General features: G+C 71.4%; 107 protein-coding genes (1 of these 107 only partly in view). 47 read left to right on the forward strand and 60 right to left on the reverse strand.

Annotated features, from left to right (window positions below; genetic code table 11):
• From ABGB21_RS20565 to ABGB21_RS20580, 4 genes are all read left to right on the forward strand, one after another.
• On the forward strand, window positions 1-616 hold a 616-nt coding region (locus ABGB21_RS20565; RefSeq protein WP_347679043.1), incomplete at its 5' end, for a hypothetical protein.
• 363 nt (window positions 617-979) lie between these two features.
• Window positions 980-1,606, forward strand: a complete 627-nt coding sequence (locus ABGB21_RS20570) for a nuclear transport factor 2 family protein (RefSeq protein ID WP_347657631.1) — start codon at window positions 980-982, stop codon at window positions 1,604-1,606.
• 135 nt (window positions 1,607-1,741) lie between these two features.
• A complete protein-coding gene (locus ABGB21_RS20575; protein WP_347679045.1) occupies window positions 1,742-2,575 on the forward strand; it encodes an NADP-dependent oxidoreductase in 834 nt (277 codons plus the stop codon).
• Window positions 2,576-2,626: 51 nt separating this feature from the next.
• On the forward strand, window positions 2,627-3,391 hold the full coding sequence (locus tag ABGB21_RS20580) for an SDR family oxidoreductase (protein ID WP_347679047.1): 765 nt from the start codon (window positions 2,627-2,629) through the stop codon (window positions 3,389-3,391).
• A 46-nt stretch (window positions 3,392-3,437) separates the two neighbouring features.
• Here ABGB21_RS20580 and fmdA read toward each other — a convergent pair whose 3' ends face one another.
• The 3 genes from fmdA to ABGB21_RS20595 all read right to left on the reverse strand — a co-directional run bounded on the left by fmdA (window position 3,438) and on the right by ABGB21_RS20595 (window position 5,409).
• On the reverse strand, window positions 3,438-4,691 hold the full coding sequence (fmdA, locus tag ABGB21_RS20585; RefSeq protein WP_347657634.1) for a formamidase: 1,254 nt from the start codon (window positions 4,689-4,691) through the stop codon (window positions 3,438-3,440).
• A gap of 18 nt (window positions 4,692-4,709) precedes the next feature.
• Window positions 4,710-5,021, reverse strand: coding sequence for a zinc ribbon domain-containing protein (locus ABGB21_RS20590; RefSeq protein WP_347657635.1), 312 nt, complete (start codon window positions 5,019-5,021; stop codon window positions 4,710-4,712).
• Between the two features lie 103 nt (window positions 5,022-5,124).
• On the reverse strand, window positions 5,125-5,409 hold the full coding sequence (locus ABGB21_RS20595; protein ID WP_347657636.1) for a DUF427 domain-containing protein: 285 nt from the start codon (window positions 5,407-5,409) through the stop codon (window positions 5,125-5,127).
• 220 nt (window positions 5,410-5,629) lie between these two features.
• Between ABGB21_RS20595 and ABGB21_RS20600 the strand changes: the two genes are divergently transcribed.
• A complete protein-coding gene (locus ABGB21_RS20600; RefSeq protein WP_347657637.1) occupies window positions 5,630-6,355 on the forward strand; it encodes a D-Ala-D-Ala carboxypeptidase family metallohydrolase in 726 nt (241 codons plus the stop codon).
• Between the two features lie 80 nt (window positions 6,356-6,435).
• Here the strand turns inward: ABGB21_RS20600 and ABGB21_RS20605 are convergent, their stop codons facing one another.
• A complete protein-coding gene (locus ABGB21_RS20605; protein ID WP_347679049.1) occupies window positions 6,436-7,044 on the reverse strand; it encodes a TetR family transcriptional regulator in 609 nt (202 codons plus the stop codon).
• A gap of 49 nt (window positions 7,045-7,093) precedes the next feature.
• Between ABGB21_RS20605 and ABGB21_RS20610 the strand changes: the two genes are divergently transcribed.
• From ABGB21_RS20610 to ABGB21_RS20625, 4 genes are all read left to right on the forward strand, one after another.
• The gene (locus ABGB21_RS20610) at window positions 7,094-7,528 is read left to right on the forward strand and encodes an SRPBCC family protein (RefSeq protein ID WP_347657639.1); all 435 of its coding nucleotides are present in this window, start codon (window positions 7,094-7,096) and stop codon (window positions 7,526-7,528) included.
• A gap of 230 nt (window positions 7,529-7,758) precedes the next feature.
• Complete coding sequence (htpG, locus tag ABGB21_RS20615; RefSeq protein ID WP_347657640.1) at window positions 7,759-9,672, forward strand: molecular chaperone HtpG; 1,914 nt, start codon at window positions 7,759-7,761, stop codon at window positions 9,670-9,672.
• A gap of 185 nt (window positions 9,673-9,857) precedes the next feature.
• Entirely contained in the window at window positions 9,858-10,853 is a 996-nt protein-coding gene (locus ABGB21_RS20620) for a diacylglycerol kinase family protein (RefSeq protein WP_347679051.1), read from the forward strand.
• Window positions 10,854-11,014: 161 nt separating this feature from the next.
• A complete protein-coding gene (locus ABGB21_RS20625) occupies window positions 11,015-12,073 on the forward strand; it encodes a sugar phosphate isomerase/epimerase (RefSeq protein WP_347679053.1) in 1,059 nt (352 codons plus the stop codon).
• Here ABGB21_RS20625 and ABGB21_RS20630 read toward each other — a convergent pair.
• Window positions 12,043-12,984: a hypothetical protein gene (locus ABGB21_RS20630; protein ID WP_347679055.1), complete on the reverse strand. Its 942-nt coding sequence runs from the start codon at window positions 12,982-12,984 to the stop codon at window positions 12,043-12,045. The genes ABGB21_RS20625 and ABGB21_RS20630 overlap by 31 nt on opposite strands.
• 225 nt (window positions 12,985-13,209) lie before the next feature.
• Between ABGB21_RS20630 and ABGB21_RS20635 the strand changes: the two genes are divergently transcribed.
• The 3 genes from ABGB21_RS20635 to ABGB21_RS20645 all read left to right on the forward strand — a co-directional run bounded on the left by ABGB21_RS20635 (window position 13,210) and on the right by ABGB21_RS20645 (window position 14,969).
• A complete protein-coding gene (locus tag ABGB21_RS20635) occupies window positions 13,210-14,010 on the forward strand; it encodes a helix-turn-helix transcriptional regulator (protein ID WP_347679057.1) in 801 nt (266 codons plus the stop codon).
• Complete coding sequence (locus ABGB21_RS20640) at window positions 14,001-14,189, forward strand: DUF397 domain-containing protein (RefSeq protein WP_347679059.1); 189 nt, start codon at window positions 14,001-14,003, stop codon at window positions 14,187-14,189. Before ABGB21_RS20635 ends, ABGB21_RS20640 begins: the two co-directional genes overlap by 10 nt.
• 273 nt (window positions 14,190-14,462) lie before the next feature.
• Window positions 14,463-14,969, forward strand: a complete 507-nt coding sequence (locus ABGB21_RS20645; protein ID WP_347679061.1) for a hypothetical protein — start codon at window positions 14,463-14,465, stop codon at window positions 14,967-14,969.
• A gap of 124 nt (window positions 14,970-15,093) precedes the next feature.
• On the opposite strand, the gene ABGB21_RS20650 is transcribed toward ABGB21_RS20645, so the two are convergent.
• A complete protein-coding gene (locus ABGB21_RS20650; RefSeq protein WP_347657647.1) occupies window positions 15,094-16,122 on the reverse strand; it encodes a S66 peptidase family protein in 1,029 nt (342 codons plus the stop codon).
• 173 nt (window positions 16,123-16,295) lie between these two features.
• Between ABGB21_RS20650 and ABGB21_RS20655 the strand changes: the two genes are divergently transcribed.
• Entirely contained in the window at window positions 16,296-17,309 is a 1,014-nt protein-coding gene (locus tag ABGB21_RS20655) for a LacI family DNA-binding transcriptional regulator (protein ID WP_347657648.1), read from the forward strand.
• 109 nt (window positions 17,310-17,418) lie between these two features.
• Here ABGB21_RS20655 and ABGB21_RS20660 read toward each other — a convergent pair whose 3' ends face one another.
• The 4 genes from ABGB21_RS20660 to ABGB21_RS20675 all read right to left on the reverse strand — a co-directional run bounded on the left by ABGB21_RS20660 (window position 17,419) and on the right by ABGB21_RS20675 (window position 22,211).
• Window positions 17,419-19,131 (reverse strand): trehalase family glycosidase, encoded by a 1,713-nt coding sequence (locus ABGB21_RS20660; RefSeq protein ID WP_347679063.1) that lies wholly within the window; start codon window positions 19,129-19,131, stop codon window positions 17,419-17,421.
• Window positions 19,132-19,161: 30 nt separating this feature from the next.
• Window positions 19,162-19,986 (reverse strand): carbohydrate ABC transporter permease, encoded by an 825-nt coding sequence (locus ABGB21_RS20665; RefSeq protein ID WP_347657650.1) that lies wholly within the window; start codon window positions 19,984-19,986, stop codon window positions 19,162-19,164.
• Window positions 19,983-20,822, reverse strand: a complete 840-nt coding sequence (locus ABGB21_RS20670) for a sugar ABC transporter permease (RefSeq protein WP_347657651.1) — start codon at window positions 20,820-20,822, stop codon at window positions 19,983-19,985. The genes ABGB21_RS20665 and ABGB21_RS20670 overlap by 4 nt, the downstream gene beginning before the upstream one ends.
• 150 nt (window positions 20,823-20,972) lie before the next feature.
• Window positions 20,973-22,211 carry an extracellular solute-binding protein gene (locus ABGB21_RS20675; protein WP_347657652.1) on the reverse strand — a complete coding sequence of 413 codons (1,239 nt, stop codon included), beginning with the start codon at window positions 22,209-22,211 and terminating at the stop codon, window positions 20,973-20,975.
• Between the two features lie 298 nt (window positions 22,212-22,509).
• Here ABGB21_RS20675 and ABGB21_RS20680 point away from each other — a divergent pair, with 298 nt between their 5' ends.
• Together ABGB21_RS20680 and ABGB21_RS20685 are read left to right on the forward strand one after the other, a co-directional pair.
• Complete coding sequence (locus tag ABGB21_RS20680; protein ID WP_347657653.1) at window positions 22,510-24,345, forward strand: RICIN domain-containing protein; 1,836 nt, start codon at window positions 22,510-22,512, stop codon at window positions 24,343-24,345.
• A gap of 158 nt (window positions 24,346-24,503) precedes the next feature.
• A complete protein-coding gene (locus tag ABGB21_RS20685) occupies window positions 24,504-26,063 on the forward strand; it encodes an arabinofuranosidase catalytic domain-containing protein (RefSeq protein WP_347657654.1) in 1,560 nt (519 codons plus the stop codon).
• An 86-nt stretch (window positions 26,064-26,149) separates the two neighbouring features.
• Here the strand turns inward: ABGB21_RS20685 and ABGB21_RS20690 are convergent, their stop codons facing one another.
• Both ABGB21_RS20690 and ABGB21_RS20695 read right to left on the reverse strand, forming a co-directional pair.
• Window positions 26,150-26,875, reverse strand: a complete 726-nt coding sequence (locus tag ABGB21_RS20690) for a TetR/AcrR family transcriptional regulator (RefSeq protein WP_347679065.1) — start codon at window positions 26,873-26,875, stop codon at window positions 26,150-26,152.
• Window positions 26,868-27,329 (reverse strand): nuclear transport factor 2 family protein, encoded by a 462-nt coding sequence (locus ABGB21_RS20695; RefSeq protein WP_347679067.1) that lies wholly within the window; start codon window positions 27,327-27,329, stop codon window positions 26,868-26,870. The genes ABGB21_RS20690 and ABGB21_RS20695 overlap by 8 nt, the downstream gene beginning before the upstream one ends.
• Window positions 27,330-27,660: 331 nt before the next feature.
• Here ABGB21_RS20695 and ABGB21_RS20700 point away from each other — a divergent pair, with 331 nt between their 5' ends.
• Complete coding sequence (locus ABGB21_RS20700) at window positions 27,661-28,176, forward strand: DsbA family protein (protein ID WP_347679069.1); 516 nt, start codon at window positions 27,661-27,663, stop codon at window positions 28,174-28,176.
• An 89-nt stretch (window positions 28,177-28,265) separates the two neighbouring features.
• Here ABGB21_RS20700 and ABGB21_RS20705 read toward each other — a convergent pair whose 3' ends face one another.
• Window positions 28,266-28,865: a hypothetical protein gene (locus ABGB21_RS20705; RefSeq protein WP_347657658.1), complete on the reverse strand. Its 600-nt coding sequence runs from the start codon at window positions 28,863-28,865 to the stop codon at window positions 28,266-28,268.
• A 708-nt stretch (window positions 28,866-29,573) separates the two neighbouring features.
• Between ABGB21_RS20705 and ABGB21_RS20710 the strand changes: the two genes are divergently transcribed.
• Window positions 29,574-31,280, forward strand: a complete 1,707-nt coding sequence (locus ABGB21_RS20710) for a hypothetical protein (protein WP_347679071.1) — start codon at window positions 29,574-29,576, stop codon at window positions 31,278-31,280.
• Between the two features lie 154 nt (window positions 31,281-31,434).
• Here ABGB21_RS20710 and ABGB21_RS20715 read toward each other — a convergent pair whose 3' ends face one another.
• The gene (locus ABGB21_RS20715) at window positions 31,435-32,463 is read right to left on the reverse strand and encodes an aminoglycoside phosphotransferase family protein (protein ID WP_347679073.1); all 1,029 of its coding nucleotides are present in this window, start codon (window positions 32,461-32,463) and stop codon (window positions 31,435-31,437) included.
• Window positions 32,464-32,669: 206 nt separating this feature from the next.
• Here ABGB21_RS20715 and ABGB21_RS20720 point away from each other — a divergent pair, with 206 nt between their 5' ends.
• The 3 genes from ABGB21_RS20720 (at window position 32,670) to smpB (ending at window position 35,898) form a co-directional block, all read left to right on the forward strand.
• Window positions 32,670-34,775: a carboxypeptidase regulatory-like domain-containing protein gene (locus ABGB21_RS20720; protein WP_347657661.1), complete on the forward strand. Its 2,106-nt coding sequence runs from the start codon at window positions 32,670-32,672 to the stop codon at window positions 34,773-34,775.
• Window positions 34,776-34,896: 121 nt separating this feature from the next.
• Window positions 34,897-35,169: a hypothetical protein gene (locus ABGB21_RS20725; RefSeq protein ID WP_347679075.1), complete on the forward strand. Its 273-nt coding sequence runs from the start codon at window positions 34,897-34,899 to the stop codon at window positions 35,167-35,169.
• A 240-nt stretch (window positions 35,170-35,409) separates the two neighbouring features.
• Entirely contained in the window at window positions 35,410-35,898 is a 489-nt protein-coding gene (gene smpB, locus ABGB21_RS20730) for an SsrA-binding protein SmpB (RefSeq protein WP_347657663.1), read from the forward strand.
• On the opposite strand, the gene ABGB21_RS20735 is transcribed toward smpB, so the two are convergent.
• Window positions 35,899-37,065 (reverse strand): helix-turn-helix transcriptional regulator, encoded by a 1,167-nt coding sequence (locus tag ABGB21_RS20735; protein WP_347657664.1) that lies wholly within the window; start codon window positions 37,063-37,065, stop codon window positions 35,899-35,901.
• A 91-nt stretch (window positions 37,066-37,156) separates the two neighbouring features.
• Between ABGB21_RS20735 and ABGB21_RS20740 the strand changes: the two genes are divergently transcribed.
• Genes ABGB21_RS20740 through ABGB21_RS20750 form a run of 3 tightly spaced genes read left to right on the forward strand, consistent with a single transcriptional unit; the run spans window position 37,157 to window position 40,269 of the window.
• On the forward strand, window positions 37,157-38,194 hold the full coding sequence (locus ABGB21_RS20740) for an EcsC family protein (RefSeq protein ID WP_347679077.1): 1,038 nt from the start codon (window positions 37,157-37,159) through the stop codon (window positions 38,192-38,194).
• A gap of 10 nt (window positions 38,195-38,204) precedes the next feature.
• Window positions 38,205-39,941, forward strand: coding sequence for a GUN4 domain-containing protein (locus ABGB21_RS20745; RefSeq protein ID WP_347679079.1), 1,737 nt, complete (start codon window positions 38,205-38,207; stop codon window positions 39,939-39,941).
• A 31-nt stretch (window positions 39,942-39,972) separates the two neighbouring features.
• Window positions 39,973-40,269 (forward strand): hypothetical protein, encoded by a 297-nt coding sequence (locus ABGB21_RS20750; RefSeq protein ID WP_347679081.1) that lies wholly within the window; start codon window positions 39,973-39,975, stop codon window positions 40,267-40,269.
• A 12-nt stretch (window positions 40,270-40,281) separates the two neighbouring features.
• On the opposite strand, the gene ABGB21_RS20755 is transcribed toward ABGB21_RS20750, so the two are convergent.
• The 12 genes from ABGB21_RS20755 to ABGB21_RS20810 form a co-directional block, all read right to left on the reverse strand.
• On the reverse strand, window positions 40,282-41,949 hold the full coding sequence (locus ABGB21_RS20755) for a metallophosphoesterase (RefSeq protein ID WP_347679083.1): 1,668 nt from the start codon (window positions 41,947-41,949) through the stop codon (window positions 40,282-40,284).
• A gap of 81 nt (window positions 41,950-42,030) precedes the next feature.
• Window positions 42,031-42,639, reverse strand: coding sequence for a hypothetical protein (locus tag ABGB21_RS20760; protein WP_347679085.1), 609 nt, complete (start codon window positions 42,637-42,639; stop codon window positions 42,031-42,033).
• An 11-nt stretch (window positions 42,640-42,650) separates the two neighbouring features.
• The gene (locus ABGB21_RS20765; RefSeq protein WP_347657670.1) at window positions 42,651-43,538 is read right to left on the reverse strand and encodes a hypothetical protein; all 888 of its coding nucleotides are present in this window, start codon (window positions 43,536-43,538) and stop codon (window positions 42,651-42,653) included.
• A 23-nt stretch (window positions 43,539-43,561) separates the two neighbouring features.
• Window positions 43,562-44,839 carry an MCE family protein gene (locus ABGB21_RS20770; RefSeq protein ID WP_347657671.1) on the reverse strand — a complete coding sequence of 426 codons (1,278 nt, stop codon included), beginning with the start codon at window positions 44,837-44,839 and terminating at the stop codon, window positions 43,562-43,564.
• Window positions 44,836-46,347, reverse strand: coding sequence for an MCE family protein (locus tag ABGB21_RS20775; protein WP_347679087.1), 1,512 nt, complete (start codon window positions 46,345-46,347; stop codon window positions 44,836-44,838). The genes ABGB21_RS20770 and ABGB21_RS20775 overlap by 4 nt, the downstream gene beginning before the upstream one ends.
• Entirely contained in the window at window positions 46,344-47,615 is a 1,272-nt protein-coding gene (locus ABGB21_RS20780; RefSeq protein WP_347679089.1) for an MCE family protein, read from the reverse strand. Before ABGB21_RS20780 ends, ABGB21_RS20775 begins: the two co-directional genes overlap by 4 nt.
• A complete protein-coding gene (locus ABGB21_RS20785) occupies window positions 47,615-48,601 on the reverse strand; it encodes an MCE family protein (protein ID WP_347657674.1) in 987 nt (328 codons plus the stop codon). Before ABGB21_RS20785 ends, ABGB21_RS20780 begins: the two co-directional genes overlap by 1 nt.
• Entirely contained in the window at window positions 48,598-49,635 is a 1,038-nt protein-coding gene (locus tag ABGB21_RS20790) for an MCE family protein (protein WP_347679091.1), read from the reverse strand. The genes ABGB21_RS20785 and ABGB21_RS20790 overlap by 4 nt, the downstream gene beginning before the upstream one ends.
• Window positions 49,632-50,969 (reverse strand): MCE family protein, encoded by a 1,338-nt coding sequence (locus tag ABGB21_RS20795; protein ID WP_347679188.1) that lies wholly within the window; start codon window positions 50,967-50,969, stop codon window positions 49,632-49,634. Before ABGB21_RS20795 ends, ABGB21_RS20790 begins: the two co-directional genes overlap by 4 nt.
• A 2-nt stretch (window positions 50,970-50,971) precedes the next feature.
• A complete protein-coding gene (locus ABGB21_RS20800; protein WP_347679093.1) occupies window positions 50,972-51,775 on the reverse strand; it encodes an ABC transporter permease in 804 nt (267 codons plus the stop codon).
• A gap of 2 nt (window positions 51,776-51,777) precedes the next feature.
• Window positions 51,778-52,527, reverse strand: coding sequence for an ABC transporter permease (locus ABGB21_RS20805; protein ID WP_347679190.1), 750 nt, complete (start codon window positions 52,525-52,527; stop codon window positions 51,778-51,780).
• A gap of 38 nt (window positions 52,528-52,565) precedes the next feature.
• Complete coding sequence (locus ABGB21_RS20810) at window positions 52,566-53,540, reverse strand: ABC transporter ATP-binding protein (protein WP_347657677.1); 975 nt, start codon at window positions 53,538-53,540, stop codon at window positions 52,566-52,568.
• Between the two features lie 369 nt (window positions 53,541-53,909).
• On the opposite strand from ABGB21_RS20810, the gene shbA reads away from it, so the two are divergent.
• The 3 genes from shbA (at window position 53,910) to ABGB21_RS20825 (ending at window position 56,110) form a co-directional block, all read left to right on the forward strand.
• Window positions 53,910-54,488 (forward strand): RNA polymerase sigma factor ShbA, encoded by a 579-nt coding sequence (shbA, locus tag ABGB21_RS20815; protein WP_347657678.1) that lies wholly within the window; start codon window positions 53,910-53,912, stop codon window positions 54,486-54,488.
• A gap of 158 nt (window positions 54,489-54,646) precedes the next feature.
• Window positions 54,647-55,594, forward strand: a complete 948-nt coding sequence (locus tag ABGB21_RS20820; protein ID WP_347679095.1) for an anti-sigma-D factor RsdA — start codon at window positions 54,647-54,649, stop codon at window positions 55,592-55,594.
• A 159-nt stretch (window positions 55,595-55,753) separates the two neighbouring features.
• Window positions 55,754-56,110, forward strand: coding sequence for a hypothetical protein (locus tag ABGB21_RS20825; RefSeq protein WP_347657680.1), 357 nt, complete (start codon window positions 55,754-55,756; stop codon window positions 56,108-56,110).
• A 12-nt stretch (window positions 56,111-56,122) separates the two neighbouring features.
• Here the strand turns inward: ABGB21_RS20825 and ABGB21_RS20830 are convergent, their stop codons facing one another.
• The 3 genes from ABGB21_RS20830 to ABGB21_RS20840 form a co-directional block, all read right to left on the reverse strand.
• Window positions 56,123-56,533, reverse strand: coding sequence for a VOC family protein (locus ABGB21_RS20830; protein WP_347679097.1), 411 nt, complete (start codon window positions 56,531-56,533; stop codon window positions 56,123-56,125).
• A 47-nt stretch (window positions 56,534-56,580) separates the two neighbouring features.
• A complete protein-coding gene (locus ABGB21_RS20835; RefSeq protein WP_347679099.1) occupies window positions 56,581-57,972 on the reverse strand; it encodes an FAD-dependent monooxygenase in 1,392 nt (463 codons plus the stop codon).
• A gap of 69 nt (window positions 57,973-58,041) precedes the next feature.
• Entirely contained in the window at window positions 58,042-58,758 is a 717-nt protein-coding gene (locus ABGB21_RS20840) for an SDR family oxidoreductase (RefSeq protein ID WP_347652641.1), read from the reverse strand.
• An 80-nt stretch (window positions 58,759-58,838) separates the two neighbouring features.
• Here ABGB21_RS20840 and ABGB21_RS20845 point away from each other — a divergent pair, with 80 nt between their 5' ends.
• Window positions 58,839-59,432 (forward strand): TetR/AcrR family transcriptional regulator, encoded by a 594-nt coding sequence (locus ABGB21_RS20845; protein WP_347652640.1) that lies wholly within the window; start codon window positions 58,839-58,841, stop codon window positions 59,430-59,432.
• A gap of 41 nt (window positions 59,433-59,473) precedes the next feature.
• On the opposite strand, the gene ABGB21_RS20850 is transcribed toward ABGB21_RS20845, so the two are convergent.
• Window positions 59,474-60,877 (reverse strand): extracellular solute-binding protein, encoded by a 1,404-nt coding sequence (locus ABGB21_RS20850; RefSeq protein ID WP_347652639.1) that lies wholly within the window; start codon window positions 60,875-60,877, stop codon window positions 59,474-59,476.
• The gene (locus ABGB21_RS20855) at window positions 60,877-63,552 is read right to left on the reverse strand and encodes a caspase family protein (protein ID WP_347679101.1); all 2,676 of its coding nucleotides are present in this window, start codon (window positions 63,550-63,552) and stop codon (window positions 60,877-60,879) included. Before ABGB21_RS20855 ends, ABGB21_RS20850 begins: the two co-directional genes overlap by 1 nt.
• 412 nt (window positions 63,553-63,964) lie before the next feature.
• On the opposite strand from ABGB21_RS20855, the gene fabG reads away from it, so the two are divergent.
• Window positions 63,965-64,741 carry a 3-oxoacyl-ACP reductase FabG gene (fabG, locus tag ABGB21_RS20860; RefSeq protein WP_347652637.1) on the forward strand — a complete coding sequence of 259 codons (777 nt, stop codon included), beginning with the start codon at window positions 63,965-63,967 and terminating at the stop codon, window positions 64,739-64,741.
• Between the two features lie 48 nt (window positions 64,742-64,789).
• On the opposite strand, the gene ABGB21_RS20865 is transcribed toward fabG, so the two are convergent.
• Both ABGB21_RS20865 and ABGB21_RS20870 read right to left on the reverse strand, forming a co-directional pair.
• Window positions 64,790-65,617 carry a DUF72 domain-containing protein gene (locus tag ABGB21_RS20865; protein WP_347652650.1) on the reverse strand — a complete coding sequence of 276 codons (828 nt, stop codon included), beginning with the start codon at window positions 65,615-65,617 and terminating at the stop codon, window positions 64,790-64,792.
• Window positions 65,618-65,830: 213 nt separating this feature from the next.
• A complete protein-coding gene (locus ABGB21_RS20870; protein ID WP_347652636.1) occupies window positions 65,831-66,427 on the reverse strand; it encodes a helix-turn-helix domain-containing protein in 597 nt (198 codons plus the stop codon).
• A gap of 190 nt (window positions 66,428-66,617) precedes the next feature.
• On the opposite strand from ABGB21_RS20870, the gene ABGB21_RS20875 reads away from it, so the two are divergent.
• Window positions 66,618-67,496, forward strand: a complete 879-nt coding sequence (locus ABGB21_RS20875; RefSeq protein WP_347652635.1) for an SDR family NAD(P)-dependent oxidoreductase — start codon at window positions 66,618-66,620, stop codon at window positions 67,494-67,496.
• A gap of 52 nt (window positions 67,497-67,548) precedes the next feature.
• Complete coding sequence (locus ABGB21_RS20880; RefSeq protein WP_347652634.1) at window positions 67,549-68,991, forward strand: MFS transporter; 1,443 nt, start codon at window positions 67,549-67,551, stop codon at window positions 68,989-68,991.
• A 71-nt stretch (window positions 68,992-69,062) separates the two neighbouring features.
• Here ABGB21_RS20880 and ABGB21_RS20885 read toward each other — a convergent pair whose 3' ends face one another.
• Complete coding sequence (locus tag ABGB21_RS20885; protein ID WP_347652633.1) at window positions 69,063-69,413, reverse strand: MmcQ/YjbR family DNA-binding protein; 351 nt, start codon at window positions 69,411-69,413, stop codon at window positions 69,063-69,065.
• Window positions 69,414-69,478: 65 nt separating this feature from the next.
• On the opposite strand from ABGB21_RS20885, the gene ABGB21_RS20890 reads away from it, so the two are divergent.
• Window positions 69,479-69,703, forward strand: coding sequence for a hypothetical protein (locus ABGB21_RS20890; protein WP_347652632.1), 225 nt, complete (start codon window positions 69,479-69,481; stop codon window positions 69,701-69,703).
• Here the strand turns inward: ABGB21_RS20890 and ABGB21_RS20895 are convergent.
• From ABGB21_RS20895 to ABGB21_RS20925, 7 genes are all read right to left on the reverse strand, one after another.
• A complete protein-coding gene (locus ABGB21_RS20895) occupies window positions 69,693-70,550 on the reverse strand; it encodes a hypothetical protein (RefSeq protein WP_347679103.1) in 858 nt (285 codons plus the stop codon). The genes ABGB21_RS20890 and ABGB21_RS20895 overlap by 11 nt on opposite strands.
• A complete protein-coding gene (locus tag ABGB21_RS20900) occupies window positions 70,547-71,050 on the reverse strand; it encodes a hypothetical protein (RefSeq protein ID WP_347679105.1) in 504 nt (167 codons plus the stop codon). The genes ABGB21_RS20895 and ABGB21_RS20900 overlap by 4 nt, the downstream gene beginning before the upstream one ends.
• Window positions 71,051-71,061: 11 nt before the next feature.
• Window positions 71,062-72,012, reverse strand: coding sequence for a hypothetical protein (locus ABGB21_RS20905; protein ID WP_347679107.1), 951 nt, complete (start codon window positions 72,010-72,012; stop codon window positions 71,062-71,064).
• Window positions 72,009-72,425 (reverse strand): hypothetical protein, encoded by a 417-nt coding sequence (locus ABGB21_RS20910; protein WP_347652627.1) that lies wholly within the window; start codon window positions 72,423-72,425, stop codon window positions 72,009-72,011. Before ABGB21_RS20910 ends, ABGB21_RS20905 begins: the two co-directional genes overlap by 4 nt.
• A gap of 69 nt (window positions 72,426-72,494) precedes the next feature.
• Entirely contained in the window at window positions 72,495-74,711 is a 2,217-nt protein-coding gene (locus tag ABGB21_RS20915) for a xanthine dehydrogenase family protein molybdopterin-binding subunit (RefSeq protein ID WP_347679109.1), read from the reverse strand.
• A gap of 2 nt (window positions 74,712-74,713) precedes the next feature.
• Complete coding sequence (locus ABGB21_RS20920) at window positions 74,714-75,682, reverse strand: xanthine dehydrogenase family protein subunit M (RefSeq protein WP_347679111.1); 969 nt, start codon at window positions 75,680-75,682, stop codon at window positions 74,714-74,716.
• On the reverse strand, window positions 75,679-76,164 hold the full coding sequence (locus ABGB21_RS20925; RefSeq protein WP_347652649.1) for a (2Fe-2S)-binding protein: 486 nt from the start codon (window positions 76,162-76,164) through the stop codon (window positions 75,679-75,681). Before ABGB21_RS20925 ends, ABGB21_RS20920 begins: the two co-directional genes overlap by 4 nt.
• Window positions 76,165-76,538: 374 nt before the next feature.
• Here ABGB21_RS20925 and ABGB21_RS20930 point away from each other — a divergent pair, with 374 nt between their 5' ends.
• The 3 genes from ABGB21_RS20930 (at window position 76,539) to ABGB21_RS20940 (ending at window position 79,544) form a co-directional block, all read left to right on the forward strand.
• On the forward strand, window positions 76,539-77,339 hold the full coding sequence (locus tag ABGB21_RS20930; protein WP_347679113.1) for a hypothetical protein: 801 nt from the start codon (window positions 76,539-76,541) through the stop codon (window positions 77,337-77,339).
• Window positions 77,340-77,502: 163 nt separating this feature from the next.
• A complete protein-coding gene (locus ABGB21_RS20935) occupies window positions 77,503-78,354 on the forward strand; it encodes an SAM-dependent methyltransferase (RefSeq protein WP_347679115.1) in 852 nt (283 codons plus the stop codon).
• A 158-nt stretch (window positions 78,355-78,512) separates the two neighbouring features.
• Window positions 78,513-79,544 carry an SAM-dependent methyltransferase gene (locus tag ABGB21_RS20940; RefSeq protein WP_347652622.1) on the forward strand — a complete coding sequence of 344 codons (1,032 nt, stop codon included), beginning with the start codon at window positions 78,513-78,515 and terminating at the stop codon, window positions 79,542-79,544.
• Window positions 79,545-79,620: 76 nt separating this feature from the next.
• Here ABGB21_RS20940 and ABGB21_RS20945 read toward each other — a convergent pair whose 3' ends face one another.
• Window positions 79,621-80,556, reverse strand: coding sequence for a peptidoglycan DD-metalloendopeptidase family protein (locus ABGB21_RS20945; protein WP_347679117.1), 936 nt, complete (start codon window positions 80,554-80,556; stop codon window positions 79,621-79,623).
• Window positions 80,557-80,824: 268 nt separating this feature from the next.
• Between ABGB21_RS20945 and ABGB21_RS20950 the strand changes: the two genes are divergently transcribed.
• The 6 genes from ABGB21_RS20950 (at window position 80,825) to ABGB21_RS20975 (ending at window position 87,965) form a co-directional block, all read left to right on the forward strand.
• On the forward strand, window positions 80,825-81,931 hold the full coding sequence (locus ABGB21_RS20950) for an L-dopachrome tautomerase-related protein (protein ID WP_347679119.1): 1,107 nt from the start codon (window positions 80,825-80,827) through the stop codon (window positions 81,929-81,931).
• A 242-nt stretch (window positions 81,932-82,173) separates the two neighbouring features.
• Window positions 82,174-82,434, forward strand: a complete 261-nt coding sequence (locus ABGB21_RS20955) for an acyl carrier protein (protein ID WP_347679121.1) — start codon at window positions 82,174-82,176, stop codon at window positions 82,432-82,434.
• Window positions 82,424-83,671: a beta-ketoacyl synthase N-terminal-like domain-containing protein gene (locus tag ABGB21_RS20960; RefSeq protein ID WP_347679123.1), complete on the forward strand. Its 1,248-nt coding sequence runs from the start codon at window positions 82,424-82,426 to the stop codon at window positions 83,669-83,671. The genes ABGB21_RS20955 and ABGB21_RS20960 overlap by 11 nt, the downstream gene beginning before the upstream one ends.
• Window positions 83,655-84,881 carry a beta-ketoacyl synthase N-terminal-like domain-containing protein gene (locus ABGB21_RS20965; RefSeq protein ID WP_347679125.1) on the forward strand — a complete coding sequence of 409 codons (1,227 nt, stop codon included), beginning with the start codon at window positions 83,655-83,657 and terminating at the stop codon, window positions 84,879-84,881. Before ABGB21_RS20960 ends, ABGB21_RS20965 begins: the two co-directional genes overlap by 17 nt.
• Entirely contained in the window at window positions 84,785-87,127 is a 2,343-nt protein-coding gene (locus ABGB21_RS20970) for an AMP-binding protein (protein WP_347679127.1), read from the forward strand. The genes ABGB21_RS20965 and ABGB21_RS20970 overlap by 97 nt, the downstream gene beginning before the upstream one ends.
• A 115-nt stretch (window positions 87,128-87,242) precedes the next feature.
• Window positions 87,243-87,965, forward strand: a complete 723-nt coding sequence (locus ABGB21_RS20975; protein ID WP_347652615.1) for a hypothetical protein — start codon at window positions 87,243-87,245, stop codon at window positions 87,963-87,965.
• 25 nt (window positions 87,966-87,990) lie between these two features.
• Here the strand turns inward: ABGB21_RS20975 and ABGB21_RS20980 are convergent, their stop codons facing one another.
• From ABGB21_RS20980 to ABGB21_RS21025, 10 genes are all read right to left on the reverse strand, one after another.
• On the reverse strand, window positions 87,991-88,851 hold the full coding sequence (locus ABGB21_RS20980) for an ABC transporter permease subunit (protein WP_347652614.1): 861 nt from the start codon (window positions 88,849-88,851) through the stop codon (window positions 87,991-87,993).
• A complete protein-coding gene (locus tag ABGB21_RS20985; protein WP_347652613.1) occupies window positions 88,851-89,798 on the reverse strand; it encodes a sugar ABC transporter permease in 948 nt (315 codons plus the stop codon). Before ABGB21_RS20985 ends, ABGB21_RS20980 begins: the two co-directional genes overlap by 1 nt.
• Window positions 89,795-91,036 carry an ABC transporter ATP-binding protein gene (locus tag ABGB21_RS20990; RefSeq protein ID WP_347679129.1) on the reverse strand — a complete coding sequence of 414 codons (1,242 nt, stop codon included), beginning with the start codon at window positions 91,034-91,036 and terminating at the stop codon, window positions 89,795-89,797. Before ABGB21_RS20990 ends, ABGB21_RS20985 begins: the two co-directional genes overlap by 4 nt.
• Window positions 91,037-91,075: 39 nt before the next feature.
• Window positions 91,076-92,290 (reverse strand): extracellular solute-binding protein, encoded by a 1,215-nt coding sequence (locus ABGB21_RS20995; protein WP_347652611.1) that lies wholly within the window; start codon window positions 92,288-92,290, stop codon window positions 91,076-91,078.
• Between the two features lie 112 nt (window positions 92,291-92,402).
• Window positions 92,403-92,858 carry a hypothetical protein gene (locus tag ABGB21_RS21000; protein ID WP_347679192.1) on the reverse strand — a complete coding sequence of 152 codons (456 nt, stop codon included), beginning with the start codon at window positions 92,856-92,858 and terminating at the stop codon, window positions 92,403-92,405.
• Between the two features lie 181 nt (window positions 92,859-93,039).
• The gene (locus tag ABGB21_RS21005; protein WP_347679131.1) at window positions 93,040-93,612 is read right to left on the reverse strand and encodes a VanZ family protein; all 573 of its coding nucleotides are present in this window, start codon (window positions 93,610-93,612) and stop codon (window positions 93,040-93,042) included.
• A gap of 1 nt (window position 93,613) precedes the next feature.
• Window positions 93,614-94,483, reverse strand: coding sequence for an NAD(P)-dependent oxidoreductase (locus ABGB21_RS21010; protein ID WP_347679133.1), 870 nt, complete (start codon window positions 94,481-94,483; stop codon window positions 93,614-93,616).
• A 199-nt stretch (window positions 94,484-94,682) separates the two neighbouring features.
• On the reverse strand, window positions 94,683-95,522 hold the full coding sequence (locus ABGB21_RS21015; protein ID WP_347679135.1) for a hypothetical protein: 840 nt from the start codon (window positions 95,520-95,522) through the stop codon (window positions 94,683-94,685).
• Window positions 95,519-96,259: a hypothetical protein gene (locus ABGB21_RS21020; protein WP_347652607.1), complete on the reverse strand. Its 741-nt coding sequence runs from the start codon at window positions 96,257-96,259 to the stop codon at window positions 95,519-95,521. The genes ABGB21_RS21015 and ABGB21_RS21020 overlap by 4 nt, the downstream gene beginning before the upstream one ends.
• A gap of 67 nt (window positions 96,260-96,326) precedes the next feature.
• Window positions 96,327-97,994, reverse strand: a complete 1,668-nt coding sequence (locus ABGB21_RS21025; RefSeq protein ID WP_347679137.1) for a metallophosphoesterase family protein — start codon at window positions 97,992-97,994, stop codon at window positions 96,327-96,329.
• A gap of 249 nt (window positions 97,995-98,243) precedes the next feature.
• On the opposite strand from ABGB21_RS21025, the gene ABGB21_RS21030 reads away from it, so the two are divergent.
• On the forward strand, window positions 98,244-98,726 hold the full coding sequence (locus ABGB21_RS21030) for a hypothetical protein (protein WP_347679139.1): 483 nt from the start codon (window positions 98,244-98,246) through the stop codon (window positions 98,724-98,726).
• A 38-nt stretch (window positions 98,727-98,764) separates the two neighbouring features.
• Here ABGB21_RS21030 and ABGB21_RS21035 read toward each other — a convergent pair whose 3' ends face one another.
• A complete protein-coding gene (locus tag ABGB21_RS21035; RefSeq protein ID WP_347652604.1) occupies window positions 98,765-99,553 on the reverse strand; it encodes a glucose 1-dehydrogenase in 789 nt (262 codons plus the stop codon).
• 349 nt (window positions 99,554-99,902) lie between these two features.
• Here ABGB21_RS21035 and ABGB21_RS21040 point away from each other — a divergent pair, with 349 nt between their 5' ends.
• Entirely contained in the window at window positions 99,903-100,358 is a 456-nt protein-coding gene (locus tag ABGB21_RS21040; RefSeq protein WP_347652603.1) for a DUF296 domain-containing protein, read from the forward strand.
• A gap of 237 nt (window positions 100,359-100,595) precedes the next feature.
• A complete protein-coding gene (locus ABGB21_RS21045; RefSeq protein WP_347679141.1) occupies window positions 100,596-101,639 on the forward strand; it encodes an LD-carboxypeptidase in 1,044 nt (347 codons plus the stop codon).
• A gap of 55 nt (window positions 101,640-101,694) precedes the next feature.
• On the opposite strand, the gene ABGB21_RS21050 is transcribed toward ABGB21_RS21045, so the two are convergent.
• On the reverse strand, window positions 101,695-102,651 hold the full coding sequence (locus ABGB21_RS21050; RefSeq protein WP_347679143.1) for a methionyl-tRNA formyltransferase: 957 nt from the start codon (window positions 102,649-102,651) through the stop codon (window positions 101,695-101,697).
• A 200-nt stretch (window positions 102,652-102,851) separates the two neighbouring features.
• On the opposite strand from ABGB21_RS21050, the gene ABGB21_RS21055 reads away from it, so the two are divergent.
• The 3 genes from ABGB21_RS21055 (at window position 102,852) to ABGB21_RS21065 (ending at window position 106,527) form a co-directional block, all read left to right on the forward strand.
• The gene (locus ABGB21_RS21055) at window positions 102,852-104,240 is read left to right on the forward strand and encodes a SidA/IucD/PvdA family monooxygenase (RefSeq protein ID WP_347652600.1); all 1,389 of its coding nucleotides are present in this window, start codon (window positions 102,852-102,854) and stop codon (window positions 104,238-104,240) included.
• A gap of 135 nt (window positions 104,241-104,375) precedes the next feature.
• Complete coding sequence (gene mptB, locus ABGB21_RS21060) at window positions 104,376-105,851, forward strand: polyprenol phosphomannose-dependent alpha 1,6 mannosyltransferase MptB (protein WP_347679145.1); 1,476 nt, start codon at window positions 104,376-104,378, stop codon at window positions 105,849-105,851.
• A gap of 22 nt (window positions 105,852-105,873) precedes the next feature.
• A complete protein-coding gene (locus ABGB21_RS21065) occupies window positions 105,874-106,527 on the forward strand; it encodes a hypothetical protein (protein ID WP_347652598.1) in 654 nt (217 codons plus the stop codon).
• Between the two features lie 16 nt (window positions 106,528-106,543).
• On the opposite strand, the gene ABGB21_RS21070 is transcribed toward ABGB21_RS21065, so the two are convergent.
• Complete coding sequence (locus ABGB21_RS21070; RefSeq protein WP_347679147.1) at window positions 106,544-108,052, reverse strand: hypothetical protein; 1,509 nt, start codon at window positions 108,050-108,052, stop codon at window positions 106,544-106,546.
• A gap of 6 nt (window positions 108,053-108,058) precedes the next feature.
• Window positions 108,059-108,376 (reverse strand): hypothetical protein, encoded by a 318-nt coding sequence (locus ABGB21_RS21075; protein WP_347652596.1) that lies wholly within the window; start codon window positions 108,374-108,376, stop codon window positions 108,059-108,061.
• Window positions 108,377-108,660: 284 nt separating this feature from the next.
• Between ABGB21_RS21075 and ABGB21_RS21080 the strand changes: the two genes are divergently transcribed.
• Window positions 108,661-108,948 carry a transcriptional regulator gene (locus ABGB21_RS21080; RefSeq protein ID WP_347652595.1) on the forward strand — a complete coding sequence of 96 codons (288 nt, stop codon included), beginning with the start codon at window positions 108,661-108,663 and terminating at the stop codon, window positions 108,946-108,948.
• A 181-nt stretch (window positions 108,949-109,129) separates the two neighbouring features.
• Here ABGB21_RS21080 and ABGB21_RS21085 read toward each other — a convergent pair whose 3' ends face one another.
• From ABGB21_RS21085 to ABGB21_RS21095, 3 genes are all read right to left on the reverse strand, one after another.
• Window positions 109,130-110,698: a trypsin-like serine protease gene (locus ABGB21_RS21085; RefSeq protein WP_347679149.1), complete on the reverse strand. Its 1,569-nt coding sequence runs from the start codon at window positions 110,696-110,698 to the stop codon at window positions 109,130-109,132.
• Between the two features lie 173 nt (window positions 110,699-110,871).
• Complete coding sequence (locus ABGB21_RS21090; RefSeq protein ID WP_347679151.1) at window positions 110,872-112,251, reverse strand: cellulase family glycosylhydrolase; 1,380 nt, start codon at window positions 112,249-112,251, stop codon at window positions 110,872-110,874.
• Window positions 112,252-112,259: 8 nt separating this feature from the next.
• Window positions 112,260-113,046: the 3' portion of a LacI family DNA-binding transcriptional regulator gene (locus ABGB21_RS21095; protein WP_347679154.1), read on the reverse strand. It continues 293 nt past the right edge of the window; 787 of the gene's 1,080 nt are visible here — the last part of the coding sequence; its start codon lies beyond the right edge, outside the window — the gene reads right to left on this strand; the stop codon is at window positions 112,260-112,262.

Genomic DNA, 113,046 nt, shown 5'->3' on the forward strand with positions numbered 1-113,046 from the left:
GGCTGGCCGCGGGTCACCGGGCACCCGTGGCGTCTCGACGGCCGCCCCACCGCGCAATGGTCACGCCCCGGCGTCGCACCGCGATGACGTCCTGATGATCAAGGTGATCATGCTCGGGTCGGCCGCGGTGTCAGCCTGCTGCTGCGTCGTGCTGCGGGCGGGCGCTTCCCGCGGAGCCCGAATGCTTGCGGGTGCGATGGTGGCTGTCATGGTCGCGGTGACCCTCGACGCCGCACCGGTTGTGCAGTACGCGGGCACGCTGCTGCTCCTGGCCTTGGCGGTGGCAATCGTCGTCGGCGATCCGACCGGGCGCGGCCCGGAGGTGGAGTGGCACCGTGTGGCCGGGGCCGTGCTCATGGCGCTCGCCGTGCTGATGCATCAACACGGCGAGTCGATGGCTACCCACCACATGGCCGCCGGGCCCCGGACGGACCACGGCAACGTCACCGTCCATGACGCGGCGCTCGTGTTGCTACGCGCCGCCACGGCGGCTTACCTCTGCTGGATGGCGACCGCACTCGTCCGGCTGCGCCATCGGCCGATCACGGACCTGCTCCGTTGGGAGCACCTGGCCATGGGGGCAAGCCTCGCGGCCATGATCTTCTTCATGAGCTGACCGAGTAAGCCAGCCGGCAGATCAAATGACGGTGGAGTACTGGCGCCGTCTGCTGAAATCCCGTCTGGGGCCGTTCCACCCTCTCGTCTGGTTCCTATCCGGCTGTCGCCGTCTGCGACTCAGGCGATTTGTTCCCGTTTCTGGTGTGCGGAGGGTCATTGCCGAGGGGTGCCGGAGAGAAGCGGACGACCATCGTCCGCCCGTGCTACGGTTCACGGGCCGGACGATAGTCGTCCGCTTGCTGTTCGCCGTGTGGGGCGCAGCAAACCCAGGAATCCCCTGTCGGTGCCGGTCGGCCCTGCGCCTCTGTCCAGGAGGTGCGGAGCCGACCCCGCACCGGCGCGGGACGGAAGGAACCACGTCATGAACCAGGAAAGCCGGATGGCGATGCGCTACCGGGTCGCCGGAGCGGCCGCCGCCGCCGCGTTGCTCGTCGGTGGTGGGTTCGGCGCGTCCGCCCTCACCTCCGCGTCCGCGAGCGCACACGACCAGTCGGGGAGCGGCTCCACCAGGGGCGTTGCCGAACGGGTGCAGCGGCTCGAGGACATCGAGGAGATCCACCAGCTCAAGGCCCGCTACTTCCGCTTCGTGGACGAGAAGAAGCACGACGAACTGGCCAAGCTGTTCACCCCGAACGCCAAGCTCGTGACCGACGGGATCGAGTGGAAGTCGCCGGAGGAGTTCGCGTACACGATCCGTGACCTCACCGGCGCCGCACCCTCCGCCCACTCGGGAGCCATGCCGGAGATCACCATCACGGGGCCGAACACGGCGACCGGGATCTGGTCGATGGAGGACATCCTGACCTTCCCGGCCGGTCCGGACGCCCCCGAGGGGCACAACGGCTACGGGCAGTACCGCGAGACGTATCAGAAGGTCGACGGGAAGTGGCTGATCGACTCGGTGCTGCTGACCCGGTTCTGGATGGACCCGCTGCCCGCCTGGACCCCTTCGGCCCAGACCGCGACCCCTCCGGCGACCGGCAAGTAGTCGTCCGCGCCTGCCGGTCCGGCGCGCCCTGGTCGGCGCGCCGCGGCCGGCCCGCCACCACCCCCGGGTCCGTGGACAAACGCACCCGGATTCGGCACCCCCGTCTGCGATCTGCACCACGAGAGGAATGTTGTCGTGCGAGCTGTTGGTCTTCACGAGTTCGGCGGGCCCGAGGTCGGGATGGACATCGCGGGTGTGGTCGACGAGATCGGCCCCGGGACGGAGACCGACCTGTCGGTCGGTGACCGGGTGATGGCGATGCTCCTGCCGGTGACCCCGACCCCCGACGGGGCCCTCGAGAACAGCCGTGGCGGTTACCAGGAGTACGTGGTGCGGCCGGCCGGCTGGGTCGTCCCCGCCCCGGCCGGCACGAGTCACGAGGCGGCGGCCACGCTGCCGATGAACGCGTTGACCGCGCTGCTGACGCTCGACCAGCTGGCACTTGCGCCGGGCTCGACCCTGGTCGTGGTCGGGGCCGCCGGGGCGCTCGGCAGCTACCTGGTCCAGTTGGCCAGCAACGCCGGGCTGACGGTGGTCGCCGACGCGGCCCCGGCCGACGAGGCCCTGGTCCGGGAATCCGGTGCGGCCGTCGTGGTGGCGAGGGGCGCCGAGGGCGTCGACGACATCCGGGCGCACTTCCCGGACGGTGTGGACGCGGTCGCGGACATCGCGCTGCTCGGGACCCGGATGTTCGACGTCGTGCGGGACGGCGGCAGCCTGGTCCGGATTCGCCAGGCCGACGAACCCGGCGGCTACCAGGCCGAGAGCACCCGGGGGATCAAGGTGTTGTCACCGTTCGTGCCCGACTACGCGGGCCGGCCGGACAAGTTGGACGAGGTCCGTCGTCTCGCCGAGGCAGGCGTGCTCATCCCGCGGGTGGCGGACACCCTGCCCGCCGCCGAGGCCCCCGAGGCGCACCGCCGGTTCGCCGCCGGCGGTGTCCGTGGCCGGCTCGTACTCACCTTCTGAGTCACCCAGCCCGAACCACTCATCCAGAAACAACACAGACAAGGATCAACTGTGTCCACCCGTTTTGCAGACAAGGTCATTCTGGTCACCGGTGCCACCTCCGGCATGGGGCGGGCCCTGACAGAGCGCGTCGCCGCCGAGGGCGCGAAGGTCGTCCTGGCGGCCCGCGGCAGGGAGGCCGGCGAGGCGTTCCTCGCCGAACTGCGGTCCACCGGGCGGGAGGCCATCTTCGTGCCGACCGACGTGACGGTCGCCGCCGAGATGGAACGGCTGGTCGGGCGGGCGGTCGACCACTACGGCCGGCTCGACGGTGCCTTCAACAACGTCGGCGCGGCCACCGCGTACGGCCCGGTCACCGAGGTAAGCGAGCAGGCCTGGGGTGCCGAACTGGCCCTCAACCTCAACAGTGTCTTCTACGGCCTGAAGTACCAGATCCCCGCGCTGCAGGCCTCCGGCGGCGGTTCGATCGTGAACAACGCCTCCAACGTCGGTGTCACCGGTATGGCGGGCATGGCCGCCTACAGCGCGGCCAAGCACGGTGTCGTCGGGCTCACCCGGTCGGCGGCACTCGACGTGGCGACCACCGGCGTGCGGGTCAACGCGCTCGTCACCGGCGGTGTCGACACCCCGCTGCTGCGGGGCGCGATGGGCCCGAACCCGGAGGAGGCGTTGCGTGCCGCCGGCGCCATGCACCCGGTGGGCCGGATCGGACGGCCCGAGGAGATCGCCGCCCTGGCGGCCTTCCTGCTCAGCGACGAAGCCCCGTTCGTCACCGGCGCGGCGCTCGCTATCGACGGCGGTCTGACCGCCGCCTGACACGTGGACCGGCCCCGGACGGCCGTCGCTCCGGGCTGGGACGTGGCTACCGTGCTGCCTTCGGTGCGCCCCGGCCCGGGTCGATCCGGGCCGGCCCACCCGCCGACGGGCGTACGTCGAAGTCGAACATCGCGGTCGGCAGGTAGATGGTGGCGCAGGAGTTCGGGATGTCCACCACCCCGGAGAACCGCCCCTCGATCGGCGCCGCCCCGAGGATCAGGTACGCCTGCTCCGGGGCGTACCCGAACGCCGTCAGGTAGTCGATGGCGTGCAGGCAGGCCCGCTGGAAGGCCAGTTGTGAGTCGAGGTACCGCTGCTCGCCGTCGGTGGTGACGGAGATGCCGGAGAACGCCAACCACTCGCTGTACTGCGGGGCGACGTTGCCCGGCAGAAAGACGGTGTTCTCGGTGACCCCGTACGTCGCCATCCCGCCCTTGAGCACCTCGACCCGCAGGTCGACGAAACCACCCATCTCGATCGCGCCGCAGAAGGTGATCTCGCCGTCGCCCTGGGAGAAGTGCAGGTCACCGACGGAGAGGTTGGCTCCGGGGACGTACACCGGGTAGAAGACCCGGGTCCCCTTGGTCAGGTTCTTGATGTCCTGGTTGCCGCCGTTCTCCCGGGGCGGGGCGGTCCGGGCGGCCTCTGCCGCGACCCGGTCGAAGTCGGCGCCGCGCAGCGAGCCGAGGATCGCGCCGTCCGGCAGCGGGGGCAACGACAGTGGCGGCACCCGGTCCGGGTCGGTGGCCCGCAGCGCACCCTCCCGGGCGTTCCACCTCGCCAACAGGTCCGCCGACGGGGCGGTGCCCATCAGCCCGGGGTGGATCATCCCGGTGAAGCTGACCCCGGGGATGTGCCGCGACGTCGCCCGCTGGCCGGTGAAGTCCCAGATCGCCTTGTACGCGTCCGGGAACTGGTCGGTGAGGAAGCCGCCGCCGTTGTCCCGGGCGAAGATGCCGGTGTACCCCCAGCCCTGGCCGGCGAGCGGGCCGGAGTCCTCCTGCGGGACCGGGCCGACGTCGAGGATGTCGACGACCAGCAGGTCACCGGGTTCGGCGCCCCGTACGGCGAACGGGCCGCTGAGCGCGTGCACGATCTCCAGCGGCGCGTGCCGTACGTCGTCCGCCGAGTCGTCGTTGTGGATGTGGCCGTCGAACCACTCCCGGCAGTGCACCCGGAACGACTGACCGGGGCGGACCTCCGCCACCGGTGGGATGTCGGGGTGCCATCGGTTGTGGCCGATGATCTGCTGTTCGGTGAAACTCTTCGTCGACTCCAGTGGAAACAGGACCTCGGGCATCGCCGGTTCCCTTCGCCGTCAGTCGGGCCGGGGCAGTCGGGCCTGCCCGGGATGGGCCGGCCGGCGTACCTCCCGGTGGGAGCGGGCCGGGTGCGGACCGCCCGGCCGACCGGGAATCCGGGTCACCACCTCGGGTGTCTCGGCGGTGCGTCCGGTCCGGTCGAGCGCCGCGACCAGCGCGCGGGGCAGGGCGCCGAGCATCGGCGGGGCGAAGACCCGGACCGCGTCGCCGCCACAGCTGGGGCAGCGGCCGGCCGGGGTCGCCTCGCCGATCGGGAACCGCAGTGGGAAGACGCCGTCCCGGGGACACCGGTAGTCGTACGTCGGCACGGCTCAAGGATCGGACGAAGGTGATCGACCGCGCAGCCCAATCGCGCAAGTCGGGGCTGCTGGTGCGGACGGGACGACTGTGACGAAGGCGGCGGAGCGGCGTTCAGTCGACGACCCGGACGTCCTTCCAGAAGGCGACCCGGTCGCGGACCATCTCGGCCGCCGGCAACGGATCCGGGTAGTACCAGACGGCATCGTCGCTGCGTCGGCCGTCGTGTTCGAGACTGTAGTAGGACGCGGTCCCCTTCCAGGGGCAGACGGTGTGGGTGTCGGAGTCGCGCAGCAGGTCCTCGCGCAGGGCGGCGCGGGGGAAGTAGTGGTTGCCCTCCACCAGCACGGTGTCCGGGCTCTCGGCGACGACCAGGTCGTTCCAGACGGCTTTCGGCATGACCACCAGCCTATTCCGGCCCGCCGCCGGTCGGCCGCCGCTGCGGGTCGGGCCACCTCCGGGTACGGGACGGGTCGATGAACGGCGGATCACGCTCCGGTGAAGAAAAGCGCCGACCTCGGGAAAGATATCGACGAATATTGACAGATGATCGTCGTCCAGCCATCCTCGTCGATATTCGTTTCCGCCCGGTTCGGAGGACCCCTTGTTCGGACGTACCGTGAGAATCGTCGCGGCGCTCACCATGGCGGCCGCGGCGACGCTCGTCGCCACCGTGACGACCGCCGCCCCCGCCCACGCCGACGGCTGCTACACCTGGGGCCGGACGCTCTCCTCCGGCATGTCCGGGGAGGACGTCCGCCAGTTGCAGATCCGGGTCTCCGGCTACCCCGGCTACGGCAACGTGCTCGCCATCGACGGCGCCTACGGACCGGCGACCCGCGACGCCGTGGTCCGCTTCCAGCAGGCGTACGGGCTGGGCGCCGACGGCATCGCCGGGCCGCAGACGTTCAACCGGATCTACGCCCTCCAGGACGACGACTGCACCCCGGTCAACTTCAGCTACGCCGAGTTGAACGACTGCAACTCCGACTGGTCCGGCGGTGCCGTCTCGGCCGCCCAGGCCCGGGCGAACGCGCTTGTCAACATGTGGAAGCTGCAGGCGATGCGACACGCCCTCGGCGACCAGCAGATCAGGGTGACCAGCGCGTTCCGCAGCCACGCCTGCAACAACGCGGTCGGCGGTTCGGCCACCAGCCGCCACCTGTACGGCGACGCGGTCGACCTCGGCGCCGGCCCGCACACCCTCTGTCGGCTCGCCCAGCAGGCCCGTAACCACGGTTGGCGGGAGATCCTCGGTCCCGGCTACCCCGGACACAGCGACCACACGCACGTCGCGCACAAGTCGTCCCGTACGTGGTCGGCGAGTTCCTGCGGCGTCTCCTGACGCCGGAGCCGGGTCCACCGACGCTCCGGTGGACCCGGCCGCGTCGGTGGACCCGGCTGACGTGCCGCAGGGCCGGGCGGTCAGTCGTCCGGCCCGCTGTCGGGTCCGGCCGGGGCGCGGGTCGGAACCGGCAGGCCGTCCTGGTAGGCCGCCGCGAACGCCTCGACGGCGGCGTCGGTGCCGGCCCGGTCACCGGTGGCGAGCAGGTCGAGCAGTAGGCCCCGGATCACCGCCAGACCGAGCCGGGCGTGGGTCCGGGCCACCTCCGCCGGTACGCCCCAGCGCCCGGCCAGGTCGACGTTGAGGTCGAGCCAGCTCTCCACGACCCCGTCCAGCAGCGGTGCCGTACCCGGCCGTCCCTGCAGTGCCTGGCCGTACAACTCGAAGAAGAGACGTTCCAGGGGCCAGAGCGTCGGATCGGCGAGGTGGTGCCACATGGCCCGGATGGCGTCCGCCGGCGAGGCGACCGGGTCGCGGGTGAGTGTGGTCAGCACTGCCCGCTGCCGCTCCTCGACGTGTCGGACCACCTCGACGAGCAGGCCCTCCATCGAGCCGAAGTGGTAGATCAGCATCCGGTGGCTGGTGCCGATGTCGGCGGCCAGGCCGCGCAGGCTCAGTCCGCCGACCCCGTGTCCCGCGAGGTGCTCGACGGCACGGGAGAGCAGTCGGTTCCGTGACTCCGAGCACATGTACCATACGGTACATGTACCAGGTGGTACATGCGACGGGAGGCGCGAAATGGCGCGACAGCGCATCGACGTACGGGTCCACACCACCGCCGGTCCGGAGACCGTGTACGCCCTGCTCGTCGACGGGTCCACCTGGCCGGACTGGTCACCGCTCGGCTCCTTCGAGCTGGAACACCCCGGCGCGGACGAGCCCGAGGGGGTTGGCGCGATCCGGGTCTTCCGTACCGGTCGGGTGACCAGCCGGGAGCGGGTGGTTGCCCGGGAGCCGGGGCGCCGGTTCAGCTACGAACTCCTCTCCGGACTGCCGTTGCGTGGCTACCACGCCGATGTCGACCTCAGCTCCGACGGGGCAGGGACGACCATCCGCTGGCACTCCTCGTTCACCGCCGCGGTGCCCGGCACCGGTTGGCTCTACCGGCGGGCCCTCGGCCGCTTCATCCGCCGGTGCGCCGAGGGACTGGCCACCCGGGCCGCCTCCTCCTGACCCGCCGCCCGGCGGTATCCGCCGGTCGGCGCTCCGGTCGACCCGCCCGCCGAGTGGTACCCCGACGGGCGGAGCGTCGGATCGGCGACCACCACGGACGGTGCGCGGCTGACGTCGGCCCGGTTCATTTATCATGGCGCCGGACTGCGCCGCCGATTCCGCGGCGACAGCTCCGACGATCGGGGAATTCCCCGGCAATCGGGGAAGAAATGTCTTCGGGAGAAGGTCACATGAGCACCGGGGTTGAAACCTTCGAGTTCCAGGCCGAGGCGCGGCAGCTCCTGCAGTTGATGGTCCACTCCATCTATTCGAACAAGGACATCTTCCTGCGGGAACTCATCTCCAACGCCTCCGACGCGCTGGACAAGCTGCGACTGGAGGCGTACTCCGACAAGGATCTCGAGGTCGACACCTCGGACCTGCACATCGAGATCGAGGTCGACAAGGAGGGCCGTACCCTCACCGTCCGGGACAACGGCATCGGCATGTCCCGCGACGAGGTGATCATCCTCATCGGCACCATCGCGAAGTCCGGAACCGCCGAACTCCTGCAGAAGATCCGGGAGTCGAAGGACGCGGCCGGGTCCCAGGACCTCATCGGCCAGTTCGGCGTCGGTTTCTACAGCAGTTTCATGGTCGCCGACAGGGTGACCCTGCTGACCCGCCGGGCGGGGGAGAGCACGGCCACCCGCTGGGAGTCCGACGGCGGCGCGACGTACGTCGTCGAGACGGTCGACGACGCACCCCAGGGCACCTCGGTCACCCTGCACCTGCGGCCGAAGGACGAGGAGGACCAGCTCTTCGACTACACGGCCGAGTGGAAGATCCGCGAGATCGTCAAGCGCTACTCCGACTTCATCGCCTGGCCGATTCGGACGACCGTCGAGAAGACCGACGACGAGGGCAAGACCACCTCCGAGATCCAGACGCTGAATTCGATGAAGGCGCTCTGGGCCCGGCCCCGGGACGAGGTCAAGCAGGACGAGTACAACGAGTTCTACCGGCACCTCAGCCACGACTGGACCGACCCGCTGGAGACCATCCACATGCGGGCCGAGGGCACCTTCGAGTACGAGAGCCTGCTGTTCATCCCGTCCCGGGCGCCGTACGACCTGTTCATGCGCAACGCCAAGCGTGGCGTGCAGCTGTACGTCAAGCGGGTCTTCATCATGGACGACTGCCAGGAACTCATGCCGGAGTACCTGCGGTTCGTCAAGGGTGTGGTCGACGCCCAGGACCTGTCGCTGAACATCTCGCGGGAGATCCTCCAGCAGGACCGGCACATCCAGCTGATGCGCCGCCGGCTGGTGAAGAAGGTCCTCTCCACGGTCAAGGACCTGCAGGCCAACCACGCCGAGCGGTACCAGACGTTCTGGCGGGAGTTCGGCCGGGCGGTCAAGGAGGGTCTGCTGGGCGACTTCGACAACCAGAACACCATCCTGGAGATCTCCTCGTTCGCCTCCACCCACGACCCGGAGCAGCTCACCACGCTCGCCGGGTACGTCGAGCGGATGAAGGAGGGGCAGACCGAGATCTACTACATGACCGGCGAGTCCCGGTCGATGATCGAGAACTCGCCGCACATGGAGGCGTTCCGGGCCAAGGGCTACGAGGTGCTGCTGCTCACCGACCCGGTCGACGAGATGTGGGTCGACGCGGTGCCGAACTTCGACGGCAAGCGCTTCCAGTCGATCGCCAAGGGGCAGGTCGACCTCGACACCGACGAGGAGAAGGAGCAGGCCGGCGCCGAGCGCGAGCAGCGGGAGAAGGACTTCGCCGACCTGCTCAGCTGGCTGACCAGCACCCTCTCCGAGCAGGTCAAGGAGGTGCGTCTGTCGTCCCGGCTGACCACCTCGCCGGCCTGCATCGTCGGTGACGCCGAGGACATCACCCCGACCCTGGAGAAGATGTACCGGGCGATGGGCCAGGAGGTGCCGCAGGTCAAGCGCATCCTCGAAGTCAACCCCAGCCACCCGCTGGTGACCGCCCTCCGCGAGACACACGCCGCCCGCCCCGACGACACCGGCCTCGCCGAGACCGCCGAGCTGCTGCACGGCATGGCGCTGCTCGCCGAGGGTGGCGAACTCGGCGACCCGGCCCGGTTCACCCGCCTGCTCGCCGACCGGCTGGCCCGTACCCTCTGAGCGGCCAGGAAGGGGCCCTTATCATCGTTTTCGGTCAGGAAGGGCCCCTTCCTGACACCTTCTGCGACGGGTGGGCCGATGACCGGCACCGTACTGCTCACCGGAGCGACCAGCGGACCGGTGATCCGGTGCCGACCGCCACGGCGCAGTGTGGGAGGGCCGTCGACCGGGTAATCCGGGTCGCCATGAGCACCCAGGTCACCGCCGGTTCCGGCGTCGCCGTACCCGCCACCCCGGCCGCCGTCGGCAGCCCGGCCGGGCCCGTTACCCCGGCCGCCGTCGGCACCGTCGCCGTTGTCGCGCACCGGAAGAAGACCCTCGGCGGCGGCCTCGACGAACTCCGCGCCCGGCTGCGCGGCGCCGGAGTCGAGAACCTGCTCTGGTACGAGATGCCGAAGAGCCGCAAGGCACCGAAGAAGGTCCGCAAGGCGCTGAAGAAGGGCGCCGAACTGGTCTTCGTCTGGGGCGGAGACGGCATGGTGCAGCGCTGCGCCGACACGCTCGCCGGCTCCGACGCGGCGATGGCGATCCTGCCCGCCGGCACCGCGAACCTGCTCGCCGCCGACCTCGACATCCCGACCGACCTGGCCGAGGCGGTCCGGATCGGGCTGACCGGCCCGCGTCGCCGGCTCGACCTCGGCAGACTCAACGGGGAACACTTCGCGGTGATGGCCGGGGCCGGCTTCGACGGCGAGCTGATCCGGGACGCCGACCGGGCGCTCAAGGACCGGCTCGGCCGGTTGGCGTACGTCTGGACCGGGCTGCGGCACGTCCGCTCCGAGACCACCCGGATGCGGATCCGGGTCGACGGGACCGAGTGGTTCGACGGCGAGGCGAGCTGCGTCCTGTTCGGCAACGTCGGCACGATTACCGGCGGCATTCCCGCCTTCGACGACGCCGAGCCGGACAACGGCTGCCTCGAGGTCGGGGTGGCGACCGCGAACGGCGTACAGGAGTGGGTCCGGACCCTGGGCCGGATGGCGGTCGGCCGCTCCGACGAGTCACCGTTCGTCCGGATCACCCGGGGGCACAAGGTGCGGGTCGACGTCGCCGAACCGACGCGGTACGAGCTGGACGGCGGGGCCCGGAAGCGGGTGACCCGGCTCAAGGTCAGGGTGGTGCCCGGCGGGCTGACCGTCTGCGTACCCGGGGTTCCGGGGGCGACCGTATCGGGGCGTTAGCAGACGGCGTCCGTCGATGGCGAGACCTAGATTTTTGATCAACGGCTCGGTACGGTCCGGCTGGGGAGGGCCGGGAATTCCACCACCATGGACGGTTCGACCCCGTTCGGCGATCGGCGCGCCGGCATGACCTGCACACCGCCAGATCGGAAGGATCCGCCATGGCATCCGAGACATCTTCCGTCCCCCACTCCCGTGGGCTGAGCCGCCGCGGCGTACTCGGGCTCTCCGCCTGCGCCGCCGCCACCGCGATCTCGGTCGCCGGCCCGTTCACCGGCATGGCCCAGGCCGCCCACGGCGGTCCGGTGCACGACGCGCGCGGCCGGCGACTGCCGGTCGGCCGGATCGGCATCCAGCTCTACTCCATCCGCACCGATCCGGCGCCGTTCGCCGAGAAGCTGCCCAAGCTCGCCCAGCTCGGCTTCAAGGAGATCGAGTTCGCCGGGTACGGGACGGTGACCAGCGACGCCGACATCCTCGCCATCCGGAAGATCCTCGACGACAACGGGCTGACGGCGGTCGGCTCGCACGTCGGCTTCAACACGCTCTGGGGCGACCTGACCCGGCAGCTCGACATCGCCGAGATGCTCGGCATGCGGTACATCGGTACCGCCGACGCCCCGACCGGCAGCCGGTACGCCCCGGACTGGCGGATCGCGGCGGACCGTTACAACGCGGTCGGTGGCGCGGCCAAGGCCCGCGGGTTGAAGTTCTACCAGCACAACCACGACGGGGAGTACAACTTCCTGCTCGACGCCGGGCCGGTTGACGCCAACGGCCGGCCGACCCGGTCCAGCGGGCAGCGGGGGCTGGAATACTTCTTCACGCTCACCGACCCGGAGCTGGTCTGGTTCGAGATGGACATCTACTGGGCGTACCAGGCCCAGGTACGGTTCACGTCGTACGTCGACGAAGGCGGGGCGACCCGGCGTGACGTCCTCGACCCGATCAAGACCATCGGCCGGCAGCAGGAGCGGTTCCCGCTGTTCCACGTCAAGGACGGCTACCTCAACGCCGAGGGCACCAGCCTGGCGATGACCAACTTCGGCATCCCGAACGGCTACATCCCGTTCGAACGCTTCTTCGGCAGCCTCCGGTCGATCGACCGCCACCACTACATCTGGGAGAACGACAACGCCGGCAACACCCCACCCGAGGAGGGCGGCGTGTGGGGCGGCACCGAGAGCAGCTACGACAACATGCGGGCGCTTCGCTTCTGAGCTGCTGAGCGGCCCGCCCGGGCTTCCCCGGCGCCGCGCGCTCCCGCCGGCCGGGGCAGGTCGTCACGATCCCAGATCGGACAGACCCCCCCGCCCCCGCCCGGCGGCGCCACCTGTTCGGCGGAAACCCTGTCCAGCTTCCGCTCGGTCAACACCCGGTCCCGCCACCCGGTCAGGAAACGTCGCGCCTCGGCACGTCCGCCCTGCTGCCAGGCCTGGTCGAGCCCCTCGTAGAAGGCGATCCTCGCCGCCCGATGTCGGGCGCCGGCGGCGGACCGGGGGGCGCTGCCGACGCGGCACAGCGCGGCGAGTTCCCGCGCCGGCTCGACTGGCGACGCCGTGCCGGTGACCACCCGCCAGCCCGGTGCCTGGTGCCAGTGGGTACGGCGCCGGTCCGGCGCCTGGACGAAGTCGCGTTCGGCGACCTCGGCGAGGCGTTCGGCCGGCCAGCGGTCGAGCACCGCCAGACCACTGTCCAGGACGAACCGCCGGGCGTGGCCGGCGGCCTCGTCGGAGAGTAGGTCCACCGTTTGCGGCCCGGACCGTACCTCGTCCATCCGGATCCCGTACGTCATGACCCGGCCGGCGTCGGCGGTCACCAGCGGCTGCACCCCGGCCGACAGCCAGCCTGCCGGGCGGCTGGGCGAGCCGTCGTACCCGATCCAGGCCAGCGACCAGTCGAACGGTTCCCGGACCAGCAGCGTGCCGACCCCGGTGCCGCGGATCGACCATTCGCCGGGCAGTTCGGGCCGCAACTCGGCGAGGATCCGGCGCCACCGTCGGGCCCGCTCGGCAGCGGACATGACAACCTCCCGGGGTACGTCTTCCGAATCCTGGTCGGGCGAGTCGTCCGCTCCGGTCGTACCGCCCCGGGGCAACACCGTACCGGTGACCTGGCGTCGTCGCGTCATCGCCGAATCTCCTCGTGGAATTTCCACATCGGGATGTGGTGCGTCGACTCTTTCCATTCTGAAACGTCTCCGCGCCGTTGGTTCGTCGTCCATTCCTGCGGGTGGTTGCGATGTCCTCCATGATGGATGCCAATGCTCTAGGGTGGGTGGCGCCTCACAGGCATCGGCGCCTGTCGACGTGCTGTGGGGAATTCAAATCAGCGATCAGGGAAAGGTGGGGAATCCGTGGGAATCTCGCCATTGGAGTTTCTGCTTCGGGAGATCCGTCGTCGACGACTCGCGGCCGGGCTGACCCAGGCCGCGCTCGGACAGCGGATCCACTTCTCGGACACGCAGATCAGCGGGGTGGAGACCGGCACCAAGCCGGTGAACGAGGGGATGCTCAAGGCGCTGGACCGGGCGTTGGAGACCGGTGGGCTCTTCATCCGACTCTGGGAGGACCTGGTCCGGGACGGGACGCCACCACTCTGGTTCCTGCGCTGGCTGGAGATCGAACGGGAGGCGACCGCCCTGCGCTGGTTCGAGTCGATGTACGTTCCCGGCCCGTTCCAGACCGAGGCGTACGCCCGAGCCACCCTGGCCGGCGAGTCGCACACCCCGGACGAGGTTGACCAGCTCATTGCGGCGCGGCTATCCCGATGGAACATCCTGACCCGGGAACGCCCGCCGCTGCTCGCCGTGGTGATCGACGAGGCGGTGGTCCGGCGCGGCGCGCCGGAGGCGCGGGACATGATGTCCGCCCAGCTGGCCCAACTGCTCTCCTATGGCGAACTGCCGCACGTACGGCTCCAGGTGGTGCCGACCCGGATCGGGATGTATCCCGGCTACGGCGGACCCTTCGTGCTGGCCGACGCCGAGGACGGCCGGCGGTACGCGCATGTGGACGGTCAGCTTGCTGCGCGGATCCGTGCCGAGCCGGCCGACATTGCTACCCTCGCCAGTAGGTGGGAGCGCATCAAGGCGGTGGCACTCCCGGTGGACCAGTCGAAGAAACTCATCGAAGAGGTGGCGGCATCATGGAGCTGACCGGCGCCAACTGGCGGAAGAGCACCCGCAGCGGCAACAACGGCGGCAACTGTGTCGAGGTCGCCGACAACCTGCCCGGTCGGGTCCTGGTCCGGGACTCCAAGGACCGCGACGGCGGCGTGCTGCGGTTCGCCCCGACCGCCTGGCGTTCTTTCGTCCGGCAGGTCGCGCCCCGCTGACCCGTCGAGCTGTACGCGCGCGACGCCCCCCGCCCCGGTCAACCGGTCCGGCACGGGGGCGTCGCCGTTTTCCCGGCTGGCCGTCCCTTGCTACGTCCGCTCGGTACGGCCGCCCACGTCGGATTCGCTACCTGGGCCTGAAGGTGTCAATGCCGAAGCAAGACCTTGTCGGTGCGCTCAACGGCGAATTGGGCCACTCTTCGTCTCTGGTCTTCGTCGCGGGGGGGGTCGGGCGCAACTGCGATTGCCGTCCTGTCCCATGCGGACCGGTTCGTGAACGTGTTTGAGAACGATGGTTGCTACCTGTTGTCGTTCCACTGGAATGGACGGCAGCAGGCGCACGGCCAGACGCCCGACATCTCCGCGGCGGCCGATTCCGCGCGGCGATGGGCCGAGGGCTTCGACCTGGAGAGCCTCGCCGCTGCCCATCCTTTCATTGAATTCTCGGGGCTTCAGCTAGCCTACGAGCGAGGAGTTGCCGTTGAGTTTCAATGGGCTGAGTTACTCAACGCGGTAGAAGAAGAGGAGCGAGCCTTTCGTGACCTCGTCATTCTGGCCTCGCGTGACGACTTCCTGAAGCAGCTTTTTCCCCGGCTCGGCCACCGTTTTGCACTTTCTGCGAACGAATACAGCCAGGGTATTCTCGTTGCTGTATTTGTTTACCGTCCCGGGTGGTTCGTCATCTATGGTGACGATGGCACCTTCGAGTTCGAGGGGGATGCGCGCCAGGTGGTCGATTATCTGGGCCACCGGCTTGCAGTCATGAGGCAGGACGGCTGACGCAGAAGGCGATGCACCGGCGGCAACAGGCGAACGACGCGCGGGGCCATTGGCCTTTAGTGCGTGCGGGGTGGACTCACCGCGAAGATCCAGATCCTGGCCGACGGACGTGATCGTCCCGAACTCAAGCCAGCGTCTGCACCAGCTCCTGGCGGGTCGACGTACGGACGACTCGGGCGAGGGCTCCGTTGACCAGGGGCAGGTACGGCGGCACGTGTCCACACTCGACGTCGGCGATGATCGGCACCCCGAGCGGTCCGAGCGCGTCCAGCACCGCCTCGTGCTGGGTGAGCGTGGCGTCGTCGGGCGCCGGGGTCCGGCCGACGAGGACGGCGTTCGCGGCGTCGAAGAACCCGGCCAGCCGCATTCCGTGCAGGTTGCGGCAGATCGTGTACGCGTCGTGGCCGAACGCCTCCACGTAGACGATCAGCCCTTCCGGGGCGTACGCCTGGGCGATGGCCGACACGTCGCCGAAGGGCGTACCCATCAGATTGCACAGCGTCTCGATACAGCCGCCGATCAGGCGTCCCTCGACCTCGACGTCACCGTCGGCGTCCAGTCGGCGCCACCTGCCGACCGCGTCGAGCGTGAAGTCCCGTACCTCGGGGAAGTCCTGGTAGTCGACGAAGCCGCCGGCCCGGTGGCGGCCGGGCGGGGTCTGGACGAATTCGCTGCCCACCGGCATGGTGACGATGTCCAACCAGGACAGCAGTCCCTCGGGAGTCCGGTACGGGGTGTCCATCAGGTTGTTGCCGTGCAGGGTCGCGGTCCCGGTCAGCAGGGTCAGCGGGGTCAGGATGGTCGACATGTCGGAGAACCCGACCAGCCAGGTGGGCTCGGCCTCCCGGATCAGGTCCCAGTCGAGCAGGGGCAGCAGGTCGATGGCGGTCTCCCCACCCCACGGCGGCACGATCGCCTTGACCGAAGGGTCGGTCAGCATCGCCGTCAGTTCCGCAGCCCGTTCCACGGCCGGGGCGCTGACGTGCCGTGACCCGTCCATGCACTGGCCCATGACCACCTGGTAGCCGCGTGCCTCGACCGTGCCGACCGCCACCGCCAGACGTTCGCGCAGCTTCTCACCGACGCCGCTGGAGGGTGAGGTGACCCCGACGCGGTCACCGGGACGAAGCGGCTGCGGGTAGCGGATCGACATTCCGGAATTCTGGCACGGGCCACCCCGGTCCCGGTCGACGCCCGCCTCGGCGGGGTTCGTCCACCGTTGTCGGAGACGTTCCTGCGCCGAGGCTGGGGCGTGGGCCGGTTATGCTCCTCCGGGAGGTTGGCGCGCCCCCGCGCCGGGGTGCGAATCGATTCGAGGGCGGTGCGATGAACATCGGGGAGATCGCCCGCCGGGCGGGGGTGTCCCGCAGCACCGTGTCCTACGTGCTGAGCGGCAAGCGGACCGTGTCGGAGGCGACCCGGCAGCGGATCCAGGCGGTGATTGACGAGCTGGAGTATCGGCCGAACGCCAGCGCCCGTGCTCTCAAGGAAGGGCGTACCCGAACCCTCGGGCTGGTGATCCCCCCTGCGAGTCAACGGTTGACCGACATGCAGTTGGGCTTTGTCGCCAGCGTCGTCGAGGCGGCCGCCCGCCATGACCTGGACGTGCTGCTGTCGCCGTCCGGTGGTGACCACGACCGGTCGTTCGAGAGGATCGTCTCCGGGCGCCGGGTGGACGGTGTGGTCCTGATGGAGATTCGACTGGAGGACGACCGCGTGACCCGGCTGGCCAGGGCGGGCCTGCCGTTCGTCACGATCGGTCGGACCGCCGAGCCGCACGGCATGAGTTGGATAGACATCGACTACTCCGGGCTGATCGCCCGCTGCGTGCACCACCTGGCCGATCTGGGGCATCGACAGGTGGCCCTGGTGAACCGTTCCGCGGAGTTGGTGGCCGCGGGTTACGGCCCCAGCCATCGCGCGCTGGTCGGTTTTCGGACGGCGGTGGCGGAGCGCGGCCTGACCGGCGTCGACGTCTGCTGCGGCGATGACGCGACCTCCGGCGAGATGTGTGTGGAGCAGCTGCTCGCGACACATCCGGACGTCACGGCGATAGCTACCATCAACGAGGCCGCGCTGCCCGGGGTGCAGCGTGCGCTGACCGGCGCCGGGCTCTCCGTGCCGGTTGACTTCTCCGTCACCGGGGTCGCCGCGCAGCATTGGGCGGAGGATTTCCGCCCGCCGTTGACCGCCGCGGATGTGCCGACGCGTGACATGGGCGCCGAGGCGGTGTCACTGCTACTGGAGATTGTCGCCGCGCCCGGGTCCGTGCCACGCCACCGTCTGTACAGCCCGCCCATCTCGTTGCGCTCCAGTACCGGCCCGGTCCGGTCCCGCTGATCCGGTGCGGTCCGGTCCGCTGACCCGGCCCGGAGGACACGGGCCATGCCCGGTCCCCGTGCCTCGACGCTCCCCAGCGGGCCCTACCGGGCTCGCTGAGCCGGTCCGGCTACCCGCCCGTGACTCGCCGCTCCGCCTGGGCGGCGGCGAGGATGAGGTAGCTGCTGGCGGTCCAGGTGTATGCGCGGTCCCGGAGCCCGGCACCGGTTTCGGCGTCGAAGTTCTCCGCGAAGCCGGACTTCTCACACAGCGCGAGGAAGCGTTGACTGATCTCGTCGGCGATCCCGGTGTACCCGGCCCGCCGCAGCCCGTCCTCGACCAGCAGGGTGGAGGGCGCCCAGATCGGGCCCCGCCAGTAGCCGTCGGCGAGGTAGTGGGCCGAGTCGGTCGGCTCGGTGGCCAGCCCGTGCGTGGTCAGGTGGGTTTCGATGCCCCGGGCCAGAGTGGCGGCGACCGGGCCGGGCAGGTCGGCCCCGAGGGTGACGGGCATCAGGTCGAGCAGGCTCCGGCTCGCCCGTCGCCGGCCGGTGTGGGGGCTGCGGGCGGTGAAGCGCTCACCGTCCCACAGGTCCCGCAGCATCGCCGTGCGGATCCGGTCGGCCTCCCGGGTCCACCGGTCGACGGGTTCGCCCAGTTCGGCGGCGAGGTCAGCCAGGCAGCGCAGTTGCGAGACCAGGAACGCGGCGAGGTCGGCGGTCTCGAGGAGCCGGTGGTCGTCGAAGGTGGTGGCGTTGTCCCAGCCGCTGTCGTTGCCGTGCTGGTAGTGCGGCAGGTCGTGCCCGGGGGCCCGGCGCGCGTCGAGCCAGAACCCGGTCCAGCGGGCCAGCCGGTCGTACGTCTGCGCCAGCGCCGCCCGGTCCGGCGGCTCGGGAAGGCGCCGGCGTAGGTGGCGCAGCGCCCAGCCGTGGATCGGCGGTTTGACGTAGTTGTGCAGGACCTCCGAGTGGGTGACCGAGTCGGGCAGGGCGCCGGCCCCGTCCTGGTGATCGAAGGGCAGGTGGAACTGGTGCCAGGCCAGCTCGGGATCGCCGGCCGCCAGGGCGATCGCGTTGAAGCAGTGGTCCCAGCTCCACACCTTGTCCATCCAGTGCTTCGACATCAGGACCGCCGGCCGGGTGACGAAGCCCGCCGGGGCGACGGTGGCCGACCACAGCACGTACGCGGCCAATGCAGCGGACGGGCTGTCGGCGCCGCGCCACGGCGCGACCGCGTCGACGAACGCGCCGAACTCCCTGCTCCGGTCGTGGCACAGTCGGTCGAAGGTGACGGACGTGGGGTACGGCCGGCGGGCGGTCGCGTACTCCTCGATCGCGATCTCCCAGGGCTGGTCGCCGGGTAGGTCCAGGAAACGGTCCGCGCTGCCGAGCGCCTCGACACCCCCGGTCCGGGCAGGAGCACCGGAGAGCACGGTGACCCGGTAGCGGCGCCCGGTCTCGTACGAGGTGAAGACGTGCGCCTGGTCGACCGGATCGACGTAGAGGTAGGTGCCGCTGAACGGGGTGAGGGTGCGGCGGGCCGCGGCCAGCCGCAGGCCGAGCCGCCGACCCCGGATCCGCAGGCTGTCCGGTCCGTCGTAGACAGCGTCGATCCGTCCGGAGCCGGTTCGCCAGGTCAGCAGGGTGGGCGTGGCGACGACCGTGGCGCCGGCGTCCGAGGGGACGAGGCGCAACACCGGGTGCAGTCCGGTCTGGTGCGAGACCAGGTGCAGGTCGTCGGCGTACGTCTTCTCGGCTACCACCGGGGAGATGTTGAGCCAGGAGCCGTAGTAGCTGAACGGGATGTCCTGGATGGAGAACTCCGGACCGGACGGAACGACGGTCATGGGTGGCGGGTGCCTTTCTGGTGCGGGTGGTCAGTCCTTGACGGCGCCGGCAGTGACGCCCGCCGAGACATATCGCTGGGCCAGGACCAGCAGCACGGCGGCGGGGATGGAGGCGACGACGGCGGTCGCCATGATGGCGTTCCACTGCTGGTTGTTGTTGCCGATGTAGTGGTAGATACCGAGGGTGATGGGCTGCTGGTCACCGCCTCCGGCCAGGGTCGAGGCGAAGATGAAGTCCGACCAGGACCACAGGAAGGCGAAGAGCGACACCGTGACGACCGAGTTGCGGCTGACCGGCAGCACGACCGACCAGAAGGTGCGCAGCCGGCCGGCGCCGTCGACCACGGCGGCCTGGATCAGCTCGTCGGGGATCCCGGACATGAAGGCCGTGAAGATCAGGACGGCGAACGGCACCGCGAGTGTCGAGTCGGCCAGGATCAGGCCCGGCAGCGTGTTGAGGACGCCGAGACTGAGGTAGATGGCGTAGAAACCCATCGCCATGATGATGCCCGGGATCATCTGCGCGATCAGCAGCACGAAACTCAGCGCCGGGCCGCCGGGGGGTCGCAGCTTCGCCAACGCGTACCCGGCGGGGGCCGCCACCGCCACGGTCAGCACCACCGTACCGAGACCGACCAGGAAACTGGTGCCGAGGTACGGCAACTGCTGGTCGAGTACGGCCCGGTAACCGTCCAACGTGCCGTCGGTCGGGAACAGGTGCGGGGGATCGGCCCGCATGTCCCGGTCCCGGGTGAAGGACACGTTGATCATCCAGTAGACGGGGAAGAGCATCAGCCCGGTCAGCAGCAGGCCGACGACGGTCTTCCACCAGACCCTGGGCGTGGAGGTGGTCATGGCAGGTGCTGCCTCCGCTGGATCCGGATGTGGACGAGCCCGGCGATCAGGGCCATCACGATGAGCAGGTTGCCGACGGCCGCACCCGGCCCGAACTCGGGCAGCAGGTTGCCGAAGCCGAGTCGGTACGACCAGGTGGCGAGCGTGGCGGAGGAATCGGTCGGGCCTCCCCTCGTCATGATCCAGATGATGTCGAAGACCTTCAGGGTGTAGATCAGCCCGAGCAGCAGCGTGATCGCGGCGACGGGGCGCAGCAGCGGGAGGGTGATCGACCAGAATCGTTGCCGGCTCGTCGCGCCGTCCAGCGCGGACGCCTCGTACACCTCGACCGGGATCGCCTGCAGGCCGCTGTACAGCACGACCAGGTTGAACGGAACGCCGATCCAGACGTTCGCGATGATCACCGACGTGAGCGACCAGCCCGGCGAGGTGAGCCAGTTGACCTGATCGATCCCGACGACGCCCAGCGCGGCGTTGACCAGCCCCGAGTCGCTGTTGAGTAGCCACGACCAGGTCGACGCCGAGACGATCAGCGGCAGCAGCCACGGCACGAGCATCAACGCCCGCAGTGTGCGTGACAGCGGGAAGTGCTGGTGGAAGAAGAGTGCCAGTGCCATGCCGATGGTGAACTGGAAGGCGAGCGACGCGGCGGTGAAGACCAGCGTGTGCGTCAGTGTCGGCCAGAAGGCCGGATCCGCCAGGACCGTACGGTAGTTGTCCAGGCCGGCGAAGGGTGCGCCGCCCTGCACGAACGAGCGAACGGTGTACTCGCGCAGGCTCAACTCGACGTTGCGGTAGAGCGGGTAGGCGTAGAAGGCCAGTAGGTACACGGTCACCGGGCTCAGGAAGCCCCACGCGAGCCATCGGTCGGGCCGGCGGACGCGGGACGGGGGAGGCCCGGGTCGGGCGGCGGTCGCCGCTCCACCCCGGTCCCGTCCGGTGCTGGAGTCAGGTGTGGTGGTGTGCATGCTGTGGGTTCGGCGCGCTTACCTGGTCGAGGCCGCGGCCTGCGCGGCGGTCAGCGCCTCCTGCGGTGACTTCCCGCCGCTGAGGGCCGCCTGCACCGCCGTCCAGAGCGATTCGGAGATCTTCGGGTACCTCGTGCCGAGGTTGTCACCGGTGCGGCCCTTGGCCGCCCGGACCGCCTCCACCCAGACCTTGAGTTTCGGGTCCGTGGCCAGCTGCCGTTCCTGGACGGCGGCCACCGGCGCGACGTAGGAGAGTGTGGTGTCGGTGGTGAGGAGGTTGTCGGCGTTGGTCAGGCAGGCGACCAGTTTCTGCGATGTCGCGTACCGGTCGGTTTTCTGCTGCACCGGGATGGAGACGAACTCGCCGCCGGTGGGCGCCGGCGCCGGTCCGCCCGCGCGCGCCGGGATCGGGATGGTGCCGTACGCGAAGTCGAGCTTTTCCGCGTTGGCCAACTGCCAGGTGCCGTTCTCGGCGAACGCGTAGTCACCGGTGGCGAACTCCTGCCAGCTCGTGGTCTGGGTGTTGTTGATGACCGAGTTCGGTGCGTGGCCCTGGTTGAGCCAGTCGGTCCAGAGCGTCAGGGCGGACACCGCCTGTGGCGAGTCCAGACTGGTCAGCTCCGCTCCGGCCCCCCAGAACCAGGGCAGGAACTGGAAACTCCCCTCCTCGGTGCCGATCGCGGAGAAGGTGATGCCCTTCTTGCCCTTGGTCTTGACCTTGGTCAGCGCCGTGGTCAGCGACGTCCAGTCCGTGACCGAGGCCGGATCGACGCCAGCGGCGGTCAACAGGTCCTTGTTGTAGTAGAGGGCGAGGGTGTTCGCCCCGATCGGCACCCCGTACGTCTTGCCGTCGCGCTGGCCGGCGCCGAGCAGGTTGGTTTCCATGGCCGAGACGTCCAGCCCGTTCTCCTCGGTGGTGGTGAGCGCGCCGGCCTCGGCCAGTGTCGAGATCACCGGGTTGTCCACGATCAGCACGTCCGGCGAGTTCCCCTGTTGGGCGGCGAGCAGCGCCCTGGTGGTCAGGTCGGTGGTGTCGTAGCCGGTGCGTTCGACCGTCACTCCCGCCGAGGTACCACATCTGGTGAGTAGGGCGACCCAGTCGGAGTCGTCGGCGAACTGCGGGTACGGGTCCCAGACGAGGTAGGCGGTGCCGCCGGAGGGGCCCTCGGCGGACGACGAGCAGGCGGCGCCCGCCACCGCGGTGAGTGTTGTCACGGCGACGACGGCCAGACGCCGTCGACGACTGAGTCCGGTCATCGGTGCCTCACTTCAAGTCGATCGTCAGGTGGGGTGTGGGGTGGTGACCGTCGCGGGCCGAACGTGGTCCGGCCATGAGGCGAACCGATTCGGCGAATCGGTTCGCACGAAGATAGGACCGTCCATGCTCGCCGGTCAAGGGGTGATCAGCTATGTCCACGTGCTGCTGGGAAACGTCACCTTCACCCCACTGTCACTTCATTGACATGCTTCAGCATCCGGTCCTACGATCCCTTGCGAATCGATTCGCAAGCGCAGCCTCCGGAGAGCGTCCCCGCGCCCCACCAAGGAGCCGCCCGTGAAAACCCCGTCCCGCGGCAGGCCAGGACGAGTCCGTGCGCTCGTCGCCCGACCCCTGGTCGGCCTGCTCGCCGCCGCCACCGCCGCAATTGTCGCCGCGCCTTCCGCCCAGGCCGCCGACGAGTCGATCAGCGTCAACTTCGCCACGACCAACGGCACGCCGACCTACCGCGCGTCCGGCTGGATCTACGGCATGACCGAGAACGCCAGCGGTCCGGCCGACCACTTCTACCGGGATGTCAAGTTCCAGTACATGCGCGCGGGTGGCGCGCAACTCGCGGGCAGTGGCTGGGTCGGCGGGACCTACGACCGCCGCTGGAACTCCACCCTCGCCCAGGCGCGTCGGACCGTCGCCCTCGGCGGCCAGTTCATCCTGCTGCCGCACGATCTGTGGGGCGCCGACGGTGCCGGCATCTCCCGCTTCCCCGGGGACAACGGCAACTGGACCGACTACGACAACTTCCTGACCCGGCTCATCAACGACGTCCGGGCGTCCGGGCTGAGCGTGCAGTGGGACATCTGGAACGAGCCCAACATCACCATCTTCTGGAACCGCCCGATCCCCCAGTACCTCGAACTGTGGCGCCGCACCTACCAGCGCATCCGGGCGGAGTTCCCCAACCAGCTCATCGTCGGGCCGAGCTGCGCCTGCGTACCGTCGACCACGCACACCTTCTGGAACCAGTACCTGGACTTCGTCCGCTCGACCAACACGGTGCCGGACATCATCAGCTGGCACTCGTTGCCGGGTGACCCGGTCGCCAACGTCGCCGCCGCCAACGCCACCCTCGACCCGCGCGGTATCGCCCACCCCCGGCCGTACCAGATCAACGAGTACGGCGCGCCCGAGGAGCAGAACCCCGCCGACGGCGCCTGGTACATCTCCCGGCTGGAGCGCGCCCGCGCGGACGGTCTACGAGCCAACTGGGCCGGCGGTGGCAACCTGCACAACGACCTCGGCAACCTGCTGGTCCGTAACTCGGCCGGCCAGCACCAGCCCAAGGGCGAGTGGTGGGCCTACCGTTACTACGCCTCCCAGACCGGGCAGATCGCGGCCGTGACCGCCAGTCCGTCGTACGACGCGTTCGCCACGAAGGCGAACGGTGTGGCGAAGGTCCTGGTCGGTGGTGGGCGTACCACCGGGAACCTGACCGTCAACCTGCAACGTCTGGACACGACCAGCGGCATCGTGCAGAACAACCAGGTACGGGTGCTCACCCAGCGCATCCCCTACAACGGCGGCGGTGCTGTGCAAGGGCCGATCACCGTCTCGAACAGCGTGGTCGGCGTCTCCAACAACAACGTCACCGTGACCCTGCCGTACCCCAACCAGACCGACACCTACACCGTCACCCTGCTGCCCCCCTCCGACGGCGGCTTCCAGTCGGTGGCGGTGGCCCAGCATTCCCAGCAGTGCCTGGACAACCCCGGCCTGAGCACCGCCGACGGTACCGTCCAACAGCAGTACTACTGCGAGGGCGGCGACCAGCAGCTCTGGAACTTCCGCCCGGTCGCCGGTGTGGCCAACACGTACACGGTGGTCAACCAGCAGAGCGGCAAGTGCCTCGACGTCAGCGGCGTGTCCACCGCCGACGGCGCGGTCGTGCACCAGTGGACCTGCCACAACGGCCTCAACCAGCAGTTCACCCTCCGCAGGGTGACCTATCCCGGCAACGACTCGCACGACTACCAACTCGTCGCCCGGCACAGCGGCAAGTGCGTCGATGTCAGCACGGTCTCCACGGCGGCCCGGGCCCCGGTCCACCAGTGGACCTGCAACGCGACCGGCCAGGCCAGCCCGCTGAACCAGACCTGGCGAATCCTGGGGCGGTAGGGCGTCACGGGGAACGGACGCGCTGGCCGTCGACCGGACGGCCGGCGCGCCTCCCCGCGGCGACAGTCCGGCGACCGCCACGCGTCGACCCGGCCGTCACCACCACCGCCGAGCACGTCGAAAGCCCGCACACCTCCACGACTCCGAGGAGCCCTCCCGTGCGTAACCCGTCCTCCGGTGGGCCAGGAACAGCCCACCCCCCGGCCCCGAGACACCACCGCACCCGACGTCTGACCGGCCTGGCCGTTCTGCTGGTCGGCCTGCTCGTCAGCGTCGGCGCCACACCTGGTACCCCACCTGCCACCGCCGAGGCCGCGGCGCCCGTGTCGGCGGCCGCCATCGTGGTGGGGCAGAGCACCACGATCGTCGGTACCCCGTCCGGTCGCTGCGTCGACGTTCCCAACGCCAGCACCGCCAACGGCAGCCAGACCCAGCTCTGGGACTGTCACGGCGGTGCCGGCCAGACCTGGACCTGGACGGCGAGCAGGCAGCTCACGGTGTACGGCAACAAGTGCCTGGACGCGTCCGGTCAGGGCACCGCAAACGGCACGCTGGCGATCATCTGGGACTGCAACGGCCAGACCAACCAGCAGTGGAACGTCAACAGCAACGGCACCATCACCGGTGTGCAGTCCGGGCTGTGCCTCGACGCCAGCGGCTACGGCACCACCAACGGCACCAGAATCCACCTCTGGGCCTGCCACGGCGGCGCCAACCAGCAGTGGACCTCACCGACCACCCCGCCGCCGACCGGAACGCGTCCGTGCGACATCTACGCCTCCGGCGGCACCCCGTGCATCGCGGCGCACAGCACGACACGGGCGCTCTACGCGGCGTACGCCGGCAACCTCTACCAGGTCCGACGGTCCTCGGACAACACGACCCGCGACATCGGGCTCCTGAGTGCGGGAGGTACCGCCAACGCGGCGACGCAGGACTCGTTCTGCGCCGGCACGACCTGCGTGATCACCGTCATCTTCGACCAGTCCGGACGCGGGAACGACCTCTGGTACCAGGGTTCGAGCGTGGTGCCGGGCTCACCGCAGAGCAAGCCGGCGATCGCGACGTCGGAGTCCCTGACCGTGGGCGGCGCGAAGGCGTACTCGCTCTACATCAACCCCGGCAACAGTTACTGGCGCGACGGACACCTGACCGGAGTGCCGACCGGCGCCGCTCCCGAGGGCATGTACATGGTGACCAGCGGGACCCACGTCAACAGCGGCTGCTGCTTCGACTACGGCAACAGCGAGACGACAAGGAAGGCCGACGCCGCCGGGGCGATGGACGCCATCAACTTCGGCACGCAGTGCTGGTTCGGCGGCTGCTCCGGCACCGGCCCCTGGGTGCAGGCGGATCTGGAGTGGGGCCTGTTTCCTGGCGGAAGCAGTTCCTGGAACCCGAACCAGCGGGCCTTCACCAGCAAGTTCGTGACTGCCACGCTGAAGAACAACGGTACGACCCGCTTCGCGATCAAGGGTAGCAACGCGCAGTCCGGCAGCCTCTACACCCTCTGGGACGGGTCACTCCCGCCGGGATACAGCCCGATGAAGAAACAGGGCGCGATCGTCCTGGGCAGCGGCGGGGATTGCTGCAAGCCCGACGGCGGCGCGAACCTGAGCGCCGGCACCTTCTACGAAGGGGCCATGGTCACCGGCTATCCGTCCGACGCGACCGAGAACGCGGTGCAGGCCAACGTGGTGTCCGCCGGCTATCGCTGACGCCGACCATCGACAGGGTATGACGTGTGGCCTCGTGAGGAGTCGGTTACGCGCCCGGGCTACTGGCCCGAGCGGCGCGACGTCTGTCAGCGGTCCGCCGAGGCCGTCCTGTCCGGCGTCGCGCCTGGGTGGACCCGCGGTGCCGGTCCCTCCAACGGCGTACGTCCGGGCGCCCGGATGCCGTCGAGCAGAATGGTGACGATCCGACGCCAGCCGTCCGGTCCGGCGTCGACGCCGAGGCAGTGGTCGGTGTCCAGCGCCGCACGTGAACAGATCAGGATGTCCTGCCAGGTGACGTCGTCCCGGAGCGCACCGGCGGCGCGGGCCCGCTCGGTCAACCGCATGACGGCGTCCTGGAGAGCGGCGGTCCGCTCCGCGAGTTCGGGTGACTCCTGCTTGTACTCGGCGGTGTATTCGGCCAGTCCCCGGCTGTCCCGGTGCGCCCCGGCCAGCTCCATCACGAACTCCGCCAACCCGTCCCACGGATCAGGGCGCTCCATGCACGCCCGCGCGACATCGCACATCTCGTCGTAGAGGCCGATCACGACGGCGTTGAGGAGTGCCTCCTTGGTGCCGAAGCGTCGGTACAGCGTGCCCACTCCGACGCCCGCAGCCGTCGCGATGTCGAGCGCCGAGACGTCGAGGCCCCGGGAGGCGATCGCCTCCCGGGTCGCGATGATCAGCTGGCGGCGGTTGCGTCGCGCGTCCGCGCGGCCGCCGGGTTCGGTCTTTAGCGGCGCCGTGGTGCTCGGTGGGGTTTCGTCGTGCCGCGTGCCCGTACGGGGGTCAGGCGCGGTGTCCAGGTCAGGCATCGGGGGTCCAGTTCTCCAGCGGGTCCATCCGCAGCCGGGTCAGCAGCAACGTGTCGATCAGCCAGCGCCCGTCGACCTTCCGATAGGTCTCCCGGTACTGGCCGTAGCCATTGTGGCCCTGGGGGGCGTTTTCTCCCACCGGGAAGGTCAGCAGATCCTCCATCGCCCAGATCCCGGAGGCGGTGTCCGGCCCGGTGATCTCGATCTCCGGCCTGTGCGCGTGGTGGACCGACGGTGCGGCGCCGGTTAGGTCGCGGATCGTGTACGCGAACTCCTCCGGCGACTTCCAGCTGACGCCGTCGGTCACGAGCCTGGCATCGGGGGTGAACAGTGCGGCCAGCTCGTCGTGCTTCTTCTCGTCCACGAGGCGGAAGTAGCGGGCCTTCAGCTTCTTGATGCTCGCGATCGCTTCCAGCGCGTCCAGCCGCCGGAGCATCTCGTCGAGATCACTCATGGCTGAGCCTCCTAGCCTGTCCGGTGGTCGACCGGTGGCTGGTCCGCCGTTGAACCAGTGGCCGCAGGGCGCCTGGTAGTCGTCTCCACATGCAGTCTAACGCAATCGGACGGCAAGCGTCCGATTGATTGCTGAGCCGGCCTGTAGGCGGACGACTATCGTCCTGTTGCGCTACCCTGTAGAAGCGGACGACCCTCGTCCGAGGGGCGTTGTCCGGAGTCGAGTGGTTGTCTCTCCTTCTCCTCCGGGAAGCGACCACCTCCCTACAGACCCTTCCCGGAGGGAAGAAGACCATGCGCGTCGACATCTGGTCGGACATCTCCTGCCCGTGGTGCTTCGTCGGCAAGGCTCGCTTCACAAGGCGCTCGCCGCGTTCCCACACCGGACCCGGGTCGAGGTGGTGCACCGCTCCTTCGAGCTCGACCCCCGGCTGACCCAGACCCACCGGACAACCAGTGCGGCTCACGCCAAGAAGTACGGCATGACCCCGGCCCAGGCCAGAGCGGCGGAGGAGAACATCGCGGGCATCGCCAGGAAGGAGGGCCTCGGCTACCTCGTCGACTTCCGGGACGACGGCAACACCTTCGACCTGCACCGGCTGCTGCACCTGGCCGCCTCCGAGGGGGTGGAGGACAACCTGCTGACCCTGTTCTACGAGGGCAACTTCGCCGCGGAGCGCAGCATCTACGACCCCGAGCACCAGGTCGGACTCGCCGTCCGGGCCTGGCGCGAACGCCAACCCGAACTGACCATTCTCGGCGCGGACGACCAGACCGGATGTGACGCGGACGGCGCCTGTGCGCTGCCGGGCGCGGACGGCACCACGGTGCGGTCTGGCACCCACTGACCGGTCCCGGGACGGGCCGGCGTCGGCGTGACCTGCATCCGCACCACGAAGGTCGAGCACGTCGCGAAGAGATTGGGCCCGCTCGGCGGCTACCGGGCGGCGGCCAGCACGGCGCGCCACGGATGCTCCGGGTTGACCAACAACAGCGCGTCCTCGAGCCACCGCCGCCGGGCGACGTCGAGCAGTGGCAGCACCATCCGGAAGTCGACCTCGTCCTTGTCCCGGGTCTGCTTGGCCTTGAACAGCAGCACGATCTCCGGGGCCAGGTACGGGACGCCGTCCACGCCGTGTTCGACGATCTCGGCGTACGGCCGGCGGATCCGCTCGTCCCGGCGGTAGATCCAGGTGTCACCGTCGTGTGGTTCGCGGAACACGTCGCACCGCCACCGGCCGGTTGCCCGTTCCAGGGCCCAGGTCTGGTGACTGGCCTCGAGCGTGGCGGCGGTGGCCGGGACGATGTCCCCGTCGTACGGAACGTGGAAGTCGCAGTCGGCGAACCGCGCTGCCAGGTCGCCGAACCGGGCCGCCGGTACGGCGATCTCCAGGTCGGCGTGTCTCCGGGTCGGGGCGCCGACAAAGAGGTCGAGTGCCCAGCCGGCCGCGACGTACCAGGGAAACTCGAGGCCGGCGAGGCGACCGGCCAGCAGCCGGGGGTGCCACGCGTCCCAGGCGTCGAGGTTGGGTGGCATCCGCCCACCGTAATCGTCGGCCTGATCGCCCAGCCACTGGTCTGGCGTGGGTAGCGCGGGATCCTTCGCCGTGCGAATTGGGGATGGATGGTCGAATTCGTTTCCGGCACCCACTGGCTGTCTTCTTCGGGCGTTTCCGGCGACGATTGTCCGGAGCACCGAAACAACTGGTGATCCGGCGTGGAATGCGCCGATAGTCCTGTGCTTCGTACGGTCTGCCGCCAGCCGGTCGTTCTGGGCTGCCTGCGTCACCTCGTCAGGGGAGTCCCAGTTGCCGGCTTGTCCCCAGCCTGCCGGTTCTGGCCCGCCGGACAGCCGTAGTACGGGTCGGGGCGCTCCTGCGTCGCCCGTCCCGAGCCGTGCTCGCCTGCGCCGGCTGTGTCGTCTGGCCGGCCACGCCTGGTTTGGATCCTGCAGCCGGTATTGCGATTTGCTGTGCCATTCCGGTCCTTTTTCCGATGGGCCTTCAACCGAATCGTGTGCTTCATTCGCATAAGCCTGCCTTGCTGCGATTAGCGCCGTACCGTGATTTTCAGTGCTGCAACGACGTGTAGCCCTCCGCGCCCGGGTTGGTGCGGTCGTGTCTTCTGCGAAAGGCAGGGAGACTTGATGTCCGAGTTCCGAGGGAGCAGTCACGGAGATTCCGAGCGCCGGAAGGAGGCGCGGTTACCGCGTCGACGGTCCCGGTGGATCCTCACCGGAGGTCTCGTGGCTGGAACCCTGGTGGTGGGAGCGGCCGGGCTGTCCGGCGCCTCCATCGCGGCCGAGAAGAAGTCGGATGGCGCACACCGCGACGTGACGTCGGTGCCCTGTGACTCGGCCAAACTGATCGCCGCGCTTGTCCGCGCCGACGCCGAGGGGGGCGGCACGCTCGAACTCGCGCGGAAGTGCACCTACAAGCTCAGCACCCCGAAGGGCGACCACCGCGGTGGCGACGCGGGGTACGGGCAGGACGGCCAGCACGGCGGGGAGAGCGGCCAACCGAAGGGCCCGAACAGCGGTCCGGACGGCGCCGACGCCGCTGCGGGTGCCGTTAAGGCCGGCCCGAACAACGAGCAGCAGGGTCGGCAGGGCGAGCCGGGCGAACGTCCGGCGCCGGTCCCGGGACCCTCCGCCGACCAGGGCAAAGGCAAGCAGGGTGCGCCCAGTGGCAAGCAGGGCCAGAGCAGTGGCAAGCAGGGCCCGACCGGCGCCCAGCCGGGCGGGAGCGCCGCGCCGGGCGGCGGTCCGAGCAGTGCTCCCGGCAGTGCACCGGGTGGCGGCCAGAACACCGGGCAGAGCACCGGCCCGAACAGTGGTCCGGACAGCGGCCCGGACGGTCAGGTCACCGGCCAGGGGCCCGGCCAGGAGGTCAACCTGCCGGACGACAAGAACCTGTTACCGGTTATCAAGCACCCGATCACCATCAAGGGGAACGGGGCGACCCTGACCCGTGACCCGAACGCCAAGGAGTTCCGGTTCTTCACCGTCGTCAACGGCGGGGAACTGGAACTGGTCGACATCACCCTCGACAACGGCCGGGCCGAGTTGGGCGGCGCGCTCTGGGTCGAACACGGTGGCAGCGCGGTCGTCACGCGTACCACGTTCTCGCGGAACACCGCGCTCGCGGTCAAGGACGGCGGCGGTGGCGCGGTCTTCAACGACGGCCACATGACGATCACCGAGAGCGAGTTCCGGGACAACAGCGCCGCCGGAGCCGAGGGCCAGGGTGGCGGCATGCTCAACGGCGGCGTGCTGAGCATACGGAAGACCGAGTTCGTCAAGAACAGCGCTGGCGGGATCGGTGGCGGCCTGGCCAACTTCCGGGGTGCGGCCGACGTCACCGAGACGACCTTCGCCGACAACAATGCCGGTGAGGGCGGCGGGCTCGCCAGTTCCTCGGCCCGGACAAAGGTCTGGGACACCAAGGTCATCGGCAACACCGCGAAGATCGGCGGCGGCCTCTCCGTCCGCGACGCCACGCTCGACCTGCGCAACCTGACCGTCACCCACAACACCTCGACGGTGGACGGTGGCGGCATCTCCAGTGTCCAGGCGCTGCTCGTGGTCAACGACAGCACCGTCACCAACAACACCACCCGGGGCGACGGTGGCGGGATCTTCGCCGAGAAGTCGAACGTCTTCGTACGCTGGACCGAGGTCAGCCGCAACAAGGCGGTCGGACCCGAGTCCCGGGGCGGCGGTGTCTACGCCGAGGCCGGCCAGCTGAGCGTGGTGAAGAGCAGGATCACCGAGAACAGCTCCACCAAGGAACCGGGTGGACTCTTCGCCAAGAACGTCCGGCTCGAACTCGACGCGGAGACCGTGATCGTCAAGAACCGGCCGACCGACTGCGGGCCGACCGGGTCCGGGGCGATTCTCTCCGCCAACTGCCAGCAGCAGAAGCACGGTCAGCAGAGCGGATGGGACCAGTAGTCGGCCCTGACGGACCACCCTGCCGGGCGCACCCGCCCCGCCAGCTCCGGGTCACCACGACCCGAGCGGGAGGGACCGGGTGCGTCCGGTTGTCCGCCGCGCCGACGGCCGGCCCGGCCTGGGCAGATCGGGCCGAGGCCGGGTCAGGCCGGGCTCAGGTCAGGTCGGGCTCGGTCAGCTCACCGAGCCAGCCACCGACCGCGTCGGCGTGCTCGGGCGCCACCGGTGCCGGACCACCCAGCGCGCGCTCCCACTCCGGCGAGGTCGCCCCGCGCAGCGCCCGCTGCCAGGTCAACGCCCGACCCACCTTGCCGACCCGCAGCGCGAGCCGGACCGAGCGGACCAGGCCGGCACGGTCCCGCAGGTCGGTCCAGGGTTCCAGGTACGCGTCCCGCAGCCGGGCCAGTTCCGGCCCGCCCGGAGCGAACCCGAACCGGTACGCCGCCACGTTCAGCGTCACAAGCAGACTGCTGAACGGATGCGCCAGACAGGCGTCACCCCAGTCGAAGAACCGGAGCCGGGCGTCGGCACCCCCGCCCCCGCCCACGAAGACGTTGCCGTCGTGCAGGTCGTCGTGCTGCAACGACGCCGGCAGTCCGTCGGCGGCGAGTTCGGCACACCAGCGGTCGTACCGCTCGGAGAGCCGGGCCAGGGCGGCGCGTCGCTCCGGGGCGAGCGTCACCGTCGGGTCGGCCAGCAGGCCCACCAGCGCGGCCGACATCCGCGCCGGGCGCAGATCCGGCAGACCGAGCCCGAGCAGCCGGTCCACGTACGGCACCGTCCGCCGCTGCAGTTCCGCGTACGTCCGCAGCAGGTCCACCCAGCGGGCCGGGTCGGGCGGATCCGCCGTCACCTCCCGCAGCGTCGGCCCGCCGTCCGGACTGAGCAGCCAACCCCGGGGCAGGTCCACCGCCAGCGGCGCCACCACATGGTCGGGCGCCCAGTCGGCGAGCGCCTCGACCACGGCCGCCTCGAAACCGTTGGTGGGTACGTTGGCCTTGAACCAGACCCGGCCGGCGGTGGTGTCGACCCGGCGCACGATGGACCAGGCCCGGACCCGGACGTTCTCGACTGGGCCGGTGGCGGCGAGGCCGCGCGCGGCCAGTTCGTCCAGCATCCAGGCGTCGCTCTCGGCCTGCCAGCCGGGATCCAGTTGTTCCCCGGTCGGTACGTCAGTCAGCACCCGGCCACGCTAACCCTGGTCACCGCCCTCGCCCACCGGTTTTGCCCGGCGTCGGGGTGGCCGACGGTCTCGCCACCCACGCCGATCGTTCGAGTCGGTACTGTGGACATCGACCGCTACCATGACCGGACCATCGGTCTGTTCACGGGGCGCGGGCCGGCGGTGGCACGACTTCACGGGGCGTCCCGCCACCGCTGAGGACGCTGATGTCACTCAATCTGCTGAAACGCGCCGGCGTGGCCGTCGTGCTGCTCGGGGCCACCGTCCTGGCCGGTGCGCCACCCGCCGTGGCCGCCGCCACCGGCACCATCGCCGGCCACGTCACCACAGCCGCCGGTGCGCCCTCCGCCGGCACCACCGTCCGGCTCTACCCGGAGGAGAACGAGGAGCCGCTCGCCGAAACCGAGACCGACGCGGCGGGTGCCTACCGGTTCGACGATCTGGCCGCGGAGTCGTACGTCCTCGCCTTCGACCCGCCGGACGGACCCGACCAGTTCCACCACCAGAAGTTGGACATCTGGGAAGCGGACAAGGTCGCGGTCACCGAGGGTGCGCTGACCACTGTGGACGAGCAGCTGCTGCCGACCGGGGTGATCACCGGACGGATCCGGAACGCCGCCGGCAACGGCGTGCCCGACCTGCGAATCATCGCCACCTCCGCCGACTACCCGGCCACCGAGACCGACACGACCGACGCCGACGGGCAGTACCGGATCGTCGTCCCGGCCGGTCCGCACTTCGTCTCCTTTCAGCCGACAGCCGAGGTGGACCAGTTGCAGTACGTGCCCGGCAAGCTCGAGCGGGCGGGCGCCACGCGGTTCGAGGTGCCGGCCGGGGGTGAGGTCGTCGCCGACGACACCGCGCTCCGCACCGGTTCCCTCACCGGGCGCCTGACCACCGGCGACGGGGAGCCCGTGGTCGACGCCTGGGTCCACGCCAGCAACGCCGCCGGTACCAACGGCGACGGTGCCTACACCGACGAGGAGGGCGAGTTCAGCATCCCCCGGCTGCTCGCCGGGACGTACCGGGTCGCCTTCCTGTACACCGACGAGGACGTGCAGTACTACCGGGGCGCGCTCGACGCGGCGGACGCCGACCCGGTCGTGGTGCAGGCCGAGCAGGAAACGAGGATCACCGACAGCCTGGTCGCGAACGGCGCCGTCCGGGTCCGCGCCGTGGACGCCGACACGGGTACGACCATCGCCGACTTCTGCGTCGAGGAGCAGTGCAGCGACGGCACCGGCAGCCTGACCATCAGCAGTCTCCCGGCGGAGCCGCAGCGGTTCCAGGTCACCGTCCCCGGCGGCGGTTACTTCCCCGCGTCGACCGGGCCGGTCACCCCGGTGCCGGGCGAGACGGTCGAGGTCACCGTCAAGCTCCAGCGGATCGCCCGGATCACCACCACGGTCGTCGACCGGGCGACCGGGCAGCCGGTTGCCGGGGTCTGCCTGGTCGCGGTGCCGCTGCGGGACCCCCGGCTGCCCGACCCCGGCGCCTACCGGAACTGCTCGGACAGCACCGGCAGGGCGGTCGTCGACTGGCTCCGGCCCGGGTCGTACACGCTGTTCGCCGACCCGGTGAACGCCGCCGGTCACGGCCGGCAGTGGGTCGGGTCCGGCGGCGGCACCGGTGACCAGCGGGCGGCGGCGGTCGTCCGGGTCGACGGCGGCGCCACCGTCACCGGCCCCACCGTCCGGCTCGACCCGGCCGGCACGATCACCGGTCGGGTCACCGACCGGGGGACCGGGGCACCGGTCGCCGGGATCAACATCCACCTGTTCGGCTACCACCCGGAGGAGGGGCAGGCGGCCGGGTGGACCGGTACCGACGGCCGCTACCAGGTGACCGGGCTCGGCCCGTACACCTGGCCGCTCTTCTTCCACCGGTCGGGCCTGGCCGGACAGTGGTCCGGTGGGGTGCCGGACCGGCACGACGCCGCCCGGGTCCGGGTCACCGCCGGCGGGACCAGCAGCTACGACCATCCGATGCGGGCCGGTGTCGAGGTCCGTGGCGACCTGCGTGACCAGGACGGCCAGCCGATCTACCTCGACTACCTGCTGGTGCACAACTACGACAGCGGCGACGTGCTCGGGTACGCCGAGGCGATCGACGGCCGGTACCGGCTGCCGGTGCTGGGCAAGCAGCGGATCTTCTTCAGCTACAGCCTCTACCGGGGTGGCGAGTTCTACACCGGCCCGCACACCCAGTGTGCGTCGACCGACCCGGCCGGTACGGACCAGTCGAGGCCGACGGCGTACCAGGTGCCGAGGTCCGGCACCCTGACCGCCAACCTCGTCGTCTGCACCGACTGACCGACGGATGACGAGGGGCCGGCGGCATGTTGTCCGCCGGCCCCTCCCCGAGACTTCTCGGGGTCGGTTGACCACCTTCGACAGCTGTGGTCGCGGTGGGTGCCGGGCGAGACTCGGCGGTATGCAGAAGATCCCACGTCGATGGTGGTGGACCGTGTCGGCGGCGATTCTGGCGGTCCCGGTGCTGGTCGTCGCGCCGTCCGCCGCCGCCCGGACGCCCCAGCCGGCACCCGACGACACCACGGTCGCCACCTCCGTACCGTTCCGGCCACGGTTGCCGGCGCCGACCGGCCCGTACCCGGTCGGCACCACGGAACTGCACCTGGTCGACCACGACCGCGCCGATCCCTGGGTGGCCGACCGGCCCAGGGAACTGATGATCAGCCTCTGGTAGCCGGCGGCGCGGCCCGGAGCGGATCGTCGGCTCGGTGCGGGCGTACCTGGCCGCCTTCCTCGACCAGCAGCTTCGGGACCGGCCGCAGCCGCTGTTGCGTGACCCGTCGCCCCGACACCCGGACGTCACCTTCATCCGACCCTGACCGGGGGCCTCAGCGGGTCGGCGACCCTGGCCGCCGGCCCGCTGGTTAGGCTGCCGACGGGCCCGAAAAGGCGGGGCGGATCGGAGGGAGTCGTGGTGGCGGCCACGTCCAGGCAGACGGAACGACGCCTCGTCGCCTCGAACAAGAAGGCGCGGCACGACTACACGATCCTCAAGACGTACGAGGCCGGGCTGGTGCTGCGCGGCACCGAGGTGAAGTCGCTGCGGGCCGGGCAGGCCTCCCTGGTCGACGCCTTCGCCCAGGAGCGGGACGGCGAACTCTGGCTCTACGGGCTGCACATCGCCGAGTACGCGTACGGCACCTGGACGAACCACCAGCCGCGTCGGATGCGGAAGCTGCTGCTGCGGCGAGTGGAGATCAACAAGATCCTGGACCGGATCCGGGACCCCGGCCTGACCCTGGTGCCCCTGTCGCTCTACTTCGAGAACGGCTGGGCGAAGGTCGAGGTCGGCATCGGTCGGGGCAAACGCTCCTACGACAAGCGGCAGGCGCTGGCCGAGCGGGACGCGCAGCGGGAGATCGCCCGGGAGATGGGTCGCCACCTCAAGGGCATGCCCCGCTGATCAGACCGGTTCGCCCGGGGTGCGCGGCCCGACCCCGCTCCCCGGTGTCGTCGACCGGCGGCGGAGCCGGCCGTCGGTGGTGAGGGACGGACCGGCCAACTGGGGCAGGTAGTGCCGGAAGAAGACGTCCGCCACCAGGTCCCGGCGACTCCGTACGCCGGTCTTGTCGAAGATCGCCTTCAGGTGGTCCTGCACGGTGTGCGTCGACAGGTGCAGCGCGGTGGCGATCTCGGTCGTCGACCGGCCCAACAGGACCTGCTGGGTGACCTCCCGTTCCCGTGGGGTCAGCGCGTACGCGTCGAGGATGAGGGCGACGAGTTCTCCGGGCTGGGACCGGCCGATGGAGATCGTGGTGCCGCCGGATTTCCCGGCGGTGCCGATGTCGCGCCAGGCGTGCAGGGTGACCCAGGCGCCGGAGCGGGTACGGCCCCGCGATGTGCTGACCGTGCCCGGGGGCCGGGTACGGGCGTGGGTGACCAGGGCGGAGACGGTGTGCGGCAGCCGGCCCGGCGGGTGCGTCTCGGCGAGTTCGTCGAGCCACCGCCGCGCGGTCGGGCTCGTGGTGACCACGGTGTGCTCGTCGTCGACCGTGATGACCCCTGGCGCGTCGGCGACCTGTCCGTTGTCGATACCCCCGACCAGCAGCGAACGCCGGAGCGCCGCGGTCGCCGGAACGGCCAGGCTCGCCGCGACGCGTACCTCCTGTTCGGTGAAGCCGGGACTGCGCCGGGACCGGCACATCACCAGCAGCCCCCAGGTACGGCCGCCCTCGCGCAGCAGCACGCGCAGCTCGTCCGCCAGTCGCAGCGGGGCCAGGATCTCCCGGTAGTACCGGCTGCTCTCCGGGCTTCCGCCGGTCGAGGCGCTGAGCAGACTGGTCGCCGCCGGTCGGCGGACCAGGGAGCGCAGGCTGTCGACGTCGTCCTGCTCGGCGTGCTCGATCTCGAACAGTCGGGGCATCACCTCGGCCGGGAAGCCGTGCTGGTGCTCGCCCCCGGTGTCGAGCAGGGTCGCCGGGTCGACGACGACTCCACACCAGACGTCGGCGGGTACCCTGGCCAGCAGCGTCTCGGCGGTGCGGTTGAGCACGCCCAGGGTGTCGGTCGTCTCGGCCAACGACCGACGCAGTTCGTGGGCGGCCTGGACCGACCCGGGGGGTGGCGGCATGGCGCCAGGCTAGCGATTCCCCAGGAATCTGGGATTTACCCGTACGCGCAGACCTACCTACCGTGACGGTCAGCGGTGGGGGGAGGACGCGGTGGACCAGAACGCTGTTGTCCCGGTCGAGATGGACGAGTACGACCGTAGGGCGTGGGACCAGGTGCAGGCGTGGAAGGAACGGCGCCTACGACGGCGGGCCCGGAGGTGGGTGCCGCACCGGGTCCGCGAGCGGGTCACAGCGGTCGGCGCGAGGGTCAGGGACGGGGTGCGGGCGATGCCGGGGGCCGCCCGGTTCGACGTGATCTTCTCCGAGGCTCTTGAGGGGCTCTCCCAGCACGGCTCGCACCTGGCGGTGGCCTCGCTGCGGACCGAGGCGATCCTGCGGGCGCACCGTGCCGCCGGGCACGAGGTGCGTCAGCTCGCCGACATCCGTCAGCTACGGCTCTCCGAGATCGACCAGGTGAAGCCGAACCTCGCCCTGGCGTACGCGACCGCCGGCACGGTCGAGGGAGCCGGCGCCGGGTTGGCGGTCACCGGCGGCGAACTGCTCACCGTCACCGGTGCCGGCCCGGCGCTGGTGATCGGCGCGGTGGTGGCCGACGTGGCGGTGATGCTGATGGGCGGCCTCCGACTGGTGGCGCACACCGCCGCGTACTACGGCTACGACACGTCGTCTGAGGACGAGATGGCGGTGGCGCTCGGCATCCTGGGTGTCGGCACCGCGGTCGGGACGGCGAACAAGGTGGCGGCGTACCGCGAGCTGAGCCTGGTGACCCAGCGGATGCTGCAGCACCGGGGCGCGAAGCGGGTGTGGGAGACGCTGACCGGCCGGGCCATCCTGCCGAAGAGTCCGGTCACCGAACTCGTGACCCGGGTGCTCAAACAGTTCGGGTTCAAGGTCACCACCCGCAACGTGCAGAAGCTGGTGCCGATGGTCGGTGTCGCCATCGGCGCCGGCCAGAACGCGCTGATCCTCCATCGGGTCGCGGAGAGCGCGGACCGGCTGTACCGCGAGCGCTGGCTGCGGGAACGCTACGAACTCGAGGTGGACGTACCGGACCCGGTCGAGGGTGGGGAGGCGGTCTCCATCGTCGAGATCATGGACGGACAGCGGGACCGGCCCGACAGTGCCTGACGAGGTCGACATGGACCGGACCGTTCCCGCCCCGCGCGACGTACTCCTCGCGATCGGCGTCAACCGTGTGCCCGGCATGCCGGGAGTGTCGGTGCTGCGGTACGCCGAGGCGGACGCGCACGCGCTCGCCGGCGCCTTCCGGGCCCGGGGCTTCCCGGCCGACCGCGTGGTGACCCTGACCGGTGACCGGGCCACGTCGACCGGCATCACGGGGTGGCTCGCCGAACTACCGCGACGCTTCCCAGACCTGGGCCCCGGCGACCGGGTCTGGCTCTCGTTCAGTGGCCACGGGATCACCGGTTCGGACGGCCGCACCCACCTGCTGGTGCACGACACGCACGGTGATCCTCGGCACGTACCGGAGTGTTCGGTCGCCGTCGAACTGGTCGCCAACCTGCTGCGGGGCGGGACCGTCGCCGACCGGATCCTGCTGCTCGACGCCTGCCGCAACGAGCTACGGCCGCTGCTGAAGTCGGGCCTGACCGGGCCTGCGGTGGGGCTGGACCACCTCCGGCTGCACCGTCATCCGGGTCTGGCGATCTTCTCCGGCTGTGTCGAGGGCGGCGTCTCGTACGAGAGCCCACGCCACCGCATGGGCCTGTTCACCGCCGCGCTCGTCGCCATCCTCGGCGGCGACGACCTGCCGGTGACCGTCGCCGACCTGGAAGCCCGGCTGCTGGACCGGGTGCCCCGGGAAGCGAGACGGCTGGGTCCCCGCTGCTACCAGCAGCCGAGTCTGCGTGCCGAACCGCACTGGCGGGCGGCGGCGACACTACTCTTCCCGCACCTGCTCACCCCGGAGGACGTACGGGCGTTGCGGCACCGTGCCACGAGGGTTCCGGCCCAGACCGCCGCCGCGTTGTGGCAGGCGTTGAGCCGGCTCGACCCGGCCGGGGCACAGCCCGGGGACGCCGAGTTCGCCACACTCGTCGACCGGACCACCCTGACCGGTGCCGACCGCTCCGGAAGCGAGCTGGAACTGGGCCGCCTCGCCGACCTGCTGCGTGCCGGGAACTGGCGGGACGCCGACCGCGAGACGGCCCGCCTCCTGATGGTGGCGGCCGGCCGGGACCCGGACCGGACCGGGAACCACATGATCACTCTGGCCCAGGTCGCCACCCTGCGCTGGGCCGACCTGCACGCCCTCGACGACCTCTGGATGCGGCACAGCGACGGCCGGTTCGGGCTCACCCCCCAACTGCAGCAGCTGCACCGGGTGGACGGCGACATCGCCCGGTTCGCCGACGCGGTCGGCTGGCGCCGGTCCCGCTGGATCTTCTATTCGGAGGCGAAGTGGCACTCCGGGGCGCCGCCGGGACATCTGCCGATCATCGGACCGGTCGGCGGAATCAAGCCGAACCAGCCGATCCCGCACCTGAGACAGGCGGGTGCCGGGTACGCCTCACTGGGGCGGGTTCCGTACCAGGCCGTCCGCTTCTACCGCACTCCCGGTCTGGTGGAGCGGGAAACCGCCGACATCACCGTCGACGCCCGGTTCGGCTGGGCGGAGTACAACCGGCTCGCGGTCATCGCCCTGGGCGACATCTACGCCTCCGTCGGCCGGGGCCGGCTCGGCGCGTACCGCAGCGTCTGGGAATCACCGCTGCGCCAGCTGGTCACGAACTACACCCAGCTGCTGTCGGTCGTCTGGGCGGTCAACCGGGTGCCGCTGCTCCACCACTACCGCGACCTCGCCCGGGCCGGCGGGACAGCGGGTTCGGGGCCCGGTGTGGCCGGGGACGGGTAGCGGGTGCCGGACGTGGGTATGCAGCAGCGCTATGAGCATGAGCGCAGGCAGCGAGAACCCGGACGGAAGTGACGACCGGGTCGAGAACCGGGCGGCGCACCTGTTGCCGGAGGAGCGGTCGACCGGCAGCGCGGACCCCGAGGAGCAGGCGGCCGCCATCCTCGCCGAGTCCGACCGGCGGGAGGCGGGAGCGGTCAGGCTGGCCGAGTCCGACCCGGAGACGACCGGAGCCGAGCGCCAGGTCGCCGAGGCGGCCGCCGCCCCGGACTCGTTCCTGGAGCGGCGTACCTCGGAGCAGACGGTGACCCCGCCGGAGCCGCCGGACTGAGGTCATCGCCGGTCAGGCCAGCGGGAACTCGTCGAAGAGCAGGACCGACGAGTCCGGCTCCCGGGTGTCGAACCGGTACGACCGAACGACTCCGGCCGCCGAGTCCAGCACCGTGAAGACCGTGACGTCATTGCTGGCCACGTACGGCAGCGGCGCGCCGGTCGGGTCGGTCAGCGGTGCGATCGTCGGCACCACCGGCCGCAGCCCGCCCGGGTCACCCTGCCGGACCAGATCAGGCCCCTCCGGCAAAGGCCGGGACAACCCGGAGGTCACGTCGTACGCCCCGTAGCTGTTGCCAACGTTCGAGGTCTCCAACCAGTTGACCCCGGCCGGATTGCGGAACCGGTTCCACAGGTGGGTGTGCCCGGTGTGCACCAGGTGCACGCCGTTGGCGGAGAGGAGCGGCTCCAGGTCGCGCAGGACGTGGTCCTCGGCGAGCGGATAGGCGTACCGCACCGAGCTGACCGTGCCCGTGTCCGGGTCGCGTTCGACCACCTGGACCGGGTCGGTGAAGGCCGGCGTCGAATTGTCCCCGAGTCCGTGGCTGGAGTGGTGGAACATCACCACCCGGAACCGGGCCGACCGGGCCGCCTCCGACGCCAGTTCCCGCTCCAGCCAGCGGTACTGGGCCGAGCCCCGGTGCACGGGTTCGAAGATGAACCGTCCGTAGCCCCAGTGTTCCGGGTCGGCCAGGACCGCCGGGCCTTCGGCGAAGGTGCCGGCCCCGGTCGTCACGTGCGGTCGCCAGATCCCGGTGACGAAGAGCGTGATCAGGTGTACGTCGCCGATCGTCCGCGACCACCAGCGCGGGCCGCCCGCCTCGCTGCGTGGCCGTGGGAACAACTCCTCGTACGTGGTGACGTCCCAGTCGGCCGGCTGCGGATCGTTGAACTGGCTGTCCAGGCTCGCCGTCTCCGACCAGCGGCCCATCACCTCGTGGTTGCCGATCGCCGGATACAGCGGGGTGTGCTGCAGCAGTTCCGCGCCCCGCCAGGTCCGGCCGGCGATCGTCGTGGCGGCCCGGCCGGTCATCGCGGCGAAGAAGGCGGGCGCGTCGGCGCAGTCGAACCAGTCGCTGGCCCGGTCCGCCACGTTGACCATGTCGCCGGCCATCAGCACGCCGTCGAGGTGTACCCCGACGGTCTCGGCGACCTTCGCCAGGTTCGCCGCCGTCATCGCCTTCAGCTGGTGGTCGCTGGTCAGGAGCAGTCGTACCGGCCGGTCGCCGCTGACCGCCGGAGCGATCGAGTACGCCGTCGTCACCGTCGGCCGTCCCTGGTCGTCGATTGACACCACCCGGTACGGCGTACGTCCGGCGGCCAGCCCGGTGATCTCCGCCAACTGCCGGTACACCGGCCGGCCGACCGGCCCGGTCCAGGCCCGCCCGGCCACCCGGGACTCCGCGTCCTCCCGGGTGCGGCTCAGTTGCCGGGTCTGGGCCGTGAACCGCCGCCAACCGGGGCCGGTGGCCGCGTCGTCGGTGGCCGCGTCGACCGCCTGCCAGTCGGTCATCCCGGTCACCCCGGGCCCGACGAGCACGAAGTGCCCGTTGCCCGGGTCCTCGGTGTGCCAGACGACGTACCCGCTCTCGGGGCCCGGGTCCAGCAGGTACGGCTCGCAGAGCAGCCGGCTGGGGTCGGTCGGCCCGGCCTCGGCGGCGGGTTGGTGATCTCCCGTCATGGTCTGAGTCAACCAGTGCGGACCTCGGCGCCGACACCCGCACCCACCCTGACGGACCTCCCGGGGCCCGGTCGGCCGTGCTCAGATCGCGGTGGCCCGGGCGACCTTCCACTCCGCGTCGACCCGGCGCAGTTCCAGCACGACCCGGTTCTGGTCCACCTTCTCCCCGTCGGTGTTGACGTTGCGCCGGTACTGGTTCAGGTAGAGCAGCAGTTCGACCCGCTCCGGGTCGGCCTGGATCACCCCGCTGGCGGAGACCTCGGCCAGCACCACCGCCTGCTCGGAAACGGCCGTCGACCGGAGCGCGGCGGTCGTCTCGGCGTACTCGTCGGCGAACGGTGCGGTGACGAAGGTCTGTCCGTTCGTCACACTCGCGTCGAAGTTGCGGTAGTCGTAGGAGAAGATGGCTTTCGCGGCCGGGGTGGCGGTGGCCAACGCCTGCCGTACCGCCGTGTCCCGGGCCTGCGCCCGGTGCTGGCCGTACCAGCCGGCGCCGGCCGCGCCGACAGCCAGCACCGTCGCCACCGTCAGCACCAGGTGCAGCCGGTCGCCGGTGCCGGCCAGGCGCGGACGGCGGGAGCGTCGTGCGCCGTCACCGGTCGGTTCGGGCTGGGCGTCGCCGGCCACCTCGACACCGGTACGGCGTCCGGAGCGCAGTCGCCGGATCAGCGTGCCGACAAACGATCGCATGGTCTCTCCTCTCAGCCGACGAACTGCAACCGGGACACCAGCCAGGTGTCCGAGTCCCGGTCCCGGGCCAACTCCACCTGGATGCGGTAGTGCGCGACGCGACCGTCCGGTGCGTGCGTGTTCTTCACGGTCGCGTCGACCGCGACCACAACAACCGCGGTACGCCGGTCGCCGGAGACCAGCCCGGCGCGCAGCACGGAACCGGTCGACTCGACCTTGTTCTCGATGACCGCCGCGCGTACCTGGGCCTGGCCCCGGAGGAACTCCTCCCGGAACTCGCCGGTGGCGCCGGCCACGATCCGCTGCAGGTCGCCGTCCACACTGGAGGCGCTGACCGAGACGAAGTTGACCGTGGTCTGCCGGGCGGCGGTGACCGCCTGGCCGTGTGCCTCGGCCAGCGCGCGGTCCTGGTACCAGCGGTTGCCGAAGAAGCCGGCCACGGTGAGTGCCGCGCAGAGCATGATCGCGAGTCCGACGGTCAGCCCGCGCCGACGCGGCACACCCGGGCGAACCGCCTTCCGCCGCTTCGGCTCCGGCCGCCGGTCAGCCGCGGGCTCCGGCCCCTGGCCATCGGCTGTCGCATCCGGCCGCTCGCCATCGGCTGTCGCATCCGGCCGTTGGTCGTCGGTCGTCTCGTCGCGCCCGTGACCGTCGGGCGCCTCACCCGGCCCGTGGTCGTCGGGCGCCTCGTCGCTCTCCGGCGCCCCGACCAGGGCGACCGGCTCCTCGTCGAGCCGCTCCAACACTGCCGACACCGGGTCCGGGCCGGGAATCCGCCGGGTGACGGTACGTCGGGCGGTTGTCCTGCGGCGGCGTACCGACTGCCGGGGCACGTCGTCCGGTTCGGTTTGCGGGGACGACTTGACCAGCTTCAACCTGCGCTCCTCGCCATTCCACATCGTTCGCACTCCTCGGATCGGGCTCAGGGCGCCAGGCCGGCGAGCAGGAGTTGTTTCCAGGACTGGTCACCGGCGAGCCGGTACTGCCCGCCGGTCGTACCGAAGGTCAGCGGCCGGCCACCCGGCCCGAGGGCCAGTCCGGTCGCCGGGTCGTAGCCGGCGACGGCGGCGCCGGAGACCGGGGCGACCGGAGGCGGTGACTCGGACCCGCCGACCGGGCCCGGTGCCGGCGCCGCCGGGTCGCCGCCGGGTCGGGGTGCGTTGCCGCTGCCCCGCACGCTGGAACCCCGGCGACTCTCCCCGGCCGTGCAGCGGGTGGAGTCGTCGGCGTAGACGCAGGACGGCGGGTCGCCGACGTTCACCACCAGGCCGAAGTGCGCCGTACCGTCGCCGGGGGCGACGGTGAAACCACCGTCCACCACCAGCGGATAGACCACGAGCAGCTGTTCGATCCCGGCCAGCCGTCGGGCGGCCACCCCGTTCACCGACACCAGGTTGCCGAGCAGGGTGCCGATCGACGGGTCCAGGTCACGCAGCAGCCCGACCAACTCGGTGGCGGCGGGCGGCCCGTCGGCGAGGATCCGGCGCAGGTCCGGGTCGGCCGCCCGGAGCGTCGCGGCGAGCCGGGCCAGCCCGTCCGCCCACTGTCGCAGCGCGGCGGCCGACTCCTCCTGGGTACGCAGCACCGTGGCGCCGTCCCGGATCAGCGCCACCGTCTCCGGCAGCCGGGCGGTCGCCTCCACCAGCAGGGCGTCACCGGCGTCGAGGATCCGGCGCAGTGCCTCCTCGTTGCCCTGGAACGCGACGCCGAGTTCGTCGACGACCACCGCGAGGTCGTCCGGGTCCACGGAACGGACCAGGGCGTCGAGGTTGGCCAGCAGGGTCTCCGGGGCGAGCGGTACCCCGGTCCGGTCGACCGGGATCACCGAACCGCCGCGCAGGTACGGGCCGGTGTCACTGTCGGGGCGCAGGTCGACGTACTGCTCACCGACGGCGGAGCGCTGCGACACCACGGCACGGAGGTTCGCCGGCACCCGTACGCCCCGGTCCAGCCGCAGGTCGACCCGGACCGCGTCGCCGTGCAGGGCGACCGCCTCGACCCGACCCACCGGTACGCCCCGATAGCTGACCCCGGCGTTCGGGAAGATGCCCCCGGCCTCGGTGAAGTCGGCGTGCACCAGGTACCCGCCGCCGACCAGCCGGTCACCCAGTCCCACGTAGCGGACCCCGACGTATCCGAGGCCGAGCAGACCGACCAGTAGGAACACCAGCACCTGCAGTCTCGCCGTACGTCCGGTCATCCGAGCAGCCCTCCGCCCAGTACGTCGAGCAGCCCGCCGCTGCGCCCGTCGGTCTCCCCGGTCGGGGCGGGCAGCAGGCAGCCGGGGGAGAGGATGGTGCCCAGTGGCAGCCGGGTACCGGGCGGGAAGATCGTGCCCGGCGGCACCACCCCGTCCGGTGGTTTCAGTCCGCCCTTCGGCGGCGACGAGCCCGGTCGGAGCAGTTCGCAGTCGGGCGGCAGGTCACACTCGGGCAGCAGCGGCGGCAGCCAGTCGAGGGGGAGCAGCCCACCGACCGGCAGACAGACCGGTGGCAGGACGCCGGGCAGCAGCGGCCCGACCCCGCCGGGTCGGTCGTCGTCCTTGTCGCCGGGTCTGGTGCCGGTGCCGCCCGTCCGGTCGGGCCGGTCACCCGTGCCGCCGGTCGGCCGACCGGCCCGGTCCGGCGCGCGTTCGGGCGCCTTCGCGGAGAAGAGGTTCGCGAGGATCGTCGCCGCGTCCAGGTCGGCGGTGACCGACAGGTTGACGAAGTCGCCGACGATCGCGCCGGTGACGTTCGGCGGGAACGGGTACGACAGCATGAAGTCCAGCGACTTCGGCAGGGCGTCACCGGCCTCGACCAGCTGTTCGAGGAGTGGCCGCAGCGCCCGCAGGCTGGCCACCGTGTCATCGTGGCTCTCGGTGACCACCCTGGTGCCGACCCGGCCGAGTTCGCCGAGCGCGGTCAGCGCACCGCTGAGCTGCTTCCGCTGCTCGGCGAGGACGCCGAGGCCGGGGTCCAGCGCGTCCAGCGCGTCACCGAGCACGGCCCGTTGCCGGGCCAGCCGGTCGGTCAGCCGGTCCAGCGCCTCCACCGCCCGGACCAGGTCGGCCTTCTGCCGGTCGAGCCCGCCGACGAAGGTGTCGAGCTGGTGCAGGGTGTCGCGGACGGCCGACTCACGGCCGGCGAGCGCCGCCGCCAGCTCCTCGTTGATCGTCTTGAGTTGGTCCAGTCCGCCGCCGCCCAGCAGCAGGCCGAGCGCGGCGAGTACCTCCTCGACCTCGGCCGAACGCTTCGTCCGGGTCAGCGGGATGACCGCTCCGTCGGCGAGCTCCCCGGACGGCGTCTCGGTGACCGGGGTGGCGAGCGCCACGTACTTCTCGCCGAGCAGGCTGGTCTGGCGTACCGCGGCGGTGGCGTTGCCGGGCAGCCGTACGGTGTCGTCGATCCGCAGCCGCACCCGGGCGGTCCAGCCGGCGAGCGAGACCTTCTCCACCGAGCCGACCGTGACGTCGTTGACCTTGACGGCGGCCTGCGGCACCAGGTCGAGCACGTCGGTGAACTCGGCCGTCACCCGGTACGCCGGACCGGACGGCGCGCCGCCGGGCAGTGGCAGGTCGGCCAGCTCCGGAACCTCGCACCCGGCGAGTGTGACCATCGCCGCCGCGGTGAGCAGCGCCAGCGACGGGCGCCGTCGGACCAGCCCGATCCGGTGCCGGCACCCGTCCCGCCGCTGGCTCGTCGGGGATCCGACAGGACGCCGCCTCATCGCGGGCCCCGCAGGATGCCGCCGAGGGTATGGTCCAGCACCGTCCCCGGCCCGAGCAGGCCCGGCAGCGGCGCCCTCGACTCCGCGGGCTCTTCCGACGGTGGACCGTCCGGCGCGGACGGCTGCCGTCCCGGTTCACCCTTCGGCGGCAGGTTGAGCAGCCCACGCAACTCCTCTGGCAGCGGCAACTTTTCCAGCCGCAGGGTCTGGGCCAGCTCGAAACAGCGCCGCGGCACCTCCTTCACCGGCAGGACGTCCACCAGGGCGGCGCAGACGTACGCGGCCGGGTCGTACGGGCCGAGCACGTTGTCCCGGGTGTCGAGGGTGCCGGACCGGGCGTTGTACGCGAGGTTGAGGTTGGACAACGCCAGCGGTGCCACGTCCAGGATCCTGATGATCGCCTTCTGCTGTCGGACCAGCACGTTCGTCACGTCGGCGAGCGCGTCTATGTTGGACCGGAGTGCGGCACGGTTGTCCCGGACGAACCGGGTGACGTCGTCCAGCGCGGCGGCCAGGTTACGCAGCGCGGCGGCCAGGTCGTTCCGTTCGGCGGCGAGCTGCCCGGCCACCTCCGCGAGCTGCTGGTTGAACGCGCGTACCTGCTGGTCGCTGCGGGCCAGCGCGGTGCTGAACCGCTGCAGGTTGACCACCGTGCCGAACAGGTCCTGCCGGCCGTCGGCCAGGGTCTCCAGCGCCTGGGCGAGCCCGTCGAGCGTTTCGTGCAGTGCCGCACCGTTGCCGTCCAGGTTGGCCCGGCCGGCCGCGAGCAGTGCCGACAGCGCCCCGTCGGCGTTCGCGCCCTCCGGGCCGAGGGCCCGGTTGAACTCGTCCAGTGCCCGGTAGATGTCGTCGATCTCCATCGGCGCGACCGTCCGGTCCACCGACAGCTCCGCCCCGTCCGGCAGCGTGGCACCGCCGGCGTAGGCGGGGGTGAGTTGGACGTACCGGTCACTGACCAGGCTCGGCGGGACGACGACCGCCCGCACGTCGGCCGGGACCGGCTGGCCGGCGTCGTAGCGCAGCTCCAGCCGTACCGTGCCACCGGCCGGCACGATGGCGACGACCTCGCCGATCCGCACCCCGAGCACCCGTACGTCGGAACCGGGGTGGATGCCGACCGCCCGGGTGAAGTGGGCGACGAGGGCGCGGTGCGGCGTACCCGGGCGCAGCACCACCACCGCGACCGTGGCGGCGACCGCCACCGCCACCCCGGCCGCGAGCGTCCGCCGCCCCCGACCCGGACCCGGGACCAGCCTCGGCCGGCGCATCAACGTCCTCCCGCCGTCGGCACGTACGGCTGGAGCAGGCCGCGCAGGTAGGAGTCGAACCAGCGGCCGTTGCCGAGCACGTTGGTGAAGGCGTCCAGGAACGGCCCCATCGTCGTCAGCGTCCGCTCCAGTTCGTCCCGGTTCCGTTGCAGGATCGCGACCACGTCCCGGAGCTGGCGCAGGGTCGGCTCCAGGGTGGCCCGGTTGTCGGTGACCAGCCCGGAGAGCTGGGCGGCCAGGTCACGGGTGCCGACCAGCAGGTCGTGGATCGCGTCCCGGCGTCGGCTCACCTCGGCCAGCAGCGCGGTGCCGTCCGCGACCAGCGCGCGGAAGTCCTCGTCCCGGGCGGCGAGCACCCCGGTGACGCTGCGGGCCCGGGTCAACAGCTCCCGCAGCTGCGCGTCCCGTTCGGCGACCGTCCGGGAGAGCCGGGACAGCCCGTCCAGCGACGACCGGAGACTGGCCGGGGTCTGCGCGAACGTCTCCGCCAGCACGGTGAACGCCTTCGCCAGCTGCGCGTCGTCGATCTCGTCGAGGGTGCCGGCGAGCCCGGTCACCGCCGTCATCACGTCGAACGGTGACGCGGTGCGGTCCAGCGGGATCTCCGTCTCCTCCGGTAGTCGGCCCGAGCCGTCCGGGGCCAGGGCGAGGTACTTCTGCCCGAGCACCGTCTTGATCCGGATCGTCGCCCCGGTCCGGTCGCCGAGCCGGATGTTCTCGTCGTCGACCCGGAACCGCACCCGGACGTACGGGCCGCCGGCGCCCCGGGCCAGCCCGACCCCGGTCACCTCGCCGACCCGTACCCCGGCGACCCGGACCTCGTTGCCGACGGTGAGTCCGCTGGCGTCCCGGAACGCCGCCCGGTAGGAGCGGTCGCCGAGCGCGGTCAGGTCGTCCAGCCGGAACGCCGCGAGCAGTATCCCGACGAGCACGACCAGCCCGACCGCGCCGACCATCGTCGGGTTGCGTTCCCGGAACGGCTTCACCGGTGCCCTCCCGTCCCGGCGCAGCGCGCCGCCTGCGAACTGAAGGTGGCCGGACTGACCGCGCCGTGTCCGGCGACCGCGAGCCGGCCGTCGAAGTCGCACATGAAGAAGTTCAGCCAGGAGCCGTGCGAGGCGGTCCGGGTCAGCGCCTCGTACCGGCCCGGGAGCCGGCCCAGCGTCCCGTCGATCACCGCCGCGTTCCGGTTCAGGGTGTCGGTCAGCTCGCCGAGTTGGGTGATGTCGGCGGCGAGCGCCGGCCGGGCGTCGGCCAGCAGCGCGGCGGTGGCCCCGGTGAGGCTGCCGAGGTGGGCCAGCGCGGCACCGAGCGCCTCCCGGTCGTCGGCCAGCCCGGAGACGAACTGCCGCAGCGAGCCGATGGTCCGGTCCAGCTCGGCGTCGCGGGAGTCCAGGGTGGCCAGCACCGCGTTCAGGTTGGTCACCACCCGGCCGATCACCGCGTCCCGGTCGGCGAGGGTGGTGGTCAGCGACGCGGTGTGGGTGAGCAGGCTCGACACCGTGCCGCCCTCGCCCTGGAGCACCTGGATGATCTCGTACGCCAGGTTGTTGACGTCCTCCGGGTTCAGCGCCGTGAACAGCGGTCGGAACCCGTTGAAGAGGGTGGTCAGGTCCAGGGCCGGGGTGGTCCGCTCCAGCGGGATCAGGCCGCCCGGCGGCAGCGGCGGGCCGGTCCCCGGGCCCTCGTGCAGCGCCACGTACCGCTGCCCGATCAGGTTCCGGTACCGGATCTTCGCCTGGACGGTGCCGGTCAGCGGTACGTCCTCGGTGAGGGTGAAGGACACCTCGGCGACCCGGTCGTCCACCACCCGGATCGAGTCCACGCTGCCGACCCGTACCCCGGCGATCCGGATGTCGTCGCCGGGCAGCAGACCGGTGACGTCGGTGAACCGGGCCCGGTACCCGGTGCCGCCGACCGCGAACGAGCCGAGCGCCTGGCCGAGCAGCGCGGTCAGCAGCACCGTCACGGTGCCGAAGGCGACCAGCTTGACCAGTGGTCCGACCGGGATTCTCCTCATCTGACGTTCACCACCGCTCCGCGCAGCAGCGGTCCCCAGAGCAGCACCGCGATGTCCGGCACCTCGACCGGCAGGCTGCCGGTGGCGGCTCCGATGATCGGTTTCAGCAGGTCCTTCTCCTCCGTGGTGCCGGCGTACCCCATCGCCGGGCCGCCACCCACCGCCGGGCCGCCGCCGGGCGGTGCGTCGGCGCCGCTCGTCGGCGGGATTCCGACCGGCAGCTTCACCGGGCCCGGCCGGGAGCCTCCGTGGTCGTAGCCGTCCGCCACCTGGACCTCCGGGGCCGGCGGCGACGGGTCCGGCAGTTCCCGGCAGTGTGGGCCGGTCCGGGCCCCGTACGCCGGGTCGTCCCGGCCCGGCTGGTAGGCGCCGTTGTCCCGGGTGACCTCGAGGGTGATGTGCATCCGACCGTTGCGGAACACCTCCTCGACCCGGGGTTGCAGGTTCACCAGTCCGCGCATCAGGCACGGATACTCCGGCGCGTACGCGGCCAGCAGCTCCAGCACCGGACGGCTCACCTGGCCGAGCCGGACGAGCTGGTCGCCGTGCCGGGTCAGGAAGAACCGGGTGACGTCGGCGGCCTCGGTCCCCTCGGCGAGGAAGGCGGCGAGCTGCGTACGTTGGTCGGCGACGGTGGTCGCGGTGGGCGTCACGTCCCGCAGCAGGTTCAGCAGGTCCGGCAGCGCCGCCTGGTAACTTTCCAGTACGGTGCCGAGCCGCCGGACGTCCTCGGTGATGGTCGGCAGCTCCCGGTTCAGTTCCCGCAGGTAGTCGCCGAGCGCGGTGAGGTTGTCGCCGAGTCGCTCGCCGCGCCCGTCGAGTGCGGCGGCCAGCGCGGCCAGGGTGGCGGCGAGCTTGTCCGGGCGGATCGACCGCAGCAGCGGCAGCGCCTCGTCGAGCACCCGTTCCAGCTCGACCCCGTTGCGGCTGCGGTCCTGCGTGATCACCGCCCCGGCGCGCAGCGGCGGGCCCGCCGGACCGTCCGGCGGGACCAGTGCCACGTACCGCTCGCCGAACAGGGTCTTCGGCAGCAGTCGGGCGGTCACGTCGGCCGGGATCCGGTCGATCAGCGCCGGGTCGAGCGCCAGCCGCAGCCGGGCCCGGGAACCGTCGCTGCTGATCTCGCGGACCTCGCCGACCGGTACGCCCCGCAGCTTCACCTCGGTGCCCGGGTTGAGCTGCATCCCGGTCTGTCCGGTGTAGAGGGTCACCCGGGCGACCGGGGTGAAGGCCTTCCGGTACTGCAGTACGGCGAGGGTCAACGCCGCGCCGAGCAGCACGACAAAGACCGCACCGAGGACCCGGCGGCCGGTGCTTGTACCACGATTGTCCATGGTCACCCCGCGATCCGTACCGTGGTGGTCGCGCCCCAGATGGCCAGCGACAGGAAGAAGTCGACGACGTTGACCGCGACGATCGCCAGCCGGACCGCCCGGCCGACCGCGATCCCGACCCCGGCCGGCCCGCCGCTCGCGGTGTAGCCGTACCAGCAGTGCACCAGCACCACGATCACGCTGAACACCAGCACCTTGCCGAACGACCAGAGCACGTCCACCGGGGGCAGGAAGAGGTGGAAGTAGTAGTCGTAGGTCCCCGACGACTGGCCGAAGTAGTGGACCGCGATGGTGCGGGTGGCGAGATAGCTGGAGAGCAGGCCGACCACGTACAACGGGATGACGGCGACGAAACCGGCGATCATCCGGGTGGTGACCAGGAACGGCAGCGAGGGGACCCCCATCACCTCCAGGGCATCCACCTCCTCGGAGATCCGCATCGCGCCGAGTTGGGCGGTGAAACCGGCGCCGACGGTCGCCGACAGGGCCAGCGCGGCGACCAGCGGCGCGATCTCCCGGGTGTTGAAGTACGCCGAGACAAAACCGGTGAAGGCGCTGCTGCCGAGCTGGTGGAGTGCCTGGTAACCCTGGAGCCCGACCTCGGTGCCGGTGAAGAAGGTGAGGAAACAGATCACCCCGACCGTGCCGCCGGCCACCGCCAGCGCGCCCCGGCCGAAGCTGATCTCGGCGAGCAGGCGTACCACCTCGCGCCGGTAGCGGCCGACGGCACGCGGAGTCCAGGCGAGAGCCCGCAGATAGAAGGCGAGCTGGTTGCCGAGACCGTCCAGGGTACGCAGCACCGGCATCGTCACATCCCCCGCTGCGGTACGAGCTGGAAGTAGACCGCGGTGATCACGAAGTTCAGTGCGAAGAGCAGCATGAAGGTGAGCACCACGCTCTGGTTGACCGCGTCGCCGACGCCCTTCGGCCCGCCCTTCGCGGTCATCCCGTGGTACGCCGCCACCAGCGCCGCGACCACCCCGAACAGCAACGCCTTGACCTCACCGACGACCAGGTCCGGCAACTGGCCGAGGGCCTGGAAACTGGCCAGGTACGCCCCGGGCGTACCACCCTGCATGACCACGTTGAAGACGTAGCCGCCGGTCACCCCGACCACGCTGACCAGCCCGTTGAGCAGGACCGCGACCAGGGCTGCGGCGACGATCCGGGGCGCGACGAGCCGGTGCAGCGGGTCGATGCCGAGCACCTCCATCGCGTCCAGCTCCTCGCGGATCTTCCGCGCGCCGAGGTCGGCGCAGATCGCCGAACCACCCGCCCCGGCGATGATCAGGGCGGTCACGATCGGACTCGCCTCGCGGACCACGGCCAGCACCGAGGCGGCCCCGGTGAACGACTGCGCGCCGAGCTGACGCACCAGGGAGCCGAGCTGCAGCGCGATCACCGCGCCGAACGGGATCGCCACCAGGGCGGCGGGCAGGATCGAGACCGAGCTGATGAACCAGGCCTGCGCGACGAACTCCCGGACCTGGAACGGACGGCGGAGCAGGCAGCGGAGCGCGTCCAGGCAGAACGCGAAGAAGTGCCCGGGACCGCGCAGCCCGGCCGCGAACCGCCCACCGGTCGGGTTCGTGGCGGTCACGACACCACCTCCGTCGGCTGCCAGACGCTGCCGTGCGCGCCCCGGAACGACCCCGCCGGCGGCACCACGCCGTGCTCCGCACACCACCGACCCGGCGGATGCTCCGCCCGGCGCGGCCGGCCGTTCGTCGGCGCGAGCTGCAGCGGGATCGGCGGCAGCGGCGGCAGCTCCAGCCCGGACGCCGCCTCGGCGGCGAGCTCGTCCGAGTCCTTCTCCTCGGCCATCCCGATCGGACCGACCCGCTGCGCGTTCAGGAACTGCCGGACCACCGGCTCGGTGCTGGAGAGCAGCATCTCCCGGGGCCCGAACATCGCCAGCCGGCCGTGGTAGATCAGCCCGATGTTGTCCGGCACCGTCCGCGCGGTGTTGATGTCGTGCGTGACGATAAGGAACGTCGCCTCGGTCTGCTGGTTGAGGTCGACGATCAGCTGGTTCAGGTACGCGGTGCGGACCGGGTCGAGACCGGAGTCCGGCTCGTCGAAGAGGACGATCCGCGGGTCCAGCACCAGCGCCCGGGCCAGCCCGGCCCGCTTGCGCATCCCGCCGGAGATCTGGCCCGGCAGCTTCTTCTCCGCGCCGAGCAGCCCGACCATCTCCAGTTTCTCGTGCACCACCGCCCGGATCTGCGACTCGGTCTTGCGGGTGTGTTCCCGCAGCGGGAAGGCGACGTTGTCGTAGATGTCCATCGAGCCGAACAGCGCGCCGTCCTGGAACAGCACCCCGAACAGCTTGCGGACCTCGTAGAGCCGGCGTTCGGAGAGCGTCGGCAGGTTCTGCCCCTCGATCCAGATCGCGCCGCGGTCCGGCCGCAGCAGCCCGACCAGGGTTTTGAGGAACACGGACTTGCCGGTGCCGGAGGGGCCGAGCAGCACCGAGATCTCGCCGGCCGGCAGGGTCAGCGACAGGTCCGACCAGACCGGTTGACCGCCGAAGGACTTGGTCAGCTCCTCGACGCGTACCTCGACGCCCATCCGTGCTCCCGCCCACGTGCCGGACCGACGTCCGCCGGGCGCACCCGCCGTCCGTCTGTCGCCGTCTGTGATGGACATCGCGCCGGCCCGGCTCGGCGCAACAGGTCTGGGTGGTAATTCTTCGACGACTTTGTGTGATGTACGCGGCCGGCCCGAGCCCCCGCCGGTGAGCTGTCTCCGCGCGAACAGTGCTCACCTGATCGGCGCCCCGCCGGTGGTGTGCTCACCCGACGCCCGATACGGTGCGGTTAACCTGCCGGTAACCAACGTTCCGACACAAGCCCCGGCGGTCGACGACGACCGCAACAGCCCCGGCGGTCGACAAGGACCGCAACCTTCCGTCCTGACCGGAGAAGGTGCCGCCCCCGCATGACCGCAGCACCCGAGACAGAACTCGTCGCCCGGGCCGCCCGGCGTGACCCCGAGGCGACGGCCGCGTTGCTCGCCGAGGTCCGCCCCGGCCTTGTCCGGTACTGCCGGGCCCGGCTCGGCCGGATCGGTGGGGCGTACGCCACCGCCGACGACGTGGCCCAGGAGGTCTGCCTCGCGGTGCTGCACGCGTTGCCCCGCTACCGGGACCAGGGACGACCGTTCTCCGCCTTCGTCTACGGCATCGCCGCCCACAAGGTCGCCGACGCCCAGCGGGCCGCCGTCCGGGACTCGGCGATCACCTCCTCGGCCGCCCTGCCCGACGAGCCGGACGGCGATCCCGGTCCCGAGCAGCGGGCCGTCGCCACCGACCTGGCCCGCCGGCTCTCCGCACTGCTCGCGCACCTGCCCGAGGTGCAACGCGAGATCGTCCTGCTCCGGGTGGCGGTCGGCCTCACCGCCGACGAGGTCGGGGTCATCGTCGGCATGTCCGCCGCCGCGGTCCGGGTGGCCCAGTCCCGGGCCCTCGCCCGACTGCGGGCGCTCGCCGGCACCGCGTGGAACGAGGCGGCGGCATGAGTACCGTCGGAGCCGGGACGGAACCGGATGGTGGCGATGGTGGGACACGTGGACGGGACGACAACGTGAGCGGTCGGCAGCCGCAGCCGGCGGACCGGTCGTCAACTCCCGCGCCGCCGACCGGGCCACTCGACACAGGCCCGCTCGACGCTGACCGGTTGGACACCGACGATCTGCTGCTCGACGCGTTGGGGCGGGGGGAGCCGGCGCCAACCGGCGACCCGCTCGCCAGCCTGCTCGCGGCCTGGCGGCTCGACCTGGACGAGCAGGTCCCGGTCGGGTCCGGAGGCGGAGGGCTGGTTCGTGCCGGCATCGAGCCCGGCCCGGACCAGGTGCCGTCAGCATCGGACCGGACGCCGTCAGCATCGGACCGGACGCCGTCGACAGCAGGGCGGGTCCGGCCGTCGTCCGGCAGCCGGAGCCGGCCGGGACCCGGTGTGGACCGGCCCGGTGTGCGGCGACCGGAGGGGACCGGACCGACGCCGGCACGCTCCTTCCGGGTACGTCCCGGCGGTCCGCTCGCCCGCCGGTTGGCGTTTTCCACGGCGGCCGCCGTGGTTGTCGTGGCCCTGCTGGGGCTCGGGGTCAACCACGCCCGGCCGACGAGTCCGCTGTGGCCGATCGCCAACGTGGTCTACCCGGACCGGTCCGCGGTACGGGCCGTGGAGCACACCCTCGGACTGGCCGAGAACGCGGTCGCGGCCCACCGGTACGACGACGCCCGCCGGCATCTGGACCAGGCCGTCGGCCAGCTGACGGAGGTCCGCGACCCGGCCGAGGCGCGGCGGCTGCGGGTGGACCTCGACCGGGTCCGGAGCCGGTTGCCGGTGGAGGCCGAGCCTGGTCCGGCCGATCCGGTGACCCCGGCGGTGCCGAGCCCGGACCCGGTGCCGACGGACCGGTCCACGGGCCGGGCGGGGACACCGACCGGCGACCCTGGGGACCGCTCCTCCGCACCGCGTCCCTCGCGGTCCGCCCCGCCGCCGACCGCGCCGACACCAGCCCGGGTACTGCCGCTGCCGGTGCCGGTCCTGCCCTCGCTGCTTCCCTCCGGGTTGCCGCTGTTGCCCAGCGGTGGTTGTGTACTGCTCTGTCCGCCGGGCTGAGCCTGCCCGCCGCTACCGTCCAAACGTGTCTGTCGGCTGTCACGGTCGGCCGGCCGGCACGGCACGTCGCGGCCCAGCGGTAGCATCCGTGGGTGCGCCGGATGTCCGGCCGCCGCCGGCCCGACGGGACGCCGCCGTCGGAGATCGTGAGGGACGGTCATGGCCGACACACCTGCTGGACCCGCCGACCTCAGCCCGCATCGCGGGTGGCTGCTGGCGGCGGCGCTGTTGGCCGCCCTGGTCAGCCTCGGGTTCCTGGTCGCACTCCTCGGCCGGGAAGGACGGGGCGTCGTGGTTGTCCTGCTCGTCCCGGTCCTGCTCCTCGCCGCCCCGCTGCTCGCCCCGAGGCCCGCGCGACGCGTCGTCGCGGTTGCCGCCGTACTGCTGCTGACGATCGGGGTGGTGCTGAGCGTCGCCTCGATCGGGCTCTACTACCTGCCCAGCCTGGTACTGCTGATCATCGGCATCCTCCGACCCTCCCGACGGGAACCGGTCGACGATCGGGCAGCCCGCTAGCGTTCAGACGGGTCAGCCCGGCGGTGCTGACTGCCGTTCCGCCACGCAGAAGACGTTGTCCTCCGGATCGGCCAGTACGACGTACCGCGCTCGTACCCCGGGCGGCTCCGGGTCGTCGTCGGTCGGGTAGTGCGGCCAGTCGACCCGCTGGGCGCCCAGCGCGAGGAGCCGGTCGACCTCCTCGTCCAGCTTCCCGGTGTGTGCCTCCAGGTCGAGGTGGATCCGGGGGTACTTCCGGGGCGGACTCTCGCTGAGGTCCAGGGCGAGCGGGATGTCGGCGACCCCGGCGGGCGGATCGAGGACGATCCACTCGTCGCCGTCGTACCGGGGTGGTCGGCGGACGTACCCCAGCGCCCTTCGCCAGAAGTCGGCGGTCCGTCGGTCGTCCCGTACCCCGGGTGAGATCTGCTGGATCCTGGCCACGACGGCAGGCCAACGCCGGCGCCGCTGGTCTGCTCGGGTCCGCCGTCCTACCCGGCGGGCGGAGGTACCCGCGTCAGTGGGGGAGTGGTGAGCGGCGGGCGGGTGGGTCCCCGCAGCACTCGGGCGACGACACCGGGCCGGAACAGGGTGGTCGGCGGCTCGACCAGGTGCAGCACGTCGGTGAAGGCCCTCGCCACGTACGGGTCCCGGTCGGCGACCCGCGACGTCCGGTCCAGGTACCAGCGGGACAGTCGGCTGCCCCGGCGGCGTTCGAGGTTTCCGACGGTCGTCGGATAGCGCAGGTCGGCGCCGGTGGCGACGTCCCAGGCGGTGGTGCTGCACCGGCTGACCGCCGCCTGCGCGGCCCGACCGAGGACACCCCGGTGGGCCCGCAGGTGTTCGCCGAGGACGAGCCCGGTTTGCGCGGCGACCGTCATGCCGTGTCCGTAGATCGGGTTGAACGCGCAGGCGGCGTCCCCCACCACCAGGAATCCGTCCGGCCAGCGCGGCATCGTCTCGTAGCGTCGACGGTGGTTGGCGGTACGCCGGAATCCGTGGATCGGCCCGTCCGGCTTCGCCTCCCTGATCACCTCGTACACGATGGAACTTCGCAGGCCGCGGACGAACTCGAGGAAGCCGGCCTCGTCGGTGGGCGGTACGTCGTCACCCATGCCGCCGAGGGTGAGCACCCAGCGGTTGTTCTCGATCGGGAACAGTACCGCCCCGCGTGGGTTCTCCGGTGGCTTCGGCATGAGCAGGATGTTCTTCCAGTCGTCGCCGACCCCCGGCGGCAGCGTGTAGCGCCGGCTCGCGTACCCGAGTCCGGAGTCCACCTGGATCTCGTCGGGACGCCCGTAACCCAACCCCGCCAACCAGTCCGGGGTACGGGAGCCGCGACCGCTGGCGTCGACCACCAGGTCGGCGTCGAGCCGGTCGACACCGTCGACACCGCCGCGCGGCCGCAGTGCCACCCCGGTGACGGCCGTCGCCTCCTTGTCGGAGAGCAGCCCGACCGCCTCGTGCCCGGCCAGGAACCGGATCCGGGGATCGGCGAGCAGGCGACGCCGGACCACCCAGTCGATCAGTTCGCGGCTCGCCCCGACCAGTTCGTGGGTGGCGGGAAACCGGTCCCGCCAGCCGGTGGTGCTCAGGTAGAGGACATCGGTGGGGGTGGACGCCCGGACCGCTCCGTGCTCGTGCAGTTCGGCGACCAGCCCGGGAAACAGCCGGTCGAGCGCCCGCTGCCCGGCGGTGACGAGTACGTGCAGGTGGTGTGCCTGGGGTACGCCGGCGCGTACCCGCGGCTCGTCCGGGAACCGGTCCCGCTCGACCACCGTCACTTCGTCCACATGGTCGGCGAGGGCCCGGGCGACGCAGAGACCGGCGAGGCTGCCGCCGATGACAACGGCACGACGGGGCTGGGACGCAGTCAGCGACATCCGGGTATTCTCCCCGATCCGGCCGCGTGTCCCGGACCCCGCGTCGCCCGGCCAGCCGGCCTACGTCCGTTACCGGCCGGTGGCCAGGTGTGCCCCGCCGGCCACCTCCAGGACCGTCCCGGTCACGTACGGGTTGGTGGCGAGGAGGTGGATTGCCTCGGCGACGTGTTCGGGCCGCCCGACCCGCCCGGCCGGTATCGTCCGGGCGATCCCCTCGAACACCGCCGTACGCTGTTCCGCCGGCACCCGGTCCCACCACGGGGTGTCGATGACGCCGGGGGAGACGGCGTTGATCCGCAGCGGCGCGAGTTCGGTGGCCAGCGGGCCGACGACCGCTTCCAGGGCACCGTTGATCGCGGCGAGGCCGGCCGTTCCGGGCAGTGCGGCCCGGGCCGACGCCGCCGTGACGAGCACGACCGAGCCGGTACGCCGGAGTTTCGGCAGTGCCGCCTGGAGGATCCGCAGGTGCGGCCAGAACTTGCCCTCGAATCCGAGCTGGAGCTCGGCCAGGTCGAGCGAGGCGAACGGGCCGCCGCCGGCCGCGCCGCTGAGCGCCACGACCAGATGGTCGATCTCGGCCACCTCCGCGAAGAAGGCCGTCACCTCGTCGGGTACGGACGCGTCCACGGCCCGGGTGGTGACCTCTCCGGTGATCCGGTCCGCCACCTGCGCCAGCTTCTTTCGGTCCCGCCCGACGACGGTGACCCGGGCACCCCGGTCCCCGAACAGTGAAGCGGTCGCCTCGCCGATTCCGGAACTGCCGCCCATCACCACTACGTGTTCCATGATCCATCCCCTGTCGAGACTGCCTGTCTCGACAAGCTTTGCCGAGACGGTCAGTTTCGACAAGCGGGTATGCTGTGACCATGCCCACCACCGCACCGCCAGATCCGCCACGCCGGGTCCACACCGGCCGACGCCGCAACGAGGAGGCCCGGCAGGCCATTCTCGACGCGGCGTTGCGCCTGCTCACCAGCGCCAACCGCGGGCCGTTGACGGTCGATGTCATCGCCCGGGAGGCCGGCGTCGGCAAGCAGACGATCTACCGCTGGTGGCCGTCCAAGGGCGGCGTACTGCTGGAGGCGCTCACCGGCTGGAGCGAGGCCCTGGTGCCGGTGCCGGACACCGGCTCGCTGCGGGAGGATCTGCGGGACTTCCTCCGCTCGACGTTCCGGCGCGGGCGGGAGCCGTCGACGTCGGCCCTGCTGCGTGCCCTCGCCACCGAGGCGGCCCGGGACCCGTCCACCGCCGGGTTGGTCCGAGAGTTCACCGAGGCACGACGCGGCGTGTTGCGGACGGTGCTGGAGCGTGGCCGGTCGCGGGGCGAGGTGGCCGCCGACCGTGACCTCGACCTGATGGTCGACCAGGTGTACGGGCTCTTCTGGTACCGCCTCCTCCTCGGTCACGCACCGCTGACCGACGAGGTCGCCGACGAGCTCGTGGAGACATTGACCGCCTGACAGCCCACTGGCGGGGCGGTGGGCATCGGGGCGCTGGCGGGTCAGCCGCCGGCCGAGGGTGTGGCCGCCGGGCGCGGCAGCTTCCCGGCCAGCGCGTCGGTCAGCCGCTGGGCGAGGTCGGCCGGCATGTCCCCACCATTGAGCACCGCGATGACGTACCGCCGCAGGACCAGGCTGAACGTCGGATAGTGCGGCGACTCCGGCCGGCGGCGTGCCCGGTCGATCTCGGCGCGCAGCAGAGCCGCGTACGGGTACTCCTGGCGTACCGTCGCGTCCTGGTAGACGGTGGCCCGGGTGGCGGCGAAGCCACCCCGCTGGAAGAGCCGCCGTTGACTCTCCTCCCCGGTGAGGAATCCGATCAGTGCCTGCGCGGCGCGCGGCTGACCGGTCTGCCGCGCGATCGCCAGGTTCTGCCCGCCGAGGACGCTGGGCCCGGGCAACGCGGCGACGTCGAACTCCAGGGCCGGCCCGGACGGCGTCGCCGTGGGCGAGGCGGGGGCCGTGTCGTCGGCGATGAGGCTCCGGTACTGGACCGGCCAGTTGCGCATGAACATGACCCGGCCGGAGCGGAAGACCTCCCGGCTGCGGGTCTCGTCGTGCTCTCGCGCCTCCGGATGCACCAGTGGCGCCCCGTCCCCGGTCCGACCGCCGGGGGTCAACCGGCGCAACGCCTCCGCCCACAGCCGCGGATCAACCGAAACCGTGCCCTCGTCGTCGACACCGATCGTGCCACCGGCGGACCAGAGCGCCTCCAACGCGTTGACCACCAGCCCCTCGTAGTCGGCGAACTGTCCGGTGTAGCCGGCCTGGAGCGACGACCCGGACGGACGTTCGGTGAGGACCCGGTTGGCCTCCGTGGTGATCTTCTGCCAGTCGAACGGTGGTTGCAGCCCCAGGTCGGTTCGGTAGAACAGCAACCCGGCGTCGGTGTTGAACGGCAACGCCCAGAGCCGACCGTCGTACCGGCAGGTGGCGAGCGGATTGGCCAGGAAGACCCCGTCCGGTTCCTCCGACAGCAGGGACTCGTCGATCGGCCGCAGCCACCGCTCGCTGGCGAACTCGGCGGTCCAGGTCACGTCGAGGTTGAAGATGTCGATCTCGTGGTCGTTCTGCGCGCGGTTCACCATCTCGGCGTGCTGGGCGTCCGAGCGTTCGTTGAGCGGCACGATCCGGGCCGGGTTCCTCGGATGGGCGGCGTTCCACACCTCGATCAGCGCCTCGCGCTGCCGACCGACGCTGTCGTCACTGCCGCTCAGGATCCGCAGCTCACCCGGCTCCAGTTCCGGCTCCGAACCCTGCCGCGTCAGCGTGACGGAGAGTGTTGAGGCGACCAGCGCACCGGCGAGCGCGCCGAGCGCGAACATCAGCCACGGCCGCCGGAGCAGTCCCGCCCGGCTCAGCCGGCCACCCCGGGGTGGCGCTGTCGGCGGTCCGGTCGGCGCCATCAGCGCGCTCCCTTCCACAGGCTCTCGAAGACCTGGTTGAGGCGGTCGTCGACGGTGTCGGCGGTGGTGTCGAGGCAGGCGCCGCCGGTGCCGTCGGCGAGCCGGTCCAGCGCCGATCCGGCGCAGGCGACATCGCCGAGGGCGAGGAAGTAGACCCGTACGCCGGCCAGGTCGGTGGCGGTCGGTGCCGGCCTGCCGCTGGTGTCCTCACCGTCGGTCAGCACCACGAGCCCTCGCAGCGGTTCGTCGTCGCCGGCCCGCAGCAGTCCGGCGCCCCGACGGAGCGCCTGGTAGAGCGGGGTGTCGCCAGCCGGGCGGATCCGGCGTGCGGTGTCGCGGACCTGGGCGGCCCGCTGCGACGTGTACCGGCCGACCGGCACCAGCACCCGGTCGTCCCCACTCGTCGTGGAGAAACTCAGCAGCCCGAACTCGTCCCGCTCGCCCATCCGGGCCAACGAGCGTTCGAGGCCCCGCAGGGCGACCTCGAAGCGGCTCCGGCCGGTGGAGCCGGTCGGTTCCCGCATCGACCCCGAGGCGTCCAGCGCGACCAGCACCCGGCCCGGCCGGTGCGCCTCGGCGAAGCGTGCCCGGGCCGCGTCCTGCTCGGACCGTGGGGTGCCCGCGATGTCCCGGGGCAGCCCGAACGGCCACTCGGTCAGCGCCCCGTTCGCCGGGGTCACCGGGGCGCCGATGTCGTAGCCGGCCGGACGCAGCCCGGCCGTCAGCAGTGCCCGCTTGCCCTCCGGCGCGGTGCTGAGCCAGCGGACGAAGTGGTCGGCGGCCGCCCGTACCCGGTCACCCTGGGCCGGGTTCGGCCAGTGCAGCCGGACGACCGTCTGGACGACCAGCGGGGAGTCGGAGGGGTAGAAGGCCAGCATCCGGTTCCGCTCCGCCGGCGGCTGTCCGGCTCCGCAGCCGCCACCGAGCGAACGTCCCTGGTTGAACCGGATGAGCGCCTGCTCGGAGAGGATCACCGCGGGTGCCGCCGGGCCGGCCGGTGCGGTGGTGAGCGCCCGGTGCCGGCAGAGCAGGGCGAGGTCGTCGCTGATCGGGTACCGGCCGGCGTCGAGTGACCGGTCCAGCCTCTGTTCGATCTCCTGCCGGGCCTGGAACGCCGGTATGCCGCCGGTGCGTTCCTCGTACAGGGCGGAGGTGGCGACCAGCGCGGTGGTCGAGGACCGTGGATCCGCGCGTACGACACCCCAGCCGGCGCCGTCCGGACGGGTGGCCTTGGCGAACAGTTCCCGCCAGCTGAGTTCCATGCTGCGGTGCGCGGCGTCGCGGGTCGGCTCCACCCGCCCCTGCGGTACCCCCAGTACCAGCGGTGACCAGGCGATCCGGGCCGGTTCGCCGAGCGTCGGGCTGCCGGCGCCGAGTTGCAGGTCGTCCAGGTCGCTCGGTGACTCCGGCAGCCAGATGTCCGGCTGGGGACCGACGTCCCGGAGGTGGTGCAGATTCTGGTGGTCGTCCTCGGCCCAGCCGAGCCGGAGCCCGGTGCGTACCCGCTCGGCGGCGGCGGGGTAGAGGTAGAGCCGGGCCGACGGACAGCCGTCGTGCCGGGCCGCCGTCCACAGTTCGTACGCGTCGGCTACCTCCCGGTACGGCAGGTAGCCGGCGGCGGAGGTGGCGACCCGGAGTTCGGCGGGCTGGACGCAGCGGACGAACCCGGGGGCGGCGGCGTCGGCGCCCGCGCCCAGACCGAGCAGGAGGGCGAGCAGGGTGAGGATGCCGGCGGCGGTGCCCCGGGGCAGCGGTGCGGGTATCGCGTCCATCGTGCGGAGGCCGAGCAGGCGGAGCCGGCCGACTGCGCTGCCCTTGACCGGCCGCAGCCGGGTCGGCCACCCCGGTGCCGGCACCGGGGTGGCCGGCGGGTCCGTGGACGTCACCGGCTCCCGGTCCGGTACGTCCGGCGCGGCTGCCGGATACGTCGGGCGGCGGGGGTGGGGGTTGCGGGCGATCCAGACCCGCCGCTCGATGTGTGTCCAGTAGGTGGGTTGCTGGTGCCGAGGCTGCTGGTCGAGGACCCGACACACGTGGTGCCACAGGTCCTCGGTGTAGACGTACTCGTCACCGTCGCGGGCGGCGTCGCCGGACCGGAGCCCCTGGACGACCGCCTGGGTGAAGACGCCGTGCCCGTTCCGCTCGAAGGCGGCCGCCAGGGACGTCGACGCGGTGAGGACGACCCGACCCCGGCCGGGGGCGGCGGCTCCCTTGTCGACCAGCTTGTCGGCGATCTCGACGGGGTCCCCGCCACGGCTGCCGTCGCGGGGGAACGCCCCGCTGTAGCAGCAGTCGACGAGCACGATGACACATCCGGCACCGGTCGTCGCCATCGCGTGCCGGACATCGGCTGCCGGCAGGGCGGTGGCCCGCAGCCATTCCGGGTCCGGGTTCGTGTCCGTCGCGGCGAGGTAGAGCTCACCGTCGTCGTCCTTGAGTCCGTGGCCGGAGAAGTGCAGGAGCAGCACGTCGTCCCGGGTGCGGTGGGCGAAGAGTTGCGCGATGGCCGCCCGTAGCTCGTGCGCCCTACCGTCCTTGCGGACCTCCACGGCGAATCCGCCGATCCTGTCGTCCCCGAGCACCTCGGCGAGTGCGTCCGCGTCCGCGATCGCACCCGGGAGATCCCGCAGTGGAGGGCGGTAGGTCCCGGTCGCGATGATCAGCGCGTGTCTCATCGGTCAGTTACGCGGTACCCGTCTGACGAGGACGTCGATGACCATGATCCGGGCCACGATGGTCTTGGTCACGGTTGCACGATAACAGCTCTCCGCAAAGCCCTCCATGACGCTGAGTCAGCAATCGAATCGATGGCAGTGACTGTCGGGTGGTTTCCGGTCCCAGCTCGGCGAGGCCCACGGCCGGCCACTGCCGAATGTCGGGTGACCGGTCCCGCGCTGACCGCGCCGGTCGGCACCGGACGCCGCCCGGGACCGACGTGATAGAACTTCCAGCACCATCGTGATCCGGAGCCGGCCAGGACGATCCGCCGGAAGGGCGGGTCACGGGCGCCGGGACGGCAGGCGGCCGGCGTGGCCGGGACAACGGGCCGCAAGGGTGGCCGGGACAGCAGCGAGCGAGGAGTCGGACGTGCGCAGATTTGTCGATCGGGTCGCCGTGGTCACCGGGGCCGGTCAGGGGATCGGTGCGGCCACCGCCCGCCGGCTCGCCGCCGAGGGCGCCACCGTGGCCGTGGTCGACCTGGACGCCGACCGGGCCGGGGCGACGGCCGACGGGATCAGCTCCGCTGCCGAGGTGACCGCCGCCGGGGGCGGGGCCCGGGGCTTCGCGTGCGACGTCACCGACGGCCCGGCGGTCGCCGCGCTGTTCGACCAGGTGGTCGAGGCGTACGGCCGGCTGGACATCCTGGTCAACAACGCCGGCATCACCCGGGACAACCTGCTGTTCAAGATGCCTGCCGTCGAGTGGGACGCGGTACTGACCACCAACCTGACCAGCATGTTCCACTGCTGTCAGGCGGCGCAGCGGCACATGGTGGCGGCCCGCTACGGCAAGATCGTGAACCTGAGCAGCCGCTCCGCGCTGGGTAACCGGGGGCAGGTCAACTACGCGGCGGCGAAGGCCGGCGTGCAGGGCCTGACCGCCACCCTCGCCATCGAACTCGGCCCGTTCAACATCAACGTCAACGCGGTCGCTCCCGGTTACATCGCCACCGCGATGACGGCGGCCACCGCCGAGCGGGTGGGTGCCAGCCCGGAGGAGCGCCAGCGACAGGTCGCCGAGCAGACCCCGCTGCGCCGGGTCGGCCAACCGGAGGAGATCGCCTCGGTGGTCGCTTTCCTGGCCAGCGACGACGCGTCGTACGTCAGCGGCCAGACGCTGTACGTCAACGGCGGCGCGCGGTAGGGCGGGGAGCAGGGGTGCCGGCGAAACGAGGGCTCGTCGGCTCCCTGGTCAAAAGAGCGTCAGCGGCTCCACCGGTGCCGGTTCGGGTAGCGCGTCGAGTTCGGGCAGCCGCGCCCGTACCTCGTCGTGGAAGCGTCGGGCGAGCGTGGGGGCGTCGGCGTTGTCCGGGGTGTGGATGAACACGGTCGGGGAGCGACCCTCCCGCAGCCACCCGACGGTGACGTCGACCCAGTGCCGCCAGCCCTCTACCGTGCGGGCGGGGTCGTCCCGACCGAGGTAGCGGACGATCGGCCGGTCGGTCAGTGCGAGGGTCCGCAGTGGCATCCGTGGTTTCTTGGTCCACGCGTCCCGTTCGGCGTCGCTCGTCGGCGGATCCTGGAAGAAGCCGGTGGTGTCGAACGGGATCCATTCCGTGGCGGTGGCGGCAAGCGTGTCCTCGAGCAGTCGTGCCGCCCGGGAGTCGTCGAAGAACGCGGGGTGGCGGACCTCCACGGCGTACCGGTGGGTGTCGGGAAGCCGGCGCAGGAACCGGGCGAGGACGGGTACGTCGGTGGGGGTGAACGATCCCGGCAACTGGACCCAGAGGGCATGGGCGCGAGGGCCGAGTGGCGCGATCGCGTCCAGGAAGACCCGGAGTTCCTCGTCGGCGTCCACAAGACGGCGCTCGTGGGTGATCGGTTTCGGAAGTTTGACAACGAACCGGAAATCCGGATCGGTCTGCCGGGCCCACGACGCTACGGCGTCCCGGGTCGGGGTCGCGTAGAACGTGGTGTTTCCCTCGACCGCGTTGCACCAGCCGGCGTAGGCCCGCAGCCGCTCGTGCGGAGGAAGCGGATGTGCCACCAGGCGGCCCTGCCACGACCTGTGTGTCCACATCGCGCAGCCCACGTGAAGACGCATGACCTCGTTCCCTTCCACCACGAACCATCCGCCCGGCCGGACGCGGACCCGGGGGCCGCGCCGGTCGTACCGTAGCCGGCCCGGCCGTGAGGACCGTCCGGCCCTGACGACGGTCCGGCGCCGGCGACGTGGCGCGGGTGACCGGGACCGTCGGCCGCCGGACGGCGGGCGGGCTGTGCAGAGCCGGGGTCAGTCGGGCCGGGCGGCTGCGGATTCGGCCGACCGGGGGCGCAGTGCGTCGAGTGCGAACCCGAAGACCCGGTCCCGTTGCTCGGCGTCGACGTACTGGACCGCGGTGATCCCGCTGATCAGCCGGAGCGTGTCGTCGAAGCTCGCGTCGGCCCGAGCCACCCCGGCCTGCTGTGCCCGTCGCAGCAGTGGCTCGCCGGCTGTGTAGATCATGCCCCGGTAGCTGGCGAAGAACTCTGACTGATGTACCAGTTCTTCCAGCACTGCCCGCTTTGTTGCCATGTACCGGACGAATCGCTGCAGCCAGCCCGCCAGTGCCTCCCACGGTGGCAGGTCGGCGAGTTCGGCGGCGGTCCGGCCGAGTGCCTCGACCTCGCCGGCGTAGAGGCACTCGAACAGGTCGCGGCGGGTCGGAAAGTGCCGGTAGAGGGTGCCGATGCCCACGCCGGCCCGGCGGGCCACCTCCTCGAGGGAGCCGGACGCGCCCTGCTCGGCAAACACCTCCTGGGCGGCGGCCAGCAGTGCCTCGTAGTTCCGGCGCGCGTCCGCCCGCTTTGGGCGGACGAGGCGCTCCGGCGTGGGGTCGCCGCTGGTCATGGCGTATGTCACCTCGGGTCGGTTGCAGCCGGAGGCAACCCTCCGGTAGTTTTGCGGAGGCACCCCTCCGGAAATTACCGGAGCGCTGCCTCCGCCTACGTTACCCCGTGAGACGGGGACATCCGCCGCAGCCGACACCGGGGCAGACAACCGGCGCGCGGCCACCCAGAGAAACCAGAGGTAGCCGACCATGTCCAAGGTCTGGCTCGTCACCGGAAGCTCGCGGGGCTTCGGCCGGGAGATCACCCGCACCGCACTCGCCGACGGCGACCGGGTGGTGGCGACCGCCCGACGGCCCGAACAACTCGACGATCTTGTCCAGGAGTACGGCGACCACATCCGTCCCTTCGCCCTGGACGTGACCGACGCCGAGGCCGCCCGGGCCGCCGTCCGGTTTGCGGTCGACGAGTTTGGCGCCCTCGACGTCGTGGTGAACAACGCCGGGTACGCCATCTCCCGGCCCATCGAGGAGATGACCGAGGAGGAGTTCCGCGGCCAGATCGACGCCAACCTCTACGGCGTCGTCAACGTCACCAGGGCCGCCCTGCCGGTGCTGCGCGGGCAGCGGTCCGGGCACTTCGTCCAGTTCTCCTCGATCGGTGGACGGGTCGGCGGCAGCCCTGGACTGAGCGCCTACCAGACCGCCAAATGGGCGGTCGAGGGCTTCTCCGAGGTGCTCAACAGCGAGGTCAAGCCGTTCGGGATCAAGGTCACGATCATCGAGCCGGGTGGCTTCCGGACCGACTGGGGCGGCGCCTCGATGCCGTCCGTCGAGGTCGGCGCGGAGTACGACGGAACCGTCGGCGCCATGAACCGCTACCGCGAGTCCACCGTGCACACCTGGCCCGGTGACCCGGTCCGGGGAGCCCGGATCATCGTCGACACCGTACGCCTGGCCGAGCCGCCACTGCGGTTGCTGCTCGGCGCCGCCGCGGTCACCTCCGCCCTCGACGCGGCGGAGATCCGCTCCGCGGAGGCCCGGCAGTGGGCCGAGGTCAGCGCCGCCGCCGACTTCCCCGGTGCCGCGCAGGCACCGATGGCGGCGGCCACGGGCCAGCCCACCGAGTGACCACCCGGCACATCCGATCCACCCCTCAACCCACGGAACTGGAGTCACCCTCGTGATCCGGACCCTCCGATCCACCTCACCGAGGCTGACCTTCGCCGTCCTCGCGGCCGGCGCGGGCTTCTTCGCCATGCTGCAGTCGCTGATCAGCCCGGTGCTGCCGACGATCCAGCACAACCTGCACACCTCACAGAACACCGTCACCTGGGTGCTGACCGCCTACCTGCTCTCCGCGGCGGTCTTCACGCCGATCCTCGGCCGGGTCGGCGACATGGTCGGCAAGAAGCGGATGCTGGTCGTCGCCATGGCGGCACTCGCGGTCGGCTGCCTGCTGGCGGCACTGGCGCCGACCATCGGCGTACTGATCATCGCCCGGGTTGTCCAGGGCATCGGCGGCGCCGTCTTCCCACTCTCCTACGGCATCATCCGCGACGAGTTCCCGGCCGCGCGGATGTCCTCGGCCATCGGCGCGATGTCGGCGATCATCGCCGCCGGCGGCGGGGTCGGCGTGGTGATGGCCGGCCCGATCGTCGCCGCCCTCGACTACCACTGGCTCTTCTGGATCCCGATGATCGTCGTCGCGGCGACGGCGCTCACCGCCGCGCTGCTCGTACCCGAGTCACGGGTACGCGCCCCCGGCCGGATCAACTGGGGTGGCAGCGTACTACTCTCCGGCTGGCTGGTCGCGCTGCTGCTCGGGGTCAGCAAGGCTCCGGCCTGGGGCTGGTCGTCGGGCCGGGTCCTCGGCCTGCTGCTGCTGGCCGTCGTCCTGGCGGTGGCCTGGCTCGTCGCCGAGAACCGGGCGGCCAACCCGCTGATCGACCTGCGGATGATGCGGTTGCCCGCGGTCTGGACGACGAACCTCGTCGCGCTGCTCTTCGGCGCCGCGATGTTCGCCATCTACGCCTTCCTGCCGCAGTTCGTGCAGACGCCGAGCGGCGCCGGGTACGGCTTCGGGGCGAGTATCAGCGAGGCCGGTCTGCTGATGCTGCCGATGCTGGTCGCCATGTTCGTCGCCGGTATCGTCGGCGGCCGGCTGGAGCCCCGGTTCACCGCCCGGGCCCAGTTGATCAGCGGCGCGGCGCTCGGCACCGTCTCCGGCGCGATGCTCGTGTTCGCCCACGACACACGGTGGCAGATCGGGGTGGCCGCCGCCGTCTTCGGACTCGGTATCGGTCTGGCCTTCGCGTCGATGACCAACCTGATCGTCCGCAGCGTCCCGGCCGGGCAGACCGGCGTCGCCACCGGGATGAACGCCAACATCCGTACCATCGGCGGCGCGATCGGCGCGGCGGTGATGAGCGGAGTGATCACCGCCCATCCGCTGCCGAACGGGCTGCCCCGGGAGACGGGATTCACCCATGGGTTCGCGACACTCGCCGTGCTCTCCCTGGCCGCGGTCCTGGCGGCGGTGGCGGTGCCCACCGCCCGCCGGACGGCCCGCCGTACGCCACGGCCCGCCGTCGAGGAACTCGTCCCGGTGACCGCGTCCCGCTGACCCGTACGAGCGGCACGACCCGGACGGGCCGGGAGACGACAGCGTCGCCTCCCGGCCCGACGTCCGTGGGGTCAGACCGTCGGTCGGTCCCGTTTCGGCAGCTTGCTGACCACCGCCTCGTAGGAGGAGTCCACCGCCTCCCGCAGTTCGTCGGCCGGAATGCCCGCCCCGATCCGCAACGTGTTCCAGCCCGACCGCCCGATGTAGGCCATCACCGAGGCGTCCTCCGGGTAACGCCGCAGCCACTCGTCGGCCATCTCCCGATTCGGCCCGCACTTGACCCCGACGCTGGACCGCGCCTCCGGACCGAGGAACGCGAAGACCTTCGGCCCGACCTTGACGACAACGTCGCCCTCCCACGGCTCGTCCTGCCAGGCACCGGGCTTGGCCAGGCAGTACGCGAGCATCTCAGCCCAGTTCACCAGTCGTCCCCCGAAGCGCGACGGACACGTCCGGTCCATGTTGACAGACGACCTACTCTCGCGGGGTGTCTCACGCCTCCGCCGTCACCCGCCGGCTGGCCCGCTGGTCGTACCTCCTGATCGTCGTGGTGGTCGCGGTCGGCGCGGCGATCGGGGCGGTCCGGCTGGTCGTGCCCGCCACCGCCGGCGTCACCGCCGACCCTCCCGGCGTACGTCGACAGCTCACCTTCCTCCCATTCCTAGGTTGCGGATGTCGCCGCTTCGTGGTTGAAGAGCCCGTCAGAGGTTGATCGGCTCGCCGGACTCTCCGGTGCGGACCGGATAGGAGAAGTCGCAGTAGACGGTCACGTCGGTCCGGTCAAGATCGGCCGACGCGGGGATGGTGTCGAGGCCGGCGTGCGCGAGAGCCTGGTGGCCGGTACCGGCGTCGCAGGCTGAAAGGTGCCGCTGGTTGTCGACGTTGCCGCCGACAATCCGGCCCGACTCGTCACGGAAGACGAGTGAGGCGCCCCGGGAAAGAAGATCCGCGCAGTTCGCGGACTCCGAGATGTACCTCACCGAACCTGTTCCCTGTTCGTCTCGTTGACTGGATCCGGGAACGGGCTTCGCGGTTACCGGCGCGAGCCCGGTGTGCCCGTCGCCCGCAGGGAGCCATTGTGTGACGACTGGTGTGATCGAGATCCGGGCGACCGAGGCGGCCGGTCGTGGCGCCCGATCATTCAGTGCCACCGCATCTCCGACGGAGACCCTGGCTCCAGGCAGGATCACCGGCACCTCCTGTACGAGCCAGGGACGGTGCCTCTCCCAGACGAGGCTCTCGCCCGACTCGCCGAGGACGTCGAAGGTCACGCGGGTGCGGTAGGCGACCCTGTCGGTGGTGTTCTCGAGAACGACGCCCATGCTGACGGTCGTGGCATTCGCGAGGAGGCGGCTGTAGCCCTGCTCGACGATGCGCAGGCCGCCGCTGTCGGATGCGGCGGACGGCGGGGAGGGTGGACCGACGATCCGGCACGTCGGCGCTGGCGGCCCGTCGTCTCCGCCGCGTGCCAGCAGGACGAGTCCGACGACGACCACCAGTACGCCGAGACTCATCCACAACACTCCGCGTCGCACCGGCATGCTGGGTCGTCCCGTCATCCGTAGATCCGGTACTTGAGCGCCGTGATCTGTGCGAGCTGGTCCTGGATCAACCCGCTCGCCGACTGGCGGACCGCGTTGACGAAGTCGCGCTCGCTCAGCCCTCGAACCGTGCCCGGTGCGATCGTCACCGTCCACCGACGCATGCCTTCGACGGAGAGAGTGACGTGCCCGTCTGTCGAACGACCCCGAGCAACCACCGTCTCGCGGGCCTCCGTGAACTCGACGTCACGGGGACTGATCGGCCGGTCCTCGCCAGCGACATGTTCGCCGGTGGTGTTACTGACCGTGGCCCAGTACTCGCGTGTCCTGGCCCCCCAGAGCAGGCTGCCCAGCCTGGTGAGCTGCCGCTCCAGGTCGCTCTCGTGACAGTTGTCGTACCAGCCGGGTACGAGGGAGAGGGCCACCTCGCTGCCGTTGCGCAGCTCCGCGGTCATCATGCCGTCAGGTGTGGAGGCCCGGACCCGCATCGCCTGGACCCGGTCTGCGAGTTCACCCAAAGTTGATCACCTCACACCGCCTCACCCAGACCGGTGGGTCCGGTGATGGTCGCGGCCGTGGCGTCCGCGAGGGACGGCCGAGCGGAAACGAATTTCGTCCGGTTGGCGGCGAGGTAGCCGGTCGATTCGGACATGGCGTCCGCGATCTCCCGCTCCTTGGCATCCAACTGAGCCACGAGCCTGTTCAACGCCCCCTGCACCTGATTGACGATCTCTTCCGCAGTCTTGCCGTCGAAGTGCACCTTTTCCGGGTCCTCCCGAGGGACGGCGCCGGCGACCTGCGCGGTCGCGCCGACCACCGTGAGCGAGATCGCCGTCGCGCTGCCTGCCGTCGCCACCGCAGCCGAGATCGCGAACGCCGACGCGGCGACGGTCAGCAGCGCGGTCTGCTCCTTTGTGCTGCAGTCGTTCACCGCGTCCAACGCCACCTGCGCCTTGTGGGCGATGTCGTCGACGCTGTCCCGGGCGGCCTTCCACATCGCCTGCTCCGCATCGACAGCTCCCCGTAGCGTGGCCACGAGAGCGAACTGGTTTGTGGTGACTGCCGGAAACGGCTCGACGAAGTTCTGCCGGAAAGCGGCGGCGGCGGAACCACGCCAGTCCTGTAGGGCCTTACCGACCGTGTTCATGCCAAGAAGGTCATCGTTCGCCGCCACGCCCGCTCGGTAAACAGGGTCGGCTTCGGTGTTGCCGGACGAGAGGATCTTCAGGGTCTCACCCAGATGTGTGAGAAGGGGATCGAACCTGGCGGGGTCCGGCATGTTCAGAAACGGCGTGAACATGTCGGAGACACCCTGGAACCGGGACACGGTCAGTTCGCCGGCGACCCGCGCTCTCTCGACATCCGAACCGGCCTGCCAGACGCCCTGCGAGTCCTGGGTGAAGCCACGTCGTTCCATCGACTTCACGATCGCGGTCCGCTCGATCTCCGCCGCGTGCTGCGCGAGTTGCTCGTAGCTCACCTCCCTGGCTCCATCCCGTCGCCCCGCACGTACGCGTCGATCACCGCCGGCTTGAGCTCCTCGAACTTCCGCTTCGCGACCGTGTCGGTCTCCAGGTACTCGTTAGCGGCCAGGATCAGCGCGTCACCGGTCAGGTCGAGGTTTTCCGCCGTTTCCCGCAGGATCACGTGGACCTCGTCCCTGAAGTCGGCCCAGACCTGCCGGACCGGACCGTAGGGTCCACCGAGTTCGCTGCTGCGCCAGAAGCAGCCCTCGTGGCCCTCGGTCAGCGCGAGCCTGCCGGCGGCCTCCCCGAACTGCGCACCGAGCGGCTTGAGCTCGAAGTAGCCGCCCTCCCAGAGGTCGACGCAGTCGGCGCCGAGTTCCTCCCCGGTGTGTCCCATCCGCAGGTGGTCCCCGTTCGACGTACCCATAGACAACTTTGGGTGACTCAACGGTAACGCGTCGACGGTGGGCTGGTGGTCCCGTCCGCAGGCGGTCGACTACAGCAGCTTGTCCAGGGTGATCGGCAGGTCGCGGATGCGGCGCCCGGTGGCGTGGTGGACGGCGTTGCCGATCGCGGCGGCGACCCCGACCGTGCCGACCTCGCCGATCCCGCGCGCCCCCTGCGGACTGAACAGCGTGTCCGGGTGGTTGAGGAAGTGGACGTCGACCGGTGGTACGTCGGCGTTGACCGGCAGCAGGTAGTCGGCGAGGTTGGGGTTGGCGATCCGGCCGGTCGCCGGTTCGAGGTGGGCGCCCTCCAGCAGGGCCTGACCGATGCCGAAGATCACCCCACCGACGATCTGACTGCGCGCGGTCTTCTGGTTGATGATGGCGCCGGCGTCGATCACCGTGGTGATCCGGCTCAGCCGGGGCTCGCCGGTCCAGCGGTTGACGCGTACCTCGCAGAAGTGTGCGCCGAACGAGGTGAAGGCGTACCGGCCGTGCTCCGGGCCGGGGCCGGCGTTGCCGGTGGCCTCGACCACGTCGAGGCCGAGGGCGTCGAGCAGGGCCGCGAAGCCGATCCGGCGCCCGGGCGCGACGAGTTGCCCGTGGTCGTATCCGACGTCGCCGGTCGGTACGCCGTACAGCGGGGAGTCCTGGTGGGTGACCGCGACCCGGATCAGCTCGGCGATCGCGGCCTCGGCGGCGGCCGCCACCGCCGGGCCGGTGCTCGCGGTCGCCGCCGAGGCGAACGCTCCCACGTTGGCCGCCAGGGTGGACTCGCCGAGGTCCGGCCGGATCCGGTCGATCGGCAGGCCGAGCGACTCCGAACCGAGTACGGCGAGCACGGTCCACATCCCCGTACCCAGGTCGGCGGTGGCGCTGTCGACGCTGACCGTGCCGTCGGCCCGGAACCGGATCCGGGCCGACGCCGCGAATCGCTCACCCGGGTAGTTCGCGCTGGCCATGCCGGTGCCGACCAGCCAGTCGCCGTCCACCGTCGACCGGGGGGCCGGGTTCCGCCGGTGCCAGCCGAACCGTTCCGCGCCGACCCGGTAGCACTCGTCCAGGTGCTTGCTGGACCACGGCACGTTGCGTCCGGGGAAGATGGTCGCGTTGTTGCGCAGCCGGAGCTCGACCGGGTCGACGCCCAGCTTGATCGCCAACTCGTCGAGCGCGGTTTCCAGACCGAACGAGCCGGACTCCTGGCCCGGGGCGCGCATCACGGTGGGCGGCGGGATGTCGAGCGTGACGATCCGCTGGTCGAGGTGGATGTTCTCGGACCGGTAGAGGTACCGGGAGGTGGTGTGTCCGGGGGACTCGAAGATTCCGCCGGAGGCGGACTGGGTGGCGTACGCCCCGTGCTTGATCGCAACCAGGGTGCCGTCGCGGCGGGCGCCCAGGGTCACCGTCTGGTCGACCGCGGAGCGGTTCCCGGTGATCGTGAACGTCTGTTCCCGGCTCAGCACGATCTTCACCGGCCGGCCCAGGACCCGGGCGGCCGCCGCCGCGAGCAGCGGATGTGCCCAGGTGGCGACCTTGTTGCCGAAGCCGCCGCCGACGTGCGGGCTGACCACCCGGACCTGGGTCGGTGCCACGCCGAGGGCCGCCGCCATCGTGCCGACGGTCAGTGTCGCGCTCTGCGTACCGCAGTAGAGGGTGAGCTGGTCACCCTGCCACTGCGCGACCGCCGAGTGCGGCTCCATCGCGGTGTGGTGCTTCATCGGTTGGGTGTAGCGCCCGGTGACGGTCACCTCGCTGGCCGCCAGCGCCGCGTCGATCGACTCGACGCCCTCGGCGAGGAACTCCAGTTTCGCCGGCTCGCCCATGATCGGTCCGGGGTCGGTCGCGTCCGGGATGCCGCCGGGCAGCGAGGCCGCCGGCGGACGGACGTCGTAGTTGGTGCGGACCAGCGCGGCGGCGTCCCGGGCCTGCTCGAACGTCTCCGCGATCACCACGCCGATCGCCTGACCGTGGTAGTGCACCTCGGTGTTTTGCAGCGGTAGCCAGCTGTGCCCGACGCTGAACGGGTTACCGCTGCCGCGCAGCTCCAGCGCCCGGAACGGGGTGAAGACGGCGAGCACGCCGGGGGCCCGTTCGGCGGCCGAGACGTCCATCGACCGGATCGTGCCCCGGGCGACCGTGCTGAGCACCAGATAGCCGTGCGCCACGGCGGCGACCGGCTGGTCGGCGGCGTACCGGGCGCCGCCGGTGACCTTGAGTCGACCGTCCACCCGGTTGACCGAGACGGTCCGGTTCACAGAGTCGGGCATCCTCATCCCGCCAGGCTCATCAGGGCGCGCACGATGGCGCGCCGGAGCAGGGTCGTCTTGTAGGCGTTGTGTGCCAGGGGCCGGGCCCCGTCGACGGCCCGTTCGGCGGCCGCCTCGGCGACGTCGGTCCGCAGCGGACGGCCGCGCAGCGCGTCCTCCACCGCGGGCAGCCGCCACGGTCGGGTGCCGACGCCGCCGACCGCCAGGCGTACGTCGCGGACCAGTCCGCCGCGCAGGTCCAGCGCCACCGCGGCCGAGGTGAGCGCGAACTCGAACGACTGCCGGTTGCGGATCTTCAGGTACGTCGACCGGCGTGCCCAGGTCAGTGGGGGCACGGTGATCCGGGTGATCAGCTCACCGGGCCGCAGGTCGTGCTCCAGGTGCGGGGTGTCGCCGGGGAGTCGGTAGAAGTCCGCGATCCGGACCTGTCGGGTTCCGCCGCGGCCGGCGAGGTGCAGCCGGGCGTCGAGGGCGACCAGCGGCACCGCGAAGTCGCTGGGGTGGGTGGCGACACAGGCGGCGCTGGTGCCGAGGATCGCGTGGCCCCGGTTCTCGCCCTCGATTGCCGAGCAGCCGGAGCCGGGTTCGCGCCGGTTGCACCGTGTGGCGGTGTCCCGGTAGTAGCCGCAGCGGGTCCGCTGCATCAGGTTGCCGCCGAGCGTGGCCATGTTGCGCAGCTGTGGGGAGGCGCCGAGCAGGGCCCGGCCCAGCAGCGGATAGTGGTCGGTGAGCAGCGGGTGGGCGGCGGCGTCGCTCATCCGTTCCAGCGCGCCGAGGTGCAGTCCGTCCCGGTCGGCCCAGATCCCGCGCAGCGGCAGCCGGTTGATGTCCACCACCCGGCGGGGGGTGAGCACCTCGAGTTTCATCAGGTCGACCAGGGTGGTGCCGCCGGCCAGGTAGGCGGTGTCGTCGCCGCCCTGCGCCAGGGCCTGCGGCAGGCTCTGCGCGGTCCCGTACTCGAACGCCCTCATCGTCCGGCTCCGTCCCCGGCGACCGTGCGGACCGCGGCGACGATGTGTTCGTACGCCCCGCAGCGGCAGATGTTGCCGGACATCTGCTCCCGGATCTCGTCGTCGGAGCCGGTGTGGCCCTCCTCGACCAGGGCGACCGCCGACATGATCTGGCCGGCGGTGCAGAACCCGCACTGGAAGGCGTCGCACTCGATGAACGCCTGCTGCATCGGGTGCAGTCGGTCCCCGTCGGCCAGACCCTCGATGGTGGTGACCTGGCGACCGGTGGTCGTTACGGCCAGGGTCAGGCAGGAGAGCACCCGGCGGCCGTCGACGTGCACCGTGCAGGCACCGCACTGGCCCCGGTCGCAACCCTTCTTCGAGCCGGTCAGGCCGAGGCGTTCCCGGAGGGCGTCCAGCAGGGTCACCCTCGGGTCGATCCGCAGCTGTTCGGCCCGGCCGTTGATCGTGACCCGGACGTCGACGAGCTGGTCGCCGGCCAGTTCGGGGGCGGGAGCGGCGGTGGCCGTGCTGGCGAGCGTCGGGGCGAGGTCGGTGGTGGGGGCGGCGACCGCACCGACGGCGACCCCGGCCGAGGCGGCCGCGGTGCCCCGCAGCACGCCGCGCCGGGACACGGTCGGCTCGGGCCCGGGCGACTCGGCCGGGAGCGGATCCGGTTCGGACCCACGGGTCATGGCACACCTCCGCAGACAGCGCCGGCCATCACGTCCGACGTCACGCCGTGCGGCGGCGCGGATACCGACCGGGATGTCAGTAAACCAGAGAGGATCTTCGATGTCGACAGATTCCGTGGGGCGCTGGTGTCGTCCATCGATATCTGTCATGCTCTTGCGCCATGGTGGCCCTGACGAGACGCGTGCTCCCCCTCCTTCTGACCGTGGGTGTGGTACTGGCCGGCGGTCCGGTGGCGCTGGCCGGCGACGGCGTGGCCGCCGGCGGCCACGACCGGGGCGGTGCCGGACACGGCGACGGTTGCGGCAGGCGGGCGTTGCTGTTCTGCGAGGACTTCGAGCGGCTGCCGACCGGCGGCGCGGCGACGCTGGCCTGGGGCATCGACACCAGGGACGGCACCCTCACCGTCGAACGGCACCGGGGTGACAAGGTGCTGCGGGTGCACACCGAGGGCAACGGGCGGGCCTTCCTCCGGGTCGACGACTTCGCCGCCCCGGGCAACAGCTTCTACGGTCGGATGCGACTGCGGGTGGACGCCTTCCCGACCGCCCCCGACTGGGCACACTTCACCCTGGTCGAGGCGACCGGATCGGGGAGCGCCGAGATCGTCCGGCCGATCGGCGGCCAGTGGGCGCCGCCGCTGGGCGGGTCGTACTGGGGGGTCGGTGCCGACGGCGGTCCGACCGGCGACTGGACCAACTGGCGCGAGTCCGCGCCGACCACCGAGGACCGCTGGCAGTGCTTCGAGTGGCAGTGGGACGCCACCGACAACCGGATCGGCGTCTGGATCGACGGAGTGCCGCAACCGGATCTGACCGTCACCACCACCGAGCACGGCGGCAACCCGGTCGACTTCGTCCTGCCCCGGGCCGACACCGTGAAGATCGGCTGGCAGCTCTACCAGCCCGGACCGGTGCCGGACCACTTCGACCTCTGGCTGGACGACCTGGCGCTGGGCGAACGTCGGATCGGCTGCGGACGCTGAGGTCCGGTCCGGCACCCACCGGGGCGGGGCAGCGTCCGACCGGGCTGTCGGGGGCCGGGCCGGACCGTCCACACCGGATGGTCCGGCCCGGCTCCCGGTTGGGTACGATTTCCCGAGCAGCGTGGCTACCCGGATGTCCGTACCAGAACCACGGAGCTGATCTGTGACCGCCCCCAACGACGGAGGCTTTCCGGCCTTCTCCATCGACGTGCCCACGTCGGCCCGGATGTACGACTACAACCTGGGCGGCAAGGACAACTTTCCGGTCGACCGGGCGGCGGTCCTGCACGTCTGCCGGCAGTACCCGGCGAGCCTCGACGTCACCCGGGAGAACCGTCGATTCCTTTACCGGGTGGTCCGGTTCCTCGCCCGTGATCTGGGCATCCGGCAGTTCCTCGATCTGGGCAGCGGCCTGCCGACCCAGGCGAACGTGCACCAGGTGGCACAGGAGTTCCGGCCCGGGGCCCGGGTCGTCTACGTCGACAGCGACCCGATCGTGCTGGCGCACGGCCGGGCCCTGCTGGCCGACGACGAGACGACCACGGTGATCGCCGCCGACGTCACCGAGCCGGAGACGATCCTCGCCGACGAGACCGTCCGGGAGATGATCGACTTCTCTGAGCCGGTCGGCGTACTGCTGCTGTCGGTGACCCACTCCATCGTCGACGACACGGCCGTGCAGCACGTGCTCGACACGGTACGGGATGCGGTCGTGCCGGACAGCTACCTGGCGTACTCGCAGTTGGCCGGCCCGGATCCGGCGGGGGTGGCCGAGGGCAACGCGATGGTGGCGAAGATGGGCATCCCGTGGCGTAACCGCACCACGGCGGAGGTGGCTGCGTTCCTGCCCGGCTGGGATGCGGTGGAGCCCGGCCTGGTCGACGTCAAGACCTGGCGGCCCGATCCGGGCCAGCCGCCGCTCGCGCCGGTCGACGAGGCGCTCCGGCCCTACCTCGGCCAGGGTGCGAACGAGACCCGGTTCTTCGAGTACGGCGGCCTGCTGCGCCGTCCCTGACCGGCGCCGCGACCCGGCCGGCCCGGGCCCACGGCAGGTTCACGCTGTCCTGGCGCAGGTTTCACCTTGTTCGTGCGCCCCGGTTAACCGTCCATCGGTTCCGCCCACCTCGTCCTCTACGATCATCCCGGCCGTTGACCAAGAATGCTGCAGGGGACATGGGCACATACACGTTGTTGATTCTTCCGTCGTCGAACCGGGTCTACGCGGACGCCTCGGTGGCGCTGACCCGCGCGGAACTGGCGGTGTTCAACCGGGCCGTCCTCGGCGGCCGGTTGTCGGAACCGGCGGAAACGATTATCGGCGGTGTCCGTTACGTCACCTTCACCGCCGACGGCCTCACTGACCGGGACGTGGCGTTCCTGGCCAACCTCTCGTCGATCTACACCCTGTTCGAGGTGGTCGACGGCCTGCTCCGTCCGGTCGAGTTGCACCGGCTCGACCGTTTCGACGACGATCTGGTGACCATTCCGAAGTATCCCGGGAAGACGAACGAGCAGTTCACCAAACTGCTGTTGAACGTGACGCTGCTCTCCTCGGACCTGGCCCCGGAAATGTTGGACCGCAGATTTCGGGTGCTCGATCCGCTCTGCGGTCGGGGCACCACCCTGAACCAGGCACTCATGTACGGTTTCGACGCCGCCGGAGTCGACCGCGACCAGCAGGATTTCGAGGCGTACGCGACGTACATCCAGACCTGGCTCAAGCGGAAGCGGCTCAAGCACCGGGCCGAGTCCGGGCCGGTGCGCCGGGAGCGGAAGGTGGTCGGCCGCCGGTTGCAGGTGTCGCTCGCGGCCGACAAGGAGGCGTACCGCGCCGGCGACACCCAGCGGCTGGACGTGGTGAACGCGGACACCACCCGGAGCCTGGAGTTCTTCCGGCCCGGCAGCCAGGACCTGCTCGTCGCGGACGCGCCGTACGGCGTACAGCACGGCAGCCGCAGCGGCGACCGGCTGGTCCGCAGCCCGCTCGAACTGCTCGCCGCGGCCGCGCCGGTCTGGGCCGACCTGCTCCGGCCCGGCGGGGCGCTCGGGGTTGCCTGGAACACCAACGTGGCCCGCCGGGAGGAGGCGGTGGCCGTGCTCGCCGACGCCGGGCTGGAGGTCATGACCGCGGACCCGTACCTGGACTTCGTGCACCGGGTCGACCAGGCGATTGTCCGGGACATCGTGGTGGCCCGGAAGCCGTAGCGCCGCCACTGTCAGGAAGGGCCCCTCCCTCGCCACCAGCTACCGCCCGGCGACCGGAGAGGCCCCTCTTGGCGGCTCAGTAGCTGCACCCGCTGGTGGGCAGGCTGCTCGCGGCCGGCGGGGTGACGCCGTCGTAGAGGGCCAGCAGGTACGCCTGCGGGCAGCGCAGGGTGCTGCCGGTCCGGATGCCGAAGTGCAGGTGCGGTCCGGTCGAGTTGCCGGTGTTGCCGGTCGTGCCGATCCGCTGCCCGGCGGTGACGGTGGCCCCGCTCGCCACCGACCAGGCGGAGAAGTGGCAGTACGTGTAGACCGCCCCGTCCGTACCGGTCAGGTTGATTCCCTGGCCGCAGCTGCTGTCGTTGACCCGGACCACGGTGCCGGCCCGGACCGCGTATGCCGGGGTGCCGGTCGGCACCGGCAGGTCGATCGCCGGGTAGTCGTGGTGCGGGTCGTCGTACTCGCTGCGGGGCAGGGCGGTCCGGGGCAGCGGCATGGCGAAGGTGGTGCCGCCGGTGGCCGAGGTGATCCGTACCGCGTCGGCGACGACGTAGCCGGTGCCGCTGGTCCACCGGCTGACCCCGACCGCGTTGTAGTCGCCGGCGGCCAGCGGGAACGTGCCGAGGCTCACCCAGCGCCCGCCGTTGCCGCGTTGGTCCACCGGAATCGTCTGGTTGCCGCCGCTCGTGACCACGACAAACGGCGTCGCGCTGTTGTAGCCGGGATCGGCGGGGTACCAGACCTCGACCAGGTAGCTGCCGGCGGCCGGTACGGCGATCTTGAACCAGGCGGCGTCGCTGGCCGTGGTGTCCGGGGTGGCAAACCGGTAGTCGGGGCCCTGGCGCTGGCTGGACCAGGTGGACGTACCCCAACTGGTGCTGGCGGTGAAGCGGCCGGCGGTGGCGTTGTCGACAGTCGCGGTCGCCGCCGCGGCCGGGCTGGCCGGGACCAGGGCGACGGCGGTGAGCGCGGTGGCGAGCAGGACGGTGAGGCCGCGGGTGTATCTGTTCGGCATGGTGATCCTTCCCGACGCAGGGGAGCCTGACGTGAAGGTATCTAACCAATTTTAATCTGCGATGGTAAGACTCTTACATAGACCGATCTCGCTGCGCTGGCCCTCGTGTCCGGTACGAACTCGCCGATTCCGGTCATGGCGCAGCCGGTGCTGACTTAGGGTTGGCCCGGTGGTCGGGTGGGCGGCCCGAGGTCCCGGCGGGGTCGGCGGCCCGGAGTCCGGGTCGGACACGTTGGTTCCCGGCCGTGACGTCCGAGGAGAGGTCCGGATGAGCGACCAGTTGGCCGGCGCCGAGCCGATCGGTGAACTCGAGGTGGTGCACACCTTCACCGGGGCCATGCCGACCGGCGTCACCGTCTCCCGACGCGGCCGGATCTTCGTCACCTTTCCCAAGTGGGGCGACGACGTCGAGGCGACCGTCGCCGAACTGCGCGACGGCACCTGCCGGCCCTACCCGGACCAGGCCTGGAACAGTCCGTCCGGCGACGACGACGCCGGCGCGTTCGTCTCGGCGCAGAGCGTCGTGGTCGACCCGGCCGACCGGCTCTGGGTACTGGACACCGGCAGCCCACTGCTCCAGCCGGTCCGCACCGGTGGCGCCAAGCTGGTCCGGATCGACCTCGACACCGACACCGTCGCCCAGACGATCGTCTTCCCGCCCGACGTCGCGCTCCCCACGTCGTACGTCAACGACGTCCGCTTCGACCTGCGGCGAGGGCCGGCCGGCACCGCCTTCGTCACCGACTCCGCCATGAACGGGCCGAACGGGATCATCGTGGTCGACCTGGCCACCGGCGAGTGCTGGCGCCGCCTGCACGACGACCCGTCGACCAAGGCGGCACCGTTGTCCACGTTCCGGCCCATCGTCGAGGGGCGGCCCTTCCTGCAACGCCCGGCCGACGGTCCGCCGAGCCCGCTCACCTTCGGCGCGGACGGGATCGCCATCTCGGCCGACGGCAGCCGACTCTTCTACTGCCCGCTGATGTCCCGGCAGCTCTACAGCGTCGCGGTGCACGCCCTGGTGGACCGGTCGATGGACGACGAACAGGTGCAGGCAACCGTCCGGGACGAGGGTGACAAAAGCAGCGGCTCCGACGGACTGGAGAGCGACGACGCCGGCCGGCTCTACCTCACCGCGTACGAGCAGAACGCCATCCTGCGCCGTGAGCCGGACGACGGCTTCGAGACCCTGGTACACGACCCGCGGCTGCTCTGGCCGGACACCATGTGTGTCGCCGCCGACGGCTTCCTCTACGTCACCGCCAACCAGTTGCACCGACAGGCGACGTACTGCGGCGGGGTGGACCGCCGTCAGAAACCGTACGTGCTGTTCCGGGTCCGCATCGACGCCAAACCCGTGGCACTGCTGCCCTGACCTGCGGCGTCGGGCCGGCCACGAATTTCGCGGACCGGCCGGCGGGCCGTCGCGGGCCGCCGTTGTCGATGCGGTGCATCGACCTGATCGGATCGCGGCAACCGCCTGTTCGGTCAGCTCGATCGAACGATCCGGTCGCATCCGAAGTGAGTCCCGGTCGTTGGCCCCTCGGAAAACCCAGAGCGGAGCCGACCCGCAACTTCCACGGACGTGGCACGCGGTGATCGGGAGAGGAGCCGGACTTGGCACACAGGGACGCGGTCTCGGCCGCCGTACTACGGAACCTGGCGGCCGAGATTTTCGAGGTCAGCCCGGACGAGATCACCGAGCGGGCGGCCTTCTACGAGGATCTCGGCATCGACTCGGTGCAGAAGGTGGAGTTCGTGGTCCGCGTCGAGCGGCAGTTCGGGGTACGGCTCACCGACGCGGAGGCGGCCGGTCTGCAGGACTTCGGCGACGCGCTCACCGTACTCCGGAATCGGGGCATCTCCGTTGGACCGTGACCGCACGCGCGCCGCCCGGCGTCCCGCCGTGGTGGTCTCCGGGGTCGGCGCGGTCTCCGCCGCCGGGCTCGGCAGCGAGGCGCTGTGGCGGGCGGTGACCGAGCGGCGGGTGCTGACCGGACCGGTGACCCGGTTCGACCTCTCCGGCTACCCGGCGCGGTCCGCGGCCGAGGTGCCGTCGGAGACGCTGGCCGCGCTCGCCGCGCTCGCCGCGCTGGTGCCGGCCGCCGGTTCGCTGGCGGCCTGTTACCTCGTCGCCGCCACCCTGGAAGGCCTCCGGGACGCCGGGCTGCCCGCCCGCACCCGTCGGCACCGGCTCGGTCTGTTCGTCGGCACGGTGATGGCGACCCGGCCGGGTCTCGACCGGGGCATCGGCCCGGGTCGGCTCGTGGTGCCGCCCGACGGCGGCTGGGCCCGCCCGGACGACCTGCTGGCGCCGGTGCGCGCGGCGGTCGCGGTCACCGGCCCCACCGTTCTGCTCGCCCCCGGTTGCGCGGCCGGGAACAGCGCCATCGCCGCCGGTTGCCGGGCGATTGCCGCCGGCGAGGTGGACGTGGCGGTCTGCGCCGGGGTCTCCGAACTCTCCCTGGAGATCCTCGCGATGTTCACCTCGTTGCGGGCGCTCGAACCGGAGACGGTCCGGCCGTTCGACGTCAACCGGCGGGGCACCATTCCGGGCGAGGGAGCGGCCGTGCTGGTCCTGGAACCGGCCGACCGGGTCGTGGCCCGGGGTCGCCTCCCCGCCGCCGAGGTGCTGGCCTGCGCCGCCGCGGCGGACGCGCACAACCCCACCCAGCCGCACCCGGAGGGGCACGGCCTGGTGACGACGCTGCGTGGCTGCCTCGACCGGGCCGGACTGACCGCCGACGACGTGGACTGGATCTGCGCCCACGGCACCGGCACGCCGGCCAGCGACGGGATCGAGGCCAGGGCGGTGGCTCGGGCGCTGCCCGGGCCCCGCCGCCCGGTGGTCTCCTCGGTGAAGGGACAGTTCGGCCACGCGGAGGGGGCGGCCGCCGCCCTGGAGGCGGTGATCGCGGTACGCGCCCTGGCCGAGGACCTCGTGCCGGGGAACGTGACCCTGGTCGAGCCCGACCCGGACTGTGCCGGCATCGACCTGGTGGAGCCCGGCGGCCGGCGTACCCCCGTGCGGGCGGTGCTCAGTCAGGCGTTCGGGTTCGGTGGCGGCGTCTCGACCGTCCTGTTCGGAAGGCCGAGCGGTGCGACGACCGGCTGACGGGCGGTGCGCCGACGGCGACTGGCTGGCCGTCACCGGCCTGGGACTCCGGCTGGCCGGCGTGACCCGGCCCGAGGCGCTCGGCCGGCGCTTCGGCGCGGCGGAGCCACCGCCCCCGGTGCGGCACCGCTACGACGCCCCGGGGACGGACCTGGCGCCGGTCGAGTGGCGGGTGACCGCGCCGGTCGAGCCCGATCTGCCGGCGAGCGTTCCGGCCCGGGGACTCCGTGCCCTGCCGCACGAGTCCCGGCTCGCGCTCGCGGCGGCGGTCTCGGCCGAGGAACAGACGACCCGTCCGGTCAGGGGCCAGGCGGCGATTCCGGCCGGGAGGCAGGCGGACGGCCCGCCGCCGGCGCCGCCCGGGGCCGGCCCGGAGGCAACCGCGATCGCGTCGGGGCCGGCTGCGGTGCTCTGGGCCAGCTCGACCTCGGGGCTCGCCGAGTACGGCACCGTCTGCGTCGAGGCGGCCACCCTGGAACCGGGGCTGTGCAACCCCACCCTCGGCCCGGCCTCCTCGTTCAACGGTCCGGCCGCGACGGTCTCGATCCGGCTCGGCCTCGACGGCCCGAACGAGACGGTCACCGGTGGCCCGACCGCCGGACTGTCCGCCCTGGTCGAGGCGGGACGCCTGGTCGCCGACGGCGCGGCGGTCCGGGCGCTGGTCGGCGGCTCGGCGACGGTGAGCCGGTGGAGCCTCGCCGCCCACAGCGGGCACCTCGTGGCGGCGGAGGGCGCCGGCTGCCTCGCCGTACGGCCCTGGCGCGACGTCGAGCCGGGGGTGCGACTCGGCCGGTTCCACCGGACCGGCCTGGCCGCCGGCGACCTGGTCAACCAGGCACGTGACCTGGTCCGGGGCGCGGTCGTCCCGGACGGGCCGGTACCGGGTCCGCTGGTCGTCTCGACCCCGGACGTCGAGCTGGTCGAGGCCCTGGCCAAGGACCATCCCCAGCCGGTCTGGCACCTGGAGCGGGTGCTGGGCGACTTCGGCGCGGCCGGGGGTCTGATCGCCGTGACCTGTGCCGTGGCCCACTGTCTCAACTCACCCTCGCCGACGGCTCTGCTCGTCCTGGCGGTCGAGCCGTGCGGAAACGCGGCCATCATGGAGGTGTCATCGTGGGGAGCGTCAACCTTGTCGAGCGGCTGCTCGGCCGACAACTCGCACTCGGACGGGGCGAGCGGCCCGCGTACGTCGACCCGGGCGGTGAGCTGAGCTACGCCCAGCTGTACCGGGCCGTCCGGTGGTATGCGGCGCGGCTCGCCGCGGCCGGGGTCCAACCCGGAACCCGGGGACTCGTGCTCGCCGACGACTCCGTCGCGACCGTCGTGGCGGTCCTGGCCCTGTGGTGGCGGGGCGCGGTCGCGGTCCCGGTCAGCCCGATGCTGACCGGAACGGAGATCAGCTTCATCGCCGGGAACTGCCGGGCGGGCTTCCTGCACGCCGACGAACGCGGCGCCGACCTGGCGGTCCGGGCCGGACTGGCCGGGTTACCCCGGGGCGGCGCCGACTGGACGGAGCCGGGCGCCGACCCGGCACCACCGCCGGCCAGCCATCCGCCGGCCGAGGTGCTGCTGATCCAGTACACCTCGGGCAGCACCGGCGACCCGAAGGGCGTACTGCACGCGGCCTCCGGGGTGGACGGTGTGCTGGACGGCTTCGGCCGGCTGCTCGACCTGCGCCCCGAGGACACCGTGCTCTCCACGGCGAAACTCTCCTTCGGCTACGGGTTCGGCAACTCTCTGCTGTTCCCGCTCGCGGCCGGTGCCCGGGTCGTCCTCCACCAGGGGCCGCCGGACGTGTTCCGGTTGGCCGCGACGATCGCCCGCCACCGACCCACGGTGCTCTGCGCGGTGCCGCGGATCTACGCCGCGCTGCTGGACCGGGCCCGTCGGTCGGAGACCGCCGAGCCGGGCCGGGAGCCGGCGCTCGACCTCGGCCCGGTACGGCTCGCCGTCTCGGCCGGGGAACACCTGCCGGCCTCGCTCTGCGTGGACTTCGACCGGACCTTCGGTGTCCCGCTGCTCAACGGGCTGGGCGCGACGGAGGTGCTGCACATCGTGGCGTCGACCCGGAGCAGCCGGCCCGGTTCGACCGGGCGGGCGGTGCCGGATACGACGCTGACGGTACGCGACGACGCCGGCCGGGTCCTGCCGGTCGGCGCGGAGGGACGGTTGCACGTCGCCGGCCCCTCGGTCGCGGTCGGCTATCTCGACCGACCCGAGGCGAACGCCCGGACCTTCGCCGACGGCGGTGCCTACACCGGTGACATCGTCCGTCAGGAACCCAACGGTGAACTCGGGTACGTCTGCCGGCACGACGACCTGATCAACCTCGGCGGCTACAAGGTCTCTCCGCTCGACGTCGAGGCGGCGGTCCGCGACCTGCCCGGGCTGGCCCAGTGTGCGGTGGTCGGCGGGCGCGACGACACCGGGCTGGAACAGGCGGTCGCGTACCTCGTGCCGGCACAGGGGACCGGACCGGAGGCGCTGCGCCGGGCGGCCAGGGCGGCGTTCCGGGCGAACCTTCCGGCGTTCAAACGACCGGCCGTGGTCGAGGTGGTCGACGAGTTGCCGGTCACCTCCACCGGCAAGCTGGCCCGGTTCCGGCTCCGGGCCCGCCCGGGTCCCGGTGCCGACCCGGTGACGCGTCCCGCCGTCCCCGCCGCCCGGCCCGACGGGATCGCGCACCGGCCCGGCGGGGTCGGGGGAGCGGCTGGCGGGTCCGAAGGAGCAGGTCAGGAGGCGGGCCAGGGTGGTGGGGCCGGACCCGTGGCGGTCCGGATGCGGGTGCTCCGGGACGGGCCGGGCCGGACCCTGGTCTGCATCCCGTACGCCGGCGGCTCCTCCGGAGCCTTCACCCGACTGGCCCGCCACCTGCCGGAATCGTGGCGGGTGGTGGCGGGGGAGGCGGTGTACCACGACGGCGCCACCGTCAACGACGCGGCTCGGGCCTGGTGGCAGGCGGGCGCCCCGTACCTCGGCGACCGGTCGGTGCTGTTCGGCCACAGCCTCGGCGCGGTGCTGGCGGCGGCGGTGGCCGATGCCGCCGGTGACGGACTGGGCGGCGCACAGGTGGTCCTCTCCGCCCCGCCGGTGCTGACCGCGGGGCCGGACCGGCCCGTGCTCGTCTCGGACGACGACGACGTCCTGCTGGCCGGGCTGCGTGACGCCGGGCTGCTTCCGACGACCTCGCTGAACGCGGAGGAGATCAGCCGCCTGCTGCTGCCCCGGTTCCGTCGGGACATCTCGCTGGCGCCCGACGGCTTCCAGGGGGTCCGCAGCCGTCCGGTGCACGTGCTGCTCGGCACGGACGACCGGCTCTGCACCCGGGAGGCGATCGCCGCGCTGCTGCCCGCGCAGCGGATGGCGAGCCTGCACCTGGTCAGCGGCGACCACTACTTCGTGGCCAGCAACCCGGAACAGACCGCCCGGATCCTCGCCGGGATGTTCACCGACTGAATCCGCCGGCCCGTCCGGGCGCACCGAACACAGTGGAGTGATCGCAAGCGGTGACGAGATAAACTCGCTCTGTAGTAGGAGGTTCTGCGCGTACCCCCTGTCGCGAAGGGCTGCCATGACCCAGCCGGATCCGTCCCACGTCCCGCTCACGGCCGAGACGTCCGCGACCGTCGAGCCCGCACCGCCCAACGCCCCGCCGACGGCGTCCGTGGTGGTGGCATCCGGCGGGGCCGGCGGCTGGCGGACCGCGTCCCGGCACCTCGCCCGAACGCGTCACCGTCTCGCCCGGCTGCCCCGCCGGCTCGGCACATTCGCCAGGGAACACAAGGAGATCGCCGCCGCCGTTGTCGGGGGGCTGCTCGCCATTCTCGGCACCATCGTCACCAACGGGCTGCCCGGCGGTGCCGACGCCCCGTCCGACGCTGACCGGACGGTGGGCGCGGCGCCGCCCGCCGGCCCGGAGGTCGTGGTCACCGGCAACGCCTCGCCGGCTCATGCCGCTGTCGTCACGGCGACCGTGGTCAACACCGGTGGTGACGGCGTGTACACGTACGCGGGACCGAACACCCGGTCCCGGTACCGCGACGGGTACCTCGACAACGACCTCGTCCGGGTGGTCTGCCAGGAGCGGAACGGGCAGCTTGTCGCCGACGTGGATCCGGCGCCCGGCCAGCCGGCGCGGTGGCCGGTCTGGAACAGACTGGAGGACGGCCGATGGATACCGGACCTCTGGACGAACCTGCCCAAGGAGCCCGGGCCCGACCCGCCACACGGACTCCCCACCTGCCCGGCGACGCCGCCGGACACGACCGGCGCGAGCGGCGACCCGGGCGGTTGACCTCCGCCACCCGGGCCGCCACCGCTCACTCGACGTCCTCCTTCACCCGGGCCACCAACTGGGTCGGATTGACAAAACGCAGCGCGATCACCAGCAGCACCAGCATCATCGTGGTGTACATGACCGCCATCGCGTCGATGGACTGCTGGGCCCGGATCCCGGCCGCCGACATCGAGTAGTACAACGCCACCACCAGGGTCTGCGAGTCCGGCCCGGCGGTGAGGAAGGTCAACTCGAACATCCCGACGGTGCGGACCAGCACCAGGATCGACGCGGCGAGGATCCCCGGGGTGAGCAGCGGGGCGAGGATCCGGACGAAGATCTGCCGGGTCCCGGCCCCGCACATCCGGGCCGCCCGCTCCAGCGCCGGATCGATCTGCTCGATGAACGGCGTCATGGTGAGGATGACAAACGGCACCGACGGCACCAGGTTCGCCAGCACCACCCCGGACAGGTGCCCGGCGAAGCCGTACTTGTAGAGCACCGTGGCCAACGGGATGCCGTAGGTGATCGGCGGCATCAGGATCGGCAGCAGGAACAGCAGGTAGAGCAGCCGCCGGCCGGGGAACGACCGGCGGGCGAGCACGTACGCCGCCGGCACCCCGATCAGGACGGAGATGCCGACGACCAGCAGCGACACCTGCAGGGTCACCAGCAGGACCTGGAACAGCCCGAACTCCTGCCAGGCCTGGCCGTACCAGCGGGTGGTGTAGTCCTGCGGCAGCCAGGTGTCGTACCAGCGGCTGCCGAAGGAGCTGACCAGCACCGAGCCGATCAGCCCGGCCAGGTTGACGAAGAAGAAGACCACCGCGCCCCAGATCAGCCAGCCGGCCGGGCTGGCCACCAGGCGCCGCCGGCGGCGGGCGGGGGCGGGTACCGAGACCATCAGCCCTTCCCTCCCGCCGTCGAGCCGGTGTAGAGCAGTGCCCGCCAGCCGAGCACCGCCGCGATGACCAGCAGCTCCACCAGACCCATCAGCACCGCGATGGTGGCTGCCAACGGGTAGTCGTACCGGACGTACGCCGCGTCGTAGGCGGCGATCGAGATGACCCGGGTCGTTCCGGCCGGGTCACCGACGAGCACCGCCGAGGGGAAGACGCTGAACGCCAGGACGAACGTGAGGCAGAAGGTGGTCGCCAGCCCCGGCGCCAGCAGTGGCAGGGTGACCCGGCGGAACCGCTGCCACCAGCCGGCGCCGAGGGTCGCCGCCGCCCGTTCCAGGGTCGGGTCGATCCCCGACAGGTACGAGAGCACCAGCAGGAAGGCGAACGGGAACCCGGTGATGACGATGGAGAAGAAGACACCCCAGTAGTTGTTGGTCAGGCGTACCGGGTCGTCGGTGAGTCCGACCGTCATCAGGATCCGGTTGAACCACCCGGTCGGACCGAGGAAGTTCAGCAGCCCCTGGGCGGTCAGCACCGTGCCGAGGGTGATCGGCACCACCAGCACCGTGGTGATCAGCCGCTTGCCCCGGAACCGTCCCCGCAGCCGGTACGCGATCGGCACCGAGGCCGCGACGTTGAGCAGCGCCGCCGGCAGCGACAGCCGCAGCGTCGTCCAGATGGTGTCCCGCTGGTACGGGTCGGAGAAGAACTCCTGGTACGCCGCGAACGGCCCACCCTCGGTGGGCTGGAACGACAACCCGACGCCGTACCCGAACGGGTAGATGAACAACACCAGGATGAACACGGCGGCCGGGACGAGCAGCAGGAGTTGCCGGTCCACGCCACGCTCGGCGAGCCGGTGCCGCAGCGCGACCCGGGCCCGGGGCCGGACGTCCAACCGTTGCCCGGTCGGCTCGTCGGTCCGTCCCGGCGTTGTGGTCGCGCTCACCGGGTCCCCCCGATGCTGGCCCCGCCCGCCGCCTCGCCGGCGGCAGCGCCCTCGACCGGCCCGGCGGCAGCGCCCTCGACCGCCTCGCCTGCGGCGGCCTCACCCGCCGGCCCGCCGTCGCCGGTCGCGGCCGCCCCCTGCGGAGCGGCCATCTCCGCAGCCGCCCCATCCGCAGCCGGCGCGTCCGGATCCGCTGGAAAGACCAGCAGCCGGGCCGGGTCGACGCTGATCCCGATCCGGTCGCCGACCGCCGGCCGCTGCTCGGTACGCAGGTTGAACTGCACCCCGTCGGTGGTCCGTGCCTCGACCGCCACCTCCCGGCCCTGGTACTCGACCACCTCGACGGTGGCCGGCACACCCGTTTCCGGGTCGGTGATCCGCAGGTCCTCCGGGCGTACCCCGGCGATCACCTCGGCCCCGGCGGCGACCGTCCCCACCGCGGTACCGACCAGGCGCAGGCCCTGGCCGGTCACCACCACCTCGTCGCCGGTACGCTTCCCGGCCCGCAACCGGAACAGGTTGCGGTAGCCCATGAAGTCGGCGACGTGCCAGTTCGTCGGCCGGGTGTGCAACTCCTCCGGACTGCCGACCTGCTGCACCCGGCCCGCCCGGAGCACCACCAGCCGGTCCGCCAGGGAGAGCGCCTCCTCCTGGTCGTGGGTGACGTAGACCGTGGTCAGCCCCAACGACTGGTGCAGGCGTCGGATCTCGGTCCGCATCTCCAGCCGCAGCTTGGCGTCCAGGTTGGACAGCGGCTCGTCCATCAGCACCAACGACGGCTCCAGTACGACCGCCCGGGCGATCGCGACCCGCTGCTGCTGACCGCCGGAGAGCTGACCGGGGAGCTTGTTGGCGTGCTCCTCCAGCCGGACCAGCCGGATCGCCTCCTCGGTACGACGGCGGACCTCGGCCCGGGGCAGCCGGCGCATCTGCAGCCCGAACGCCACGTTCCGGCGTACCGACATGTGCGGGAAGAGGGCGTAGTTCTGGAAGACCATGCCGAAGCCCCGCCGCTCCGCCGGTACGGTGTCCAGCCGCGTGTCGTCGGACCAGATGCTGCCCCGGGTCAGCGGCAGCAGCCCGGCGAGACAGTTCAACGCCGTCGACTTGCCGCAGCCGGACGGCCCCAGCAGGGCGATGAACTCTCCGCGTCGGACCGTCAGGTTCAGGTCGACCAGGGCGTCGTGGCCGGCGAAACTGCGGGTCACGTCCTCCAGCCGCAGCTCAGCAAAGTTCACTGAATCCCACCTCTTGCTCGCGACCGCCGGGCTCGCGCCTCACTTGGACACCTTGGCGCCGCCGATTTCGCGGTCCCACCGGCTGAACGCCTCGACCAGCGCCTTGGCGTCCAGCGGTACCTCCAGTGGGTTGTTGGCGATCAGTTGCTCGTACTCGGGGCGGCCGTACCGCTCGATCGCCTTGCGGCTCTCCTCCGGCGCCATCGACAGCGGCACGTCCCTGATCGCCGGCCCGGGGTAGAAGTAGCCCTGGTCGTACGCCTTCGCCTGCTGCTCGGGGGTGAGCATCCAGTTCAGCAGGGCGAGGATCGCGGCCTGCTTGTCCGTCGAGACGCCCTTCGGCACGACGGCGTAGTGCGCGTCGGTGACCCAGTGGAAGCCGGCCAGGGTGCCGATCCTCGCCTCCTCGGGCACGGTGCCGAGCACCCGCGGGTTGATGTCCCAGCCGGTCGTACTGACGATGACCTTCGCGGAGCCGTTGGCCAGGTTCTTCATCGTGTCGCCGGTGCCGGACGGGTAGAGCTCGACGTACTTGTTCAACTCGGCCAGGTACGCCCAGGTCTTGGTCCAGCCGTTCACCGGGTCCTTCGGGTTCGAGTCACCCAGCAGGTACGGCAGACCCATCAGGAAGGTCCGGCCCGGCCCCGAGTTCGACGGGCGGGCGTACTGCACCGCGCCCGGGTTCGCCTTCGCGTACTCGAGCAACTCTTCCGCGCTCTTCGGCGGGTTCGGCACCTTCGACGGCAGGTACTCGATCAGCGGACCGGACGGGTAGTAGGTGACGGTCACCCCGAAGTCGCCGGCCAGCTTCTGCATGTTGGCCGCGCCGGGCAGGTAGTTCGCCATCCCGGTCAGCCGGTTGGCGTGGGTGGGCAGCAGCGGGGTCCAGAGCGACTGGTCGATACCGGCGGCCAGACCGTCCACCCCGGTCAGCACCAGGTCGATCTCCACCCGGTTGGCGTCCTGCTGGGCCTTGACCTTGCCGACCAGTTCCGGCGCCGGGGACTTCGAGTACGTCACCCGGGAGACCGTGTCCGGGTTCTTCGCCGCGAACTCGTCGATCATCCCCTGGGTGAGCTGCAGGTTTCCGGCGACGTCCAGGATGTTCAGCACCACCGGCGAGCCGGGCTTGTCGGGCACCGGGCCGCCGGTGGACGCCGGACCCGATCCCTCCGGCGCGCCACATCCGGCGACCAGGCCCAGAGCGGTGGTCAGGGCCGTGGCGGTGAGCAACCGCCGCAAACTTCGACGCATGCCGATCTTTCCTTTCCAAGTGGTGTGCGGCCCGCCCCGACCCTCTCGGATCGGAACGGACCGCGTGGTTGGTGTTGTCGGCTGAGGTGTCGGTACGGGGGACTGAGACGTTTCAGTGGCCGGCCCGGAAACTCTCCGGCGGGCCCAGGTAGCTGGGCCGGAGTCCGCCGGTGTCCACCACCAGGTGCTGCAGCACCACGGTCGGGTCGACCATCCAGAACGTCAGGGTGTGCCGCCCGGGCCGGTCGACCAGGTGAGTGGTGGCGGTGACGTTGACGTTGTCGGAGGTGTTCCGCTCCCACTGCCGGTTCATCGAGGTGTCGTTCGCCCCGGTCGCCGTGGTCACGTTGACCACCTGCGGCGGGCCGTCGTCGAGCGACACCGCGTACCGGAGCCCTTGGGCGGGCAGCACGTTGTTGCGCGGTGACAGGTACGTCAGCACTCGCACCGGCCCGGTGGTGGTGAGGGTCAGGTCGTACTCCAGCCGGGGACCGTCGCCGCCCGGGACGCGACCGGGCGCGGTCAGCGGTACGGGCGAAATTTTCAGAAGCGTTCCGGAATGAGAAATCTAAACACATCTCCGGGTGGGGTCAAGGCCACTGTGGATGCTCCGCCGTCACGTACCGCCGTCACCTGCGACAACCGCGGCACCGTCCGGACGGGAGAAGTCTTCGGCACCTTCCGGTGGATACTCGGTCTGGATTGTTCCCGGAGCGGCTCAGAAATAGTTCAGAGTGTGATGTCCGGGTTCACCGAACGGAGTGTTCGACGCCCGCCCCTGTCGTGGTCGGCGTGGGGGTATCGCTGCTCCGGCGTCGGAGGGACCGGGTCGCCCACGCGGCCAGCCCGGCCCCGGCGGCGTTCAGCAACACGTCGTCGACGCTGGTCACCCGACCGATCTGCGCGGCGTACTGGAGCGCCTCCACGGTGACCGAGGCGCCGGCGGCGACGACCAGCACGGTGCGGACGCCGATCCCCCACCGTACCGGGGCGAGCGCGCCGAAGGCGGCGAAGACCAGCAGGTTGCCGCCGATCTGCACCACGGCGGTGCTGGGGTCCCCGGCGAGCTGCGCGACCAGTTCACGTAGCGGCACCGGGGACAGGGCCCGCCCGTCACCCCGGGGCGTCAGGATCATCCAGAGCCACGGCGCCGTGCCGAGCAGCATGCCGAGCTCGGTCAGGGTCGCCCGGCGGGCCCGCTCGGGTGACACGCCGGCGGCGCGACGGGTGGCGACGATCAGCGCGGCGAGCAGCGCGGTGACCGGGACGGCCAGCGCGGAGACGGTGAGTACGTCGCCCCACTCGGCCCAGACCTGACCCACGTCAGTGCTGGAGCGCGCGGGTGATCACGGTGACGTCCTCGTCGCCGAGGCCCCGGTCCACCGCCCGCTGCCACTGCCCGGCCAGGCTGCCGGCCACCGCGAACCGGTCGACGTCGACCTCACGCAGGGCGAGTCTGACGTCCTTGAGCCCGAGCGCCAGCGAGTACTGCGGGTCGTACTCGTCCCGGCCGATCCGGTCCAGTTTCTCGGCCGCCCACGGCGAGACGAGCGGGCTGCCCCGCAGCGCGCCGAGCACCGCCGACCGGTCCAGGCCCAGCGTCTCACCGAGCGCGACCGCCTCGGCGATGCCCTCGGCGAGAAAGGCGAGCAACAGGTTGTTGACCAGTTTGATCCGGGAGCCGGCTCCGACCGGACCGGCCCAGACCGTCCGCTGGCCGAGCACGTCGAACACCGGTGCTATCCGGTCCCGGACCTGTTCCGGTCCGGAGGCGAGGATGACCAGCTGACCCTGCGCGGCCGGGCCGCGGCTGCCGGCCACCGGTGCGTCGAGCAGGACGACGTCGGGGCGTTGCTCGCTGACCAGTCGGGCGAGGCGTTCGGTGCCGGCGACCCCGATGGTGCTCATCTGGGCCCAGATCGCGCCCTCCGGCATCGCGGCCAGCATGCCCTGGTCGGCGGCGATGGCCTGCACCGCGTCCGCGTCGGTGACCATGGTGATCACCACGTCCGCGTGCCGGACCGCCTCGGCCGGGCTGTCGGCGACCTCCGCCCCCTGCCCGCCGAGCTGTCGGGCCGGCCCGGGGCGGCGGTTCCAGACGACGGTGGACAGGCCGGCCCGGATCAGGTTGGCGGCCATCGGCTGGCCCATGCCGCCGAGCCCGAGTACGGCCACCCGCAGTCCGTCCGCCATCGGTTGTCGCCTCCTGGAATACGCGGTTGTCCTCTCCGGCAGCCTAGGACACGGTCCGGGATCGCCGACCGGGAATCCGGCCCCTGCCGGGCGGGTGCCCGGTGTTGCTCCGACTGCCGGTTCGACCCTGCCGTTCGGGCAGTGACGTCAGCGCGGGAGGTCCGGGGGATGCCGGGCCGCCGCGCGGGCCACGGCGGTCCTACCCGGCCGGACCGGAGAGTACGGAGATCGCGGCGACCAGATAGAGGCAGCCGCCGACGCTCACCGCGACCCCGGCGACCGTCGGCAGCCACGCGATCGCGGTTGTCGCCGCCGGCCAGCGCCGGAGACCACCGGAGATCAGGGCGGAACCACGGATCGTCACCACCCCGACACCGGTGAGGGTGCCGGCCATCCCGATACCGAAGGCGAGGACCAACAGCACCGCGTCGACGGCACGGCCGGTGAGCAGACCGCTGACCAGGACCAGGAAGGCCGACGGCGAGGGCAGGAGCCCGCCGGAGAGGGCGAGTACCACCAGCCCTCGCCGGGACCAGGGGTCGGTCAGCAGGGTCGGGTCGTGCTGATGACCATGCCCGGGGACGGGGACGGGGACGGGGACGGGGACGGGGACGGGCGGACGGTCGTGGGTCGGGTGGGTCTGGGCCGGACGGGTGTGCTTGTGCGCGTCGTGGTGACCGCTGCGGCGCAGGTGTCGCCAGGTGAGGTGGGCGCCGACACCGATCACGAGCAGCCCGGCGGCCACCTGCATCCAGGCGGTCAGCGTCTTCGTACCCAGACTCGCCGCCCCGCTGAGCCCGACCCAGACGAGCGCCAGCACCAGGACGGAGAAGGTGTGCATCACCGCCACGATCACGCCGAGCCGGACGGCGTCACGGTGCCGACCCCGGGTGCCGAGCAGATACGCCGCCGTGATGCTCTTGCCGTGGCCCGGGGCGAGCGCGTGCGCCGCCCCGACGCCGAGTGCCACCAGCAGGGCCAGCCAGAACACCCCTCGACCGTCGAAGAGCGTCACCAGTCGCTGGTCGAGCCCGTTCACGGCCGGCTCCGGGACCGGCGTAGCAGCCGTACCGTGACCAGGGTGGCCAGCGCGGTGAACAGGGCGACGCCGCCGCCGACCAGGGCACCGCGTCGGCCGGCGCCTCCGCTGTCCGCCCCGTCCGACGTGAACCGCAGTCGCTGGGTCGGCTCGGTCGAGGTGAACAGGGTACGGCCGGGGTCGGCCGGGGTCTGACTGGTGAGCATCGTCCGGTACGCCTCGTTCAGATCGGTCAGCGCGCCGAGCGTGACCTCGACGTCGACCACCTCGGTGGGGCAGTCGAAGTCGAGCTGGGCGCCCTCGTCCAGCAGCCGGTCGAGCGCGGCGAGCCGGCCGGGGCACGGCACACCGTTCTGTCGGATGGTGATCCGGTCCAGCAGGTAGTCGTGGACCCGGGTGGAGCGTTGCAGCTTCTGCTCGCCGGTCAGCTCGCCCGCCACCGCGGCCAGCGCCGGATCGTCGAAGGCACCGAGTGACCGGCCGAGGGCGACCCAGTCGTCCTCGGCGGCGATCCAGGCGATCGCCACCCGGGAGCCCTCGACACTGATCCGCGCCGTGGACGGCGGGCCGAACGGATGGGCGCCGGCCGGGTCGGCCGGTCCGGCGAGGGAGATCAGGGCGCTGGCGCCCAGCGCGACGGCAACAGCGGCGGCGGTGCGACCGGCGCGGTGGGCGGCACCGGCGGCGCGAACGGTGCGGCGGGTGGTGACCGGACGGGTCCGGGTACGGGCAGTCACGGGCGCGTTCTCCTGAGCGGCGGGACCGGGCGCGGCCGGCCGACCGGCCGACCGCGCCCGGTGGGGATCACTTGGTCACGGTGATGACCGGGCTGGTGATCTGCTGGTTCTCGCTCTCCAGGTAGACCACGTGGGTACTGTTCTTCTTCGCCGACGGCGGCAGCGCGAAGCCGTACTCCAACCGGCCCAGCTCGTCCGCCTTCCGGTAGCCGATGAAAACGCCGTCCTTCTCGGCGCCGTCCCTGGTGTCGCGCAGGTAGACGGTGACCTCCTCGCCCGGGTCGTAGCCGTACGCGGCGACCTTCACCCGGCCCTTGGCCTCGACGATGGTCTTGTTGACCGTGGCCTGCTCGCCGGTGGTGTTCTCCGGGGTACGGAACTCGTTGACGGTCCGCTCACCGGCCGCGTTCTTCCGGATCGTGACGCCGTCGTGGAGTTGGCCGTTGGCGTACCGGGCCTCGTACCGGATGGTGTCACCGGTGACGTCGATCAGCTGGTAGAGCTGCTTGTCCTCGGCCTGGCTCATGATGTCGGCGCCGTTGCCGGTCCAAACCGAACCGTCGACGTCGTACATCTTGCCGCCGGAGACCGAGACGGCGTACACCGTGCTGTCGTGCACCGACAGCGACCTGCGGGAGGAGCTGACGCTGCCCCGACCGTAGGTGTGGTCGTGACCCTGCAGGACCAGGTCGACACCGTACTTCTCGAACAGCGGACCCCACTGCGCCCGGACGACCGGGTTGTTCCGACCCTCCGCGGTGGAGTAGACCGGGTGGTGGAAGGTGACCACGGTCCACCGGTTGGGGTTGTTCTTCAGCTGCTGCTCCAGCCACGCGGTCTGCGCGGCCATGATCTCCGGGATGCCCTGCACGTTCGTGTTCAGGCCGATGAACCGTACGCCCTGGTAGTCCACCGTGTACGCGGTCCGGTCCAGCTCGGCCGGCCAGTCCGCCGGCCCGTTGTCCGGGTACGGGAACTGCGGCGCCCAGAACGAGGAGAGCGCACCGCCGCTGTACTCGTGGTTACCGGGGATCGAGATGTTGTTGATCTGGCCGTCGATGAAGCCGCCGGCCTGCCCCCACTGCCCCCACTGCTCCTCGCTGTTCGCCGAGTCGATGAGGTCACCGGCGTTGACGATCAGCTTCGCCTCGGGTCGGTCGGCGAACGCCTGCCGGAACACCCGGGGCAGCGCCGAGTCGAGGTAGTTCTGCGCGTCGCCGTAGTAGATGAACGAGAACGGCTGGAGGTCCGCGGCGGCGGTGGTGAAGTCCGTCCACGCGCTCCAGTTGGTGCCGTCACCGACCCGGTAGGTGTACCGGGTCCCGGGCTTGAGGCCGGTGAACTCCACCGTGTGGTACGTCGAGTCGTACCCCAGCGAGGTGGTGACCGGCGTGGTCGCCATCGCCCTGACGACGGTGACCGCACCGGCGGCCGGCGCCACCTGGCCGAGCGCGGCCGGCGCCGCCAGGATCTCCGCCTGCGCCCACTCGGCGCTGGCCTCGGCCCGCCACGTCACCCGCTGTGAGGTGGACGGCGTGCTGGTGGGGGTGAGGATGATCCGGTCGGGCACCGGGGACGGCCGGTGGATCTCCGCCGCCGGGTACTTGCCGGGCGCGGCGTCACCGAACGCCACCGGGGTCAGGGCGAAACCGCCGACGAGCAGGGCCGCGGCGCCGATCGCGGTCAGCCGCGCCCGTCGCGAACCCACGATCCAGGGTCGCTTGACGTCACTCAACGAAAGCCACCTTCCAGGTGAGGTTGGCACTCGCCACCGGCCGACGGCCGGTGGATCACGCGCATTCACCCAGAGACGATCAAAAGTCCGTGGACGTCAATCTGACCGGAACGTGAACTACCGTCGTCCGCCGTCGACACATCGGGAAGCTTCACGCTCCGGGCGAGCTCCCGTCATCCGCGGGTGGCCGACGGTTCACCCGGGCCCACCTACGATCACCGCCGTCGCCGGTCGAGAGTTCGGAGCCCGATGAACCTGCCGTCCCGCCGCTGGGCGGTGGCCGCCACCGTCGGCGCCCTCGCCGCGCTCTTCGCGATCGAGCCGTCGGTGTCGGCGCCGCTGACCAAGACGGACACCTTCATCACCGCGGAGACCAGCGGCATCCTCACCATCGAGGGCGGGGAGTGTTTCACCGACCCGGCCTACTCGGCCCGGATGGCCGAGGTGATGGTCCGGTACCAGCCCTGCGAGGAGGGTGCGGACAACCAGTCGTACGCCTTCCTGCGGGCCGCCGACGGGCCGTGGGACCGACCGACCCTGGCGGCGTACGCCTGGCAGGGCTGCGGCGGGTTCTTCGACCGACGCTGGCCGGACGGTGACCGGGGCACGCTCGACTTCTATCCGGTCCTGCCCACCGCCCAGACCTGGGCCGACGGCGACCGTACGGTGATGTGTGCGGTCTACCGGCCGGGCGGGCGACTCACCGACTCGGTCCTGCCGCTGCGCCGCTGACCGGGCCGCCGGCCCCGACCGGGTGGAATCGGCCGTGCCTAGGCGCGCAGGCCGCCGTCGACCGGCAGACAGACGCCGGTGACGAACGAGGCACGGTCGCTGAGCAGCCAGGCGGCCACCTCGGCGATCTCCTCCGGTTCGGCGGCCCGGCGCAGCGGGGTCAGCGAGTTGAGCCGGTCGACCGCGGCCGGTTCCTCCTCGGCCCAGCGACGGATGACCCCGGTCATGGTGGTGCCGGGGGCGATCGCGTTCACCCGGATCCCCTCCGGGCCGTACTCGGCGGCGGCGGTCTCGGTGAGGCTGTTGACGGCCCGCTTGGTGGCCGCGTACGGCCCGAGGCCCGGAGCGCCCCGGAAACTGCCGACGCTGCTGTTGTTGACGATCGCCCCGGAGCCGGCGGTAGCCCGGATGGCCCGGATCTCCGCGGTCATGGAGAGGAAGACACCCTTGTAGTTGACGGTGGTGACGAGGTCGAAGTTCTCCGTCGTCGCGTTCACCATCGGGGTGTGCGGAATGGAGACCCCGGCGTTGTTGAAGGCGACGTCGAGCCGGTTGTGCAGCCGGATCACAGCGTCGACGGCGGTCTGCACGCTGCCCGGATTGGTCAGGTCGGTGAGTACGTAGTCCGCGGTCCCGCCGTCGGCCCGGATCAGGTCGACCACGTCGGCGAGCTGGTGTTCGGTGCGGGCGGCGAGCACCACCGCGGCACCCTCCCGGGCGAAGAGCCGGGCGGCGGTCGCGCCGATGCCCCGGCCGGCGCCGGTGACGAACGCGACCTTGCCGGCGAGCAGCCCGCCCGGGCTGCCGAACGGGTTCGTTCCTGTCATGGCCCACTCTCTCGTGCAATGGTGCGCCTGTGCCCGTAGGGCCGAGAGGCCGCGGCTGCTGCTGTCCGTCAGCCTAGGCAGCATCCGCCGGGCGACGGCGGGGAAACCGGAAGCTGGCGACCGGCGGGTGTCCGTTCCGGGCGGCGCACGCCCACCCGTCCCCACCGCGCCGTTTCCGTTGTCCGGCGTCGGCCTGGGACGGTTTCGCCGGTTCGGGTCGTCCGACCCTACGGCGCCGGTCCTCCACGGGACGCCAGGGCAGGCATGTGGTGGGCAAAGCCGGGCAGAAGGGGAGGGGACCCGTAGCGGCGATGGGCGGGCGGCTGACGGACGCGCGGAGGAGGACGGGATGCGGGACGTGGAACTCTCCGGCGACGACCGGCGGGTTGTGGTGGTGGTCCTCGACCAGGGCGACGAGGCGGTCGCGGCGGTCAACGCGGTGGCCCGACGTCGGGGAATTCTCGCGGCCCAGGTCACCGCGGTCGGCGGCTTCAGCACCGCCGAGGTCGGTTACTTCGACTGGCGGATCCGGGACTACCAGCGGATCCCGGTGCCAGAACAGGTCGAGGTGCTCGCGCTGACCGGGGATATCGCCGAGTTCCGGGGCGAGCCCGCGCTGCACGTGCACGCGGTGCTCGGCCGGCGCGACGGCAGCACGGTCGGCGGTCACCTGCTCCGCGCCGAGGTGTGGCCGACGCTCGAGGTGATCATCACCGAGGTCGCCGAGAGCCTGGCCAAGCGGGTCGACCCGGAGACCGGTCTCGCCCTGCTCTCCGGCACGGCCCGGAGCCGGCAGACCGGCTGACCCCGCCGGCGCGGCGACATCCGCACCGTGTTCGGGCTGCCGTCCCGTGACGTCCGAATCGTGCGTCGCTCTGCTCTTCGAGGCGAATCGGGTCTGGAACCTCGGCCATCGTCGGTGCACGATGGATTGCCGGCGGAGATCGACGCCGGTTCGGCGACGACGAGGGGGCGCCCGGTGCACGACGGTCAGAGGAACGGCCACGGTCAGCGTGAACACCACGACGAACAGCGTTCCGAGGTGGCGGGCACCGCCGTCTCCCGGCGGCGGATGCTCGGGGTGGGGGCGGCGGCCGCCGGCGGGTCACTGCTGCTCGGCGCGGCGCCGGCGGTGCCGGCCCAGGCGGGTCCGAAGGGAGGCGTCCGGGCCGTACGTGCCCCGGCGCTGCGACCGGGGGACCGGGTCCGGGTGGTGGCGCCGGCAGCCAGCCCGAACCCGACGAACATGGCAAGGGGGATCGAGATCCTGCGCGGCTGGGGCCTGGAGGTGGAGCTCGGCGAGCACGTCTACGCCCGGTACGGCTACCTGGCCGGCACCGACGACGAACGGCTGGCGGATCTCGACGCGGCGTTGGACGATCCCGGGATCCGCGGTGTCTTCGCCGCCCGGGGCGGGTACGGCACCCAGCGCATCGTCGACCGGATCGACCTCTCCGGCCTGCGCCGCGACCCCCGGGTGGTGGTCGGGTTCAGTGACATCACCAGCCTGCACGGCCGGCTGTGGCGGGAGGCGCGGCTGGTCACCTTCTACGGCCCGATGGTCAACTGGACCGACAGCCGGACCGGTCCGGAGTCGGTGGAGTCGCTGCGGCGGGCGGTGATGACCACCGACCCGGTGGTGATCACCCGCGATCCCGGCGAGACCGCCGCACCGGTGCTGGTGCCGGGCCGGGCGACCGGGCGGCTGCTCGGCGGCTGCCTGACGATGCTCTCCACCTCGATCGGCGCCGCCGACGTGCCGAGCTTCGACGGCGCGCTGCTCTTCTTCGAGGACGTGGACGAGCCGCCGTACAGCATCGACCGGATGCTCACCGAACTGCGCCGGACAGGGGTGCTGCGCCGGATCGCCGGGGTGGTGATCGGCCAGATCACCAACAGTGTCGGCGCCCCGGACCAGTGGGACGCCGTCGCGGTGCTGCGGGATCGCCTCGGCGACCTCGGGGTGCCGGTGCTGGGCGGGCTGCGCCTCGGGCACGGTTCCGGGCAGTTGACCGTGCCGCTCGGAGCACGGGCCACGATCGACGCGGAGGCGGGAACGCTGACCGTGGAGCCGGGGGTCCGGTAGTCGGTTGGTCGGTCGGGGAGCCGCGTCCGGCGGGACGCGGCTCCCGGCGGCCGACCTACCGACGGTCCGGGTGGGCGGTCAGGTAGCCGCCCATGCTGCGGAAGTAGTCGGTCGCCGCGTGGTCCCGGCCGTCGTCGGTGCGTACCCGGGTGATGGCCAGGCCGTGGTTGCGGCCGCGGTGCGCGTCGGGCCCGGCGACGATCACCACGCCGTCGCCCTCCCGGTAGAAGATCCGGCCGGGCGTGCCGCCGTAGCGGCCCTGCGAGACCCGGGCGCCCAGGATCCGCAGGCGCGCACCGTCGTGGTGGGTGAAGGCGTTCGGGTACGGGTCGGACTGGGCCCGGACCAGGCGCTCGATCTCGTCGGCGGGGCGGGTCCAGTCGATTCGGCTGTCCTCGACCGACCGCTTGTGGAAGAAGCTTGCCTTCGACCGGTCCTGCTTCACCCAGTCGGTCCGGCCGGTGGCGATCAGGGCGAGCGCGTCGACGGTGATCGGGCCGAACAGTTCCAGGGTCCGGTGGAAGAGGTCGGTGGCGGTGTCGGTCGGTCCGACCGGGACGGCCCGCTGCAGCACGATGTCACCCGCGTCGAGGGTTTCGTCCATCATGTGGGCGGTCACCCCGACCTCCGGCTCACCGTTGATCAGCGCCCAGATCAGCGGGGCGAATCCGGCGTACGCCGGCAGCAGCGAGTCGTGCACGTTGAGGGTGCCGCGCGGCGGGAGGTTGAAGATCTCCGGCGGGATCCAGGTGCGCCAGTTGGTGGCGACGATGATCTCGGGTCGCGCCGCGCGGAGCCGGTCCAGCAGTTCCGCGTCGCCGGGACGTTGCCGGACCAGCACCGGTACGTCGTGCTTCTCGGCCAGTTCCGCGACGGAATCGTCCCAGATCCTCTCGTAGGCGTGGTCGCTCTTGGGATGGGTGACGACCAGGCTGACCTCGTGTTCGGAGTCGAGTAGCGCCTGCAGCGTCCGGTGTCCCCAGGTCTGGTAGCCGAACATCACAACCCGCATCGGCGGTCTCCTCCTTGACGTTCCCGAGCTTGGCCGACCCGGAGTGAATGCCGGATGGTCCATGTTGTTCTCGGCCAGGGCGTAGGTTAGCCTAACCTAAATCTTGTGGCTGGTCGACTGCCTGGCCACCGCACCGGTTCCGACGGATCCGGCCCTCGATCACCCCGCCCGGGCCGCCCGGCAGAGGAGATGGGACAGGTATGTCACAAACCGATCGCAGCACCGACGTTCCGGTGTACGACCTGCTCGGCATCGGCTTCGGCCCGTCGAACCTCGCCCTGGCCATCGCCGTCCGGGAGGCGGACACCGACCCGGCCGGCCCCGCCGGTGCGGCCGACCTTGCCGGCCGTGCGGTCTTCCTGGAACGTCAACCCCGGTTCGGCTGGCACCGGGGCATGCTGCTGGACGACGCCACCATGCAGGTGTCGTTTCTCAAGGATCTGGTGACCCTGCGAAACCCGGCCAGCGGATTCAGCTTCCTCTGTTACCTGCAGAGCCGGGGCCGGCTGATCGACTTCATCAACCACAAGAACCTCTTCCCGTCCCGGGTCGAGTTCCACGACTACCTGGAGTGGGCGGCGGCGCAGGTCGACGACCTGGTCCGGTACGGGCATGAGGTGACCGAGGTCCGTCCGGTCCGGGTCGACGGGATCGTGGACCACTTCGAGGTGCTCGCCAGCACCGGCGGCTGCGCCTCCGACCTGGTCGTCCACCGGGCCCGGAACCTGGTGCTCGGCACCGGCCTGCGGCCGTACCTGCCGGACGGCATCACCCTGGACACCCGGATCTGGCACAACCGCGACCTGCTGCCGAACCTGCGGAGTCTGGTGCCGTCGGCACCGACCCGGTTCGTCGTGGTCGGCGCCGGGCAGAGCGCCGCCGAAACCGTCGAGCACCTGCACTCCCGCTACCCCCGGGCCGAGATCTGCGCGGTCTTCGCCCGGTACGGCTACAGCCCGGCCGACGACAGTGCGTTCGCCAACCGGATCTTCGACCCGGCGGCGGTGGGGGAGTACTTCACCGCGCCGCCGGCGGTGAAGGAGATGATGCTCGGCTACCACGCCAACACCAACTACTCGGTGGTCGACCAGGACCTGATCAACGAGTTGTACCGGCGGGTCTACCAGGAGAAGGTACGCGGCATCGAGCGGCTGCGGATCCTCAACCTGTCCCGGGTCACCGAGACCGTCCGCACCCCGGACGGGGTACGGACGGTGGTCGAGTCACTGGTGACCAACGAGAAGACCGTGCTCAGCGCCGATGTGGTGGTCTTCGCCACCGGCTACCGGCCGGCCGACCCGTTCGCCCTGCTCGGCGACGCGGCGGGGCTCTGCCTGCGGGACGAGGCCGGACGCGCCCAGGTCGACCGGGACTACCGGGTACGCACCCGACCGGAGGTCCGCGCCGGCATCTACCTGCAGGGCGGCACCGAGCACAGCCACGGCATCTCCTCCTCGCTGCTGTCGAACACCGCCATCCGGGCCGCCGAGATCCTCACCTCGATCGCCGCCCACGCCGCCGACTCCGACCAGCACCGTCCGGTCACCGCCCGCCGTCCCGTCTACGCCGGCGCCGGCTGTCTCAGTTGACCCGGTTACCGCCGACGCCGACGCCGGCTGTCTCAGCTGACCCGGTTACCGCCGACGTCCGGTGGTCGGACGCTGTTCGTCGGCCGGTAGCCTGTCCCGCCCGGGGCCTTCACCCGCCCCGGCCACGATGCCCCCATGCAGGGCTCCGCGACGCCGGCCGGGCTGCGCTGGCTGGGTCTGGTTGGCGCCACCGCGATGGCGACGAGTGCCCACCTCGCCGGTACGCCGTCTTCACGCGGACCGGGCTGGATCCTCGGCGTCGCGCTCTGGACGGCCGGCGTCGGCGGGCTGCTCGCCGTCTGGTGGCGGCTGCGGACCGTCACCGACCTCCGGTGGCTGCTGGTCACCGGGGCACTCTGGGCCCTGCCCCTGCTACTGGCACCACCGCTCGGCAGCCACGACAGCTACGCGTACGCCTGCCAGGGTGAACTCGTCGCGGCCGGACTCGACCCGTACCGGTCCGGGCCGGCCGCGCTGCCCTGTCGGTGGCTGGAGCACGTCTCCCCGACCTGGCGGGACAGCGTCAGCCCGTACGGCCCGCTCTGGTTGGTGGTGGAGCGCCTCGCCGCCTCCGCCGGCCTCCTCGGTGCCGGCGGACTGCCGGTCGCCCTGACCGTGCTGCGGCTGGTCGCGATCGGCGGCACCCTGCTCGCGGTCGTCGCCGGCACCCGGCTGGCCCGCCGGTGCGGCGGCGACCCGGCCCGGGTCGGCTGGCTCGCCGCGATCAGCCCGTTGACCCTGGTCCACGTCGTCTCCGGCGCACACAACGACGCGCTGCTGGCCGGGCTGGTCGTCGCCGGGCTGGCGGCGGCCGCCACCGAACGGGTGACCGTACCGACCCGGTTGGTGCTCGCCGGTGCCGCCTTCGGTGCGGCCGCCTCGGTCAAGGCGACCACGCTGGTGGTCGTACCGTTCGCGGTCGCCGTCGTACCGTGGGCCCGGACCGGCCGGCGTCGGCTTGCCGCCGGCCTGGTCGTGCTCGGCGCGACCAGCGGGACCTTCGGGCTGCTCGCGATGCTGACCGGGCACGGGTTCGGGTTCCTGCACGGCTGGTCGGCGACCGCCGGCAACGTCCAGTGGTCGTCGATCCCGACCGGGATCGGCATGGCGGTCGGCTACGGACTCAGGGTCGCGGGCCGCCCCGATCTCTTCGGCGACGCCGTCACCGCCGCCCGGGCGGCCGGACTGGTGGCCCTCGCGACCGTCCTGGTGCTGCTGCTCCGTCGGGCGGTACGCGGCGGACCGGGCGCCGCCGTCCCCGCCGCCGGGCTGGCCCTGCTGGCCACCGCCCTGCTCGGTCCGGTCTTCTACGCCTGGTACGCGCTCGCCGGTGTCGCCGTGCTGGCCACCGCGCCGAAGCGGCCGGGACGACTCGGCGACCTGGTCGACGCCGGCTCGGCGGGTTTGGTGCTGCTCACCCTGCCGGACAGCCTCGGACTGGTGACAAAGACCAAGGTCGCCGGTGCGCTGTTGGACGTGGCCCTGGTGCTCTGGACACTGGCGGCGCGGCTGCGACCGGCCCGCTGGTCGGCTGGACGACGGACCGTCGGACGCCCCCGGATCCCGTTGTTGCGGCTACGGGACTCGGGTGCGGCGGGTCGCCCCGGTTGAGCCGGTACGCCACCATGGGGCGGTGCTGGTTGACGGGGTGGGCCGTGGTCTCCGACTGGCGGGCCTGGTCCTGGTCCTCGGGCTGCTCACCGGATGTCCGGGGCGGCTCGGAGAGAGCAAAGTGGATAACGAACGGGCCGAGCTACTGGCCGCGGACCCGATCTTCGCCGACGCGGAGAAGCCGGTCCGGGTCCGTCCGGGGTGGGAGATCAACGACACCAGTTGGCGGCGGTCGGAGGCGAGCGCCGGGCTCGCCACCTGGCAGGCGCCGGTTCCTGGGGGCATCTCCAGCGCGGAAGCAGAGTCGCGGGTCGGCGCGTTGCTGCAGTCGGTTCGCGATGCTGGCTGGACAGTGCTGCACACCCGATGTGCCCTCGAAGAGGGCGAACGTGAATTTGTCGTCTTCGCGTACAAGGTGACGTCCGGGGTGGGACTGTTCCTGGATCTGCGGGCCGAGGTGTGGTCGAACGGGAAGGGCAGCGCTTCGGTCGAGCTTCGCGCGCCGAATCGTCGCGACCCGGCGAATCCGTTCGCCGACGTGCCACCAGGCCTGGCCGTGGGCGGGAGCTGTATCGAGCGGCCGGGCGATCCAGATCCGGTCGAGGAGGACGGGACCTATCTGGAGCTGGATTCCAGCCACACCGGCGGTGCGGCTCCGAACCCGTCGGTTCGTTAGTGGTCAACCGGCCGGCCTAGCTGGGCAGTGCCACACCGTTGGCGTGCCGGAAACCCGCTGCCGCGCCGAGGTTGCCGTTGCGGAAGTCGTCCTGGCCCACCCGGCCCACCTGCCCGTTGCCAGGGTTGTAGACGACCAGATCCGAGCCCTCGTGGCCGATGAGTAGCACGTAGTGCGCCGGATACGAGTCGCCGACCAGCACCGGTACGGTGTGCCCGGCGTTGACGGCGGTCACCGCGTCCCGCAGCGCCGGGTTGACGCTGCCGGCGTCGGTGTCGTCGACGAGCCGGAACTCGTACTCGGTGCCGAGGGTGTCGGCGTGGCTGTTGAGTTCGCCGATCAGTCCCCACGGCGGAGTGCCGAGCTGCGGAGGCCAGTTTCGGGTGGACCGCTCGTAGGTGGCCTGCTGCTCCTCTTCGAGTCGCCGCTGCACCGCCTCGATATTGGTGAGTTCTGAATTGTCGGGCTGACCACCGGTGGTCAGGTGAAGCGCGTACAGCGGATCGGCCATGGACCGCAGGACCACCGTGGTCATCGATCCGCAGGTCACGCCGTTGTACTGATCCAGCCTCTTACCGTCGTACGTGGCGGTGCCGGTCTGGCCGGGGTTGACCAGGCTCAGGTGCTGGTGCAGCCAGGACTCGGTCCGGCCGTTGATGGTCCGGCCGAACGCCACCACGTCGTCGATCGGATGGCCGGCGGCGAGTGCCTTGAGCAGGTACGCCCGGTGGGCCTGGCTGGGCGCCTGACTGAGCAGTTCGGCGAAGCGTTTACGGTCCTCCGGACCGAGTTGGCCGTACCGGTCGGCGGCCCGGGTCGCCTGAGCGCCGGCGAGGATCGCATTGTCTCCGTTGAGGCTGCCGTCGACGCCGCTGCCGGTGGTGAGCACGATTGTCGCCGGTGGCAGGTTCGAGTCGGCCATCGCGCCGGCCCGGGCCTTTCCGGCGACGTCGCCCAGTGCGATCGCGAGCGCGTCACCCGCGACGACGTACCGGTCGTACACCTCGATACAACCGGCGATGAGTTGGGCCAGACTGCGGGCCAGGTCGTCCAGGGCGGTCGGGTCCGGGACCGGAAACCCGGCGATGTGGGTGGCGTCCCGCCAGGCGTCGTGCAGCGCCGCGTGCAAATCGGCGTGCTGGGTACGCAGGGTCCGTAGTTCGGCGGCGTACGCCTCGAGTGCGCCTCTGGTCCGGGTGAACTGTGGTGTGGTCTGTTCGACCAGCCGGCCGGTGGCGATCATCAGCTCGGCGGCGCTGACCCCGGCCACACCCCGCCAGATCTCCGGGAGCCTCTGCGTGCCGAGCCGCTGCACGTCGGTGGCGACCGGCCCGACGTCGCCGGCGGCCACGGCGAAGGCGGTGGCGAACTCCTCGATCCGGTCCGGGTCACCCGGGGGCGGCTCGGACACCATGCCGATGACGGTGACCACGGCGCTGACCGCGTTGGCCGGGTTGAGCGCCTCGAGGACCTGCCGTAATCGGTTGATCAGTGTGCTGACCTGGACGTAGTCGGTCGTGGTCATGACGGCTCACACCTTCTTGGCCGGGTCGTCGTCGCCGAGCCGGGTGGACGCGTTGTCGTCGCTGGTCGTGTACTCGTCGGCGGAGAGGACAACACCCCGACACAACTCCTCGAGCAGCCGAATGTGTACCGAGAGCTCGTCGTACCACCGGTCGTGCAGGTTGTCGAAGGCGGTGGCCACCTCCACCAGGCCGAGGGCGTCGCCCGGCGAGCCGACGACCGTGTTCCACCGGTCTCGGACACCGCGCAGCTCGGCCGCGAGTTGGCAGGGAATCTGCCCGGTCTGGCGTAGCAGTTCCGGCCTGACCTGTATCGACTCGGTCATCCTCGTCCCCCCGACGCTGTCCGGTATCCGAACCGTAACAGCGTGTCGCCACCGTCGATGTCCCGCTCTTGTCGGTGGTGCGCCATGGGTCGGTGCCGGTCACCGCGATGAAGGTTGTTGCCCGCCTGGCACGGAGCGACCCGGTGTCGGGGTCCCGACAAGGGGCCCGGCCGGTGGGCCAGCCTCTACTTGCGAGAGCGGCCCGGCCACACCGTGGTGGTACGCCTGACCGGCTACGAGCGCCGTTATGCCGGGCCCGCCGCCAGGACCCGGGCGCGTCTGTCATGATCGACGGGCTGGATCCGGTCATCCACGTGCCCAAGCGCCTGGCGGCCATGGCCGCACTGGCCAACGCGCCCACCGTCACGTTTCGGTTTCTGAAGGAACACCTGCGGATCAGCGATTCGGACCTCTCCCGACAGATGTCCACCCTGGAGTCCGCCGGCTACGTCAGCTCGACGGAGGTCGGTTACGGCCGAGGAGGTGGCACGACCTACCGGATAACCCGGGCAGGGCAGACGGCCTACCAGAACCACTGTGCGGCCTTGAGGCCACTGATCGGCGACACCTGACGGTCCACCCGACCTCAGGGCCGTCCGACCCGTGCTCCGGCCCGTCGCACCCGATCGGTGGAACGGGTCCCGAGGTCGCCATACCCGTTGCGAAGTGATCCACGACGGTGGGCCGCCGTGCCGAACCCCCGGCACGGCGGCCCACCGTCGTCGCGCTGACCTGTCCGGGGGACCAGCGTGGCTACCAGCCCCAGCCGATCCGGACCGGCGGGGTCGTCGACATGCCGCGGCGGCTCTCGCCCGGGTAGAGCCACAGGTCGCCGGTGGTGTTGTTGCGGGTGACGACGTCCTGGTGGCCGTCACGGTCCCAGTCGACGGCACCGAAGAGGGTGTAGCCGTTCCAGCCGTTGCCGATCCGCACCCGTGGGGTCGTCGACAGGCCGCGGCGGCTTTCGCCCGGGTAGAGCCACAGGTCGCCGGTGTCGTTGTCCCGGGCGACAACGTCCCGGTGGCCGTCGCCGTCCCAGTCGGTCAGTCCGTACGGGCTGTACGCGTTCCAGCCGACGCCGATCTGTACCCGTGCCGTGGTTAGCGGAGCACGCGAACCCGTACCGGGTTGCAACAGGAGGCTGCCGTTGCCGTCCTGCCGGACGACGAGGTCCCGGTGGCCGTCGCCGTCCCAGTCCGTCACCCCGAACGGGGTGTGACCGGCCAGACCCGTGGTCAACCGTACCGGTGCGAGGCTGGAGTAGCCGCGTCGGCTCTGGCCGGGGTAGAGCCACAGGTCACCTGTGGTGTCGTTGCGGGTGAGGATGTCCTGGTGGCCGTCGCCGTCCCAGTCGGCCGCGCCGAAGAAGGTGTAGCCGTTCCAGCCGTTGCCGATCCGCACCCGTGGGGTCGTCGACAGGCCGCGGCGGCTCTCGCCCGGGTAGAGCCACAGGTCACCGGTGGTGTTCTCCCGGGTGACGATGTCCTGGTGGCCGTCGCCGTCCCAGTCGAGCGCCCCGAACGGGGTGTAGGGCATCGCCGGGAGTTTGCTGAGTACCCAGATGTGGTTCCCGCCCGCGCCGACCTCGCTGTAGGAGGCGGCACCCGTACAGCTCGCCCCCTTGAGCACGCCCGCCTGTACCAGCGTGCCGCCGGCGGAGACCAGCAGCGGGCCGCCGCTGTCACCCTGGCACGGCCCACGGTCCACCATGATCCGCTTGATGCCGAGGCTGTCGGGCTGCGGCGGGGTGATGAACACCCCGACGAACTGGAGCCGGTTGGGCAGGCCGCCCGAGCCGTCCCGGCCCCAGCCGGTGGCGATGCCCTGGTCGTACTGGGTGAAGGGGCCCGCCTGGTAGCCGTCCCACAGGGCACCCTCGACCGGTTTCGCCAGCCGCACCGGGGCGATGCTGGTCACCGGCGAGCTGAGTTCGAGCACCGCGAGGTCGTTGTGCCCGCCGACGTACTGCGGGTGGCTCGCGATCCGGGCGATCCGGCGGACCTCGCCACCGGTGCCGGAGACGGTGTTCCCGATCCGGACGCTCACGTCACCGACCGAGGTGGGTGCCGCGCAGTGCGCGGCGGTGAGCACAAAACTGGGGTGGACGAGCGAGCCGGTGCAGAGACCGCCGACGGCGGTGTTGCGGACCTCGGCCACGAACCGCAGGTCACCGTCGACGACCGGGTTGCCGCCGACGATGGCCTGGGCCGGGGACGGGGCGAGTGTGGGCAGGGCGCCGGCGAGCAGCGCCGCCGCCAGGGCGACGACGCCCCGGCGGCGTCCGCGTGCGACGGGCGGGCGTACCGGTCGGATGTGCGGCATGGGTACCTCCTGGTCGGTGTGCCGACCGCCACCCTCGATACCGGACGGACAGGGTGGCGGCGGGGCTCTGCGGACCAGGATGGGAGCACCGGGTGAGATCAGGTGGTCGCGGCGGGTGATGTGGCGCGAAACCGTGAGTCGACCGGGTGACCAGGCGAGCCACCGCACCGGGGCTACCCGGCCAGGTGACTCCGCAGCGTCTCGGCCAGCCGCGAACGGCGTACGCAACCGTCGAAGGCGAACGATCCGGCCAGCGTCTCCGCCTCGTCCGGGGTGACGTCCGCGAAGGCGCGGCCGAAGTCCCGCACGAGCGGCTCGGCCAGCAGGATGTTGCGGACCAGCAGGTTGATCCAGGCCTTCCGACCCCAGGGGTACGGGTCGAAGTCCGGGAACTCCTCGTCGAACAGCGCCTCGACCGGATCGAGGAGATGGCGTACCTCCCGGTCCACCCCGCCCCAGGAGTCCGCGCCGAGCCGCTTCTTCTTCGCCAGCACCGGGGCGATCCGCCGCAGGTACGGGCTGTCCGGATCGGCGTACACCAGGCCCTGCAGCCCGATGTCCTTGTACGTCCAGAGTGCCCAGCTCGCCCCGTGCGCGGCGTAGATCTCGAGTTGGTCGCGGAGCAGTTGGTACCGCTGGGCGTCCCGCTCCGGCTCGCCGGTGTAGACCGGCCCGAACTCGCCGATCCAGATCGGGGTGCCGGTACGTCGCATGAACTCGGTACGCCGCAGGAACGACCGCTCGACCACCGCGCGGTCGAAGTACTCGCCCCGGGTCGTCCCCGGGTACTCACTGCCGGCGGCGATGCCGGGCAGCGCGTAGTCGTGTGCGGTGTAGACGGTGTTGTCGTACGGCTCGGTGAACATCGAGAAGTCGGTGGAGTAGCGGTTGCCGTCGAGGAAGAGCACGTGCCGGGGGTCGACCGCCCGGATCGCCCGCTCCAGCCGTTCGTAGAACGGGCCGATGACCTCGCCGGAGGCGTCGGCAGGTTCGTTGACCGGGTTGTAGCCGGCGACCGCCGGGTTGTCCCGGTACCGGTCGGCGAGCGCCTCCCACAGGTGCACGACCCGGTCCTGGAAGTGCCGGTGGGTCCAGAAGTGCGCCCAGTGGGTCGGGTTGTCGCTGTGCCAGTTCTGGTTCTGGTGTCCGGGCACCGCGTGCAGGTCGAGGATGGCGTGGAGGCCGGCCTCGGCGCACAGGTCGACGACCCGGTCGAGCCGGCGGAACCCCTCCTCCTTCAACTCGAACGGCCGGTCGTCGTCCTCGAAATGCCGGTAGTTGAACGGCACCCGGACCGAGTTGAGGCCGAGCGAGGCGAGATATCCGGCGTCGGACTCGGCGAAGAAGTCGGTCAGGAAGCGGTCGAAGAACCGCCGGTAGGCCTCGGCGCCGAGGGCCGCGTACAGGGCCCGCCGCTGCTGCGACTCGGTGCCGGGGTAGCCGGTGATGAAGTTCTCCATGTTCAGCCAGCCACCGAGTCCGACACCGTGCAGTGTCACGGTCCGGCCGGTCCCGTCGACGAGCCGGTCGCCCTCGACCCTGATCCAGTCCACTGCTGCTCCTAGTCGCTGGTCGGCGCGGGCCCGGTGCTCTCCCGGACCAGCAGTCGGGGTTGGAAACGGACGTTGTGCCCGGCGGGGCCGCCGTCGAGCAGTGCCCACAGCCGGTCCCAGGCCTGCCGGCCCAGCTCGTTGCGGGGGATCGAGGCGGTGGTCAGCGGCGGGTTGGTGTAGCGGGCGAACGGGATGTCGTCGAAGCCGGTGACGGAGATGTCCCCGGGTACGGCGAGCCCGAGTTCGTGCAGTCCGCTCATCGCCCCGAAGGCCACCATGTCGTTGAACGCGACGACGGCGGTGGCGCCGGTGCCGACCACCGCCCGGGCCGCCGCGTGTCCGTCGTCGAAGGTGGAGCCGCAGTCCAGTTCGGACAGCTGACAACCGGGGTCGGTGGCCCAGGCGGCCCGCAGCGCCACCCGCCGGTCCCGGTCTGAGGCGCTGGCGGGTGGGCCGGCCAGGTAGGCCAGGCGTCGGTGGCCGAGTTCGCGCAGGTGCTCGACGATCGCGTTGATCCCGGCGGCGTAGTCGACCGACAGCGACGGCACCGTGCTGCCCGGCAGTTCCCGGTTGAGCAGCACCAGTGGGGCGAGACGTTCGCTGAGTGCGCGGAGCTCCGGCTCGGGGACCCGGGACGAGGCGAGGACCAGACCGTCCGAGCGGCGTCGGGCCTCGACCGCGAGGATCGCCTCCTCCGCGACGTTCTCGTTGGACTCGGCGACCAGCAGGCGGTGGCCGTACGTCCCGGCCGCCTGGCTGAGGCCGCGCAGCACGTCCTGGAACATCGGGTTGGCC

The organism is Plantactinospora sp. B24E8 (genome assembly GCF_039871735.1).
GTDB lineage: Bacteria > Actinomycetota > Actinomycetes > Mycobacteriales > Micromonosporaceae > Plantactinospora.

Coding starts and splice junctions, on each gene's coding strand:
- ABGB21_RS20610 (WP_347657639.1), top strand. CDS start 7,094: ATGGCGCGACAGCGCATCGACGTACGGGTCCACACCACCGCCGGTCCG.
- ABGB21_RS20975 (WP_347652615.1), top strand. CDS start 87,243: ATGACCCAGCCGGATCCGTCCCACGTCCCGCTCACGGCCGAGACGTCC.
- ABGB21_RS20910 (WP_347652627.1), bottom strand. CDS start 72,425: ATGGGTACGTCGAACGGGGACCACCTGCGGATGGGACACACCGGGGAG.
- ABGB21_RS20840 (WP_347652641.1), bottom strand. CDS start 58,758: ATGGAACACGTAGTGGTGATGGGCGGCAGTTCCGGAATCGGCGAGGCG.
- ABGB21_RS21050 (WP_347679143.1), bottom strand. CDS start 102,651: ATGCGGGTTGTGATGTTCGGCTACCAGACCTGGGGACACCGGACGCTG.
- ABGB21_RS20870 (WP_347652636.1), bottom strand. CDS start 66,427: ATGACCAGCGGCGACCCCACGCCGGAGCGCCTCGTCCGCCCAAAGCGG.
- ABGB21_RS20765 (WP_347657670.1), bottom strand. CDS start 43,538: ATGTGGAATGGCGAGGAGCGCAGGTTGAAGCTGGTCAAGTCGTCCCCG.
- ABGB21_RS20920 (WP_347679111.1), bottom strand. CDS start 75,682: ATGAGGGCGTTCGAGTACGGGACCGCGCAGAGCCTGCCGCAGGCCCTG.
- ABGB21_RS20745 (WP_347679079.1), top strand. CDS start 38,205: ATGGACCGGACCGTTCCCGCCCCGCGCGACGTACTCCTCGCGATCGGC.
- ABGB21_RS21030 (WP_347679139.1), top strand. CDS start 98,244: ATGAACCTGCCGTCCCGCCGCTGGGCGGTGGCCGCCACCGTCGGCGCC.
- ABGB21_RS20865 (WP_347652650.1), bottom strand. CDS start 65,617: ATGTGGACACACAGGTCGTGGCAGGGCCGCCTGGTGGCACATCCGCTT.
- ABGB21_RS20940 (WP_347652622.1), top strand. CDS start 78,513: ATGGGCACATACACGTTGTTGATTCTTCCGTCGTCGAACCGGGTCTAC.
- ABGB21_RS20780 (WP_347679089.1), bottom strand. CDS start 47,615: ATGCGCCGGCCGAGGCTGGTCCCGGGTCCGGGTCGGGGGCGGCGGACG.
- ABGB21_RS20835 (WP_347679099.1), bottom strand. CDS start 57,972: ATGTCGCTGACTGCGTCCCAGCCCCGTCGTGCCGTTGTCATCGGCGGC.
- ABGB21_RS20775 (WP_347679087.1), bottom strand. CDS start 46,347: ATGAGGCGGCGTCCTGTCGGATCCCCGACGAGCCAGCGGCGGGACGGG.
- ABGB21_RS20570 (WP_347657631.1), top strand. CDS start 980: ATGAACCAGGAAAGCCGGATGGCGATGCGCTACCGGGTCGCCGGAGCG.
- ABGB21_RS20995 (WP_347652611.1), bottom strand. CDS start 92,290: ATGCGTCGAAGTTTGCGGCGGTTGCTCACCGCCACGGCCCTGACCACC.
- ABGB21_RS20760 (WP_347679085.1), bottom strand. CDS start 42,639: ATGCGATCGTTTGTCGGCACGCTGATCCGGCGACTGCGCTCCGGACGC.
- ABGB21_RS21085 (WP_347679149.1), bottom strand. CDS start 110,698: ATGCCGCACATCCGACCGGTACGCCCGCCCGTCGCACGCGGACGCCGC.
- ABGB21_RS20825 (WP_347657680.1), top strand. CDS start 55,754: ATGGCCGACACACCTGCTGGACCCGCCGACCTCAGCCCGCATCGCGGG.
- ABGB21_RS20770 (WP_347657671.1), bottom strand. CDS start 44,839: ATGACCGGACGTACGGCGAGACTGCAGGTGCTGGTGTTCCTACTGGTC.
- ABGB21_RS20790 (WP_347679091.1), bottom strand. CDS start 49,635: ATGAGGAGAATCCCGGTCGGACCACTGGTCAAGCTGGTCGCCTTCGGC.
- ABGB21_RS20705 (WP_347657658.1), bottom strand. CDS start 28,865: ATGCCACCCAACCTCGACGCCTGGGACGCGTGGCACCCCCGGCTGCTG.
- ABGB21_RS20725 (WP_347679075.1), top strand. CDS start 34,897: ATGCAGAAGATCCCACGTCGATGGTGGTGGACCGTGTCGGCGGCGATT.
- fmdA (WP_347657634.1), bottom strand. CDS start 4,691: ATGCCCGAGGTCCTGTTTCCACTGGAGTCGACGAAGAGTTTCACCGAA.
- ABGB21_RS20650 (WP_347657647.1), bottom strand. CDS start 16,122: ATGTCGATCCGCTACCCGCAGCCGCTTCGTCCCGGTGACCGCGTCGGG.
- ABGB21_RS20945 (WP_347679117.1), bottom strand. CDS start 80,556: ATGCCGAACAGATACACCCGCGGCCTCACCGTCCTGCTCGCCACCGCG.
- ABGB21_RS21035 (WP_347652604.1), bottom strand. CDS start 99,553: ATGACAGGAACGAACCCGTTCGGCAGCCCGGGCGGGCTGCTCGCCGGC.
- ABGB21_RS20595 (WP_347657636.1), bottom strand. CDS start 5,409: ATGCCGAAAGCCGTCTGGAACGACCTGGTCGTCGCCGAGAGCCCGGAC.
- ABGB21_RS20720 (WP_347657661.1), top strand. CDS start 32,670: ATGTCACTCAATCTGCTGAAACGCGCCGGCGTGGCCGTCGTGCTGCTC.
- shbA (WP_347657678.1), top strand. CDS start 53,910: ATGACCGCAGCACCCGAGACAGAACTCGTCGCCCGGGCCGCCCGGCGT.
- ABGB21_RS20655 (WP_347657648.1), top strand. CDS start 16,296: ATGAACATCGGGGAGATCGCCCGCCGGGCGGGGGTGTCCCGCAGCACC.
- ABGB21_RS20755 (WP_347679083.1), bottom strand. CDS start 41,949: ATGACGGGAGATCACCAACCCGCCGCCGAGGCCGGGCCGACCGACCCC.
- ABGB21_RS20735 (WP_347657664.1), bottom strand. CDS start 37,065: ATGCCGCCACCCCCCGGGTCGGTCCAGGCCGCCCACGAACTGCGTCGG.
- ABGB21_RS21080 (WP_347652595.1), top strand. CDS start 108,661: ATGATCGACGGGCTGGATCCGGTCATCCACGTGCCCAAGCGCCTGGCG.
- ABGB21_RS20750 (WP_347679081.1), top strand. CDS start 39,973: ATGAGCATGAGCGCAGGCAGCGAGAACCCGGACGGAAGTGACGACCGG.
- ABGB21_RS20800 (WP_347679093.1), bottom strand. CDS start 51,775: ATGCCGGTGCTGCGTACCCTGGACGGTCTCGGCAACCAGCTCGCCTTC.
- ABGB21_RS20695 (WP_347679067.1), bottom strand. CDS start 27,329: ATGAGTGATCTCGACGAGATGCTCCGGCGGCTGGACGCGCTGGAAGCG.
- ABGB21_RS20795 (WP_347679188.1), bottom strand. CDS start 50,969: ATGGACAATCGTGGTACAAGCACCGGCCGCCGGGTCCTCGGTGCGGTC.
- ABGB21_RS20690 (WP_347679065.1), bottom strand. CDS start 26,875: ATGCCTGACCTGGACACCGCGCCTGACCCCCGTACGGGCACGCGGCAC.
- ABGB21_RS20855 (WP_347679101.1), bottom strand. CDS start 63,552: ATGAGACACGCGCTGATCATCGCGACCGGGACCTACCGCCCTCCACTG.
- ABGB21_RS20980 (WP_347652614.1), bottom strand. CDS start 88,851: ATGGTCTCGGTACCCGCCCCCGCCCGCCGCCGGCGGCGCCTGGTGGCC.
- ABGB21_RS20675 (WP_347657652.1), bottom strand. CDS start 22,211: ATGACCGGACTCAGTCGTCGACGGCGTCTGGCCGTCGTCGCCGTGACA.
- ABGB21_RS20630 (WP_347679055.1), bottom strand. CDS start 12,984: ATGACGCGACGACGCCAGGTCACCGGTACGGTGTTGCCCCGGGGCGGT.
- ABGB21_RS20875 (WP_347652635.1), top strand. CDS start 66,618: ATGTCCAAGGTCTGGCTCGTCACCGGAAGCTCGCGGGGCTTCGGCCGG.
- ABGB21_RS21075 (WP_347652596.1), bottom strand. CDS start 108,376: ATGACCGAGTCGATACAGGTCAGGCCGGAACTGCTACGCCAGACCGGG.
- ABGB21_RS20665 (WP_347657650.1), bottom strand. CDS start 19,986: ATGACCACCTCCACGCCCAGGGTCTGGTGGAAGACCGTCGTCGGCCTG.
- ABGB21_RS20950 (WP_347679119.1), top strand. CDS start 80,825: ATGAGCGACCAGTTGGCCGGCGCCGAGCCGATCGGTGAACTCGAGGTG.
- htpG (WP_347657640.1), top strand. CDS start 7,759: ATGAGCACCGGGGTTGAAACCTTCGAGTTCCAGGCCGAGGCGCGGCAG.
- ABGB21_RS20915 (WP_347679109.1), bottom strand. CDS start 74,711: ATGCCCGACTCTGTGAACCGGACCGTCTCGGTCAACCGGGTGGACGGT.
- ABGB21_RS20620 (WP_347679051.1), top strand. CDS start 9,858: ATGAGCACCCAGGTCACCGCCGGTTCCGGCGTCGCCGTACCCGCCACC.
- ABGB21_RS21070 (WP_347679147.1), bottom strand. CDS start 108,052: ATGACCACGACCGACTACGTCCAGGTCAGCACACTGATCAACCGATTA.
- ABGB21_RS20605 (WP_347679049.1), bottom strand. CDS start 7,044: ATGTGCTCGGAGTCACGGAACCGACTGCTCTCCCGTGCCGTCGAGCAC.
- ABGB21_RS21040 (WP_347652603.1), top strand. CDS start 99,903: ATGCGGGACGTGGAACTCTCCGGCGACGACCGGCGGGTTGTGGTGGTG.
- mptB (WP_347679145.1), top strand. CDS start 104,376: ATGCAGGGCTCCGCGACGCCGGCCGGGCTGCGCTGGCTGGGTCTGGTT.
- ABGB21_RS20850 (WP_347652639.1), bottom strand. CDS start 60,877: ATGGCGCCGACCGGACCGCCGACAGCGCCACCCCGGGGTGGCCGGCTG.
- ABGB21_RS20660 (WP_347679063.1), bottom strand. CDS start 19,131: ATGACCGTCGTTCCGTCCGGTCCGGAGTTCTCCATCCAGGACATCCCG.
- ABGB21_RS21055 (WP_347652600.1), top strand. CDS start 102,852: ATGTCACAAACCGATCGCAGCACCGACGTTCCGGTGTACGACCTGCTC.
- ABGB21_RS20895 (WP_347679103.1), bottom strand. CDS start 70,550: ATGACGGGACGACCCAGCATGCCGGTGCGACGCGGAGTGTTGTGGATG.
- ABGB21_RS21010 (WP_347679133.1), bottom strand. CDS start 94,483: ATGGCGGACGGACTGCGGGTGGCCGTACTCGGGCTCGGCGGCATGGGC.
- ABGB21_RS20845 (WP_347652640.1), top strand. CDS start 58,839: ATGCCCACCACCGCACCGCCAGATCCGCCACGCCGGGTCCACACCGGC.
- ABGB21_RS20625 (WP_347679053.1), top strand. CDS start 11,015: ATGGCATCCGAGACATCTTCCGTCCCCCACTCCCGTGGGCTGAGCCGC.
- ABGB21_RS20640 (WP_347679059.1), top strand. CDS start 14,001: ATGGAGCTGACCGGCGCCAACTGGCGGAAGAGCACCCGCAGCGGCAAC.
- ABGB21_RS20810 (WP_347657677.1), bottom strand. CDS start 53,540: ATGGGCGTCGAGGTACGCGTCGAGGAGCTGACCAAGTCCTTCGGCGGT.